118 protein-coding genes, 1 tRNA gene and 3 pseudogenes (2 of these 122 only partly in view) are annotated in these 115,343 nt (G+C 43.8%); 35 read left to right on the top strand and 87 right to left on the bottom strand.

The window, feature by feature from the left end; all coding sequences use genetic code 11:
• Both dapF and NSQ66_RS12260 read right to left on the bottom strand, forming a co-directional pair.
• Positions 1 to 808, bottom strand: the 5' portion of a protein-coding gene (gene dapF / locus NSQ66_RS12265; protein ID WP_038570307.1) for a diaminopimelate epimerase. It extends 29 nt beyond the left edge of the window; 808 of the gene's 837 nt are visible here — the first part of the coding sequence; its start codon is at positions 806 to 808; the stop codon falls past the left edge of the window.
• 137 nt (positions 809 to 945) lie between these two features.
• Positions 946 to 3,765: a calcium-translocating P-type ATPase, SERCA-type gene (locus NSQ66_RS12260; protein ID WP_036686174.1), complete on the bottom strand. Its 2,820-nt coding sequence runs from the start codon at positions 3,763 to 3,765 to the stop codon at positions 946 to 948.
• Positions 3,766 to 4,055: 290 nt separating this feature from the next.
• On the opposite strand from NSQ66_RS12260, the gene NSQ66_RS12255 reads away from it, so the two are divergent.
• Positions 4,056 to 5,939: an NFACT RNA binding domain-containing protein gene (locus NSQ66_RS12255; RefSeq protein WP_076141711.1), complete on the top strand. Its 1,884-nt coding sequence runs from the start codon at positions 4,056 to 4,058 to the stop codon at positions 5,937 to 5,939.
• A gap of 82 nt (positions 5,940 to 6,021) precedes the next feature.
• Here NSQ66_RS12255 and NSQ66_RS12250 read toward each other — a convergent pair whose 3' ends face one another.
• From NSQ66_RS12250 to NSQ66_RS12205, 10 genes and pseudogenes are all read right to left on the bottom strand, one after another.
• Positions 6,022 to 6,909, bottom strand: a complete 888-nt coding sequence (locus NSQ66_RS12250; protein WP_076141744.1) for a PHP domain-containing protein — start codon at positions 6,907 to 6,909, stop codon at positions 6,022 to 6,024.
• Between the two features lie 72 nt (positions 6,910 to 6,981).
• Positions 6,982 to 7,434: pseudogene (locus NSQ66_RS12245) on the bottom strand (GNAT family N-acetyltransferase); the annotation flags it as partial.
• Between the two features lie 23 nt (positions 7,435 to 7,457).
• The gene (locus NSQ66_RS12240) at positions 7,458 to 8,357 is read right to left on the bottom strand and encodes a selenium metabolism-associated LysR family transcriptional regulator (RefSeq protein ID WP_036686171.1); all 900 of its coding nucleotides are present in this window, start codon (positions 8,355 to 8,357) and stop codon (positions 7,458 to 7,460) included.
• Between the two features lie 170 nt (positions 8,358 to 8,527).
• On the bottom strand, positions 8,528 to 8,965 hold the full coding sequence (locus tag NSQ66_RS12235; RefSeq protein WP_036686574.1) for a hypothetical protein: 438 nt from the start codon (positions 8,963 to 8,965) through the stop codon (positions 8,528 to 8,530).
• A gap of 163 nt (positions 8,966 to 9,128) precedes the next feature.
• Positions 9,129 to 9,392 (bottom strand): YlbG family protein, encoded by a 264-nt coding sequence (locus tag NSQ66_RS12230; protein ID WP_036686170.1) that lies wholly within the window; start codon positions 9,390 to 9,392, stop codon positions 9,129 to 9,131.
• Between the two features lie 40 nt (positions 9,393 to 9,432).
• Positions 9,433 to 9,870 (bottom strand): YlbF family regulator, encoded by a 438-nt coding sequence (locus tag NSQ66_RS12225; RefSeq protein ID WP_036686168.1) that lies wholly within the window; start codon positions 9,868 to 9,870, stop codon positions 9,433 to 9,435.
• Between the two features lie 20 nt (positions 9,871 to 9,890).
• Complete coding sequence (locus NSQ66_RS12220) at positions 9,891 to 11,816, bottom strand: helicase-associated domain-containing protein (protein WP_076141712.1); 1,926 nt, start codon at positions 11,814 to 11,816, stop codon at positions 9,891 to 9,893.
• Positions 11,813 to 13,525, bottom strand: a complete 1,713-nt coding sequence (locus NSQ66_RS12215) for a DNA repair helicase XPB (protein ID WP_076141713.1) — start codon at positions 13,523 to 13,525, stop codon at positions 11,813 to 11,815. Before NSQ66_RS12215 ends, NSQ66_RS12220 begins: the two co-directional genes overlap by 4 nt.
• A gap of 119 nt (positions 13,526 to 13,644) precedes the next feature.
• Positions 13,645 to 14,076: a CBS domain-containing protein gene (locus tag NSQ66_RS12210; protein ID WP_036686162.1), complete on the bottom strand. Its 432-nt coding sequence runs from the start codon at positions 14,074 to 14,076 to the stop codon at positions 13,645 to 13,647.
• Between the two features lie 63 nt (positions 14,077 to 14,139).
• On the bottom strand, positions 14,140 to 15,321 hold the full coding sequence (locus tag NSQ66_RS12205; RefSeq protein ID WP_076141714.1) for a M20 family metallopeptidase: 1,182 nt from the start codon (positions 15,319 to 15,321) through the stop codon (positions 14,140 to 14,142).
• Positions 15,322 to 15,560: 239 nt separating this feature from the next.
• On the opposite strand from NSQ66_RS12205, the gene NSQ66_RS12200 reads away from it, so the two are divergent.
• Together NSQ66_RS12200 and ftsW are read left to right on the top strand one after the other, a co-directional pair.
• A complete protein-coding gene (locus NSQ66_RS12200) occupies positions 15,561 to 15,908 on the top strand; it encodes a YugN family protein (RefSeq protein ID WP_036686159.1) in 348 nt (115 codons plus the stop codon).
• Positions 15,905 to 17,146, top strand: a complete 1,242-nt coding sequence (gene ftsW / locus NSQ66_RS12195; protein WP_080742469.1) for a putative lipid II flippase FtsW — start codon at positions 15,905 to 15,907, stop codon at positions 17,144 to 17,146. Before NSQ66_RS12200 ends, ftsW begins: the two co-directional genes overlap by 4 nt.
• 88 nt (positions 17,147 to 17,234) lie before the next feature.
• Here the strand turns inward: ftsW and NSQ66_RS12190 are convergent, their stop codons facing one another.
• The gene (locus NSQ66_RS12190) at positions 17,235 to 17,600 is read right to left on the bottom strand and encodes an Asp23/Gls24 family envelope stress response protein (protein WP_019911482.1); all 366 of its coding nucleotides are present in this window, start codon (positions 17,598 to 17,600) and stop codon (positions 17,235 to 17,237) included.
• A gap of 154 nt (positions 17,601 to 17,754) precedes the next feature.
• Between NSQ66_RS12190 and cax the strand changes: the two genes are divergently transcribed.
• Positions 17,755 to 18,825 (top strand): calcium/proton exchanger, encoded by a 1,071-nt coding sequence (cax, locus tag NSQ66_RS12185; protein WP_038570286.1) that lies wholly within the window; start codon positions 17,755 to 17,757, stop codon positions 18,823 to 18,825.
• Between the two features lie 87 nt (positions 18,826 to 18,912).
• Here cax and NSQ66_RS12180 read toward each other — a convergent pair whose 3' ends face one another.
• The 6 genes from NSQ66_RS12180 to NSQ66_RS12155 all read right to left on the bottom strand — a co-directional run bounded on the left by NSQ66_RS12180 (position 18,913) and on the right by NSQ66_RS12155 (position 24,913).
• Positions 18,913 to 19,209: a YlaN family protein gene (locus NSQ66_RS12180; protein WP_036686156.1), complete on the bottom strand. Its 297-nt coding sequence runs from the start codon at positions 19,207 to 19,209 to the stop codon at positions 18,913 to 18,915.
• 202 nt (positions 19,210 to 19,411) lie between these two features.
• Positions 19,412 to 19,657 (bottom strand): HPr family phosphocarrier protein, encoded by a 246-nt coding sequence (locus NSQ66_RS12175; protein ID WP_036686154.1) that lies wholly within the window; start codon positions 19,655 to 19,657, stop codon positions 19,412 to 19,414.
• Between the two features lie 106 nt (positions 19,658 to 19,763).
• Positions 19,764 to 20,879, bottom strand: coding sequence for an aminopeptidase (locus NSQ66_RS12170; protein ID WP_076141715.1), 1,116 nt, complete (start codon positions 20,877 to 20,879; stop codon positions 19,764 to 19,766).
• Between the two features lie 95 nt (positions 20,880 to 20,974).
• The gene (locus NSQ66_RS12165; RefSeq protein WP_076141716.1) at positions 20,975 to 21,802 is read right to left on the bottom strand and encodes a hypothetical protein; all 828 of its coding nucleotides are present in this window, start codon (positions 21,800 to 21,802) and stop codon (positions 20,975 to 20,977) included.
• A gap of 104 nt (positions 21,803 to 21,906) precedes the next feature.
• Complete coding sequence (locus NSQ66_RS12160; protein WP_170914251.1) at positions 21,907 to 22,059, bottom strand: hypothetical protein; 153 nt, start codon at positions 22,057 to 22,059, stop codon at positions 21,907 to 21,909.
• Positions 22,060 to 22,909: 850 nt separating this feature from the next.
• On the bottom strand, positions 22,910 to 24,913 hold the full coding sequence (locus NSQ66_RS12155; protein WP_076099563.1) for a sensor domain-containing diguanylate cyclase: 2,004 nt from the start codon (positions 24,911 to 24,913) through the stop codon (positions 22,910 to 22,912).
• Positions 24,914 to 25,313: 400 nt separating this feature from the next.
• Here NSQ66_RS12155 and rpsD point away from each other — a divergent pair, with 400 nt between their 5' ends.
• A complete protein-coding gene (gene rpsD, locus NSQ66_RS12150) occupies positions 25,314 to 25,913 on the top strand; it encodes a 30S ribosomal protein S4 (protein WP_036686147.1) in 600 nt (199 codons plus the stop codon).
• Positions 25,914 to 26,157: 244 nt separating this feature from the next.
• Positions 26,158 to 29,070 (top strand): transglycosylase domain-containing protein, encoded by a 2,913-nt coding sequence (locus NSQ66_RS12145; RefSeq protein WP_051491442.1) that lies wholly within the window; start codon positions 26,158 to 26,160, stop codon positions 29,068 to 29,070.
• 83 nt (positions 29,071 to 29,153) lie between these two features.
• Here NSQ66_RS12145 and acsA read toward each other — a convergent pair whose 3' ends face one another.
• A complete protein-coding gene (gene acsA / locus NSQ66_RS12140; RefSeq protein WP_036686145.1) occupies positions 29,154 to 30,878 on the bottom strand; it encodes an acetate--CoA ligase in 1,725 nt (574 codons plus the stop codon).
• A gap of 159 nt (positions 30,879 to 31,037) precedes the next feature.
• Here acsA and NSQ66_RS12135 point away from each other — a divergent pair, with 159 nt between their 5' ends.
• On the top strand, positions 31,038 to 31,670 hold the full coding sequence (locus NSQ66_RS12135; RefSeq protein ID WP_076141717.1) for a GNAT family N-acetyltransferase: 633 nt from the start codon (positions 31,038 to 31,040) through the stop codon (positions 31,668 to 31,670).
• Positions 31,671 to 31,673: 3 nt separating this feature from the next.
• Here the strand turns inward: NSQ66_RS12135 and NSQ66_RS12130 are convergent, their stop codons facing one another.
• From NSQ66_RS12130 to NSQ66_RS12120, 3 genes are all read right to left on the bottom strand, one after another.
• Positions 31,674 to 32,369, bottom strand: coding sequence for a 5'-methylthioadenosine/adenosylhomocysteine nucleosidase (locus NSQ66_RS12130; protein WP_036686141.1), 696 nt, complete (start codon positions 32,367 to 32,369; stop codon positions 31,674 to 31,676).
• A gap of 92 nt (positions 32,370 to 32,461) precedes the next feature.
• Positions 32,462 to 33,472 carry a catabolite control protein A gene (ccpA, locus tag NSQ66_RS12125; RefSeq protein WP_036686140.1) on the bottom strand — a complete coding sequence of 337 codons (1,011 nt, stop codon included), beginning with the start codon at positions 33,470 to 33,472 and terminating at the stop codon, positions 32,462 to 32,464.
• Positions 33,473 to 33,724: 252 nt separating this feature from the next.
• A complete protein-coding gene (locus tag NSQ66_RS12120) occupies positions 33,725 to 34,141 on the bottom strand; it encodes a hypothetical protein (RefSeq protein ID WP_141118526.1) in 417 nt (138 codons plus the stop codon).
• Positions 34,142 to 34,398: 257 nt separating this feature from the next.
• Here NSQ66_RS12120 and NSQ66_RS12115 point away from each other — a divergent pair, with 257 nt between their 5' ends.
• The gene (locus tag NSQ66_RS12115; protein ID WP_036686137.1) at positions 34,399 to 34,923 is read left to right on the top strand and encodes a type 1 glutamine amidotransferase domain-containing protein; all 525 of its coding nucleotides are present in this window, start codon (positions 34,399 to 34,401) and stop codon (positions 34,921 to 34,923) included.
• A gap of 93 nt (positions 34,924 to 35,016) precedes the next feature.
• Here the strand turns inward: NSQ66_RS12115 and NSQ66_RS12110 are convergent, their stop codons facing one another.
• The 7 genes from NSQ66_RS12110 to aroA all read right to left on the bottom strand — a co-directional run bounded on the left by NSQ66_RS12110 (position 35,017) and on the right by aroA (position 44,544).
• Positions 35,017 to 36,411: a DUF4179 domain-containing protein gene (locus NSQ66_RS12110; RefSeq protein WP_076141718.1), complete on the bottom strand. Its 1,395-nt coding sequence runs from the start codon at positions 36,409 to 36,411 to the stop codon at positions 35,017 to 35,019.
• Entirely contained in the window at positions 36,404 to 36,934 is a 531-nt protein-coding gene (locus NSQ66_RS12105) for a sigma-70 family RNA polymerase sigma factor (RefSeq protein WP_094902125.1), read from the bottom strand. Before NSQ66_RS12105 ends, NSQ66_RS12110 begins: the two co-directional genes overlap by 8 nt.
• A gap of 179 nt (positions 36,935 to 37,113) precedes the next feature.
• On the bottom strand, positions 37,114 to 38,883 hold the full coding sequence (ptsP, locus tag NSQ66_RS12100) for a phosphoenolpyruvate--protein phosphotransferase (protein WP_036686134.1): 1,770 nt from the start codon (positions 38,881 to 38,883) through the stop codon (positions 37,114 to 37,116).
• Entirely contained in the window at positions 38,880 to 40,766 is a 1,887-nt protein-coding gene (locus NSQ66_RS12095) for a glucose PTS transporter subunit IIA (protein ID WP_036686132.1), read from the bottom strand. Before NSQ66_RS12095 ends, ptsP begins: the two co-directional genes overlap by 4 nt.
• 794 nt (positions 40,767 to 41,560) lie before the next feature.
• Positions 41,561 to 42,229, bottom strand: coding sequence for a hypothetical protein (locus NSQ66_RS12090; protein WP_339279701.1), 669 nt, complete (start codon positions 42,227 to 42,229; stop codon positions 41,561 to 41,563).
• Positions 42,230 to 42,741: 512 nt separating this feature from the next.
• Positions 42,742 to 43,176, bottom strand: coding sequence for a CoA-binding protein (locus NSQ66_RS12085; RefSeq protein ID WP_076303382.1), 435 nt, complete (start codon positions 43,174 to 43,176; stop codon positions 42,742 to 42,744).
• A gap of 75 nt (positions 43,177 to 43,251) precedes the next feature.
• Entirely contained in the window at positions 43,252 to 44,544 is a 1,293-nt protein-coding gene (gene aroA / locus NSQ66_RS12080; protein WP_339279700.1) for a 3-phosphoshikimate 1-carboxyvinyltransferase, read from the bottom strand.
• 110 nt (positions 44,545 to 44,654) lie between these two features.
• On the opposite strand from aroA, the gene NSQ66_RS12075 reads away from it, so the two are divergent.
• On the top strand, positions 44,655 to 44,960 hold the full coding sequence (locus NSQ66_RS12075; RefSeq protein WP_038570249.1) for a rhodanese-like domain-containing protein: 306 nt from the start codon (positions 44,655 to 44,657) through the stop codon (positions 44,958 to 44,960).
• Between the two features lie 4 nt (positions 44,961 to 44,964).
• On the opposite strand, the gene NSQ66_RS12070 is transcribed toward NSQ66_RS12075, so the two are convergent.
• The 4 genes from NSQ66_RS12070 to NSQ66_RS12055 all read right to left on the bottom strand — a co-directional run bounded on the left by NSQ66_RS12070 (position 44,965) and on the right by NSQ66_RS12055 (position 49,602).
• Positions 44,965 to 45,513, bottom strand: a complete 549-nt coding sequence (locus NSQ66_RS12070; RefSeq protein ID WP_244886472.1) for a shikimate kinase — start codon at positions 45,511 to 45,513, stop codon at positions 44,965 to 44,967.
• A gap of 144 nt (positions 45,514 to 45,657) precedes the next feature.
• Positions 45,658 to 47,073, bottom strand: coding sequence for an NADP-dependent phosphogluconate dehydrogenase (gndA, locus tag NSQ66_RS12065; RefSeq protein ID WP_076104782.1), 1,416 nt, complete (start codon positions 47,071 to 47,073; stop codon positions 45,658 to 45,660).
• 261 nt (positions 47,074 to 47,334) lie between these two features.
• Positions 47,335 to 47,931, bottom strand: coding sequence for a hypothetical protein (locus NSQ66_RS12060; RefSeq protein WP_036686566.1), 597 nt, complete (start codon positions 47,929 to 47,931; stop codon positions 47,335 to 47,337).
• A gap of 381 nt (positions 47,932 to 48,312) precedes the next feature.
• Positions 48,313 to 49,602 carry an MFS transporter gene (locus NSQ66_RS12055; RefSeq protein WP_036686122.1) on the bottom strand — a complete coding sequence of 430 codons (1,290 nt, stop codon included), beginning with the start codon at positions 49,600 to 49,602 and terminating at the stop codon, positions 48,313 to 48,315.
• Between the two features lie 97 nt (positions 49,603 to 49,699).
• On the opposite strand from NSQ66_RS12055, the gene NSQ66_RS12050 reads away from it, so the two are divergent.
• Positions 49,700 to 51,175: an aminotransferase class I/II-fold pyridoxal phosphate-dependent enzyme gene (locus tag NSQ66_RS12050; RefSeq protein ID WP_036686120.1), complete on the top strand. Its 1,476-nt coding sequence runs from the start codon at positions 49,700 to 49,702 to the stop codon at positions 51,173 to 51,175.
• A gap of 129 nt (positions 51,176 to 51,304) precedes the next feature.
• On the opposite strand, the gene NSQ66_RS12045 is transcribed toward NSQ66_RS12050, so the two are convergent.
• Both NSQ66_RS12045 and NSQ66_RS12040 read right to left on the bottom strand, forming a co-directional pair.
• On the bottom strand, positions 51,305 to 51,616 hold the full coding sequence (locus NSQ66_RS12045) for a DUF1292 domain-containing protein (RefSeq protein WP_036686118.1): 312 nt from the start codon (positions 51,614 to 51,616) through the stop codon (positions 51,305 to 51,307).
• A gap of 80 nt (positions 51,617 to 51,696) precedes the next feature.
• Positions 51,697 to 52,251 (bottom strand): copper amine oxidase, encoded by a 555-nt coding sequence (locus NSQ66_RS12040; RefSeq protein ID WP_036686116.1) that lies wholly within the window; start codon positions 52,249 to 52,251, stop codon positions 51,697 to 51,699.
• Between the two features lie 164 nt (positions 52,252 to 52,415).
• Between NSQ66_RS12040 and NSQ66_RS12035 the strand changes: the two genes are divergently transcribed.
• Complete coding sequence (locus NSQ66_RS12035) at positions 52,416 to 53,153, top strand: MBL fold metallo-hydrolase (protein WP_036686115.1); 738 nt, start codon at positions 52,416 to 52,418, stop codon at positions 53,151 to 53,153.
• A 66-nt stretch (positions 53,154 to 53,219) separates the two neighbouring features.
• Here the strand turns inward: NSQ66_RS12035 and NSQ66_RS12030 are convergent, their stop codons facing one another.
• The 4 genes from NSQ66_RS12030 to NSQ66_RS12015 all read right to left on the bottom strand — a co-directional run bounded on the left by NSQ66_RS12030 (position 53,220) and on the right by NSQ66_RS12015 (position 55,483).
• Positions 53,220 to 53,459 (bottom strand): DUF3892 domain-containing protein, encoded by a 240-nt coding sequence (locus NSQ66_RS12030; protein WP_036686113.1) that lies wholly within the window; start codon positions 53,457 to 53,459, stop codon positions 53,220 to 53,222.
• Positions 53,460 to 53,545: 86 nt separating this feature from the next.
• A complete protein-coding gene (locus tag NSQ66_RS12025; RefSeq protein ID WP_036686111.1) occupies positions 53,546 to 53,989 on the bottom strand; it encodes a GNAT family N-acetyltransferase in 444 nt (147 codons plus the stop codon).
• 107 nt (positions 53,990 to 54,096) lie between these two features.
• Entirely contained in the window at positions 54,097 to 54,309 is a 213-nt protein-coding gene (locus NSQ66_RS12020) for a hypothetical protein (protein ID WP_036686109.1), read from the bottom strand.
• A 100-nt stretch (positions 54,310 to 54,409) separates the two neighbouring features.
• Entirely contained in the window at positions 54,410 to 55,483 is a 1,074-nt protein-coding gene (locus tag NSQ66_RS12015; protein ID WP_036686564.1) for a site-2 protease family protein, read from the bottom strand.
• A gap of 167 nt (positions 55,484 to 55,650) precedes the next feature.
• Between NSQ66_RS12015 and NSQ66_RS12010 the strand changes: the two genes are divergently transcribed.
• The 3 genes from NSQ66_RS12010 (at position 55,651) to NSQ66_RS12000 (ending at position 57,551) form a co-directional block, all read left to right on the top strand.
• Positions 55,651 to 56,865, top strand: coding sequence for a copper amine oxidase N-terminal domain-containing protein (locus tag NSQ66_RS12010; RefSeq protein ID WP_052096984.1), 1,215 nt, complete (start codon positions 55,651 to 55,653; stop codon positions 56,863 to 56,865).
• Between the two features lie 162 nt (positions 56,866 to 57,027).
• Positions 57,028 to 57,330 carry a hypothetical protein gene (locus tag NSQ66_RS12005; protein ID WP_036686108.1) on the top strand — a complete coding sequence of 101 codons (303 nt, stop codon included), beginning with the start codon at positions 57,028 to 57,030 and terminating at the stop codon, positions 57,328 to 57,330.
• A gap of 149 nt (positions 57,331 to 57,479) precedes the next feature.
• Positions 57,480 to 57,551 (top strand) — tRNA-Val (locus NSQ66_RS12000).
• A 311-nt stretch (positions 57,552 to 57,862) separates the two neighbouring features.
• On the opposite strand, the gene NSQ66_RS11995 is transcribed toward NSQ66_RS12000, so the two are convergent.
• The 3 genes from NSQ66_RS11995 to NSQ66_RS11985 form a co-directional block, all read right to left on the bottom strand.
• Positions 57,863 to 58,201, bottom strand: a complete 339-nt coding sequence (locus NSQ66_RS11995) for an ArpU family phage packaging/lysis transcriptional regulator (RefSeq protein WP_051491435.1) — start codon at positions 58,199 to 58,201, stop codon at positions 57,863 to 57,865.
• Between the two features lie 56 nt (positions 58,202 to 58,257).
• Entirely contained in the window at positions 58,258 to 58,455 is a 198-nt protein-coding gene (locus tag NSQ66_RS11990; protein ID WP_143766174.1) for a hypothetical protein, read from the bottom strand.
• Between the two features lie 187 nt (positions 58,456 to 58,642).
• Positions 58,643 to 58,798: a hypothetical protein gene (locus tag NSQ66_RS11985; protein WP_339279698.1), complete on the bottom strand. Its 156-nt coding sequence runs from the start codon at positions 58,796 to 58,798 to the stop codon at positions 58,643 to 58,645.
• 291 nt (positions 58,799 to 59,089) lie between these two features.
• Here NSQ66_RS11985 and NSQ66_RS11980 point away from each other — a divergent pair, with 291 nt between their 5' ends.
• Both NSQ66_RS11980 and NSQ66_RS11975 read left to right on the top strand, forming a co-directional pair.
• A complete protein-coding gene (locus NSQ66_RS11980) occupies positions 59,090 to 59,257 on the top strand; it encodes a hypothetical protein (protein ID WP_155288124.1) in 168 nt (55 codons plus the stop codon).
• 470 nt (positions 59,258 to 59,727) lie between these two features.
• Positions 59,728 to 60,528: pseudogene (locus NSQ66_RS11975) on the top strand (dihydrodipicolinate synthase family protein); the annotation flags it as partial.
• Between the two features lie 356 nt (positions 60,529 to 60,884).
• On the opposite strand, the gene NSQ66_RS11970 reads toward NSQ66_RS11975, so the two are convergent.
• A complete protein-coding gene (locus NSQ66_RS11970) occupies positions 60,885 to 61,115 on the bottom strand; it encodes a hypothetical protein (RefSeq protein WP_141118530.1) in 231 nt (76 codons plus the stop codon).
• Positions 61,116 to 61,330: 215 nt separating this feature from the next.
• Here NSQ66_RS11970 and NSQ66_RS11965 point away from each other — a divergent pair, with 215 nt between their 5' ends.
• The 6 genes from NSQ66_RS11965 (at position 61,331) to NSQ66_RS11940 (ending at position 66,029) form a co-directional block, all read left to right on the top strand.
• A complete protein-coding gene (locus NSQ66_RS11965) occupies positions 61,331 to 61,456 on the top strand; it encodes a hypothetical protein (RefSeq protein ID WP_256717054.1) in 126 nt (41 codons plus the stop codon).
• Between the two features lie 143 nt (positions 61,457 to 61,599).
• Complete coding sequence (locus NSQ66_RS11960) at positions 61,600 to 62,685, top strand: hypothetical protein (RefSeq protein ID WP_326046717.1); 1,086 nt, start codon at positions 61,600 to 61,602, stop codon at positions 62,683 to 62,685.
• 617 nt (positions 62,686 to 63,302) lie between these two features.
• Positions 63,303 to 63,554 carry a DUF3951 domain-containing protein gene (locus NSQ66_RS11955; RefSeq protein WP_036686019.1) on the top strand — a complete coding sequence of 84 codons (252 nt, stop codon included), beginning with the start codon at positions 63,303 to 63,305 and terminating at the stop codon, positions 63,552 to 63,554.
• A gap of 192 nt (positions 63,555 to 63,746) precedes the next feature.
• Entirely contained in the window at positions 63,747 to 64,277 is a 531-nt protein-coding gene (locus NSQ66_RS11950) for a GNAT family protein (RefSeq protein WP_076141722.1), read from the top strand.
• A 329-nt stretch (positions 64,278 to 64,606) separates the two neighbouring features.
• Entirely contained in the window at positions 64,607 to 64,828 is a 222-nt protein-coding gene (locus NSQ66_RS11945; RefSeq protein WP_141240305.1) for a hypothetical protein, read from the top strand.
• A gap of 373 nt (positions 64,829 to 65,201) precedes the next feature.
• The gene (locus NSQ66_RS11940; RefSeq protein WP_038570183.1) at positions 65,202 to 66,029 is read left to right on the top strand and encodes a hypothetical protein; all 828 of its coding nucleotides are present in this window, start codon (positions 65,202 to 65,204) and stop codon (positions 66,027 to 66,029) included.
• A gap of 162 nt (positions 66,030 to 66,191) precedes the next feature.
• Here NSQ66_RS11940 and NSQ66_RS11935 read toward each other — a convergent pair whose 3' ends face one another.
• Genes NSQ66_RS11935 through NSQ66_RS11925 form a run of 3 tightly spaced genes read right to left on the bottom strand, consistent with a single transcriptional unit; the run spans position 66,192 to position 67,032 of the window.
• Positions 66,192 to 66,518, bottom strand: a complete 327-nt coding sequence (locus NSQ66_RS11935; protein ID WP_036686011.1) for a YolD-like family protein — start codon at positions 66,516 to 66,518, stop codon at positions 66,192 to 66,194.
• A 12-nt stretch (positions 66,519 to 66,530) separates the two neighbouring features.
• Positions 66,531 to 66,773, bottom strand: coding sequence for a hypothetical protein (locus NSQ66_RS11930; RefSeq protein ID WP_141118531.1), 243 nt, complete (start codon positions 66,771 to 66,773; stop codon positions 66,531 to 66,533).
• A gap of 58 nt (positions 66,774 to 66,831) precedes the next feature.
• Positions 66,832 to 67,032: a hypothetical protein gene (locus NSQ66_RS11925; protein WP_036686009.1), complete on the bottom strand. Its 201-nt coding sequence runs from the start codon at positions 67,030 to 67,032 to the stop codon at positions 66,832 to 66,834.
• Between the two features lie 217 nt (positions 67,033 to 67,249).
• On the opposite strand from NSQ66_RS11925, the gene NSQ66_RS11920 reads away from it, so the two are divergent.
• Positions 67,250 to 67,381 (top strand): hypothetical protein, encoded by a 132-nt coding sequence (locus NSQ66_RS11920; protein ID WP_256717407.1) that lies wholly within the window; start codon positions 67,250 to 67,252, stop codon positions 67,379 to 67,381.
• Positions 67,382 to 67,448: 67 nt separating this feature from the next.
• Here the strand turns inward: NSQ66_RS11920 and NSQ66_RS11915 are convergent, their stop codons facing one another.
• Positions 67,449 to 67,688 carry a hypothetical protein gene (locus NSQ66_RS11915; protein WP_036686008.1) on the bottom strand — a complete coding sequence of 80 codons (240 nt, stop codon included), beginning with the start codon at positions 67,686 to 67,688 and terminating at the stop codon, positions 67,449 to 67,451.
• Between the two features lie 134 nt (positions 67,689 to 67,822).
• Between NSQ66_RS11915 and NSQ66_RS11910 the strand changes: the two genes are divergently transcribed.
• The gene (locus tag NSQ66_RS11910; RefSeq protein ID WP_081383512.1) at positions 67,823 to 68,782 is read left to right on the top strand and encodes a hypothetical protein; all 960 of its coding nucleotides are present in this window, start codon (positions 67,823 to 67,825) and stop codon (positions 68,780 to 68,782) included.
• A 33-nt stretch (positions 68,783 to 68,815) separates the two neighbouring features.
• On the opposite strand, the gene NSQ66_RS11905 is transcribed toward NSQ66_RS11910, so the two are convergent.
• The 5 genes from NSQ66_RS11905 to NSQ66_RS11885 form a co-directional block, all read right to left on the bottom strand.
• Positions 68,816 to 69,229, bottom strand: a complete 414-nt coding sequence (locus NSQ66_RS11905) for a hypothetical protein (protein WP_076141747.1) — start codon at positions 69,227 to 69,229, stop codon at positions 68,816 to 68,818.
• Between the two features lie 74 nt (positions 69,230 to 69,303).
• Entirely contained in the window at positions 69,304 to 69,579 is a 276-nt protein-coding gene (locus NSQ66_RS11900) for a hypothetical protein (RefSeq protein WP_076130559.1), read from the bottom strand.
• A 79-nt stretch (positions 69,580 to 69,658) separates the two neighbouring features.
• Positions 69,659 to 70,249: a DJ-1/PfpI family protein gene (locus NSQ66_RS11895; protein ID WP_076130576.1), complete on the bottom strand. Its 591-nt coding sequence runs from the start codon at positions 70,247 to 70,249 to the stop codon at positions 69,659 to 69,661.
• Positions 70,250 to 70,254: 5 nt separating this feature from the next.
• The gene (locus tag NSQ66_RS11890) at positions 70,255 to 71,046 is read right to left on the bottom strand and encodes an AraC family transcriptional regulator (RefSeq protein ID WP_076141723.1); all 792 of its coding nucleotides are present in this window, start codon (positions 71,044 to 71,046) and stop codon (positions 70,255 to 70,257) included.
• A 16-nt stretch (positions 71,047 to 71,062) separates the two neighbouring features.
• The gene (locus NSQ66_RS11885; protein WP_141118532.1) at positions 71,063 to 71,296 is read right to left on the bottom strand and encodes a hypothetical protein; all 234 of its coding nucleotides are present in this window, start codon (positions 71,294 to 71,296) and stop codon (positions 71,063 to 71,065) included.
• A 16-nt stretch (positions 71,297 to 71,312) separates the two neighbouring features.
• On the opposite strand from NSQ66_RS11885, the gene NSQ66_RS11880 reads away from it, so the two are divergent.
• Positions 71,313 to 73,856 carry an Ig-like domain-containing protein gene (locus tag NSQ66_RS11880; protein WP_076141748.1) on the top strand — a complete coding sequence of 848 codons (2,544 nt, stop codon included), beginning with the start codon at positions 71,313 to 71,315 and terminating at the stop codon, positions 73,854 to 73,856.
• A gap of 118 nt (positions 73,857 to 73,974) precedes the next feature.
• On the opposite strand, the gene NSQ66_RS11875 is transcribed toward NSQ66_RS11880, so the two are convergent.
• The 3 genes from NSQ66_RS11875 to NSQ66_RS11865 all read right to left on the bottom strand — a co-directional run bounded on the left by NSQ66_RS11875 (position 73,975) and on the right by NSQ66_RS11865 (position 75,345).
• Positions 73,975 to 74,400 carry a GNAT family N-acetyltransferase gene (locus NSQ66_RS11875; RefSeq protein WP_076141724.1) on the bottom strand — a complete coding sequence of 142 codons (426 nt, stop codon included), beginning with the start codon at positions 74,398 to 74,400 and terminating at the stop codon, positions 73,975 to 73,977.
• 12 nt (positions 74,401 to 74,412) lie between these two features.
• Positions 74,413 to 75,054 carry a phosphoribulokinase gene (locus tag NSQ66_RS11870; protein ID WP_076141725.1) on the bottom strand — a complete coding sequence of 214 codons (642 nt, stop codon included), beginning with the start codon at positions 75,052 to 75,054 and terminating at the stop codon, positions 74,413 to 74,415.
• A gap of 129 nt (positions 75,055 to 75,183) precedes the next feature.
• Positions 75,184 to 75,345: a hypothetical protein gene (locus NSQ66_RS11865; protein ID WP_179089471.1), complete on the bottom strand. Its 162-nt coding sequence runs from the start codon at positions 75,343 to 75,345 to the stop codon at positions 75,184 to 75,186.
• 197 nt (positions 75,346 to 75,542) lie between these two features.
• On the opposite strand from NSQ66_RS11865, the gene NSQ66_RS11860 reads away from it, so the two are divergent.
• A complete protein-coding gene (locus tag NSQ66_RS11860; protein ID WP_249267733.1) occupies positions 75,543 to 76,232 on the top strand; it encodes a DUF1796 family putative cysteine peptidase in 690 nt (229 codons plus the stop codon).
• On the opposite strand, the gene NSQ66_RS11855 is transcribed toward NSQ66_RS11860, so the two are convergent.
• Together NSQ66_RS11855 and NSQ66_RS11850 are read right to left on the bottom strand one after the other, a co-directional pair.
• Positions 76,222 to 76,542, bottom strand: coding sequence for a hypothetical protein (locus NSQ66_RS11855; RefSeq protein WP_143763112.1), 321 nt, complete (start codon positions 76,540 to 76,542; stop codon positions 76,222 to 76,224). The genes NSQ66_RS11860 and NSQ66_RS11855 overlap by 11 nt on opposite strands.
• 257 nt (positions 76,543 to 76,799) lie before the next feature.
• On the bottom strand, positions 76,800 to 77,696 hold the full coding sequence (locus NSQ66_RS11850) for an SDR family oxidoreductase (protein ID WP_076141729.1): 897 nt from the start codon (positions 77,694 to 77,696) through the stop codon (positions 76,800 to 76,802).
• Between the two features lie 256 nt (positions 77,697 to 77,952).
• On the opposite strand from NSQ66_RS11850, the gene NSQ66_RS11845 reads away from it, so the two are divergent.
• The gene (locus NSQ66_RS11845) at positions 77,953 to 78,144 is read left to right on the top strand and encodes a DUF6199 family natural product biosynthesis protein (RefSeq protein WP_076130567.1); all 192 of its coding nucleotides are present in this window, start codon (positions 77,953 to 77,955) and stop codon (positions 78,142 to 78,144) included.
• 1 nt (position 78,145) lies between these two features.
• Here NSQ66_RS11845 and NSQ66_RS11840 read toward each other — a convergent pair whose 3' ends face one another.
• The gene (locus NSQ66_RS11840) at positions 78,146 to 79,741 is read right to left on the bottom strand and encodes a helix-turn-helix domain-containing protein (protein WP_076141730.1); all 1,596 of its coding nucleotides are present in this window, start codon (positions 79,739 to 79,741) and stop codon (positions 78,146 to 78,148) included.
• A 121-nt stretch (positions 79,742 to 79,862) separates the two neighbouring features.
• Complete coding sequence (locus NSQ66_RS11835) at positions 79,863 to 80,885, bottom strand: ABC transporter substrate-binding protein (RefSeq protein WP_076141731.1); 1,023 nt, start codon at positions 80,883 to 80,885, stop codon at positions 79,863 to 79,865.
• A 288-nt stretch (positions 80,886 to 81,173) separates the two neighbouring features.
• On the opposite strand from NSQ66_RS11835, the gene NSQ66_RS11830 reads away from it, so the two are divergent.
• Both NSQ66_RS11830 and NSQ66_RS11825 read left to right on the top strand, forming a co-directional pair.
• Positions 81,174 to 82,229, top strand: coding sequence for a LacI family DNA-binding transcriptional regulator (locus NSQ66_RS11830; protein ID WP_076141732.1), 1,056 nt, complete (start codon positions 81,174 to 81,176; stop codon positions 82,227 to 82,229).
• Between the two features lie 176 nt (positions 82,230 to 82,405).
• A complete protein-coding gene (locus NSQ66_RS11825) occupies positions 82,406 to 84,841 on the top strand; it encodes a glycosyl transferase (RefSeq protein WP_036685988.1) in 2,436 nt (811 codons plus the stop codon).
• Positions 84,842 to 84,937: 96 nt separating this feature from the next.
• On the opposite strand, the gene NSQ66_RS11820 is transcribed toward NSQ66_RS11825, so the two are convergent.
• The 4 genes from NSQ66_RS11820 to NSQ66_RS11805 all read right to left on the bottom strand — a co-directional run bounded on the left by NSQ66_RS11820 (position 84,938) and on the right by NSQ66_RS11805 (position 88,633).
• Entirely contained in the window at positions 84,938 to 85,246 is a 309-nt protein-coding gene (locus NSQ66_RS11820; protein ID WP_076130570.1) for a hypothetical protein, read from the bottom strand.
• Between the two features lie 104 nt (positions 85,247 to 85,350).
• Positions 85,351 to 85,986: a pyridoxamine 5'-phosphate oxidase family protein gene (locus tag NSQ66_RS11815; RefSeq protein WP_076212728.1), complete on the bottom strand. Its 636-nt coding sequence runs from the start codon at positions 85,984 to 85,986 to the stop codon at positions 85,351 to 85,353.
• Between the two features lie 18 nt (positions 85,987 to 86,004).
• The gene (locus NSQ66_RS11810) at positions 86,005 to 86,574 is read right to left on the bottom strand and encodes an HIT family protein (RefSeq protein ID WP_256721407.1); all 570 of its coding nucleotides are present in this window, start codon (positions 86,572 to 86,574) and stop codon (positions 86,005 to 86,007) included.
• Positions 86,575 to 86,665: 91 nt separating this feature from the next.
• Positions 86,666 to 88,633, bottom strand: a complete 1,968-nt coding sequence (locus NSQ66_RS11805; protein ID WP_339279733.1) for a beta-L-arabinofuranosidase domain-containing protein — start codon at positions 88,631 to 88,633, stop codon at positions 86,666 to 86,668.
• Positions 88,634 to 88,795: 162 nt separating this feature from the next.
• Here NSQ66_RS11805 and NSQ66_RS11800 point away from each other — a divergent pair, with 162 nt between their 5' ends.
• The 5 genes from NSQ66_RS11800 to NSQ66_RS11780 all read left to right on the top strand — a co-directional run bounded on the left by NSQ66_RS11800 (position 88,796) and on the right by NSQ66_RS11780 (position 94,732).
• Complete coding sequence (locus NSQ66_RS11800; RefSeq protein WP_076212733.1) at positions 88,796 to 89,662, top strand: AraC family transcriptional regulator; 867 nt, start codon at positions 88,796 to 88,798, stop codon at positions 89,660 to 89,662.
• Between the two features lie 1,744 nt (positions 89,663 to 91,406).
• Complete coding sequence (locus NSQ66_RS11795; RefSeq protein ID WP_036685975.1) at positions 91,407 to 92,009, top strand: YitT family protein; 603 nt, start codon at positions 91,407 to 91,409, stop codon at positions 92,007 to 92,009.
• Between the two features lie 81 nt (positions 92,010 to 92,090).
• A complete protein-coding gene (locus tag NSQ66_RS11790; protein ID WP_036685972.1) occupies positions 92,091 to 93,353 on the top strand; it encodes a DNA polymerase IV in 1,263 nt (420 codons plus the stop codon).
• Between the two features lie 157 nt (positions 93,354 to 93,510).
• Positions 93,511 to 94,275 (top strand): threonine/serine exporter family protein, encoded by a 765-nt coding sequence (locus NSQ66_RS11785; RefSeq protein ID WP_051491428.1) that lies wholly within the window; start codon positions 93,511 to 93,513, stop codon positions 94,273 to 94,275.
• Positions 94,276 to 94,303: 28 nt separating this feature from the next.
• A complete protein-coding gene (locus tag NSQ66_RS11780) occupies positions 94,304 to 94,732 on the top strand; it encodes a threonine/serine exporter family protein (RefSeq protein WP_036685970.1) in 429 nt (142 codons plus the stop codon).
• A gap of 113 nt (positions 94,733 to 94,845) precedes the next feature.
• On the opposite strand, the gene NSQ66_RS11775 is transcribed toward NSQ66_RS11780, so the two are convergent.
• The 4 genes from NSQ66_RS11775 to NSQ66_RS11760 all read right to left on the bottom strand — a co-directional run bounded on the left by NSQ66_RS11775 (position 94,846) and on the right by NSQ66_RS11760 (position 99,274).
• The gene (locus tag NSQ66_RS11775; RefSeq protein WP_076105516.1) at positions 94,846 to 95,730 is read right to left on the bottom strand and encodes a DegV family protein; all 885 of its coding nucleotides are present in this window, start codon (positions 95,728 to 95,730) and stop codon (positions 94,846 to 94,848) included.
• A 534-nt stretch (positions 95,731 to 96,264) separates the two neighbouring features.
• Complete coding sequence (locus NSQ66_RS11770; protein WP_038570144.1) at positions 96,265 to 96,726, bottom strand: DIP1984 family protein; 462 nt, start codon at positions 96,724 to 96,726, stop codon at positions 96,265 to 96,267.
• Entirely contained in the window at positions 96,723 to 97,253 is a 531-nt protein-coding gene (locus NSQ66_RS11765; protein ID WP_244886468.1) for a GNAT family N-acetyltransferase, read from the bottom strand. Before NSQ66_RS11765 ends, NSQ66_RS11770 begins: the two co-directional genes overlap by 4 nt.
• 2 nt (positions 97,254 to 97,255) lie before the next feature.
• Positions 97,256 to 99,274, bottom strand: a complete 2,019-nt coding sequence (locus NSQ66_RS11760; protein WP_036685967.1) for a Na+/H+ antiporter — start codon at positions 99,272 to 99,274, stop codon at positions 97,256 to 97,258.
• A 250-nt stretch (positions 99,275 to 99,524) separates the two neighbouring features.
• Here NSQ66_RS11760 and NSQ66_RS11755 point away from each other — a divergent pair, with 250 nt between their 5' ends.
• Positions 99,525 to 100,286, top strand: a complete 762-nt coding sequence (locus tag NSQ66_RS11755; RefSeq protein WP_339279695.1) for an MBL fold metallo-hydrolase — start codon at positions 99,525 to 99,527, stop codon at positions 100,284 to 100,286.
• 77 nt (positions 100,287 to 100,363) lie between these two features.
• Here the strand turns inward: NSQ66_RS11755 and NSQ66_RS11750 are convergent, their stop codons facing one another.
• The 19 genes and pseudogenes from NSQ66_RS11750 to NSQ66_RS11660 form a co-directional block, all read right to left on the bottom strand.
• Entirely contained in the window at positions 100,364 to 100,999 is a 636-nt protein-coding gene (locus NSQ66_RS11750) for an NAD(P)-dependent oxidoreductase (RefSeq protein ID WP_036685963.1), read from the bottom strand.
• Positions 101,000 to 101,017: 18 nt separating this feature from the next.
• Positions 101,018 to 101,896 (bottom strand): beta-1,6-N-acetylglucosaminyltransferase, encoded by an 879-nt coding sequence (locus NSQ66_RS11745; protein WP_036686534.1) that lies wholly within the window; start codon positions 101,894 to 101,896, stop codon positions 101,018 to 101,020.
• Between the two features lie 82 nt (positions 101,897 to 101,978).
• Positions 101,979 to 102,845 (bottom strand): VOC family protein, encoded by an 867-nt coding sequence (locus NSQ66_RS11740; RefSeq protein ID WP_339279694.1) that lies wholly within the window; start codon positions 102,843 to 102,845, stop codon positions 101,979 to 101,981.
• 154 nt (positions 102,846 to 102,999) lie between these two features.
• Positions 103,000 to 103,512: an N-acetyltransferase gene (locus NSQ66_RS11735; protein WP_036685959.1), complete on the bottom strand. Its 513-nt coding sequence runs from the start codon at positions 103,510 to 103,512 to the stop codon at positions 103,000 to 103,002.
• A complete protein-coding gene (locus NSQ66_RS11730; protein WP_076100670.1) occupies positions 103,502 to 103,846 on the bottom strand; it encodes a protein tyrosine phosphatase in 345 nt (114 codons plus the stop codon). The genes NSQ66_RS11735 and NSQ66_RS11730 overlap by 11 nt, the downstream gene beginning before the upstream one ends.
• A gap of 36 nt (positions 103,847 to 103,882) precedes the next feature.
• Positions 103,883 to 104,434, bottom strand: coding sequence for a GNAT family N-acetyltransferase (locus tag NSQ66_RS11725; protein ID WP_036685956.1), 552 nt, complete (start codon positions 104,432 to 104,434; stop codon positions 103,883 to 103,885).
• Positions 104,431 to 105,171, bottom strand: coding sequence for a peptidase E (locus tag NSQ66_RS11720; protein WP_052096968.1), 741 nt, complete (start codon positions 105,169 to 105,171; stop codon positions 104,431 to 104,433). Before NSQ66_RS11720 ends, NSQ66_RS11725 begins: the two co-directional genes overlap by 4 nt.
• A gap of 23 nt (positions 105,172 to 105,194) precedes the next feature.
• Positions 105,195 to 105,797 carry a GNAT family protein gene (locus tag NSQ66_RS11715; RefSeq protein ID WP_051491425.1) on the bottom strand — a complete coding sequence of 201 codons (603 nt, stop codon included), beginning with the start codon at positions 105,795 to 105,797 and terminating at the stop codon, positions 105,195 to 105,197.
• 81 nt (positions 105,798 to 105,878) lie between these two features.
• A complete protein-coding gene (locus tag NSQ66_RS11710; protein WP_076100673.1) occupies positions 105,879 to 106,613 on the bottom strand; it encodes a metallophosphoesterase family protein in 735 nt (244 codons plus the stop codon).
• Between the two features lie 597 nt (positions 106,614 to 107,210).
• Positions 107,211 to 107,735 (bottom strand): hypothetical protein, encoded by a 525-nt coding sequence (locus NSQ66_RS11705; protein ID WP_036685952.1) that lies wholly within the window; start codon positions 107,733 to 107,735, stop codon positions 107,211 to 107,213.
• A gap of 175 nt (positions 107,736 to 107,910) precedes the next feature.
• Positions 107,911 to 108,333, bottom strand: coding sequence for an Rrf2 family transcriptional regulator (locus NSQ66_RS11700; RefSeq protein WP_036685950.1), 423 nt, complete (start codon positions 108,331 to 108,333; stop codon positions 107,911 to 107,913).
• A 348-nt stretch (positions 108,334 to 108,681) separates the two neighbouring features.
• Entirely contained in the window at positions 108,682 to 109,509 is an 828-nt protein-coding gene (locus NSQ66_RS11695; protein ID WP_051491424.1) for a hypothetical protein, read from the bottom strand.
• Positions 109,510 to 109,886: 377 nt separating this feature from the next.
• Positions 109,887 to 110,492: pseudogene (locus tag NSQ66_RS11690) on the bottom strand (4'-phosphopantetheinyl transferase superfamily protein); the annotation flags it as partial.
• Between the two features lie 41 nt (positions 110,493 to 110,533).
• Entirely contained in the window at positions 110,534 to 111,958 is a 1,425-nt protein-coding gene (locus tag NSQ66_RS11685; protein WP_076141734.1) for a radical SAM protein, read from the bottom strand.
• Between the two features lie 18 nt (positions 111,959 to 111,976).
• Positions 111,977 to 112,720: a hypothetical protein gene (locus NSQ66_RS11680; RefSeq protein WP_036685943.1), complete on the bottom strand. Its 744-nt coding sequence runs from the start codon at positions 112,718 to 112,720 to the stop codon at positions 111,977 to 111,979.
• A 21-nt stretch (positions 112,721 to 112,741) separates the two neighbouring features.
• Positions 112,742 to 113,914 (bottom strand): FAD-binding oxidoreductase, encoded by a 1,173-nt coding sequence (locus NSQ66_RS11675; RefSeq protein WP_036685941.1) that lies wholly within the window; start codon positions 113,912 to 113,914, stop codon positions 112,742 to 112,744.
• Positions 113,911 to 114,939, bottom strand: a complete 1,029-nt coding sequence (locus NSQ66_RS11670) for a hypothetical protein (RefSeq protein WP_141240356.1) — start codon at positions 114,937 to 114,939, stop codon at positions 113,911 to 113,913. Before NSQ66_RS11670 ends, NSQ66_RS11675 begins: the two co-directional genes overlap by 4 nt.
• Positions 114,911 to 115,171 carry an acyl carrier protein gene (locus tag NSQ66_RS11665; protein ID WP_162164283.1) on the bottom strand — a complete coding sequence of 87 codons (261 nt, stop codon included), beginning with the start codon at positions 115,169 to 115,171 and terminating at the stop codon, positions 114,911 to 114,913. The genes NSQ66_RS11670 and NSQ66_RS11665 overlap by 29 nt, the downstream gene beginning before the upstream one ends.
• Before the next feature lie 18 nt (positions 115,172 to 115,189).
• Positions 115,190 to 115,343 carry the final stretch of a non-ribosomal peptide synthetase gene (locus NSQ66_RS11660; RefSeq protein ID WP_076141735.1) on the bottom strand. It continues 3,188 nt past the right edge of the window, so only the last 154 of its 3,342 coding nucleotides appear in the window; its start codon lies off the right edge, out of view — the gene reads right to left on this strand; it ends in the stop codon at positions 115,190 to 115,192.

Raw genomic sequence — 115,343 nt, 5'->3', positions numbered from 1 at the left:
CCTCAGCAGGTCCAGTCATATACACATGATTATCCTCTTCATTCCATTCAATATAGAGATCGCCGCCCTTTAGACTAATCCAAGCTGCCCGGTCTGTAAGATCATTCAGCACAGAGGAGACAAGGGTTGCGCAGGCTCCAGTGCCACAGGCAAGCGTAGGTCCTGCCCCACGTTCCCAGACACGCATATCCACTCTGCCCCGATCCAGTACCGTTGCGAATTCAACGTTTACTTTTCTCGGGAATAAAGGATGTACCTCAAGCTTAGGTCCCCATGTGGCAAGATCAAAATTCACTGCATCTTCTACGTAAATCACGCAATGAGGATTTCCCATGGATACCGCTGTGAACTTAAATTCGGTTCCGTCCGCTTCAATCGGCTGAGCGAGCACTGGCTCTGCATCAATAGATACTGGAATTTGCAGACCGGACAATACAGGTTCGCCCATATCTACGGTTACAGTCTCCACAACACCGTCTTTCACGTTTAAAGTAACCTTTTGTTCTCCGGCACCAATCGTTTCTATTACAATCTGCTCTGAGCTTACCAGTCCGTGGTCATATACATATTTAGAGACACAGCGAATGGCATTTCCGCACTGCTCCGCCTCCGAACCATCAGAATTCATAATACGCATCTTGAAATCGCCACGCTCAGAAGGCAGGATATATACCAGTCCGTCAGCACCGATTCCAAAGAACCGGTTGCATAGGGTTACAGCAAGCTCCGCTGCATTACTTGGCAGCTCTTGCTCGCCGAAAACAACGATGAAGTCATTACCGAGGCCGTGCATTTTTGTGAATTCCATTAAAAGTCCACTCCTAAAGGTTATGTTATGTTAGCATTCGCTTAAGCTTAAAGTTCTGTGTAATTGAGCATTTCGCAAGCATATGAGCGGTTAACTGCAACAAGTATACCTTTAGGAATGGAGCATTAGTATTGACTTTATGCTGAAATTTTTGTACTTTTTATCATCGGATTACTGCCGCTGCGTCCACGATTACGTTTGCCGCCCCAAACACTGCCGGCACCCATCAAGAAGGTCGGGATCCCCGCTGTTACAAACACCAGACACCATTCGCGGAAATTGAGCGGCACTGTTTTGAAGACAGGCTGGAGCACAGGCACGTACATTACGGCCAGCATCAGTAAGACTGATGACAACACGGCAAGCACTAGATACTTATTCTGGAACGGATTGCGGTGGAACACTGAACGCGAACTGCGGCAATCGAACACATGGATCAACTGTGCCATAACTAGTGTTGCAAAAGCAACGGACTGTGCCCGAATCAATTGTGCAGGATTCTCTGGTGCTATACGTAAAGTTAGCCAAAATGCTCCTAGCGTACATAAACCAATCAAGAATCCACGGCTTATAATTTTCCAGCCTAAGCGGCGGGCAAAAATATTTTCTTTCGCACCACGAGGTTTATGCTCCATCAAATCCTTCTCGGGCTGATCCACTCCAAGTGCCATCGCTGGCAGTCCGTCTGTCACTAGATTGACCCAAAGAATTTGGATCGGAACGAGTGGTAAAGGCAGACCCAGCATCATGGCAAAAAACATAGTCAGAATCTCTCCCACATTGGATGCCAACAGATAACGAATGAATTTACGAATATTCTCATAGATATTTCTGCCTTCTTCGATGGCAGCAACAATCGTTGAGAAGTTATCATCCCCGAGAACAAGTGACGATGCTTCCTTGGTCACATCTGTACCTGTGATCCCCATGGATATCCCGATATCTGCAGCCTTAATGGCTGGAGCGTCGTTCACTCCATCTCCGGTCATAGCCACTACGTGACCGTGACGTTGTAGAGATTTAACGATCCGAAGCTTATGCTCTGGAGATACGCGGGCGAATACAAACACATTGTCCGATATCTTATCCAGCTCATCATCATCCATCCGGGTTAACTGAGCGCCTGTCAGCACCGTTCCACCACGCTGCAGAATTCCCAGCTGGTGAGCAATTGCCTCGGCAGTTGTTCCATGATCACCAGTAATCATAACCGTCTTAATCCCTGCCCGGCGTGTGACACTGATGGCATCGCGGACTTCACGACGTGGCGGATCGATCATTCCTGCCAAGCCAATAAAGACTAATTGATTCTCCGCATCCTTTTCACTATTCACATGTTCATTTGGACGCATATCCCGGTAAGCCATACCTAGCACACGAAGGGCTCCTGAAGCCATTTGCTCATTGGCATCAAGCACCTTCTGCCGCAAAGTTGGCGTACAAGGCACAACACCGCCCTCCCAAAGCATATATGCGCAGCGATTCAGCAATACATCGGGCGCACCTTTGGTACATACCATCCGTCCTCCCGGATGGCCTACGATCACAGACATCAGCTTCCGCTCAGAATCAAACGGAAATTCCTGTTCACGAGTGTAGGTTACGGCAAGCGTCTGAGCGGTCAGTCCCATCTTTCCTGACAGTGCCACGAGCGCTCCTTCTGTCGGGTCGCCCTTCAGTTCCCAAACGGAAGTGTTGTCTGCAGACTTTTCAAGAACAGCATCCTTATCCTTCCCTTTTCGTTTGCCTCGCACTTCAGACTGGAAGGTCTCAATAATTTCCGCGTTGCTGCATAATGCGCCAACCTGCAACATCCGCCGTAAGCTTTGATCATGTTTTAGATCCACTGCTTTGCCTTTCTCCAGAACCTGTCCATTTGGAGCATACCCTTCACCTGTTACCTCAAGACCACGTCCACCCGTCCATAATCGGGTCACCGTCATTTTATTTTGCGTTAATGTTCCTGTCTTGTCTGAACAGATTACCGAGGCACAGCCCAACGTTTCCACTGACGGCAATTTACGAACGATAGCCTTGCGTTTGATCATCCGCTGCACGCCTAGCGCAAGCGCAATAGTTACAATAGCGGGGAGACCTTCCGGAATCGCGGCAACTGCCAAGCTCACACCAGCTAAGAACATGGAGGTGGCAGGCTGTCCATGCAGAATACCTGCTACCACAACTACAATTGTCAATCCCAGAGATACGTAGATCAGAATCTTTCCTAGCTGCTCAAGCCGATGCTGTAAAGGTGTTTCCTGAGAATCCGTATTTTGGATTAGATCCGCTATCTTACCCATTTCCGTGTTCATACCGGTACGGATTACAACAGCTCGCCCTGTTCCTCTGGTCACCATAGTGCCCATGAAGCCTAAATTCTTCTGATCACCAAGCGGAATCTCTTCTGCACGGATCGCTTCCGAATGCTTCGAGACAGGCAATGATTCCCCAGTAAGTGCGGATTCTTCCACATATAGAGCACTGCATTCCAACCAACGTACATCGGCAGGAATCCGATCTCCACTCTCCAGCAAGACAATATCACCTGGCACCAACATCTTGGCTGGGATAATCTCGCTATTCCCTCCACGTAGCACTTTGGCAGAAGGTGCGGAGAGTTGCTTTAAAGCTCTTAGCGAACGTTCGGCGCGAAACTCCTGAACAAATCCAAGCGCTCCATTCAGTAGGATAATCGCGATGATCGTGATGGCATCCAAGTATTCGCCTAGCAACCCGGATACAAGCGTTGCACCCATGAGCACAAGCACCATGAAATCCTTGAACTGGTTCAACAGCAGGGTAAACGGAGATACTGTCTTTCCTTCCGACAGCTCGTTGTACCCGTTCTCCTTTCGTCTCTCCGCGGCTTCCTCATCACTGAGGCCCGTCCTTGGCTGGACATTGAACATTTTCTGCAGCTCTTCTGCACCGAGACGGTGCCAACTGTTTTGTTCCATGACTTTTCTTTCCCTCCCGGTCGTTTCTTTACTTCCGGCGGCGCACAGCTTTTCCACCTGTTCATGACAAATGTATTCAAGGTCGTCCAATAATATCACCCCTATCCAATTCCCCTTTTGCGCGAATGTCCTAAAGTATGGCATCATAGAGAGGTGAGCATAGACGTCTTCGGTGTCCTTATAAGGACAGGTAAGCGTTTGAGCGAGAAATATAAGATATAAGTATTGTATGAAACTTTTACTTTCTTATATTTAAGAAATTCATTTCACGGCGACAGGAGAGCTTTATCATGGCATTAGACGGCATTGTTACCCGAGCTATCGTGCACGAATTGCAATCATTCATAGGTGCACGTATAGGAAAAATATATCAACCGAACAATCACGATTTAATTTTTAACCTGCGCGGCGCAGGTGGCGGCGGCAAGCTGCTGCTCTCTGCTAATCCAACGTATCCTCGGGTGCATTTTACCGAAAGAAACAGCATTAATCCTTCGGAAGCACCCATGTTCTGCATGCTTATGCGGAAGCATTGTGAGGGAGGGACCATTGAAAGTATTACGCAGGTAGGTATGGAACGAATTATTCACATAAACGTCAAGACTAGAGATGAGCTTGGTGACGTCTTTGCCAAAAAGATCATCATAGAACTCATGGGTCGACACAGTAACATCATTCTTACTGATCTCAGCTCTGGAACGATCATAGACGGCATTCATCATGTAACTCCATCGATCAGCAGCTATCGGATTGTGATGCCCGGCATCGCATACACAGAGCCGCCACAGCAACATAAGCTGAACCCTTTGGAGATTGGCCAGGAGCAATTTCTCAATTTAATCTCGGCTGCTGAAGAAGCTGCACTGATAGAGGATGATGAGGAGGCTGAGCCAGAAGAAATCATTGAGGGTGAGCTTGCTAATCTGATCACAAAAGAAGCAGTAGAGCAAAAACCTGACGGCTCTGGCGGTCCTTCTCCCTCAGCTGACCCCGTGGGCTGGATGGTACATGCTTTCAGCGGAATGAGCCCACTGATTGCTGGTGAAATTGCTCTTCGTCTGAGAAACACCCTGGATAAAGGCGTTACAGAATCCGAAGCAGCATTTCCGACACAATTATGGGTTGCCTTCCATTCCGTAATGGGATCCGTACGCGATAACGAATTTTCTCCTGTTGCAGGTGCAAACGCAAAAGGTAAGATGATTTTTTCTGCGATCCCCTTAACACTTCTGGGTGAGAGTGCGAAACATTACAACTCCATCAGTGAATGTATGGAGGATTATTACGGGGATAAAGCCGAGCGCGATACTGTAAAGCAACGGGTGAGTGATTTGATCCGCTTCCTCAGCAATGAACGGAGCAAAAACGTTAAGAAACTCGCTAATTTGCAGAAGGATCTCGACGAAGCTCAGGATGCTGATCGTTACCGCATTTGGGGTGAGTTGCTTTTCGCTTCATTACACGCGGTATCCAAAGGGGATAAAGAAACCTCCTTGGTCAATTATTATGATGAAAATCAGGCGGAAATGGTGGTTCCGCTCGATCCGTTATTAAATCCTTCGGACAATGCACAACGTTATTTCAAAAAATACAACAAATATAAAAACAGCCTGCTTGTCATTAATGAACAGCTTTTGAAGACGCATGAGGAAATTCTGTATATGGAGAGTCTGCTGCAGCAACTTGCCCACGCTTCCCTCAACGATATTGAGGAGATCCGCGACGAGCTTGTAAGCCAAGGTTATCTGCGAGACCGGAGCAAAAAGGGCAAAAAGAAGAAAAAGGCCACCAGACCCACATTACAGGTCTTCACCTCTTCAGAAGGAATCGATATTTATGTCGGCAAAAATAATTTGCAGAACGAATACGTCACCAATCGACTGGCTTCTCCGAATGATACTTGGCTGCATACCAAGGACATCCCCGGATCACACGTGGTCATCCGAAGTGAGCAATTTGGAGATGCAACGCTGGAAGAAGCCGCTCAGCTTGCCGCTTATTTCAGCCAAGCCAAACAGTCCAGCAGTGTGCCTGTGGACTGTACATTGATCCGCTATGTACGTAAACCAAGCGGTTCCAAGCCGGGATTTGTAATCTATGATCATCAAAAGACACTGTTCGTCACACCCAATGAGGAAAGAATTAAGAGTCTTCCAAATACTTTGAGAAGCTAAATACTAGATATAAAGAAACCTCCAGCTGCAGATGTTGAACATCTAAAGCTGGAGGTTTTTTATAATTCGCTCCGCACTAATTTCATGCCTTTTTGTTTAAAAACTTCAGTACTTCTGTAGAAACCGTAACACTGCCGATATCCCCGTGAAAAATCACGCCTTGACGGGCACCATGAAAGTCAGAACCTCCGGTTATTAACAGATTATAATCCTCAGCCATAACTTGGTAACGTTCTTCTTCCGCAGGTCCATGATCAGAGTGATAGACCTCAATCCCTTTAAAAGCGCCTTGCTCCAGAATATCTCGCACCAGAAGGTCATCCCCGTACAAACCCGGATGGGCTAATACTGGAGACCCTCCTGCCTCAATGATCCACTCGCAAGCTTCCTCCGGTGTGATTCTAGGAGGTGACACATAGGCCGCTGCACCCTCGGCCAAATACTTGTTGAAGGCATCTCTCATATCGGTAGCTGCCCCAAGCCGAACCAGCTCGTCGGCAATATGTGGGCGGCCGATGCTTTCATCAGGCTTCAATTCCCGCCCGATCCCCGCTATAACCTGTTCCAAGGTAATCGCAATACCAAGGTCTTGCAGCTTGGTAATTATCGCTTCATTTCTAAGTGCCCGGGTATCTCTTAGCCCTTCCAAACGTGAGAGAAATTGTTCATTCTCAGGATCAACATAATAGCCCAGCACATGAATGTCTTTGCCACCAGCACGCGTACTGATCTCTACACCAGGCACAACGGTTATTCCGTACTTATCCCCTGCTTCACAGGCTTCCTTCACGCCAGCCACTGTATCATGATCCGTAATGGCAACAGCGCTTAGCCCCTTCTCCTTAGCAAGCCGTACATTCTCCGCTGGCGGCTGCATGCCGTCAGATGCTTGAGTATGGGTATGGAGGTCGCATACATCCTTCGCAGGTAGGTTGCCTGCATTCTCCCACTCTTCCCGCAGAATCCCCATTTTTATGGCATCGTAGTATTCTCCTCGCACGATTCGTGCTTTACGGACGCGAGCTTCCTCCACCATGCCACATTTCGCTGCCAACCCGATCATTCTTTTATTCCCTGACCAGGTGCCTATTCCAAGACGGACTGTATCAAGAGAATTAAATAAATAATCTATCCACATCTTAAACGCTTCCGTACCGTAACCACCTGACCAATAACTAGAATCAAAGATTACTATGCCAATCTCCATCCAGTTGGTTTCTTGCGATATCCAGTAGCGTCCTACTTTCCCCTTTACCTTGCCGTCTATTTCTATGATCAACAGGTTACGCGGGGTTTCCGTCTCAACTAACGCCAAATGACCTATGTAGTCCTCGGTAAACTTTTCGAATCTTTGATGTGCCAAAGATTTATAAGGACCATCCCATTTCAAGTGTTCACGGTCTTCAGCTTCATGATAGTGATAATAAAGCTTCTGAAAATCAGCCTCTGTAATATCGCGCAATACTAGCTTTTCTCCACGTAGAACAATTGACATTGTGATATCCCCCGCTTTAACTATCAGATTTCATTCGAATGCTCACGCAAATAAGTCAGGAAGGTTACTGCAGAAATTGGCAGCAATGTTGATTTTAAATGAATGGCGTAGAATTGTCTTTTAAAAGAGGCATCGGAGATATTCACAATTTTCAACAGTCCAAGCGCAACTTCATGCTTAACCGAAGAGGTCGATATGATCGTTATGCCAAGACCTGCTTCCACCGCTGATTTCACAGCTCCCGTACTTCCAAGCTCCATCACGATCTTCATTGTTCCCGGATCAAGTCCCTTGGAGAACAGCTGCTCTTCCATCACACGCCGTGTTCCTGAGCCCTGCTCACGCAATACAAAAGGATGCTGAAGCACTTGCTCCAAGGTAACCTCTTGCTGCTCCGCAAGTGGATGATCATATGGCACGATCAACTTCAGCTCATCCCCCATCACGGGCTCGATCTCCATGTCCGGATGTGTGACCGGGGCTTCAATTAAACCAAAATTCAGTTGATGCTTGAGGATTTCCTCCATAATTTGCGAGGTGTTCATCACTTTCATCATAATTGAAATGTTAGGATATTGCTTTCCGAAAGGGCCTAACAGCCGTGGCAGCACGTATTCTCCTATCGTAAGACTCGCCCCAAGCTGCAATCTCCCTTCCAGCATATGTGTGAATGCTGACATGGCTTGATCCGTCTCTCGCATCAGCAGAATACTGCGTAGCGCGTATGGCATTAGAGTGTGCCCTGCCTCAGAGAGTACGATTTTTTTGGTGGAACGATTAAACAATTTGGTGCCAAAATAATCCTCCAGCGCCTGTACCTGCATGGTCACAGCTGGTTGAGTCATATGTAAAGTCTGCGCCGCCGCCGAGAAGCTTCCCCGCTCGGAGACCGTATAAAAAATATGCAGCTGGTGAAAGTTCATGCTTCGCAACTCCTTATATTACAAGAAGAAACGTCGTTGCCGTCCTTTAAAGACGACAATCGTTTCCCGTAGAAATCTAAGAATATTATAATTGTGCAGTATATAAATTCTTATATTTTCAAAAAGGACATGCAGACTCGCCGCATGCCTCTTGCCCGTTTCTTTATAGACTATTTGCGTCTTCGCTTCTTCTTCGACAGCTTTGTACGGTGAGAATTACGCAGCAGTGAAAAATAGGTCTTTAAATCTCTCAGCTGTGGCATCACCGAGATTCTACCAAGAAACGAAACGATGATCATAGAATATAATGGCTGGCCTGAGAGATCTCTCTCACCTGTCAATTCCGTAAACTCAGCGATTACTACAGAGTCATCGTCAATTAAATATGCGTTATAATCACTGCTTGAAAAGGGCTTGATCCGATTCTGCATTAGGCACTGCCACATCCATGCAGCGACCTCTTCGGCATTGCTTGCACCATTGCTGATGCGGTCCATATAACGGCTCTTCGCATGATTTGTTATAACGATGTCGGCGACCCTGTAATCGTTCAGCATGATGTGGAAGGGCTCATAAGTGCTGGGCCAATCCATCCCCTTGTTGCGCATCATCATCACACTCCACCATAAGGGTCTTAGTATGCACTTAATGTTGTCATCTTACCTCATTGCCGAAAGTTGTACAAGTTTCTCCCCTTGAGAGTAATGGCTTTTTTTGTAAATAAGCATAAAAAAAACAGGCGCTGTTTAAGCGCCTGTTTATCTCCTGGAATCACATACTGTAATTACGGGACTTGTCCGGTCCATTACTAGTATACTCTGTCTTAATTTCGTTACGATAAGATCTTTCAATCTTTCGTACATAGGAGAGTCTGCGGACATTCTTCATAACTTCCTCGGCCCGTTCTGCATTTACATACATAACTGCATAATGCATTTTCCGAGAAACATAATGTAATGTTCCGTATTTCTCAAGGTTACGTGCCGCTTTAACGTCACTTACCCAAATGATGTATCCTGTCCGTTCCGCAAACATAAGCTAAACCGCCTTTCTCTCTCTAAATCCTAAGGGAAGCTTATCCGCAGGAGCATTTTCCCCCGCTGCCGCATCCACCTTTAGGGGAAGGATCATTACTTGGTACTTTAATGCTATCTGATACTGAAAAAGCAATCGCTTCCGACATGGAATGCAGAATGTCGTCAAGGGTCTTCTCTGCCAGCTTGAAACGAACAACTTCTTCGAACTGCTCCAGTTCCGCTTCTACTGCCGAAACCTCATCCTTTGCTGAATGATAATTCGGGTGGAAATGTCCGAAACGCTGTGTTTCTTCAAACAGCTCCTTCTTAGTCTGAAGTCGTTTGACCATGGCCTGAATTTCGGGGTTCGTATCAACCCGCCCTTTCCAGTATAAGTAATCCGACACCTCGGCGGATTGATTAATCATATCGCCTAATTCATAGGCGTATGTCAGTACTTCAGCCATATCGACCGTATTTATTTCAGCTACGCTCATGAACTCAGCTCTTTTCTTCGTTAATGATCTACCGATTCAGTAGACTTTTCTATCATACCATAATCACTCGCTTGAGCAGAAGAGGAATTTCTTCGTCCTTTGGGAATAACTAACTTCATTTCCTTCCAGTCTTCCGGAGTGAGCTCTATATCTTCAACCGTTTCACCATCATGAAAGAGCAGTTGTCCGGAAACTCTCCATGGATTCCCACTTATGCGTGAAGGGATAAAATCTAACATCTGATCCTTTAGTGCAAAACGCACCTTGACTCCCCATCTTAACCCTTGCTCCATCACCTTTTGTGCAGTCGAGCTATGATAATGCCGCCATTCTTTGCTCCAGATCTGCGGTACATTTTCTCCACCGAAGAGAATCTCTTCCTCCTGTTCAGGAGCAATAACCGGCAGGTTAAGAAAAGGATTCCCTTTGGACAGCAATCCTAGTTCTACATTCAGCTCTGGAAGAACATACATTGCTTCGGGGTTTCCTGTTTCATGAGGAAACAAACACCACCCTAGGTTTGTTTCCTCTACCTGTCCTCCAATGATTCTGGAAGGCGCTAACCCCGCGGAGTACAGCTCTTTTCGTATCTGTTCCATACATTGCGGGTCCACTATGAAATGTAAAGGACCGATACGTTCAAGGTTCTCCTGTAAACGCGGGTGAGCTGCGATAGCAGCTCCATCTGCTTCCGTCTGACAGGTCAAAATAATTACTTGGGTGAGTGAGGTACGGCCAATGCTTTTTGCCCATTGCTCAAGAGACATTTGAACCACCAAAGGAAGCCCGCCTAGTGCATGCTCACTTATCCATGAGATGATGTCATTCGGTGACATTCCACGCTCAGCTGCAAGTTCCAACCTCTCTTTCGTCAGCCGGAAGCTCCATATCGTATCACTTTGCTGGAGCTCAGCGCAGCCAGCCAGTGTCCATCGTACAGAATAGGGGACCTCTGGTGGAACCAGCACCTCGAAATCCGGCTGCACAATAAACTGTTCCTGTGTATCTCCAGACCCAACAGCAGCGAATGATCCCCTCTCAGCAGATAACATTGGCTTAGCAGCGGTCCAGCAAAAACACAACATACCCTCAGCGGTTTCTCCCAGCTCGCACCAGCCAAAGCCTGTTAAACAACGTAACCAGTTCAAGCTTGATTGTTCAAGCTCATTACGGGCAACGGTACCTGTGAGATTAGCATCCATCATCCAGTCTAATAGCGCGGGCAGCATTATCCATTTCCCGGGGATAAAATCTGCATTTGAGATTATATAACGAAAATGTTGATCGGCAGGTCCCACGCATCCGCAGCGATTAATTACAATTCCATAGAGAATGTCACTCATCGTCGCTTCAGGAAGCTGCAGCCAACGATCCAATAGCTCCATATCAAGCGTGTACCCGGCGCTCTGCCTGCGAATAAGTCCAAGAAACAGCAGGATATCCACCGTCGCAATGACAGAAAGAGTTTTCTGTTCCTCTAAAAGAGAACCCACGGAGAGCCATTGCAAATGCTCCTCGCCAAAAGAGAGCTGCGCCGCTAAGCGGTTTAGGTGCTTTTTATGAATAATCCCCTTGGCTGTCAGCGGCAGTCCTTCCCAAGCGGTGAACAGCAAAGCCCGAAACAGATCTATCGCCAGTCCGGCCCCCGCCTCCATGGTAAGACTCACTAAATGCCCGGCAATGAATTGCGGCTGATACGGGAAAAATTCTTGTTCAATTGCCGGTAGTTGATCAACCGGAATCTGATACAGCTTTTCGCCCAAAATTTTATGCCTTGCAGTTAACAGCCCCTCGCGGCGCAATTCGTTCATTGCAAGCTTTTGCTCAGCACGACAAAGCGCCACAGGGCGCAATCGTTCTTCTTTCCCTTCTTCAAACGGCTGGGCAGCATAAGCTGCACATAACCGCTTTAAGACCTCTAATGCTTCTGTTGATAGCTGGTTCAATGAATGGTTCGCTCCTCTCCACTCGGCATCTTTTTAACGACATATTCATAACCCTGCTCAGTCAAAAACATCCGGCGGCGCAAAGCGAAATCCTGTTCCCGGCTATCTTCAGATACCAGTGTATAAAAATAGGCTTTATTCTCCCCCGCTTTTGGACGGAGGATTCGACCTAGTCGCTGAGCTTCCTCCTGCCGGGATCCATAAGCTCCCGAGACTTCAATAGCAATCGACGCGTCAGGTAAATTCACCGCGAAATTCGCTACTTTTGACACCACCAGTACCTGTATATCTCCCTCGTTAAAAGCCGCATATAGCTCGTCTCTTTCACGCTGCTTCGTTTTGCCGGTAATTAAAGGTGCCCCGATCCTGTCAGCCAGTTCACTTAACTGGTCGAGATATTGTCCAATAACCAGTACCGAAGAGCCTGCATGGACCTTTAGAAGCTTGGCTACAATCTCAGCTTTGGCAGGATTGCATGAAGCCATACGAAATTTTTCTTTTGCCGCCGCGTACATATATTCTTGTTTAAGCTCCGGATTCATGGGCACAATGATCTCTACACATTCCACTTCAGCGATCCAGCCCTGCTGCTCCAGCTCCTTCCAAGGCAGATCGTAGCGTTTCGGTCCGATTAAAGAGAACACATCCCCTTCCTTCCCGTCTTCTCTAACCAAAGTGGCTGTAAGCCCCAGTCGACGTGTAGCCTGAATGTCTGCTGTAGCCCGAAATACAGGCGCTGGAAGCAGGTGAACCTCATCATATATAATCAAGCCCCAATTGCGTTCGTTAAACAGCTTCATATGGAGAAACGGACCGTCTTTGGACGAACGATGGGTTAATATTTGATAGGTGGCAATGGTAACTGGCCGCACTTCTCTTTTTTCACCGGAATATTCTCCCACTGCCTCCCCGGCCAAATCTGTTCGCTCCAGCAGTTCATCCATCCATTGCCTTACGGATGTTGTATTTGAAGTTAAAATTAAGGTTTCACATTGGAGACTTTCAAGTACTGCTACTCCTACAATTGTCTTTCCTGCGCCACAAGGCAGCACCACCACACCGCTTCCCCCTTGTCCTTCTGTCCCTTGAAACAGCTGAACGGCCTCCTGCTGGTATTCACGTAAGCCAAATGAATCGTTTGCCGTATCAGCCTTGCAGGCATCGAGATTCTCCTTCCAGGTCAAGCTAAGCGCTTGTCCTTCATGATATCCGGCGTAGTCGAGAACTGGATAACCCAATCTCATCAGCTCTTGTTTCAAAAGCCCTCTATTCTCCGCAGGACACGAGCATTCCAGAGGATTTATTCTCAGTAGACCCAACGCTTTTAGACCTTGTTCATCACTCAATTCATCCAAAAGCTCAGGAGCATCCGCTCTTAACATAACGACCTCATTCCGAGTCTCTTGGCCATGAAGAGTCAGCTTTCCATATCTGGACAAAAGAGTTTCGATTTCCTCCTCCAGTCCTGTGGGAACACCCCAGCGTGCAAGGTGATGCAGGTTAGTGATAATCTCCTCAGCAGTATAATTAAGCGCAGCCGCATTCCAAAGAGATAACGGGGTAATTCGGTAGGTATGGTAAGCAGGAGGACTTTTTATCAGCTCCGCGAAGGTCCCTAGCTTTTTCCTTGCCACCTCAAAATCCGGATGAGCACATTCCAGTAAAATTGTCCGGTCCCTGCGCACGATGCAAGCTCCTGATCCATTCATAGTTTTTCCTCCCTAGTGTTCATGTAATTTAAGCTTGCGCTATGTAATTTTGTTTATTTTCATATAACAGGAAAAAGCCCATCCCCGCATAACGGTCATGAGCTTCCCTATCTGACTATTTAATGTAAATGCTGCTGCGAAATATCATGGAGTGCTTCACCAGCTTCATCCGCAAAAATGTCGCGCACAGCCAGATCTCCAATCGACACTACGCCCACCAGCTTCTGGTCACGTGTCACCGCCAGCCTGCGGATTTGCCAGCCAGCCATTAACTCTGCAGCCTCATCTACTGAAGTATTCTCCGAGACGGTCTGAATCTCTTTACTCATTACAGTTTCCACTGAGGTTGAACCAGGATGTTTAGCCGCATAACCTCTAATCACGAGATCGCGGTCAGTAATTACGCCGATCAGTGTCTTATGTTCTTCATTATCAACAACAGGTATAAATCCAGTGTCATAATCTCGCATTTTCACGGCAACTTCATACACATTATCTTGCAGCGTAACCGTTGCAGGCTCCTTCGTCATAACCTCTTTCACTGTCTTCAAGAATGAACCCTCCTAATCATGATCTCCATGTTATGGGAATAGGTTCTCCTCTATGAAACGAAATTATACGATTGTGTTCTCACGCATACAGGAATTCGCCATAGCAATGAGCAGCTTCATTCCGTGCAGCATGGCATCTTCGTCAAAATCAAATTTGCTATGATGATGTGGATAGTCAGCCTCTTTATCCGGATTTCCTGCACCTACAAACATAAAGCAGCCCGGAATCTCCTTAACATAATAGGCAAAATCCTCAGCTGGCATCAGCTTTTCCATCCGAATCACCTCAACAGATTCTCCTAAAGCCGCTGGGGCCACCTCGAAAAACCGCTGAACTTCACCATCGTGATTTACGAGGGGAGGATATCCCATTACGTAATCTATCTTAGCTTCTGCCCCGTAAGCGCTGGCAATAGAAACGGTCATTTCTTCGATTCGCTGGCGTATCAAATGCTGTGTCTCCTCGTCGAATGCCCGCACTGTCCCTGTGATCCGGCATTGCTCGGCAATGACATTCTGGGCGAATCCCCCTTGAATGGTTCCTACACTGAGTACAGCAGGCTCCAGCGGGTTCACAGAGCGGCTTACAATGCTCTGGAGCTGGGTCACCAGCGCCGCTCCCGCCACGATGCTATCAATGGTACGGTTCGGCATGCCGCCGTGTCCGCCTTTGCCAATGATATCTATAAAAAACTCGTCCGCAGACGCCATCAACGGTCCCGGAGCACTCCCTACAGTTCCCATAGGCAATGGAGTCCACAGATGCAGACCATACACCGCATCCGCTCCTTCTAACATGCCTTCGGCGATCATCCCCTGCGCCCCTCCTGGGCATACTTCCTCTGCGGGCTGAAAAAGAAAACGCAGCTCCCCTTCCAGCTCCTCAAGCCGACTGCTGTAGTAAGAGGCTACACCGAGCAGTATGGAAGTGTGGCCATCATGTCCACAGGCATGCATTACCCCTTCATTTTGCGAAACGTAATCCTTCTTGTTCTCCTCTTTAATAGGTAGGGCGTCCATATCCGCGCGAAGAACAACGGTTTTCCCCGGCCGCTTCCCCCGTAATATGCCAAGCACACCATACCCTGTCCCGCTTTTTCTGACTTCAATTCCGAATTTGGCTAACTTATCTGCTATAAATGCTGACGTTTCCTTTTCATGAAAAGACAACTCCGGATGACGATGCAAATGGCGTCTCCATTCCACGATCTCCGGCATGAGCGAATCAACCGCTAAGCTCTTCATAAGTTCTCCATCCCCTTCTCGATAAACCCGCATCCATAGCAAGCGATAGCAGTCCTGTTCACTTTGTTCCAGCCGCGAACGACTATAATTCTTTTATTGTAGCAGAAACGCAAAAAACTGGGTATTGTTAGGCACTGCCTACTCTTGCACAACCTTTAGAAACATACTATCATGAGGTAGAACATCAGCAATCGGATCAGAAATTCATCATTATACTTCATAAGGGGGATATGCGTGCTATGATTTTTGAGAACACGGGCCTCGTAGGATTGAAGAGTGATCTTCTCTATCTGGACGAGAGTGCCACAAAAGCTGGCTTCATCCGCTGGCAATGGGAATACTATCGTGCCACTTACGACTGCAAAATTGAAGACCCACAGGATGGTGGCGAATACTTCCTACGCATTAACACTCGCGCTGTCGAGGGAAAGCTAGAGAAGTCTGATGCCGTACTTGCAATTGAAGCCGTATACTTAGGAAAAGCAACCTTCCCTCATGGCCTGGAATATGAATCTCCGGTGCCAAAACCAGTATTGGACACTGCTGCTAAGCGGATTCTTGAATTAAAGCAGCTGTTAGAGGCTTGAGTAACAGAAAGGGAACGACGAAACAAAATGTCAGCCTGCCCAAAAGAGGAACACCCGATTTCCAACTACTTATCTTAACACTACTACTTGTGGGTTTCGGTCTAGTCATGGTCTTCAGTGCTAGCTCAAGCTTAACATTAGCAAGCTCGAAGTTCGGTAATGACCCTCTATATTTCATTAAACGCCAAGTGATCTGGATCGTACTCGGAACCGTTGTTATGTTTATAGCTATGAACATTCACTACAGTAAGTTTAAGAAGTGGTATGTACCTATTTTTATCATCACCGTTATTCTTCTGCTCGTGGTAGCCTTCTCTGAAAAAATTAATGGTGCCAAGAGCTGGCTTAGTATCGGGAAACTTGGAATTCAACCCACCGAATTAGCCAAAATATCGATTATCCTGTATATCTCAGCACTCATCACCAAAAAAGGTGAACGGTTTAGAGATTTCCGTACAGGATATATCCCTGTAATGGTTATCGTGGGTATTGTTGCCGGACTTATAATGATGCAGCCGGATTTAGGTTCTTGCCTCATTCTCGTAGCTACCAGCGGACTTGTTATTTATGCCGGTGGTGCCAGCATGAAGCATATTCTGGGCTCTATAGCACTGCTAGTGCTGGGTGTAGGACTAGTTATAGGCGCCAAAGCAGCGATTGATTCCTTATCTCCATCCGATAAAGCCACTGACACTCAGGATTATAGAAAAGGTCGTATCGTTGCCTTTTTAGATCCTTATCAGGTTGCTGAGGGTGATGGTTATAACATTATTCAATCCTTAACCGCTCTTGGCCAAGGTGGAGTAAGTGGTTCCGGCTTCGGCAAAAGCATTCAAAAGCTGGACTATCTAAAATACCCTTATACGGACTTTATCTTCCCCGTAATTGGTGAAGAGTTCGGCTTTCTAGGGACCTCCATATTTTTGATGTTATATCTGTATTTTATCTGGCGGGGTATTCTAATCGCTTTAAGGTGTAAGGATCCCTTTGGTACGCTCGTCGGAATTGGGATTATGGGCCTCATAGCCATTCAGGCCTTTGTCAATATCGGTGGTGTAACCAATACAATCCCTCTTACCGGCGTTACCTTGCCGTTTATCAGCTACGGGGGCTCTTCACTCCTTGTCAGCATGCTGTGCATGGGAATTATGCTAAGCATCTCAAGAGAAACCAACCTTCCTGCCAAAGAGGAAGTAACGAAATCTGTAACAACGGTTAGACAGGTTCGTTCCCGGTAAGCTTTATAAAGCCGGAGGTTAGGGGATATACACATAAAAAAGCAGCCCAGGGAATTAACCTTGGACTGCTTTTTTGTGTACAAGTTTTTTAAGAGATTTCATCATTCTTGAAAGCTACGCCTTCAACTTTGACATTTACCTCAACAATATGAAGTCCAGTCATGCTCTCCACAGCTTCACGTACGTTCTGCTGAAGCATCCGGCACACTTCGTGGATCGGTGTTTCATAGAGAACGATAATTCGTAGATCTACTGCTGCTTCCAGCTGTCCTACTTCAACGGTAACGCCCTTCTGAACGTTCTTACCGCTTAGACGTTTCGCCCAGCCTTCTGACAGGCCACCAGACATGGCTGCAATTCCCGGAGTCTCCAAGGCAGCCAAACCGGCAATTTTTGAGACGACGTCATTTGAAATTCGTATATTTCCCATTTCCAGTTGAAGTTGTTCTGCCATGCCATATCCCCCCTACACTCATTATCAATTATTGTAATTCCAAAACAGGCTAAAAAGCAAATCACTTTATCGCTTTCTCGTTTACACCTAGGAACAATTTGGGTATATTGATTATGAATTCAATCTAAATACATAGATAGGAGTGTCCTTTACATTGAAAAAATGGATTTCACCATCACTGATGGGTATCACCTTTATCCTTAGTGCAATCGGCCATTATGCCGATTGGGATCATACCCTGCAGTTCATTCTCTCAGCAATCGCTGTGGTGTTTGTGGCTGGATTTCTCGGCCGGGCTACTGAAAGTGTAGCTCATTATGCCGGACAGCGACTGGGCGGCTTCCTTAACGCCACCTTCGGCAATGCTGCTGAGCTAATCATTGCCTTCTTCCTGGTCAAGGAAGGATTGTTCGACATGGTCAAAGCCAGTCTTACCGGTTCTATTATCGGCAACCTGTTGCTTGTTCTAGGATTGAGTATTTTCGCCGGCGGGATGAAGTTCAAAGTTCAGAACTTTAACGTAACCCTTGCCGGAATGAATGGCTCCTTGATGATCGTTGCCGTCATTGCCTTATTTGTTCCCGCTATGTTCTTTACCACCCACTCTATTACGGAGAAGGATACAGATGTGCTCAGTTTAATCGTTGCCGGGCTGCTCATCGCTTCGTACATTGCTTGGCTAATCTTCTCCATGATCACGCATAAGAAACATCTAGAGGACGTTACAGAAGAGGGTAAAGAAGAGTTAGCCCATGAGCATGCCCCTGCATGGTCCAGAAACAAATCCATCCTTTATCTAGTGCTTGCCACCGTAATGGTAGCCTTCGTGAGTGAGTGGCTGGTAGGGACGTTAGAGACTTTAACAGAACGTTTCGGATTCAGCGAGCTGTTTGTAGGTGCGTTCCTCGTAGCCATCATCGGTAATGCCGCAGAGCATAGTGCAGCCATTATGCTGGCCATGAAGAACAAAATCGGTGCAGCCGTAGAAATTGCAGTTGGAAGCAGTCTCCAAATCGCCCTGTTCGTAGCACCTGTCCTAATCTTCGCCAGTTATTTCATGGGTGATACAATGGACATTGTTTTTACGACCATTGAGATTGTCGCCATCGGTGTAGCCGTCTTTATTGCCAAATCAATTACCCAGGACGGCTCGACTAACTGGTATGAGGGCCTTTTGTTATTAACTGTTTACCTGATTTTAGGAGTCTCCTTCTATCTCGTATAATTATTATTAACCATTGTACACAACAAAAAGCGCACATGAGCGATTCGTCCTCATGTGCGCTTCTATAAATACTTAAGAAACCGATATTTATTCTTCTTTCGCTTTGTTGTTCAAAGCCTCGTAGAGTACTGCTAAGTTACGCTCCAGCTTACTTAGTACCATTTTACCAGTAATTTCTGGGACCAAACCTGCTCTAACCGCAAAATCCACTTCTCTGGAGAAACCGTACATCTGGGTATCCAGCACTTCCTCATAGAGAGGGCAGTAGCGTGTTGCCAGATTCTCCATCTGCACTTCTATAAGTTGCTGAATTTTATCGGCATCTTCTTGTAGAAGATTGATTGCTTTAAGATTATACTGTTCCTGTAATTCCGATGAAGTCATGCCTCTATCCCCCCCATGTCCAAAAGTTAAGCTGCTTTTACTATTTTACTTAATATTAGACGAAATCCGGTATCAATACAACAATTCAGTTTATACTAACCATATATTTAAAAGAACCTGCTGCGTTATCCTATCAAGTTTCATATCTACTTCTAGAAAAAACGCCCCACCGAAAACCGGTAGGACGTTTTTAGCACGACTATTACTCAGCAACAACTGTGAATTTCAAACCGTGTTTTGCAAACACTTCAGTCATTGCCTTCTTAGCTTCTTCAGCATCTGCCCCATGAACATGAAGCTCATAGCTCTGGCTGGATACCAAAGTAGTGAACAAACCAAGGATACTTTTAACATCAATGTACTTGTTGTCCGCTTGAAGAACGATTGAAGAGTTGAACTGGCCTGCCGTTTGGGCAATATCGACAATTGCCGCATTGTTACTGGACATAGAAATCCCTCCGCAACTTGATTATAAAACTTTAGTCTTTTGTTATCATTTCTTATGATACATTGAATCCGCTTACTTGTGCAAGGAGTTTTCTTGTTATTACATTTTATTTCAAGTTTTCAGGATTCAGACCTTCGAGTTCCGGCAACACAAAAATTCCATCCTTACGGATCAATACATCGTCAAAATAAATTTCTCCGCCGCCATAATCTGGACGTTGGATCAACACAAGATCCCAGTGAATGGAGGAGCGGTTACCGTTATCTGTAACATCATATGCTTGTCCTGGCGTAAAGTGCAGGCTGCCTGCGATTTTTTCGTCAAAAAGAATATCATTCATCGGGTGAAGAATGTAAGGGTTAAACCCGATAGCGAATTCGCCAATATGACGTGCGCCGTCATCTGAATTCAAAATCTCGTTCAAACGGGCGGAGTCATTGCTGGTGGCTTCAACAATTTTTCCGTTCTCGAATTTGAATTTGATATTTTCAAAGGTCACTCCATTATATACTGACGGTGCATTATAGCTGATCGTTCCATTTACAGAATTGCGAACTGGGGCGCTGTAAACCTCGCCATCCGGAATATTTTTTTGCCCGGAGCATTTCTCTGCACCGATTCCTTTAATCGAGAACTTAAGATCTGTTCCAGCACTCAAAATATGTACCTTATCCGTTCTGCGCATGAGATCAGCTAAAGCATCCTGAGCCTTGTCCATCTTGGCGTAATCCAAATTACACACTTCGAAATAAAAGTCTTCAAACGCTTCAGTGCTAATATTCGCAAGCTGAGCCATGCTCGCATTCGGATAACGCAGCACTACCCACTTCGTGTGCTTCACACGTTGTTCACTGTGCACTGGATGGGAGTACAACGAGTTATACAATTTCATATTTTCTTCAGGAACATCAGACAGGTCATTCACATTCTCACCTGCACGAATCCCGATATAACAATCCATTTGCTTCATCCGGTTCAAGTCAATTTCAGCCCATGTCTGAAGACTCTCACGAGTTGCGTATTTAAGCATGCTGCGCAGGACTGTACGATCTGTTAATTGTACAAAAGCATGACCGCCGGCTTTGCCGATTTCCTCTACAACTGCTTTAATTAAATCTCTTTCATTGCCAATCATTTCGACGAGCACGTTCTCGCCTGGCTGGACATTTACGGAATAACCGACTAGGTTAGCCGCCAGCTTTTGAATTCTGGGATCTTTCATTGTGTATTCTTCCTTCCTCTGTCTAAAAAATAAGCAAGCTTTTCTATTGTAGCACGCCCTGTATGGAGCGCAAGACCTGTAGCATAATGTGAAAATCAACGAAAGCCTGAAAAATTTACCTGTGATACATAAGTTTCATTATCAGATTTATTCCCCGCTTCCAAGTAGGTAACCTTACGATTTAAGGTGAGCTTTCTCGGCAGATTATGTTTTGTATCAACCGTTAAATGGTAGACTGTCTCAACATTAGCTTGTTTCAGCTTTTGCTGTAATTCATTATTTTTCTTCTCCCACAGCTCCACTAAAGCTTGCGTAACCGCCTGATCGTTCTTTGTTATTTTTCCAGCCGAATCAGGTGTTTCAGGTCGAAGGTCTTGCATCTCTTTTTCTAATTCAGCAGTCAGCTGCTTTCTGGCCTCAGCAGGCGTCAGCTCGATCCGCAGCACATTTGTCCCTCTGCCTGCACCCGCATCTTCAGTCACATTAGCCTCCATGGATTGCAGCTCCTCCAGCTGTTTTAACGGATTAAGCAAAGCAAGCGGATTTCCGTCCTCAGATGAACCTTCAGTGGTCAACGCTACCCATTCCCCCTCTTTTTTCTCTAGCTGACTATGGAAAGCTTTCATAGAAGTGATGCCGCTTTTTAAATCTTTAGCGCTATTAGCTGCTTTTTTTGTGGATGAGGATTTATCAGGAAGCAGTGTATACAGATTGACCTTCTTATGGTCCTGTACTGTGCCTTCGTAAAATATCATGGATTCCGGAACGGTCTTTCCACCTTTTGTAAGCATGGTTGACCCTTTAAAAGTAACCCCATCGCTGCCCGTTATACCCGCTAACACCAAACTTAGATCTTTCTTGGCTGGTTTGTCTCTAATAACGCTGCAACCGCTGTTGAACACGCAGGACAAGGTAAAAATCATAAGAACTAACCCCTTTAGTAACAATGACTTTCTCACGGTCATCAGGCCTTTCTTGGAGTATTTTACTTTACAGCCCACTATAGGGTTCTCCCTTCCTGCGCGCCTTATACAGATGCAAATACGTTGCTGCTATCGTTTTCCATACATTGCTCTAACTTATGCGCGTTCGTCGCTTGCTTTCGAATGTCAGTACATACCACCTTCAGACTCACGAAGTTACCGCTGCCAGTCGCCGCACCGTTGTCGCTTTCGGACACAGCTGACCTTAATTACAGTATTTTGCGATATTTCGTATGCCAACGGACTCCATTGCAGCTATTGATCCGAAATGCGTCCGATATGCCCCTCTTATTAAGGAATAGCGTCTCCGGAGTCCGAAAACATGCTTAAAAAGCTAAAATCACGCAAATAACGTCATCTGAGTCCGATGCACGTTGGATGCTGTGGACGCAGATGAAACGCGAAGCTAACGTGCAACACAAAGAGCAGCATTTCTCCAATATCGGAGAACCGCTGCTCATGTGGGAGTCAGATACTGATTTATTAGCGTCGACCTATCTTAAATGTGCGTACATTTAAGATATAGACTCAATTAGGTAGTCGCAATCTTGTGCGCATACAAAGTCACCGTAAGCATGGAGCCATTATCAAATGTAATGCGGTGGTGCATAGGAACCTACTTCACTCTCACCTTCCTTTTTCAGAACTATTCAATGTGTCCATACATATTCGCTAATGAATCCGCGTGGTGTCGATAGTTAATGCGAGACTTACAGCGCCACAGTCCTGGCTAACTAAAGATATGCACAGTAACTCCCTAACGGACACAACTGACCCTTAACGCAGCATTTCCCGATATTTCCCATACCAACGGACTCCAGCGCAGCTATTGACCTCAAAAACGCACAATATGAGTCCTTTTCCAAACAATAGCGTCTCCGGAGTCCGAAAACATGCTTCAATGGCTAAAATCACGCAAATAACGTCATCTGAGTCCGATGCATCGCAGCAGGATGATAGATACACAGTCGAAGCAGCCAGCCATCTGCCAAAACAAAAAGCAGCGACTCTCCAATAAGGGGAGAACCGCTGCTCTGCTATCTTTTTTTACTTATGAGGCAATCCCTTCACACCACTGCCATTCTCTTTAGTGTCAACGATCACCTGGTTACGCCCATTGTTCTTAGCTTTATACAGTGCCATATCCGCTCGATAGAACAGGGATTCCACGCTTACACGTTCGTCCATCCAGCTCCATTCTGCTATACCGCAGGACACTGTTACATTAGGTTCGGTTTCGTTCATCACCCGCTTGCGAATACGCTCAGCCACATTTACTGCCTGTTCTACTCCCATTAATGGTAAATAGACCGACAGTTCTTCTCCGCCCCACCTCGCAGCAATATCACCTTGTCGGATGGAGGACTTCACAATTTCACTGACCTCTTTTAAAATCTTGTCACCCTTTTGATGACCATAGGTATCATTCACCATCTTGAACTGATCGATATCCACAACGATTAAGCAACCGCAAAAATCTGTAGACTGCCGTTCCTTTATTTCTTCGTCCAGATAATGACGAGCATAAAGTCCAGTTAGGCTATCTCTGTTCGCTAGACGTCTAACTTCGGCATGCAGCCTTGCGTTCCCTACAGCAAGTCCAATATGCCCCGCCATCGCCTGAAGCAATCTGTAATTGTCATAAGAGAAATAATGGGCATCGCGATGCGCCAACATGATGGCACCACGCACTTCACCACCTACACTTAAAGGTGTGGCAATCAGCGACTGCGACCCGGTAGCATTCATTAAACGAGAAGTAGTGTTAGGATTATCTATGTAGTTAGACATGATTAATGATTCCCCAGTAGTATAGACCTTCCCGCCTAAACCTTGTCCTACTTCTAAAATTTCATTTTGCAAGGAGGAATGATTGCAAGCAATAACCTCTAGCCCGCCCTTTTCTTCGTTCATATGTAAAATACAGCAGTAGTCTGCGCCAAACATCTCTAACAGCTCTTCAAACGCAAATTGAAAAATATCCCCTAAACGCAAGCTCTGATTCAGCCGTTGTGTAAGTTCATTACTCATACGCAGCTCACGAATGAGCTGATTGGACCGTTCATACAGCTTGGCATTCTCAAAAGCAGTACCTGCGGTATCCGCCACCATCGAGAGAAAACGTAAATCTACATCCATAAAGATCGAGTTATCCATCACCATGTGGAATACGCCATAAACCCCTTGCTTCCCGCCTAGCGGAAGACCAATTTCTACAATGTGTTGATCTTCAGTATTGGTGTTCAGAGCAACACGGCCGTCTTTAAATGCTCTAGCGCAGACATCATCACTGGACATCTGAAACGGTAAAGGTTTGACCTGCGGATGAGTGCTGCGGTGATCTTGCGACATAAACAGCTCAAGCCTGGCACCAGGGTACATTGCAGAAATGCTATCTATAACCTCCGTAAGCACGGCGTTCACATCAATATTGTCATGCATCCGCTGAACGATCTGAAATAACAAGGAGCGGCGATTGCTCTCACGTTCAGCATGTAGATGAACACTCGCAAGATCAGTTACAAAAATATGTTCAAACTTATGATAGAAAATGGTCCGGTACTGCAACGATATAGCCTCAGCAGTATCTCGTCCACCCATTAAATATTGTTGTGTCGGCATAGCACAGCCCAGGAAAGCAAAAATTTCTTTGTCAACGCGAGTGATGAGCGGTATAGTAAAAAAGCTCATATCCTGACCTTGCACCGTCAGTTGAACAGATGAGGTTGTGCCGGAAAGTAAACTAGCTGCCGCCGCCTGCTCCCATTGGTGCCTCCATCGTTCTTGCTGATCGGCAATATTAGCAAAATATCTGCCTTCAAAATTCAGTACACACCAATCCCATGATTTAGCGAACGGTAGAGCCTCTAGCCCATCGATCCATTCCTCGAAGCTGTCTGCAATCAGATTGGCCAAATATGGGAAGTCATGGGACACTATTTCCGTTTCCCTAAGCCAGGCGGTGGGATCTTCGGAATCTCTACTAGCGTGCAATTTGTCCTGTATCAGCATACGACTGTCTTTATAAGCGTATGCTTTCTGTTCTGACATAACGAAGATCCCCTTTGCTTCTCAATTAAGAAAAAAAACCTTCCCAATTAACATCTAATTAACTATATTTTACTCCCTTTCTTTGTGTATTGCATTATATTTTCCTTATTTCCGGGATTTTTTTTAGGACCAAAGAACTAACGACAAAGAATGACAAAAACTCTTTTAATATGCGCTTGACTTTATATACTACTTTCATATAATATTTATTGTTGAACAAGACTGTAACAAGTCTTACTTGGGCGTAACGTTGTGTCACCCTCACGCATTTCGTTACTGCCAGGGCAGCGGCTGAACTTCCCTGGTAGTGTGGAAGCCAATAATGCTAATCACGGATACGAAATGCGGCGCAAATAGAGCCCTAACCTGAAATTTCAAATATAAAGGAGTCTACTATAACATGGCACGTTACACCGGACCTAAATTCAAACTCAGCCGCCGTCTGGGCATTTCCCTTAGCGGTACAGGCAAAGACCTGAAACGCCCTTTCCCACCAGGACAACACGGCGCTAACCAACGCAGAAAAGTAAGTAACTACGGAATGCAGCTTTTGGAAAAACAAAAACTGCGTCACATGTACGGCTTAGGAGAGAAACAATTCCGTACTCTCTTCGCTAAAGCACAAAAACTTCCAGGTCTTGCGGGCGAAAACTTCATGTTCTTGCTTGAAAGCCGCTTGGACAACCTAGTTTACCGTCTTGGATTTGCTAACTCCCGTGCTGGAGCACGTCAGTTGGTCTCCCACGGACACGTAACTGTAAACGGCAAAAAAGTCGACATCGCTTCTTACCGTGTAAGCTTGGGCGACGTTATCGGTCTTCGCGAGAAGAGCCAAGGCATGGCTTCCATCAAAGAAGCTCTTGCTAACCGTAACCACCTTCCAGCTTACCTGGAATATGCTGAAGGATCTTTCGAAGGTAAATATATCCGTTTGCCAGAACGTTCCGAGCTTTCCCAGGATATCGATGAGAAACAAATCGTCGAGTTCTACAACCGTTAATATCTCGCTTTTAGCGGGTATGACCGAAGCCTCCGGATTAATCCGGGGGCTTTTTGTTATGTCTATATTCTAAATTCCAAGCCGTTTGTTGCCTATTACGCTTTCGCAAATCATACCCTAAATTACTTTATTTATAATTTTTGCACAAAAGTCGAATCTTAAGACCATGAGAATCAGGTAGAAGCGCATTCAAAAACGCCAATTTATGCTATAATAATTCCGTTAAAAGGAGGAATTATCGTCGATGGCTCAAGAGAACAAGAAAAAAAACGCTAAGAAGCCTTCACCCCGCAGATCCGCCCTAAGCAGGTTCGGTTCTGTAGTTAAGTGGATGTTTATTCTTGGAATAATAGGCGTTCTATTTGCCGGTGGTGCTGTAGCAGGCTATGTCGCTTCCATTGTGAAGGATGAACCTGTTCGCTCCGAAGAAATGATTCAGCAGCAGGTCAGTCAAAATGCGATCACCGGATTCGCTTATTTCCGAGACGGCGCACCGATCGGCCAGCTTCGGACAGAAGAAGACCGAAGGCTCATTGAATTCAACGATATCCCCCAGCTTATTATCGATGCAGTTCTCGCAATAGAGGACAATAATTTTAATGAGCATAATGGCGTGGATTTCAAAGGCACCTTGCGTGCCGTCAAACAAAAGCTTCTCAACGAATCCGTTCAGACCGGAGGCAGTACACTCACCCAGCAGCTCGCAAGACGTGTATTCCTGAATCTGGATCGGACAGAAGATCGTAAAGTAAAAGAAATTCTACTTTCTCTTAGATTGGAACGCTTCTTGACCAAGCAAGAAATATTAACGGCTTATCTAAATAAGGTTCCTTTCGGCAATGGTTCGAATGGCTACAATGTTTTCGGGATTAAAGCAGCAGCCAAGGGGATATTCGGTCTAGACGATCTGGACAAATTGAATGTCGCTCAAGCAGCGTATTTGGCTGGTCTTCCGCAGCTCCCTTCTGCTTATTCTGCATTTAATGGCATAGGTGAATTCAACGAAAAAGCTTTCAACAGAGCTATGGACCGCCAACATCTTGTACTTCGTCGTATGCTTGAGGAGAATAAGATCACTACCTCTCAATATGATGAAGCCCTTAAATTTGATATCAAGAGTTCTCTGGCGCCACATACCAAAAAAGCCTATGCTACATATCCATACCTGATGATGGAGACTGAGCGTAAAGCATCCGAGATCCTTCTATCATTGAATGAAGAGAAAAATGGCACAACGGATGCCAATAGCACTACTGACAATGCCGTGTTACTTGAAGAAGCAAGACAGCAGCTCATGACCGGCGGTTATCGAGTCTACACAACTATTGATAAAAAAGTTTACAATGCAATGCATAGTGTCTCAGAAGACAGCAATAATTTTACTAAAGACAGCAAAACCAAAGGTATGGAACAGACGGCTGGCATGTTAATTGATAACAAAACGGGAGCCATTCTCGGCATGATTGAGGGCCGCGACTTCAATATTGAGCAGATGAATTATGCTACCCAAATGATCCGTCAGCCCGGATCGACTATGAAGCCAATTTCAGCTTATTTACCAGCCTTAGATGCAGGGCTGATTCAGCCTGCCGGGATTGTGGATGACGCGCCAATTATTCTAAAAGACGGCGGAAAAGGATTCCATATTCCCAAGAATGCCAATAACCGCTATCAAGGTCTGGTCACTGCCCGTTACGCACTTAATAAATCGCTCAACTTGCCTGCGCTTAAGCTGTTTAATGAAAAGGTCGGAATAGAGAAATCTTGGGCCTTTACTAAAAAGCTGGGGATCACCACCCTCACAGATGATGATTACAGCGCGCAGACTGGGGTTATAGGCGGTCTCAAATACGGTGTATCCGTAGAAGAGTTAACCAATGCCTATTCCGCTATCGGCAACCAGGGAGCCTTTAATGATGCCTACATGATTGAGAAAATCGTCAATTCAGAGGGCAAAATTATCTATCAGCACAAGGTTAATCCTGAGCAAGTATTCTCTAAGCAAACAGCTTACCTAATGACAGATATGCTGCGAACTGTAATTACAGAGGGTACAGCCAGCACCGTAAAAAGAGCATACAAACACTCTAAAGAAATTCCGATTGTCGGTAAGACTGGATCTACCCAGAATTATGGGGACGTATGGTTTATGGGCTACACTCCTGATGTCACATTGGGAATGTGGGTCGGTTACAAAGAGCAAATCAACACCCTTACGGGAGATACACAAAAACGTCAAGCCCAAACATTATGGGCAAAAGTATTGAATGCTGTCATTGATAAGCAGCCGGAACTATTCGTCACAGACAAATTTGCACAGCCTGAAGGAATTATCAAAAAGACAGTTTCAGCATATAGCGGCAAACTGCCAACATCTCTGACTGATAAATTCACAACGGATATATTTAATACAAAATATGTGCCAAAAGAGAGCGACGACGGGATTTCCAAAGCCAAGTATATTACTTACAAAGGCGTCAATTATATCCCGTTGGAAGGTACTCCAGAGGAGTTCCTAAAGGAAAAAATTGTCGTTAAACGTGAGAAGCCGATACAGGAACTCGTCAAAGAACTCCTGGCTGCCTTCCCTAAGATGAAGGATCATAAATCACTGGAGTATTATATGCCAGCCGATGCCAAGACGGATTTCCCAACAGAAGTTGATCCACGAGTGGACGACGGGGCTTCCCCTGCTGCTCCTGGAAATGTTAACGTCTCTTATAGCACTGGTAAAGCGGTCATCAGCTTCTCCGCTAGCAGCTCGGCAGATGTTGTGGGATACCGCTTATATCGTTCATTAAATGGAGGTTCTTTCCAAAAGCAATCTATACTCATGGCAGATGAGAACAAGGTATTCACGCCGGGTACACCGGCAAGTGCTAATGCAACCTTCTATGTAACCGCCGTGGATGTTGCAGGTAATGAGACGGCTTCTGGCAGCGTTGCTGGAGGGATTACACCAACACCAGAAGCAACTCCTACACCTGATCAACAACCTGGCACAGAGCCGCCTACAGAGCCTGAGACGACACCAGGAGACATTATTGAGGATCCAGGTAACATTCTCCCGCTACCGACGGAAACACCAGCCGGTGGAGGTAACAGTACTGGGGGCAGTAATAATCCCACAGCAGGTAATAATGCAGGGACACGTTAGCCCAAAGATTAATAAATAACTTTACACAGCAAAACACCGTTCCCATGGATTCATCCGGGGACGGTGTTTTTTTACAATTCATTCTAATCCTCAATCGTGGATAGATCTCCTGTCGGAAGATGCAGCTCCCATGCCTTCAGTACACGCCGCATGATTTTACCTGATCGTGTCTTCGGTAGTTTATCCTTAAACTCGATTTCTCGCGGCGCAGCATGTGCAGACAGGCCCGCTTTGACAAAAGCGGCGATCTCCTCTTTCAGAGCAGCAGTTGGAGTATAACCTTCTCTAAGCGAGATAAAAGCCTTAATAATCTCACCCCGCACAAGATCCGGTTTGCCGATTACACCCGCTTCTGCCACTGCCGGATGTTCCACTAATTTGCTCTCCACTTCAAATGGCCCAATACGCTCACCAGAAGAGTTGATAACATCATCAATTCGTCCCTGAAACCAGAAATATCCTTCGTCATCCATATAAGCGGAATCGCCAGAAATGTACCAGCCAGGAATCCGGAAATATTCCTCATACTTCGTCTGATTGTTCCAGATCGTTTTCATCATGGACGGCCACGGAGTTTTTATCGCAAGATTCCCCATAGAGAACGGTGGAAGAACATTTCCCCGATCATCCAGAATCGCTGCTTCAATCCCCGGTAACGGACGGCCCATTGAGCCTGGTTTGATATCCATTGCCGGATAATTACAAATCAATTGTGCCCCTGTTTCAGTCATCCACCAAGTATCATGTATACGCTGATTGTAAAATTTATCTCCCCACCGCACCACTTCCGGATTTAACGGTTCACCAACCGATAGAACATGGCGCAAGCTGCTTAAATCAATCCCCTGTAAGGAGTGCTCCCCTGCACCCATCAACATACGAAAAGCTGTAGGTGCGCTGTACCATACAGATACCTTATTCCGTTCGATTGTCTTATACCAATCCTGAGGACTAAAGCGGCCGCCTCTAACTACATTGGTCACCCCGTTTAACCAAGGGGCAAATATGCCGTATGAAGTTCCGGTCACCCAGCCAGGATCTGCCGTACACCAGTATATATCGTCTTGACGTAGATCTAGCACTACTCTGCCTGTATAATAATGTTGAATCATTGCTCTATGCACATGATAAACGCCTTTGGGCTTTCCTGTAGAACCAGATGTATAATGCATAATAAGGCCGTCATCCAAATCAAGCCATTCTAAATTAAGATCAGCAGAAACGTTAGCCATCTCTTCTGCGAACCCTAAGTTTCCTTGCTCAATATCTGTTGCTCCACCTACTAGAAAAATATGACGAAGCTCCGGAAGCTCTTCTCGCTTGACCCGATGCAGCAATTCAGGCGTAGTTACCAGCGCAACGGCTCCACTATCCTCCAAACGATCCTTAACTGCTGTTTCCATGAAGGCTTCGAACAAGGGTCCTGCTATGGCTCCGATTTTGAGAATACCTAGCAGACTGAAATACAGTTCCGGTTGGCGAGGCATAAAAATAAATACCCTATCTCCTTTACCGATGCCATATTTACGCAATACATTTCCGAACCGATTCGACCGTTCCTGCAGATCGGTAAATGTATAGGATTCTTCCCGTACAGTGTCACTGTAGAGTAGGGCCGTTGCCGCTCCCCGCCCTTCATCAACATGGCGATCAACGGCTTCATAGGCCATATTAACCTTGCCGGTTTCATACCATGAGAAATTACGTTCAACATCCTCCCACTCAAAATTGGCTACTGCCTCCGCATAATCAGACATATTGGAGCTCTGCACACGACCCGGCAAAATTTCGCTATGGACTTGACCCATCACTCTTGCCTCCCTCACTCGTTTGATTTAAGCTTTAAGGGTAAGACTCATGTTTTAAATAATGATGTCAATGCAGTGAATGTGAATTTTTTATGTCTGAATTAGTATACCATAGCAAGCGTTTACATACCATTTTTTTGATCTGAAAGGAGCACTGTCATGGAGCATCGCAAAATCCCTATTTCCCATACTCTCTCCTATATGGGTAGAACGATAACTGTGAGCGGACCCCGATCTCCTGAGGACCTTGAAGCCCTGCATATGCATCAGGATCTAGATGCTTTTCGCAGGCCATTAGAGCAGCAAGAGGCGCTCGTAGAGATCGCCAGCTTGCCAGAAGGCCGTGTGATTACTGCGGTAGAGAATGATGTCATAGTGGGCTATGTGACCTTCCATTATCCAGATGAAATGGAGTTATGGTCACAGGGTGGGATGGAGGATCTTATTGAGCTTGGAGCAATAGAGGTGAGTAATGATTATAGAGGGGCCGGACTAGGCCGGCTGCTGATTTCTACTGCTTTTGAACGGGAGCAATTAGAGAATTGTATTGTTTTTACAACAGAGTATTATTGGCACTGGGATTTAAAAGGCAGTGGGCTGAACGTGTGGGCCTATCGCCAAATGATGGAACGCCTGATGAAGACCGTTAATATGGTTTGGTATGCTACGGATGATCCGGAAATCTGCTCACATCCCGCTAACTGCCTAATGGTTCGCATTGGACAAGAGGTGCCCATGTCCTCTCAGGAGACCTTTGACAGAGTACGTTTTAGACAACGTTTCATGTATTGAGCATTAAATATGCTGCAGCATAAATTCTAATATGGAATGCGAGCGTTGTGAAGATTGTACTGTAAATTCTCTGAAATTCACCTCAGCTGATCCATCAGACTTATCTGACATCGAGCGAATGATGACAAAGGGCGTGGCGTTCATATGACAGACTTGGGCAACCGCCGCCCCTTCCATTTCCACACAAGCTCCATCCATTTGCTCTCTTAATTCAGCTACCATCTCCGCATTAGAAATGAATTGATCACCAGATAACACTTTGCCTATCAAGTACTTTTGACCTAACTCATTGCATGCCTTCTCAGCAAGCTGTACTAACGCAGGGTCTGCCTGGAAGACGGAAGTCTCCTGATAAGGAATTTCGCCTCTTGCGAATCCAAGCCCCGTAGCATCCATGTCATGTTGTACACATGTAGACGATATAACAATATCTCCAATATTCAATTCAGGATGTACAGCACCAGCAACCCCCGTAAACAGCACACGGGATACGCCAAAATTATCAATTAGAAGCTGAGTCGTAACTGCTGCATTTACTTTACCCACCCCAGATTTACAGAGCACTACGGATTTGCCTAATATATTTCCTATGTAATATTGTATACCTGCTTTAACTTTTGTCCGCTTGTCCTCCATGCCTTCTAGAAGCAGCTTAATTTCTTCATCCATCGCTCCGATTAATCCGATGATTTCACTCACAGCAAATGCCTCCTTTGATGATTTGTTTAATAAATAAAAACATAAAAAGCTCCATAAGGAGCTTTTTACGGAATAACTGTTCAGTTCTTAAATTACTTATTCAGATGATTAACCGACAAGCGGAGAATCGTTTCATGAGGCAGGATAACCCGCGGATTCTCAACGGTTTCTTTCTTCATAAGCTTGGTCAAAAGTCTCATCGCAACCGCGCCCAAATCGTACATAGGCTGAGCTACGGTTGTCAGCAAAGGACGAACCATCGAAGCCATACGAATGTTATCCACACTAATAATGGAGAAATCATCCGGTACCTTCAGACCTTCATCTTGAATACTGTGAATGGCGCCAATAGCCATTTCATCCGTTGCCGCAAAAATAGCGGTTGGTTTCTTCTTGAGTCCAAGGAAATACTTCATTGCTTCTACACCAGATTCATAGCGGTAGTTACCGATGCGTACCAAATCCTCTTGGTACTCGATTCCTGCCTGTTCCAGTGCTTTCTTGTAACCATGGAAACGTGCATATCCATTTGCAGGATCCTGCAGTGTGCCACTGATCATAGCAATCTCACGATGACCGTGACGAATCAATGTGTTCACAGCATCAAAAGCAGCGGTTTCATGATCGATGTCAACGGAAGGATAAGTTCCCTTCTCATCCCGTGTAGCACATAGAACAATCGGAACTGCAGAAGTCTGGAAAGCTTGAATATGTTCGTCAGTTACTGTACCCCCCATGAAGAGCAGACCATCGACCTGTTTCTCCAAAAGGGTATTAATGACACGAATTTCTTTCTCTTTACGCTTATCCGCGTTACACAATATGATATTGTAATGATACATGTTCGCGATATCTTCAATCCCGCGTGCAATTTCTGCAAAAATCGAGTTTGAAATATCAGGGATGACAACCCCAACGGTTGTCGTTTTCTTACTGGCAAGACCTCTTGCCACGGCATTGGGACGATATCCCAAACGTTCAATCGCTTCAAAAACTTTCTTCCGGGTCTGCGGTTTCACGTTAGGGTTATTATTCACAACCCGTGATACCGTAGCCATAGATACGCCTGCTTCTCGAGCTACATCGTAAATGGTTACCGTCAAATTACTCTCTCCATTGCGATAAATTTTATCGTTCGACTAATTAAAAATATGATACGACACTTTGTACATTTGTGCAATGATAACGCTTCATTTTCCTTCCAAAATTTCTTTCAAGGCTGAAAACGTCACCCTGGATTAAAATTGTGACCAGTGCTGGTTAACCTGTCCAAGAGCATCAATAATGTAACTTCTATCTATCGTAACAAAAAGTGAGTGAAAAATCCAACATTCCGTGAAAAATTTTCATTATTTTCACACAATTTTTTTATAATCTTCATTTTCAGTCATTTGGAAGGTTAATTGAGACAATCTTCGACTAGTTTCTTCCATCCAGTGTTGGTCTGACAGCTTCTCAGCTAAACGATAGATATCGAGAAGCATATCGACTCGGGTCTGAATCCTCTCTCGGATTATCGCCTCTAGTTCTAATATTCCCCCTATTATAGTTTCTGACAAGGATTCTTTTAATACACTGGCCAATTCATTTCTCTCCGTAAACAAAAAATCTTTTCCCGGATCATCTCCACTGAGTTCTTTTACTAATTTGCCTAGATCTGCTTTAATAAACTGCAAAGGTTCATAACTAGCGCATTCTGGGCAGGTATAGACAGGAACATGCGTAATCTTCATCTTCGTATTAAAAATCAAAGAATGCATATGTAAGTTCATGAGGCCACCACAACTGCACAACTTCTCCATCAAATTATCTTTATACATCTTCTACACCTCTTGCACAAAATTAATAAAGCACAAAGTTTGACTTTTTCAACTTCTATATTCGACTCCACTCGATTAAAACCCTCCTTTATTGCATATAATGATTAAATTGGCAATTTGTCTATAATTTACATCCCTAAAGATGACTTCATATTTTAAATTTGATAGAATAATGAAAGAATCATGGGAATCGAAAGGAGCTTAACTAAATGAGACTAGCCGGTAAAAAGGTGATAGCACTCGTAGACGATGAATTTGAAGATTTGGAGCTCTGGTATCCCGTGTATCGGGTGAGAGAAGAAGGTGCCGAGGTTCACTTGGCAGGTCTGGAAAAAAATAAGACGTACGTCGGTAAATATGGCGTACCTGCTAAAGCAGAATACTCCTGGGACGAGCTTAATGCCGCAGATTATGATGGGATTTTGGTTCCAGGCGGCTGGGCTCCTGATAAAATCCGTAGATACAGTGCCGTTCTAAAGCTAGTACAGGATTTTAATGCGGCTAAAAAACCAATTGGGCAGATCTGCCATGCAGGCTGGGTATTAATTTCTGCTAAAATTCTGGAAGGTGTAACCGTCACCTCCACGCCGGGCATCCGTGATGACATGGAGAATGCCGGAGCCATCTGGAAGGATGAGGCTGTAGTTACGGATGGACATATCATTTCCGCTCGCCGCCCGCCAGATCTTCCGCCATACGGCAAAGCCTTTTGCGATGCACTTGCTGGGGAATAAACAATAGGTATATAGTTTAAAATCAAACAAGCCCTGTTTCTCACAATTTGAGGAGCAGGGCTTTTGATTTGAGGCGTTTAAAATTCCAAATTATTACCTGATCCGCATAGAATCCGTCTCCATGATCATATTTGGATAATTTGTAAACCTAAAGGTCAAAGGTTGAGGCAGCTTTTCTTTACCCACGTTAAGAAAATAAGTTATTGTAGTTCCTTTAGCATCCTCTCTATACTCTCTATATCCGGAGTAATTATCATGTACAAGCCAATGTCCGCTTCCAGCGCTATCCACAAAATTATCGTCTATCCCAAAACCGGTTGCTTCATGCAACTCCTCAACTTTTTTGGGAATCAATAAATCCAATACTATAATCCCCTGCTCTTCGTCCGCGGTCCGTTTGGAAATCGAGAGAGAGTTATCCGGTGCCTTTAAAATCTGCTGCGTTTCCGTGTTAATCACAAGCTCGACCTCTGATTGATCTAGAGCAGAGATTCCTTCAACTTCAAGTTTGATTGGATCATTAGGTCTCATATTGTCATTGTGGTAAATATTCGATCCACTTGCCCGCATTAGTTCCTCTTGATGACCCCCTTTTCCGAGGACAAGCTTAGGTGAAAGCAAACTAAAAATCCTCATTGTATTCTCTCTGCCAAAGGTTTCCCGCATATAAATACCCGTAGGTCCAATATAAACCTGGTCCATTATAATTTTCTGTCCACCGATAGACAGACTATCCTTCAAATCAACAAGTTCTCCTTGAAAATAATTGTTATCGGCTTCCAGTGGAATTTTGACACCCATTTCTTTTATATCCTTGTTATTAAAAACTTGACTAAGAGCATCTGGAAAAAGCGATAATGTGATATTCAACTCCTCTGGTATCTCATCCTGATATTTATCCCAGACGATTTGCTCATACATACGAGTCGTCCCAGGGGACCCAACCTCTTGTGCATTAGAAGTGCTAAACCCGCTGTATCCACTAAGGTGGTATTTATCCTCTGGAGTCTTTTTCAAAGACAAGCCAAAAAGACGCATCTTCTGATCCGTATTATTCTGGATTGTATAAAGCACTGCAATGCCTCTTCGATCTGCAATGATTCCGTTAACAGTCCATGTTATCCCATCCACCTCAGAAGAAGAGATACTTACCTCCTTCATCATCCCTGCATCAAGTGCTGATTTAATCGTCAGATTATTAGCAATAACGGGTCTAAACAATTCAAGCTGGCCCCAGCTTTTTGGAGGTAATTGTGCACGTACGGGATTTATCATCTGATTTGCCCAAGGCACAATTATAAGTAAGGCGAATGCCAAGACCACCAATACAACAACAGCGTACCTTTTACTAAAAGACAAACGTGTACGGTTCCCTTGCTGCATCCCCCTGCGGATCGCAGTGTCCAGTTTTACATCCAAAATTTCTTCTGCCTCCGCATCGATTTTCTGAAAATAATCCTTAAGCAGCTTTTCTTCAGACTCAGCCATAAAATAGCTCCCCCTTCCGCTTCATTTTGTCACGCAATTGTTTTAATCCTTTATTCAGCCATGTCTTCACTGTGCCCTCTGGTTTATCCAGCACCTCTGCAATTTCGGCAAGGGTCATATCCTTGTAATATTTGAGCACCAGCACTTGGCGATATTTGGGTTTCACTCCATCCAGCGCTTGTTCCATGTCCAGTCTGCGGTCACTTTTCATCTCCATGATTCCCTCATCACTTCGAGCAGCTTCTGCGACTGTGTTCCTCTTTCGGCGCTTCAGCTCATCATTACAGCAATTAATCAAAATACGTGTTAACCAAGGAGCGAACCGCTCCGCGTCTTTTAAGCTCTTTCGTTTAATCCATGCGCGGCAGGTTGCCTCCTGCAAAACCTCCAGCGAATCCGCTTCATTTCGCAAATAGCTGTAGGCAATGCTATAAAGTTTTCTTTTCTGTCCAGCCACTTGCTCATAAAACAGCTCTTCGTCCGTAGCGGCCATTTCCATTTCATCATTTATAATGTGATCCATTTTCGGCCTGCCTCCCCCCTTGCCTTTATTCCTAAATCGGTTCTGTGTAACTCTCTCTATGTATTGACTGCGCTGCAGGGTAAACGGTTTTGTTTTTTTAAAAGTATGTCATAAATATAGAAAAAGGCTCGGCAAGAATGCCGAACCTTGATATGAATTGAATAAAAGTTACAGTAACTTTAGGATGAGGCTTTCTCCTGTAGTTCTCCGCTTGATCCAAGCGTAAGGCCACTTTTTTGCGCAAACGCAGTTAACATTTCTTCCGTCTCTGAGCTTGTACGATGATGGAAACACGCTTTGGCAATTCTTTTGGCATCCTTGGCCAATGTGTTCAGTGTGCGGTGTTTAACCTTCAGCAGCGCCTGCGGCGACATGCTGAGATCTCTAATTCCCAGCTCCAGCCAAAGAGGCAAAGAACGCTCATCCGCCGCCATTTCACCACATACACTGATATCAATCTTGGCATTACGTGCCGCTTCTACCGTCATACGGATCATTCGCAGAACCGCTGGATGGTACGGATGATACATATGAGCAATTTGTTCATTCATACGGTCTACCGCTAACACATATTGAACCAAATCATTAGTGCCGATACTGAAAAAGTCAACTTCCTCAGCCAATAAATCCGCAATCATAACCGCCGCCGGAACTTCAATCATAATACCCACAGGAAGATTCCGGTTAAAAGGGATATCTCGTTGCTCCAGCTCAGCTTTCACTTCTTCTAAAACAGCTTTTGCCGCCTGCACTTCCTCTACGGAAGAAATCATCGGAAACATTAACTTTACATTCCCGTATGCACTTGCCCGCAAAATGGCACTTAGCTGGGTTTTGAACATATCCAATCGATCCAAGCTGATGCGAATCGCCCGATAACCAAGGAAAGGATTCTGTTCTTCAGGCAGCTGGATATAATCCAACTGCTTGTCCCCGCCAATATCCAGCGTACGAATCACTACAGTGTTGTTGCCCACCTTCTCGACAACCTGTTTATACACTTCAAATTGTTCATCCTCAGTTGGGAAAGATCTGCGATCCATATAAAGAAACTCGGTACGGAACAGGCCTACACCTTCAGCACCATACTTAAGTGCTATGTTGAGTTCTTTAACTGAACTGATATTGCCGGCAAGTCGCAGGTTCACACCATCCTTGGTGACAGCCTCCACGGTGGCGAGCAGTTCCAGCTGCTCTTTCTTTTTATGCTGTTTATCCCGAATCGCTACATATTCATTTATCGTAAGTTCATCTGGGTGGATTTGTACAGATCCGGTATCGCCGTCGATCACAAGCATGTCCCCGGTCTGAATAGGATTAGACAGATTATTCTCCAAGCCCGCTACAAGCGGAATGCCTAGCGCACGAGCCATAATGGAGGAATGTGAGGTTTTACCGCCCATCATGGTGACAATACCTAGAACATAAGTTGGATTCAAGTGAGCTAGCTGGGAAGGAGACAACTCCTTCGCAACAAGAATATATGGCTGTGTATCCGATGGTAACGTAACCTCTGGAGCGCCTAAAAGATGTTTTAAAAGACGGTTTCCGACATCCTTGATATCAACCGCCCGCTCCTTCATGTACTCATCGTCTAGCAGATCAAACATCGCTACAAAATGATCAATCGCTTCTTTCACAGCTACTTCTGCCGCTTTGTACTGGCGTTCAATGATCCCGCGGATTTCACTCATGAACACAGGATCATCTAAGATCGCCAGATGAGCATCAAAAATACTCGATTCCTCCGGACCTACCACTTCTCTGAACTCTTTTTTGATGAATTCAATCTCGTCCTTAGAGGTACGGATACCTTCGTATAAACGCTCAAACTCCTTAGCTAGATCCACTGGGTTCACTTGTGTATCCGGTAAGCTCCATTCCCAGTTCGGCAAGACAAAGGCCTTCCCGATAGCTACACCTGCTGCTGCGCCTATGCCTTGTATCATCCTTCAATCCCTCCAACGTTACTTTCGTGTAAGACTACGGACATTACTGATGATTGCCCCTTTTTAACATTTTTAAATGGAGCATAGCTCCATGATTTGACCCGATCAGGATTCGTGATCACCATCGGTGTAGCCAATGAGGCCGCATGTTCACGCAAATAAGCGAGGTCGAATTTAACAAGCAATTGACCTGGCTCCACGCTGTCGCCTTCTTTTACAACCGCCTCAAAGGGTCCCTTGAGCTGTGAAGTGTCGATCCCTATATGCATGAGTACTTCCAGCCCTTCCGGCGTCGAAATACCCACGGCATGCATTGTAGGATAGACGTGCATAACTTTCCCGAATACGGGTGAAGTAAGTTCCCCTTTTTCCGGCAAAAATGCAACCCCATCGCCCACTAGCTTAGCTGCAAAAATGTGATCAGGCACTTCCTCGATAGGCATCATTCTGCCCTGCATTGGCGAACTGAACAGCACCTGCGGCAAATCACGAAGCATAAGCTTGTTAATCTCCTCGCGGATCAGTTCAGAATACGTGCCAAATACTACCTGGACATTTCCGCCGCCCAGCTTGATAATCCCTGCGGAACCCAAACCTTTAAGCGCTCCAGTATCTATATATCGGTCATTATGAACCGTAAGCCGCAGACGGGTGATACAGGACTGCACTTGTACAATATTCTCCTTGCCCCCAAGCGCCTCTAAAATTAGCGGTGCCTGATAAGGGATATTGCCGGCCCAATCCCCAAGCTCTGAACCTTCTTCACGCCCCGGTGTCGGGATCTGAAAACGGCGAATCGCCCAGCGGAATAAATTATAGTACACAATCCCGTAGCCGATACCAATCGGAATCAGCAGCCAAGCCCTCTGTGATAAATGCATGTTCAAGAAGAAATCGATGGCTCCAGCCGAATAGGAGAACCCGTGATGGATTCCCAGCATGTAGGTCAGTACCATTGCGAGACCGGACATTACAGTATGTACCGCGAACAAATACGGAGAAGCAAATAAAAATGCAAATTCGATTTGCTCCGAAACCCCGGTCAGAAAACAAACCAACGCCGCCCGTACAAAAGTCTTTTTAATCTTGGGCTTCAAATCCTCGCGCGCTTCCTGAATAATTGCAAAAGCAATGGCAGGCAGCGCAAACATCATAATCGGAAACAACCCCGCCATAAAAATCCCCGCCGTAGGATCGCCTGCAAAAAAACGCGGCAAATCCCCCTGAACCACAGCACTGCCATCAGGAGTCGTAAAATTCCCAAATTGAAACCAAAACACATTATTAAGAATATGATGTAGTCCAAAAGCGGTCAGAACCCTATATAGGACCCCATAGATAAAAACACCAAACCCGCCCGTCTGCAATATTCCCTGAAAAAGATTATCCAGCCCAATCTGCAGCAGCGGAGATATTCCTAACATTACCCACGCGAACCCGGCAGAAAATAAGCCCATGAACAGCAAAACAAAACGCGACCCTCCAAAAAACTGGATCGCCTCTGGAAGCTTAATATTTTTAAACCGGTTTTGCGCGACACCGGCAACGATCCCCAGCAAAATTCCGATTAGTGTTGCAGGTTGTACAAGCCCGTCTCCCATTTGGGTGACAATTCGGTCGTAAGTGAACATCCCAGCCAGCGCTGCAAGCCCCGCCGTTCCGGCTTGATTGGATAAACCCCATGCTACACCTACAGCGAACAAATAAGGCATATAATAAAATATTGCCTGCCCCGCGTAAGTAGCCACTTCAGACACCGAAGAAAGTCCCCATGCAGACCAAGGTAAGCTGCCCAAACTCAGCAAAATGGCTGCCGCCGGCAGTACCATGGTAGGAAGCATTATGGCTCTGCCCAATTGCTGCAATGATCCGAGCCAATTCAAGGCTACCCTCTCCTTTCTTTCTATATTGAATGGTAAGCGCTGCGGGGATTTTTGTCAAAAGAAACTCATGAGATCTTCACGTTACATTTTTAAAACAAATATTCTCACTTTCCACTAAACATTTATTCATTAGTATCCATAGAACGGCTGGTATTTACGTGGAGCTATTAATACTACAGAGTCAGAATCGGGTTTAAGTGTACTTTGTGCAACTATTCATATCGGCGTTACTCTGAGCACCTTTTTAACTGCACTTTATACAACTATTTTTAGTGATTTTCCACTTCATCTAATCTTTGATGCGTTCTAAGTGTACAAAGTGCAACTATTTCGCATTTAGATAGCTATTTTAGCGTTTTAGTTGTATAAAGTGCAATTATTCCCTTGCGCAGCTGTCCTATAGATGTCCCTAGCATACCTGATTGGATTGGATTTGATTTGATTTGTTTTGATTTGTTTTTGATCTGGTCTGATCTGATCTGAACTGGTCTCAGAGCATTCGCTTCATAACATCGAACTTTTCTCCCCCCATTAGCTATCTCCAACACCCTAAACTCACAGTTAGGAATTCCACCTGAGTTTAAGTGTACTTTGTACAACTATTCATATCGACGTTACTCTGAGCACTTTTTTAACTGCACTTCATACAACTATTTTTAATGATTTCCCACCTAATCTAATCTTTGATGCGTTTTAAGTGTACAAAGTACAACTATTTCGCATTTAGATAACTATTCCGGCGATTTAGTTGTACAAAGTGCAATTATTCCCTTGCGCAGACTCTAAAGATCCTCTTACCACATTTGATCTGGTCTGAGAGCCTTCACCTCATAATACCGAATTCTTTCTCCCTGATTAACCGGCTTCAGCAACCCCTTCTCACTTAATGATTGCAGCAATCGACGCGCCGTACGGAAATTAATGCAGAAATGCGTGGCCACATCCTTTGGACGAACCGGTCTACCGAGACGCCAAGCGAAACGCAGAACCTCTTTTTCCTCAGACAAAATAGCTACGCTAACAGAATTACGAGCCAAGTAAGGCGCCAGCACCAGTTGCAACAGCATGCGGCAGACCTCGGGACGTTGCTGGATATCATCAAAAGAAAAATGAATCATCCTCCAGCCCATCCCAGTCAAAAAAGTGTCCCTATTTACTGAATAGTTGAATTTTTCGCGGTCCATATCTTTCACATGGCTTTGATATCCATCACACTCGATCCCAAAGCTGCTGCCCGTCTGCGGAAGAAAAGCAAAGTCCAAAAATTGTGATTTGCGATTCCAGTCATATACTTCGTATTCTGGATGCAAATCGTCTAGGGACTCAAACATAGGCCACCATACATTCTGCAAAAATAGCTTTTCCGCAAAATTATTGCCTCTAACCAGCCTCCCTCTTTTTTCACCTGTTCTTGATTTCATATGTTGGTCGATAAACAAACCATGCGCTTCTTCAAACTCCATAACCTATAGCCTCCCCTACAAAATAAAAAAACGCCCTTCACCGCAAAAAGCGGTTAAAGGACGTTCTTCGTCTAATCTCATTATAACTAGCTCAACAGGCGAGTTACATTAAAAATCGCACCTTGTGTTACACAATACCTCTTACTTTGGCTGATCTCCATCATCTAAGTTTGCTATAACCTCAGCGTCATAAATTTAAACCTAGTTAGTTTATTCCTCTTTTGCTCGTTCTCGCCAGTTTGCTCATTCTTCACCAGCTAGTTCGTTCTTCACCAGCTAGTTCGTTCTTCACCAGTTAGTCCGTTCTTCACCAGCTAGTTCGTTCTTCACCAGCTAGTTCGTTCTTCACCAGTTAGTCCGTTCTTCGCCAGCTAGCTCGTTCTTCATCAGCTAGTTCATTCTTCACCAGCTAGTTCGTTATTCGTCAGTTCCTTGTTACGTCCGTTGGTCAACGATAACTGTAATCACCACACACTTAACTCAGTGTTCAGTTCAACAGTATATGACCAACCCTACTGCCGGCTACGCCCATGCATAGTGATCGCTTCTTCGACCTTGATGCAGCGGTCCATAATGGCGATCATACCGTGCTCAGCGGCGATTTCAGCGGCTTCTGCGCTAACTATACCCTGCTGGAGCCACAGCACACGTGCGCCAATGTCAGCAGCCTCCTGCGCGACCTTTGCGCAGTGTTCGCTTCGACGGAATACATTGACGATGTCCACTGGATCTGGAATTTCAGCTAAAGTGTGATAACACTTTTCACCCAGGATCTCACCATCCACCGTTGGGTTAACGGGAATGATCCGATATCCCCGGCTTTGCATGGCGCCCGCGACCATATAAGAGGTTCGGTCTGTTTTGTCTGACAAGCCGACAACAGCAATGTTACCTGCGGAAGCAAGGATATCTCCGATCTGCTCCCGACTTGGATTCTCAAAGCTCATAAGTAGTGCCCCTTTCCATAGTTACACTTAATGATCCTTGTTTAACTGAAGCTAGATACACTAGCTCCCTCATTCCTATTGTACCCACTCCACATTCGCACCAAGCGCACGCAAGTGATCAAAATATTGCGGATAAGATTTTGCCACATGATGTGCATCCTTAATCAAAAGAGGTTTACGCGCACGCAGGCCCACTACGGATAGTGCCATAATTACGCGGTGGTCATAATGCGCATTAATGGTGACTCCGCCTTCGACACCTTCAGGCATGCCGTGAACAATTATCTCATCGCGGCGTTCTTCTACCTTAGCTCCGGCACGGGTTAATTCTGCTAAGTAATCGGTAATGCGATCGCATTCCTTATAACGCAAATTCTCAACATTATAGAATCGGGAGGTGCCTTCTGCAAATACTGCGGCAGCCACCATGGCCAATACCGCATCGGTTGCAGCATCTCCATCAAATTCAACAGCTTTTAGGATACCGTTCCCTTGGACATGTACTGTGCCCTCTTCATGAGTAAGAGGAACTTCCATCATCCGCAGCACATCAACAATGGCTCTTTCACCTTGTTTACTTTGTTCTGCAAGACGGTGGATTTTCACATTCGACTTTGTAACGGCAGCCGCCGCAAGGATTGCCGCAGAGCCTGGGTAGTCACCTTGAACAGTATATGACTTAGCTGCATAAGCTTGACGACCTGGAACTTTAAAGGACATGTAATCATCCGCAGCGTGCACCACAATACCTGCCTGCTCCAACACTTCCAAGGTCTGACCCACGACAACCTTCGATTTCAAATCATCGAGGACAATAATTTCACTATCTTCTTCAAGCAATGGTGTCAGGAATAATAGAGCACTTAAGAACTGGGAGCTTACTGCACCAGAGACAGTAATTCTGCCTCCAACCGGTTTACCCCCACGGATCGTGATTGGCAATTTCCCTTCATTATGCTCCACCTGAACACCTAGCTGTTCCAGCGCCACAATCAAGTCGTCATGCGGACGTTTGCCCAATGAGTCTGGATACGTATTTACAAAAGTAACCTCAGGACTTAACGCGGCCACAGCCATAAGAAAACGCAGCACCGCTCCGGCATTTCCTACATTAAGTTCTTTAACGTCTTTTGGATGACGTCCGAAGCCTTGAATCACAATCTTTTCCTCATCCTCTGTAAGCACAGCACCCAAATCTGCTATGCAGCGACGGATCGCGTCGCTATCCTCACTATGTGCAGGATGATAAATCGTACTTACTCCTTCAGACAATGCCGCAACCAGCAGATAACGTGTCGTATAGTTTTTGGAAGAGAGGGCTCCAAATTCTCCTTGCAGAGATGGCGTTGGCCTAACAATAACGTCCATAATATAAACTCTCCTTAGTAGATGTAGTGGGTATGTAATGCTCGTTTGACAGGGTATTCTGTTCTTGTGTTATCATTAAACCATTCTTCTGATGAAAAGAGGTCAAACCCATGCATAATGTACCACAAATCACACCGCAAGAATTACGGCAGTGTATAGAGACAGGTGAAGACCTTGTACTCATCGATGTTCGCGAAGACGAAGAGGTGGCCTCTGGGATGATTCCAGGTGCACAACATATCCCTATGGGAGAAATTCCACACCGTACTGAGGATATTCCAAGCGACGCCAAAGTGATCTTCATTTGCCGTTCCGGTGCCCGCAGCCAACGTGTCTGCGAATATCTACAGCAGTTTGGTTATAACGCTGCGAACCTTAGCGGTGGTATGATTGAATGGAATGAGACACTCTCTTAAAAGCTCAACCGCGGTAATGCATTAAAATATGTTGCGACACTTCTGCCGCAGTCAGTCCCGTTGTATCGACCGTGTAATGCGCGAATAGGTATGCATCCTGGCGATCTTCCATGATTCGTCTGACCCGTTCTTCTGCATTGCCGGCGAGCAGCGGACGATTCTGATCCCCGCTAACACGTGCAATAATCTCTTCCTCAGTTGCCGTTAGCGCAACCACATGCCCTTTACTCAGCATTAAGGCTGTATTCCCCGGCGCCAATACCGCGCCACCACCAGTGGATATTAATTTATTCTCAGACTCTAGCATTTGCTTAAGAACCGCAGTTTCTACGCTTCGAAAGTATTCCTCACCATCTTCTGCGAAGATTTCTGCAATGCTTCTGCCTTCAGTCTCAATAATGACATGATCCAAATCAACCAGCTCATAGCCCAGCTCCTCGGCCAAAATAGCACCAACAGTTGACTTACCAGTCGCCATCATCCCTACTAAAATAATGTTTTTGTTCTTATCTTCCTGACTCATCGTTTTTAGTTCTTCTGTATCCCCAGCCATGACTATCCTCCAACCGCGATATTTGTCATATCATAACACAGGGTCAAAACATTAGACAATCCGCTTCTTCCAGTAAAAAAAGACCCGAAAGGCTCCCCATTTCTGGTGAAGCCGTCCGGGCCGCTTGTCATTCAGTCAATTAGATTATTCTGCTGCCATCCAGTTGTGGTGGAAGACGCCTTCTTTGTCCACACGTTTGAAGGTGTGAGCGCCAAAGTAATCACGTTGAGCCTGAAGCAAGTTAGCAGGCAAACGTTCTGTACGGTAGCTGTCATAGTAAGCCAATGCGCTGGAGAATCCAGGGACTGGAACACCCAAAGTTACCGCAGAAGCAATGACTTTACGCCATGCAGATTGGTAATTATCCATAACATTCTTGAAGAAAGGATCAAGAAGCAGATTCTTAAGCTCTGCATTGTTCTCATAAGCATCTGTGATGTTTTGTAGGAAACGGGAACGGATAATGCAGCCGCCGCGCCAGATTTTAGCCAGCTCGCCATATTTCAGATCCCAACCATATTCGTCGGAAGCTACGCGAAGTTGAGCGAAACCTTGCGCGTAGGATACGATTTTGCTCGCGAACAATGCTTTACGCACGTTCTCGATGAATTCGGCTTTGTCGCCTTCAAATGTTATTGCTTCTGGTCCGTTAAGCACTTTGCTTGCTTCTACGCGCTCATCCTTCATAGCAGACAGGAAGCGGGAGAATACGGATTCGGTAATCATGGACAGAGGTACACCAAGATCTAGTGAGCTTTGGCTTGTCCATTTACCAGTACCCTTTTGGCCAGCGGAATCAAGGATAACGTCAACCATAGGTTTGCCGGTTTCTTCGTCATATTGAGCAAAGATATCAGTAGTGATCTCGATCAGGTAGCTGTCGAGCTCGCCGCTGTTCCACTCTTTGAAAATATTGTGAAGTTCTTTTGCATCCAGACCTAGAACATCTTTCAACAACTGATAAGCTTCACAGATCAATTGCATATCACCATATTCGATACCGTTGTGCACCATTTTAACATAGTGTCCTGCACCGTCAGGTCCGATATATGTACAGCAAGGCTCTCCGTCCACTTTGGCTGAGATTGCCGTTAGGATAGGCTCTACAAGTTTATACGCACTTTCTTGACCACCTGGCATAATCGAAGGACCTTTAAGAGCACCTTCTTCACCACCGGAAACTCCAGTACCGATAAAGCGGAAACCTTTTTCTTCCAGCTCTTTACTACGACGAACTGTATCAGGGAAGTAAGCATTCCCTCCGTCGATAATGATGTCGCCTTGATCAAGATGCGGCAGCAGTTGCTCGATGGTAGCATCAGTAGCTTTACCAGCTTGAACCATGATCAGAATTTTGCGCGGTGTTTCCAGCGAAGCTACAAATTCTTCAACAGAAAATGTGCCTACGAGGTTTTTACCTTCCGCTTCAGCAAGAAGATCATGTGTCTTCTCCGGGGAGCGGTTGAATACGGATACGGAAAAACCTTTGCTTTCGATATTTAGAGCCAAATTCTTGCCCATTACCGCCAAGCCAATAACGCCGATTTGTTGTTTTGCCATCTGGTCCTCCACCCTTTGCACCCTATATTTTTGTGAAATCCATTTCTCGCAGTATAAGAATACCACCCTTTATCAGAGACAGCAAAGCCTGCCCTGCGAATAGAGATCAATTTCATTGACAAATTCAGACCAAGAAATGATCACAATGACTATTTTAACGTTTTTAACGCAAGAAGTGAACCCCTGTCTGCAAGTTCCAATACAAATATAAGACACCCCGATGAACAGGGTGCCTTGAAAGAACATTTGCCCGGCACTTGCTTACCATTCTAACATAAACAATTCCTTGGTCAAAAAGGCAAGCTCAGCTCGACATTTGTCCGCGCGAACCGTATCTCCAGCCTTTAATGCATCATTTAACCGATCCAACTGTTCATCAACTTCAATTCTCCGCTGGCGAACCCGTTCTTCCCCTTCAATAGAATAAAAGAGTCTTGTCAGCTCCTCATCTGTGAGCATAGGTCCCTTCTGATATAACACACGCTGCTGATAACCAGAAATTTCAACCAGGCGAATCACTTCGCCAAACAGAATATTTTCAATAATAATCTGCCGATCCCGGAAACGCTTAACGATAGCATGCCCGCGCATATCCCCAATTAATTTCTCCATCCACTCTGACAAGCGAGCATCACGGATCATATAATCGCCCACAAGCTTATAGCCGTCCTTAATCCTTTGAAACCGCAATTTCACTAACTTACGACCCGTACGGACCGAAATCACAAAGACCTGTTCATTCTCGCTCCAATATAGGGAATAACCTTCTTGAATCAAATCCTTGATCAGGTCCTGGATATGCTGTCTGTCGAACCGCAGTTCCAGGTTACAATATTCCACCTCGTCGTTTTTGTTCACGGCACTCCCCCCTAACAGCTTCACATCTGTAAAGCCAGCCTTCATTAGTTCAATTCCAGAGTAATCATGGCTGCCGGACCTCTTCTTGAGTTAACTTCCTTTTTGCGTTCGTCTTAATCTTATTTTATACTTCAGTTTATGTAGCGGTAACTTGGTTTATTGACTATTTTTACCCGCAACAGCCTTTCTCCAAACGCTGAGCGAGAATTTTAATGCCTTTTAGTCCTTTTGGAGCATAGACGTTCTAGTCCTTCAGCTGCACAGTGTCATACAGAAGACCTTCGAAACTTACTTCCGTTATATCTTATATCCTTCTAATTTTCTAAAAAAACCGCTGATATACCGGATCATTCTTCGGTTATCAGCGGCTCTTTATTTTCCTCAGCTAGTCTTAAATTTCTGTTTCGTTCTATGCACAATAAGCAGATGCAGCCCGAAGAGCAGCAGCATTACAATGGCACTTGCCAGGAATGGGACACCATGTCCTACATGATCCCATAATCTTCCTGACAAAACTGGCCCCGCTACCATTCCTGATCCTTGGAGTGTCAGGAACAACCCCCAGACCGTCCCTCGTTCTCCCTTAGGTACTTGCTTAGCCAGAAAGGCATTCCATGCCGGGAGGATAAGCGCGTAGCTTATACCGACCAGTGCCACCGCGATAAAGGCAAGTGGCAGCCAGCGAACCTGAGAGAAAAAGGCCAGTGAAAAGGCAGCTAACAAAAAACCTATATTCAGAAACACCGTTGTCCCTATGCGGTCCACCAGCTTGCCTGCGGGAATAAGTGCAAGAACTGTAATCCCTCCCCCTGCGATGAGGAGCAAACTGAATTGATTGGGACTAACATGCAGCTCTGTACGTGCAAACAAGGTAACTACAGGCGTCATCAAGCCAATGGCGAAGGCTTGTAGGAACAACGCCGGGTACAGCCATCTGCTGACTTTCAGGGTAGTTCTCACCTGATGCAGCGTTCTTTTTATACTTTCTATCGGACTAAGCTTTTTACGATCCATTGCTCCGCCAAGTCCATGCATGTCCCTCACGACAGCATGAGACCCGCTGGAAGAGATTCGTTTAGGTAAGAAAAGGGCTACTACAACTACAGCGGCAGCACAACCTAACAAGACCAGAAAAGCCACATGATAACTCTGTCCACCCTGATCCATTAAAAAATTCACAACAATTGGACCGATTCCTGTTCCTGCGAGAGAGGCCATCTCAACAGCGCCCATGGCCGCACCACTGCTGCCGCTTTTGGTTGATCCGGCGAGTTCGGTAATTCCGGTCATCACACATGGCCAAAGCGGAGATGTCCCGATCCCAAGAATGAGACAGGCGATGGATAACGCAACGGCCGTTTTGGCATAGATTATCAAGCCAATGGCTACTAGAATCAGCAACAATGCACCTGTCATCGTCCAGCGGAACCCTATGCGCTCCATAACCCAGCCTGAAGGGCTGCGGAAGACGTTGTCCCCCAAATACTGTAGGGCAAAAGCGAATCCCACTACTGTCACCGACAGGCCCAGTATATTCTCCATATACACTGGCAACAAGGCAACAAGCAGCGAACCTTTAACAAATTCAACTAAAAAAATAATTACCCACATCTCCACAATAAATGGTGATGCTAAACTAATATTCATCCGTTGTTCAGCTTTCGTGGACATTCTATCACATCCAAATCCTAGTATTCTGAAGATTGTTTTGTTATACTGATGCTTGCCTTAAAAATTAACTATTCGCGAAAGGTTGTGACAGCATTAAATGAATCAACACCGTACTCCCCTCTTCACAGCTCTAAAAAAGCATGCCGCCGGCAATCCAGTTCAATTTCATATTCCCGGGCATAAGAAGGGGCTAGGAACCGATGCCGAATTCCGTGAGTTTATCGGCGATAACGCTCTATCCATAGATCTAATCAACATCGCACCGCTTGATGATCTACATCAGCCAACTGGCGTAATCCAGGAGGCTCAAAAGCTGGCTGCGAAGGCTTTCGGCGCCGACTATACGTATTTTAGCGTACAGGGCACGAGCAATGCCATCATGACGATGATCCTCTCTGTCTGCTCACCGGGTGAAAAAATAATTGTGCCGCGTAACATTCATAAATCCGTAATGTCGGCCATTATCTTCTCCGGAGCCAAGCCTGTGTTCGTCTCGCCTGTACAGGATGAGAATCTCGGGATAGATCACGGCATAACCACCAGTGCGCTGGAACGAGCGTTAAAGCGTCATCCAGACGCTAAAGGAGTTCTAGTTATCAATCCAACGTACTTCGGCGTATGTGCCGACCTGCGTTCGATTGTCGACCTGGCTCACCGTTACGGGGTACCCGTACTGGTGGACGAGGCACATGGAGTACTGATTCATTTTCATGAGGATCTGCCGGTATCGGCCATGCAGGCCGGTGCGGACATAGCTGCCACTAGTGTGCATAAGCTTGGTGGTTCCATGACGCAAAGCTCGGTACTGAATCTAAATGCGAAGACTGGGCTGATTAACCCACAACGGGTGCAGACCATTATGAGCATGCTGACAACAACATCAACCTCATATATTTTATTGGCGTCTCTCGATACATCTAGACGTAATCTCGCGCTGAACGGACATGAAATGGCGGAAAGAACGATCCAATTGTCCAACTACGCACGCGAGACCATTAACACTATCGAAGGCTTGTACAGCTTTGGTAAAGAAATACTTGGAACTGAAGCAACTTTCGATCTAGATCCAACCAAACTTAACATTCATGTTCGCCATTTAGGGATCACAGGTTACGAAACCGAAAACTGGCTGCGTGAGAAATACAACATCGAAGTTGAACTGAGTGACATGTATAATATTCTTTGCCTTATTACCCCAGGTGATACTCAAGAATCAGTAGATAAATTATTAGCTGCTTTGCGGGTGTTGTCCGCCATCCATTATAGCAAGGGTGAAATCTATGAACTGAAGGTTCAGGTTCCAGAAATCCCGCAGCTTGCTTTGATTCCAAGAGATGCTTTTTATGCTGACACTCAGTTAGTTCCGTTCCGCGAATCTGCCGGGTACATCATTGCAGAGTTTATCTATGTATATCCACCGGGGATACCGATTCTCCTCCCTGGCGAAGTCATTACTCAGGATAATATCGACTACATTATCGACCACGTCGAAATCGGTCTGCCGGTTAAAGGTCCTGAGGACCGCAGCATCACTAATGTTAAGGTGATTGTTGAAGCCGATCCTATATCCTAAGATCCATCTTTTCCTAAAAAACTTCAATCATTTATACAAAAACCCGATACCATAATGAGTATCGGGTTTCTGTATATAAGCATCAACTGTCCCATTCACATAGAACAGCTTAAGTTTAGTCGCTAGAATCTATTCTTGCTGAGCAAGCAGATTGTTGTAAGCTTCTTCAACAGCTTTCCATTCTTCTTCATCTTCGATATTATACAATACCATTTCTTCGTCTTCTTCTTCCATACGCAGAATAATGCCGTCTGCTTCTGGATTCTCGCGCTCTAACAACAGAGCATATAATTTCTCGCCTATGTCGAACGTTTCTACAAGCACCATTTCCACATCTTCGCCCTGCTCGTTCGTCAAGGTCAGCACAAACTCCTCGTGCTCATGGTCGTGATCATGCCCGCAACCGCATGCTTCACCATGCTCATGTTTGTGATCGCTCATTGTAATACCTCACTTTGAATTGTATTATCCTACATCTGGTATCGTACCACGTTAGATTAGTTCAGGTCAATTTAGAACACCTAATTTAACGCTGTAATTACCTTCTCCGACACAAGTACGTAATCTGCATTTTTGGATGGCTTAATATAGAAGCCTACCCGATATTTGCCCGCTTCTTTAAAGTCATAAGTAAACTCAGAGGTTGGAAACCAGAAATTATCCTTCTGTGAGCCTTCAAGCACCTGCGACTGAATATCCTTAACGTTACCAGACGGATCTGTCATGGCTACTTTCACAGCTGAAATCTCTTCAGTCAGGCTATCTACCTGTGTTAATATCTTAATTTTCAGCTTGCCTACGTTGACATTGCCAAAAACCGTATCCCCTTTAAAAAGTACAATATGGACATTAGGTTTAAGAATCGTAACTTTCCCAGAACCGTCCCAAGTAACAACCCCGCCTGTTTCTCTAGCAGGAATGTACGTTTTTCCATCAATTAGATAACCGCCGTCTACAATTTCTTTTCCGTTGCTCCATACTCTAATTTTCTGATTAACGGAATCGGCGAATAATAATGAGCCACCCATTAAGGAAAAAGCAAACACGCACAAAGTGATTTTTTTCCATCTATTCATTTGAGACCCTCCAGATAATTCATGCTGTTAATATATACTTACTTTGTTTCAGCAAGTTGCGCTAATTTTAGGTAAATATTTCATTGATCTTGCGAAAAATGATATTATGGTCTTATTCGAAGCAGAAACATTAGCTATAACCGATTTCAGGAGGGTTCTTTCTTATGAGTCTAAGCCTACAAATGCTAGGGACAGGCAATGCTTTTGCGAAAAAATATTTTAACAACAATGGCTTGCTGCTAGATGAAAATTACACCCTGCTGATTGATTGCGGGATAACAGCCCCGCTTGCCATGCATAGACTTGGAAAATCCTTCAATGACGTAAATGCTACGCTCATTACACATATTCATGCGGATCACGTTGGAGGGCTGGAAGAGCTTGCGCTAACCTTAAAGCATGTGCACGGTAAAAAAATGACCTTGCTGCTTCCTGAGACACTTATAGAGCCCTTGTGGAACAATACATTAAAGGGAGGCTTGTACCAAGAAGATGCTGTATCTTCCTTATCTGATATCTTCGAAGTTAAGCCCTTGCAGCCTGAAATTACCTACAACCTCTCTCCTACTCTTTCATTAGAGATCGTACAAACACCGCATATTCCCGGCAAAAACAGTTATTCCCTTCTAATAAATAACGAGATTTTTTATAGTGCGGACATGACCTTTCAGCCGGATCTACTGATTAGCCTTGTGCGGGAGCGCGGGATCCGGATCATCCTGCATGACTGCCAATTAGGCGGAACAGGCGTTGTTCACACTACGCTGGAAGAGCTGATGTCTCTGCCTAAAGATGTTCGCGAACGGATCAAGCTCATGCATTATAGCGATGAACAACCAGATTTCGTCGGACTTACAGGGGAGATGGAATTTTTAGAGCAGCATGTGAATTATAAGTTCTGATCTTTGCATATAAAAAAAAGCCGTACATAAACGTCTGTTGACGTATGTACGGCTTTTCGTGTTGAACTATGAAAATGTCGGCAAATTATCCAGATTGTTAGTTGGATCTCCATCCGCATCTCCGCGGATATAAGTTTCTCCATCCTTACCTTTAAAAGCGTTCACTCCGGCAATATTTCCGGCCTGTACTTCTTGCAGGGCTTGGTCATACGCCAGCACACGTCCTGTAGAGGTCTGGAAGCTTGTCAAATCGCCATCCCCATTTTTTTGAACAGCTACGAAAGATTCTCGTTCGTTATTTGGCACTTTAGCTCGCCCCTTGCACTTGGATTTGCCATCATTCGGCACATCCTAGCTTGCGTAAAGAGTCCAATAATTATGTGCGCCAATCTTTAAAGCATTTTTTGCATCCGTACATGTAATATACCTGCATCATAGAATGGCTCCGTAGAAATAACTTCATAGCCGAGTTTCTTATAGAAATTCTCTGCCTGACACTGAGCATCTAAAATTGAAGCTTCCAGTCCAAGCTCCCGAGCAAGCTCTTCCATAGCCAGCAACAAGACACGTCCGTATCCTTTGACCCGATAGTCTTTCAATACGGCGATGCGCTGCATTTTAGCAGTACCTGCTTTGTAATAGATCAATCTCCCCGTTGCTACAGGTACCCCTTCATCTATAATCAGAATATGGTGCGCATTCGGACTGATGGCATCGTATTCGTCAATTTCTTCCTCGGCTGGTACCTTTTGTTCCTCAACAAATACTTTAGTGCGGATATCCAGCCCCATCTGAAGCTGTTCCTCTGTAGTTACCCGTAAGATTTCTGCCGCCATGTTAGTTGCAAACTCCTCTCTCTATGTAGCCAACGATAGTTGTCTATTATATAAAATAATGACTAGAAAGAAAAGCCTACATATGGAATCCGTAACCTCTCAGTAGACTAATCCACAGAATATACTTCTTCAGGGATCGAACGGTTATATACGTCTTTCATCACAGGTGATAACGGAGGATACTGACTTTTTGATTTGCCATCCAGATTGGTCATCTCATTGATTTCCATAACTTTTGTGGGTTTCGCCGTAGAACAACCCACTACACCCAGTAGTAACACTAGGCAAACGCCGACTTCCCATTTCACAATTTTAGACATTAAAAAAGCTCCTTTCACCGCAACTGCAGTTATACTCACTACAGCTTTGACGATTCAGGAGCTTTATAAACAATAGGAGCTATTCATTCCAGTTGCCCTCTTAGAGATTGACGTTTCCAACCAAATGGACTAAATACATCATCCCAACCAGAAAGCCTGCTAAAACAAAATAAGCTGTCCCATATTTCCAACGTGTACTGGCTGGTACATCGTAATACTTATCATTATCATGGACTGTATAGCTGATGTCACAATGCATTTTTAAATGAAGACCATTCTCTAACGTTACTTGCTCCAGCTGCGAAATTCTTACCTTTTCAATAATACATTGCTGTGGCAGTGTAGCTTTGCCATAATAATTCAGCTGATCCCATCTCACCACAACATACTGCTGTCTCTCTAGATCACTGTAGGTGGTAAAAGGTAAATCCCGGCGATGCTCAGCTCCTGGAATCATGTAACCCGCCTCTCTCAAGGGCTCCACTGGAATTAAGAAACCCTTAGTCACAGACTGCGGCCGGTTGTTGTTACGTCTTTTCACAAATTTGTTATACAGATCGTAAGCAAACATTGCCCAGATGATAAAGAACAAAATCGAACGCAAGTAAACGATTATAGCTAAGCCACCGACCAGACCCACAAGCCACAGCCAGCGCGTAACCGCGGTAGCGATACGTCCACCGTCTAGCGGATGGATTGGCAGCAGGTTAATCAAATTAAGCAAAAAGCCTATATAAGCCAGGGAATAAAGAAGCGGACTATCCATATAATATGCCGCTCCAAAAACAGCAGTAGACCCAATAGTACCCAGAATCGGTCCGCCAAAAGCTACATACGCTTCTGTCTTCGCATCCAGCGGATGTTTTTTCATAGTAATTAACGCGCCTAAAAAAGGAATAAATAGCGGAGCGCTGACGGGTAGCCCGATGCGCTTAGCGGCTATAACATGTCCCAATTCATGAACAAGCAAAAGCAGGACGATACCTATGGCAAACCCCCACGGATAAATTAAAGCATATGCCCCTATCGAAACCATCATGGAAATTAACGGCCCGGCAATTTTACCTATTTTCAGCAGAGACAAAATCGCCTTTCCTTTTAACAGGAGCATAGCGGCTCCGCCCCCCAACCATTTCAGCGGAGTAGAAGTATTCTTTTTCTGCTCATTTTGCATTTGCGGCAAGATCACAAGCTCCTTTATCTTTCAATTTTAAAAAAACTACTAGTATTTCAACAAAGAGTCCTTCCGAATGTATACGATGCAACTTTTAGAAACGTTTCAGCGTCAAACCAACTATCTTGGATAAATTTTACTGCCAGATAAAGAAAGGGTTGGTTCATATGCTCTCTTTTCACTCCAAAGCTTGGTTATCCGTCTTAATGCTCTCAACACTTCTACTCCCTGCCACCGTGTCAGCAAGCTCTTCATTAACTGTATCGGAGTCGCCTGCGCTCGCCCAAGCTTCCTTTGCTAATACTTCGCAAGTATACTACCAATTTGGCGTTCCAGGCGGAAACATTGGCGGACCTGCGCTGCTCAAAAATGGTGTAATCTACGTAGATGTTCGGGGGATCGCTGAGCAAGCTGGCTTAAAAATGGACTGGGATAAATCCGGCAAACGTGCTCTGTTCAAAGGCTGGACTAAAAGTTTTGCTGTTCGAATCGGGAGTCAAACTGGAGTCCTTGACGGGAAAGCGGTAGATCTAGGAGGAATACCTTTTAAATCCAAAGAAGATGGGATATATGTGCCGGCGCGTTTTATCGTTAAGGCTTTCGAAGGCAGCCATCTCCGTCTGGACTCCACAACGAACACACTTTTAGCAGATGATCTGAAAACCTTCAATGTTTTCACAGAATCCTCTGGAGGGCGCACCTATACGTTGGTCAAAGCTAATGGTGATTTATATGTCTCACAAGGCAAGGATACGGTGATAAAACTCACTTCACTCCAAACAAACTTTGACTGGGCAGGAATGAAGATCGAGAAAACGGCGGGGGGGCTGCTAGTCATTAAGATTATTGATTCCTATGGAGAGCCTCATATTAATACACGCGAAATCACACTCATATTCAAAAATGGTGCATTACTACGCAAGGCCACATTCGCCTACCAGTTCAGAGGAGATGCGGATTTCAAACCTTATGATGGCAACCTAATCTTGCATGATGGTAATACCTTACGTTTCATCCAAGACGGCACGGGCAATGTAATAGATACTCTTGATCTTGTAAAGCTGGGTGGCGAGGAAGATGCTTACTATGTAGAAGGCATTGATAAAGAAATCATACTGCTTCGTGGAAATCAGAATGGATTGCTTACCTTAATCGACCGCCAAACAGGCGAGCGAACCCTTTTGTATAAGGAGCTACTCACAGCAAAGGATCAGGAATACGCGGAAAATAACGATGTTCCTTTTAAAGGAGATACTTTGAAATTCATAAAGCGGAGCGGTGACAAACTGTATTTTATAAATGACTCCCCTCTTACTGGCAAAAAAGAAGTTATCTACTCCATTGAAGCTCATTCCAATAACTCCAAGAATAATACTGATTAGAAAGTACAGTACAAGCATGTGTATTGATTAAAGAACTAATCGAATCCTCCTCAGGGATTATCCCTGAAAATTAACCTTCCTACATATAGGCAAACGCCGTGAACGTTGTAGGCTAAGGACCATAGACTGTTATCAGGATTGAAACATTCGAGGAGGATATCCATGGAATCAAATACAAATTTTCATCAACAGGTCGCTTGGAATTGCATGAATAAATATGTAGGTATAGTAACGACTGATGGTCAATCCTTTGACGGCTTCATCGCTCACGTGGACCAGAACTATATCACCCTTGCGGTTCCCAGCAATGAAATGGTCGATCGTATGAACGGAATGCCTGCCGAGCAGTCGAACTATAGACAATTCGGGTTCCAGCCCGGCTTTTACCCAAGACGCCGCTTCTATCCACGCCGTATCCCTTTTTTCGGAATAAGCAGTCTATTTCTACTCCCGTTTTTTATCTGACTCGGTGCAGGGGGATGATGGGTCATCCCCTTTCTAGCTATTAACTACTTAGTCGGAGGAGATAAGAGAAAACACCACTCTACATCTATATTGATTATAAAAAAGAATTGCCATCCTACTCTCTCATATGGTATTATAAATTTCGTCGCAGGACGGTAGCTCAGCGGGAGAGCACTATCTTGACAGGGTAGGGGTCATGGGTTCGAACCCCATCCGTCCTATACGTGAAAGCCTTGATATTCAAGGCTTTTTTTGTTTTCTATTCACTTATCATTCTATTGAAATCCTTCATGATACGAATTTGATACGAATCGTTATTTGCTTTTCATATCAGTTCGCTAGGTCCTCCGGGAAAATATCATCACTTCTACCCTCTAGCCAATTCCTAAATACCGCTTTATTGATATATAATTCCCTTCCTGCTTTTGCAACATGAAATGGTGCGTCCCCTAAAAACTCATATAACTTAGCTTGACTCAATTTCATTATTTCCTTTACATGCTTTGGGCGGAGTGTCATCGGGAAGCTTTGCCTATATCTTCTGATCCGTGATGTAATCAAATTCGGTTATTATATATCTTTCTTTAATCAAAAATGATTCCATTCGTGGAAGCCTATTTACAATCCTTTCAATTCTCTCACAGTACTCCTTACGTGCTGCTAAACTATCAACATTGTGTATGGCAATATTCGCGGTTTGGTCCGAAGTTGTTCCCGTGTCGCTTCTCGGAGTAGTTGACCATGCTGCTGTCGTGGCTGCTTCGCGTTCCTCAAAAGTTAGGAATTTATTCTCTCGATACTTATCAAAAGCCGCTTCAACCGCAGCTTGCGTCCGTTCTCTATCTATCTCTGGCAGGAAGCTTTGTTGCACCTGCTATCACCTCACTGTAAAAGAATCCCCCGACCGAAGCCGGAGCGTGTAGCATCTTAAAACGGCAGATTATCATCATTTTCAAGGATTACCGGATCATTCTTATCTCCTGCAGCAGCTACCTCCTCCAGAGTGAGTTGATCCTTGTCTTCCAATTCAATCGTACCGTCTGGATTAACCTTTCCTCGTACGCCTTCTCTTGACTCCTCACGATCCTCTTCATCGTCATCACCTCGGAACTCCTCGATGCTCATTTGAGATTCAGCGATTTCCAAGACTACATCAGATCCAGCCTTCCGGTAGAATTCATAAGAGTTTTCAGAGGATTTATCACCCTTTACGTGGAACTATAAAAGTTCCTTTTTGGAATCCTTCGTTTGCTTATTGAAATGTGCTGCTATCAGAACTTTCATTTATAATTACTCCTCTCAAATTTGGGTTTTATGAAAAAATAACGTCTGCAGCTAGTGCGATAATTGAAGCAACACATATTGCTGCCATGTGCATGCCACGTTGCTTGTAAAGAATAGATTCTTTGTCAGCTGCTGAAATAAAAGATAGGATAGCGATAAAAGCAAAAATAATTTCAATCCACATTGACGTCAGTTCCTCCCTCATTCCGTGATGTATTAAATAAGAGGTGAATTTTATGAACGGTAAGAAAGTTATCACTATTCTTTTATCCATCTCTTTACTGGGTGTGATTGCTTACTTCGGAATAGCTTATGGATTACTATGGTATATCTTTAATGGGTAAGAAATGAAGATTATCCATCCCCTTTATAAGTTCAGTACAGCCAAACTATCTCTTATATCCTCCTTGTGGGAGAGAGTCTTTTTTTTTGAAATTTGTTATAATTAAATAAAAACTTTTAATGAGGTGTTATCTTGCAATATTTTTTTTTAATACCGTTGGCATTTGTTTTGGCAATTCCCTTGGTTTTACTGTTAAAAGGTGATTATGGAACCAAAAACAAGGTTTCAGATAAAACTAGTAGCATAGAGAAAAAATTAGACAGAATAATAGAATTACTTGAAAAAGATAAGGATGCATAAGCATTTTTATCTTTTTTCATGTCGCAATATGTATCTACTACGTCATAACCTTTGTGAGAGGAGGGCTATTAACCCTCTCTGTCCATGTATCTTCGTACTGTGAGTATCCGATTTTGAATCTGTTATGAGCCGATTTCAAGCGAGACGAACTGATAAAATAACTCAACTCACTGGGACACTCCCAGCGTATTACGCCATCTTTGATATCTTGATATACAAAGGTAAGGATACGGAGTTTGTACATCTGGAGTCCCGGCTACAAGCAAAGGTAAGAATGAGGAACTGGACCAAATCTGGCATGCTTCGAAGCCCAGTATTTACAGAGTTTATCGTATAAGCACTAATAGACCCTTCAGGCATAAGCTTGACAGGTTATTTTATGTTTGTTCTGAATCTAAATCGCTACGGGACAAACGTGGCAACTCATAATTTCTAACAACACCTAGCCTCTAAAATTGGTCCCTTTTTTTATTAAAGAATTGGTAAAGGCAGGAGTAGACTCAATTGGTGTACTGGAATCAACTGGTAACTATGCGTATCTCTTAGTAGAGGGGAGCGTTTGCGTGTCCTTGAGCTTGCTGTTAGTTCTGCTGAAGGGATTCCCGTGATGACAAGCATAAGTGCGATTCGAACTTCAGAAGTACTTCGATTAGCGGAAGATGCACAACAAGCTGGGGCAAGTGCAGTACTCTTGGCTCCTATCTCCTATCAGGCACTAACAGATGAAGAGGTGTTTTTTCTATACGAGCAGGTGACAAGTTCACTCTCCATTCCACTTTGTGTTTATGATAATCCCGGCACTTCACATTTCCATTTCAGTGATGAGCTGCACAGCAGAATTGCTAGGTTACCTAATGTTTGTTCCATTAAGATTCCCGGCATACCATCAGAATCTGATAAAGCCAAGTTACGTGTAGAAAAACTCAGAGCTGTTATTCCACTCCATGTTACGTTTGGAATAAGCGGGAATCCATCCGCATATCCAGGCTTGAGTGCAGGTTGTGACTTATGGTACTCAGTGCTAGGTGGTTTATTTCCGAGGTTATGTCTAGATATCACAAGAATGACTCAAAGTGGCCATTTAGAAGAAGCACCACACCTTTCAACATTACTAGAACCGATCGCTACGGTAGCCTTCGAGTGATTTCAGCAGCTGCTGAAATAATTGGCTTAATAAAAGTCCTAGTCTTCCCTTGCCTTTACAACCATTAAACAAATCCGTTAGGAATCACCTGAATATCATTCTAAAGGAATTAAAATTTACTGTATAAACTTAATATAATTCATTGGGAAGTATATATGCTGCTCTATAACACTGGTAAGGATCGTTAGTTTTCATCAATATAACAAATACCCCATCAACCTTAAGTGATTGACGGGGTATTTGTTATAGACATGCTTATGCCAAAATCACGCTTAAAATATTACAACATTGTCAATTGTCAACTATTTTGCGTTCATTAACAATGAAGTGGGTATTTTATGAATATAATCATCTTATGCAAGGGGGCTTTAATATGAATCTCACACTGATTTTTCACGCAATTGAAACAGAATTACAACTACAAATACATTTAGTCAGTGGAGAGACATATGTTGGTTTTTGTCAGGAGAGCGACTCTTCAGGTTACTTCACAATAAGAACTAAGAGTGGTTTATTTTCTTTTCCTTCTTGGGCGATCAAACGAATTAAAGAAGTGTGATATCGTAGGTTATTTAATGCATGCTCTAAATTCAAATCACTCCCAAACAAAATGGGATCCAGCAAGTTTAATAGATCCGGTGTATCCCCCTCTACAATCCCACCATAATCCATAAGATGACCTATTGGATCTGGTTCCAAACGAAACCAATCCAAGTATGAGTATCCATAGAGTTGCTGGATTCCCCACAATAAAGTATGTCTCTCTGTATTGAAAATCTTTATTGTTCATCAGTACAAAAACTCCTTGTTCTCCGAACTATCTATTTCTTCGCAACCAATCGTTTTTCTGCTTTAAAGTCCTTCTTAATAACTTTATTGTTGTTCATGTAATTATCCCACGAATCATACTTACAATTAGGTGAAAAGTTATGACTAATCACATCGATGTAAATACGATACTAAGTAAACACTTCCCGCTTCTGGCACATTTTTATTGTAAAGACACTTCTTGCATTGTAGCTGTGGCTCTTGAAGAAGAACGTGGACAAAATTGAGATTAACTCCTGACTGTCCTTGGTGGAGGGGAAGTATCCGATCTTTTTACAACTCCATAACAACTATCCTCCTAATTCTATAATAACTTGGTGTTAAGATGTATAAAGATTCATCATCTTAGATCCCAATGGAGGTAATCCGATTGAACAAGAAAAAGCGGTTCGCTACATTAGTTGTTATCCTGTTTTCAGCTGGTGTGCTTGCAGCCAGTGCTCTGATCGTCCCCAGCCTGATGAATTCCGTAGTTTTCGCCAAGAACAGTTCGTCAATTCAGGGCAGTAACCGGCTGGCTTTGAGCGAAAGCACGATACCCGTGCTAAAGGTGGAGGCGCCGGCGCCGGTGTCCACCATACAACAAGACCTGTATCAACAGATGACAGCGGCGCAAATCCAGCAAATCTATGACTTTATAGACAAGGCAGAAGATCCCCATATTTCAGGTCGGGAACAAACCGAATCCGAAATCAACCGCAGACAAGTGTTGGACGATAAGTATGTGTATGACGGCCTCCGCCCCAAGCAGCAGCTGCCGTTAAAGGCTGGACAAGCAGATATGTATCTAGATTTAGAAACCAATACGTACACCTACCCGGAGAGGAGTATGACTGATGAGGAACTGTTACAGCTGATTGACTGGTACTACCGGGTGAATTACTTCGTGTCCAAACGAAATCCGACTGTGCCTCAGCTTCAGCCTCAGAAAATCAGCCAGGTTGAAGCTGAGGCACTGGCCTCTGACAGTGTGCGCAAGCTGTTCGATGCCGACGTGTCCAAGCTAAAAACATCGGGAATGCTGATTGAGCTGGGACTAAACAAACGTCCAACCTGGACAGTTCATTTTGCTCCTTACAAGAATCTTACCCTGCTCGGATCAGGCGAGGTATTCTGGGAATATGATGTGTTGATTAATGCAACAACCGGTGCCGTAGAGGATACGACAGCCATTAATTTGGCACTGAAGAGAACTCCCATCGACGACGACGCAGCCGGCACCATCCAGAAGGATGCCAGTTGGATTCATAAAGCCGTGCAGGTCATCACGGACAAACAGGGAGAAACAAGAACCATTGTCAAAGCTTATCTAACCGACACCGAGTTTAACAACAAACGCGGAATGGTGGATGTTAAACTGTTGTTGGAAGATGGAAGTAGCTATATCGCGGAGTTCCGCTATCCCGATCAGACCCTTCGTTGCCTAATCTATGAAGCTTCTGACAAAGCCAATTAAGCGGAAACGTTACAGAAATACAGCAGTCGGGGCACCGCCGCCACACTGACTTTTTCAAGACCAGTTATTAATGTAATTGTGAGTATTGCGCGAACATCAGATGGTTCTGGTTCAGGTTGATCTGCCTTCTGAGGGGTAGCTGATGCTTCGTTTGAAACTTAACTTTCCATTATTATTCAATGTAGTAACTACATAAAAATTGGTCTTACCGTTAGAAACTGATATATCTAAAAACCTATCTTATTACCAAGAAGCACAGTAGATGAAATATACAACATTAAAGGTTCTGTCTCTAAGAGCAGTATCTGTCGATATGGTGCAGAGGTTACATTTAAAGATGAGATCGGATATCCATATGAGTATGGTGTCTGTAAAACAACCTTTCTGTGATGCTTTAAAGTAATTAATATTTATAACTGTCAAATCATTTCATGTGTAGGTATGACTATTGTGCTACACTTCATTCGTATGTTCGAAGGTTCCACCATTTGTAAAATCTAGTGGCCCAAGCATTTCCTACTGTGCATCAAATCTCAGTCGAATGAATAGTACTCAGCAGCCTGATTCTTGTAAATATTAACATTTGATTATAAAATCAAACAAAGGCGGTGTTAACAATGAGATTAGTACTATTCATGTTGGCTGGAGTAGGCGCGATTTTCTATCTCTCATTAGGAATCATCATTGTAAAGGTAATCCTTACAAGAAAATTACCAAATAATAATTACACTCCATTTGACTACATCACGGCCCAATCTCCTGTTGAGTTTCACGATGAGAAAAAAGAGATAGAAGAAAATGCGGACCATGGTGATGATAAGGATAAAAACATCATTTCGTTATCAAAACGACGACCTTCTCTTCCCTGATGCGCAATAGGCTGCTACTTCGTCATAACCTTTGGAGGGATACTCCTACTCCTTTAATGATCTGTATCTTCGTACTGTGACATAAAAAAACTCTTACGTTATAATAGTGTTGAATTAAATATTGAAGGGACTGAACTATGCGCAGATATCGATATCTTAACCCCAAAACAAATAGATAATGGAGGTAATATATTGATTACAGAAATACAAACCAAAAGACTAAAATTAAGAAAAATGAAATTATCTGACTCTGCTAGTTTGTTTAACATTTGGTCTGATCCTGAGGTTACAAAGTTTATGAATATCAATAGTTTCACTGAGGAAAGCCAAGCAGTAGAAATGATTAAAATTCTTAATAACCTGTCTTTGAAAAGCAAAGCTATTCGTTATTCCATAATCGAGTTAGAATCAAATCGCATAATTGGTTCCTGCGGTTATAATTCTATAGATTCTTCAAACGTTAAAGCAGAGATTGGATACGATATTAGTAAAGATTATTGGGGCAAGGGATATGCTCCTGAGGCCATTCAATCTCTGATGGATTATGCGTTCAACACTTTAAATTTCAACAGGATAGAAGCAAAAGTCGAACCCGAAAACAATAATTCCATAAGAGTTTTGCAAAAGTTAAACTATACATTCGAAGGAACAATGAGAAAGTGCGAAAAGTCCAAAGGAAAGTTTATTGATTTAAGCATTTTCTCAAAATTAGTAACAGAGTAACTTTTAATGGGTGGGCCTACATTTTTATGGTGTAGGCTTTTTATTTACTATATTTTCACGTTGCTCAACTAAATGAATAGTTTGCGTCTACTTCGTCATAGCCTTTGGGAGAGGAGGGATACTCCTACTCGTTTAATGATCTGTATCTTCGTACTGTGTATTAAGTAGAGCAACTGTTGTCACATCTTCCAAACGTAGAAGGCTAGACAGACTCTCCTAGCCTCAGCCGATTCCGGATCGAGCTTAACCGCCTTCTGCCAGCAGCTCTGGGCTTCTGTTTACAGATATTCAAATTAGGTATTTATTGATAATATTTATTCCTTAAGGAGGTGGACGCACTGTTAATGATCTTTGATAAGTTATTTAATATTTCCAAGGTTGCTGCATATGCAACAATTGCGATGTACACATTCTTCCAGTTTGTACTCACAAAACATAATACGGTAAATGATTTAATCAATAGCAACCTTTTAGTTTATGTCGTAGCTGCTGCTATTCTTGAAGCATTACATAATCTATATGACTTTTTATGTGGTCATCTAGAGCGGTAATTCTACTACTACCAAACCTCACCAGCCCAACGTTCCGTTTCCGTTACTTCAATACCTCGACGAAAATAACTCGGAAATACGGGAGCGCGACCGCATGGGTCGCGGGCTCTCCCAAACTGACGATATGTTCGCTAGACAGTTGATTTCCACCGATCGCCTCACTTTCTTTTAATAAACTTTGGCCATACGCAGTACGTGTCAGTGCCATCGGGCCAAAGCTTACCCAGGCACACATCATGGCGCAATAATGGATAGATTTACTTTATTGGTCCCTATTAATCATCTATTTTTTATATGGAGCACTTAATTGACCATCTATTGATTACATTGTATAATACAGGTATATTATGTAAAATAAAGGCAGGTGAGGCTGTTGGATGGAAATATCGATTTAGATTTAGATATAAATCTTCTAGATCTTGATCCAGCCGTAAAAGTTCTTAAAATGATATATTCTTTTGAAAGCTGGCCCAATCTTCTAAAACTAGCAGATACCTTTTTCAACCGAATAACTCAAATTTATAATAATTACACACATAATAATGAACTGGAACTAAAACACCAACGACCTTTAATTTATTATTATGGATACAGCTTGCTTATGTTGGGACTAGCCCACAAAGAAATTGAAAATTATGATAAAGCTCGAACTTACATTAAAGCTTATAGCGATTTGAGTTGGTTCAAGGGATTAGATGCTGAAGGATTAAATGAGGTAGCCTATTATAAGTACATATCAGAACCAAATCTTTTAGAAGTAGAAGTGCTTTCTGGAAATATTCAATTCATAGATCGCTATGTTTCGTTCCTTTTATCCAACTCTAAAGAAGTTCTACCAGGACTAATAACTTTGTTAAAGGCAGCTACTAATTTTGATTTAAACATTGAATCTCATTTAGCTCTTTTCTCTAATAGAATTTCAAAATTTGAGGATACCGCTGCTGATGAAATTATAATAAATTCCTACCAAGAAACTTTTTTTATTAATATGATCAGATATAAAACAAAAATTCAAGATTATAATACAGCTATCAAATATAGCATGAAATTATTAGATTCTGCAGAGGTCACAAACTCTGATAAAATCTTTAAACAAGCAGTAGTATACTTCGAATCATTACGTTCATGTGCTGATGCTACTCAGATTAAAGATTTTGAAGAGAAAATAATAAATTTCAAAGAAAGGGTTGAGTCTCTGTGAAAAAATTTGCCGTCTCTTTATTGTTGGTCCTCACTATCGTCAGCATTGCGCCAGCACTGCCAAGTACCTCACCAGTGGTCTTATTCCACGGAGCAGAACATTAATATCAGAAGTACAGCGCGGGTTAGGAGATTGCTCCTAACCTGTTTTTTATTAAGTGAATTATGTAGTTATTGCAATAACATCCTCCATCTTGAACCAATCCCACTCATCCTCCGACCAGCGGAGTTTAATTCCCTGTTGTTTATCCAGTTTCATCACGATACCTCGTTTTAATATATTCTCCATGGGATCAAACAGAGTGAGTGTAATCGGGCTGTGCTCTTCCATAGAACGATATAACAATTTTTCAAAGCGCTCTATCTCCTGTAGATCTAGAGTGGGTTTTTCACGACGTTCCTGCTCATTATTGTCATCTATAATCCGGTTTTTATGTTCGGGCAATATCATTCTGCTACACTCCCATACGTTCTCTAATTTTTTCATCATGAAGTTGCCCTCCTAATAATCCGTCCAGTAATTCGTTTTACTACCATCTATCCCCCACTGGAGCTCTTGTGGCTCTGACTTTTTCTTTTTAAACCTAGGGTCAATCCTTTCCCAGCCTTCAATAATTCGGGCGCTCTCTGGTGGAGTGTGCGGGGTCCATTCTATATATTTTTCGTTAACTAATTCCCTAAGCCCACTAATGATCTTACTTGGTGTCCGTCCACTCTTGATTTCTAACTCCTGTAAAGTTGGCATATGAGCATGATGCACGGCAGAGTGGCGCATGATCATTAGTAGCTTTCGGGCGGTGTCACTAAGCATGTCGCTTCATTTGCACAGGCTGCCAAGCAAGAATATTAGCCTCCAGAAATACGCGCGGAGCTCCGGTTGATAAGCAAGTTGCGCGAATATATTCTCCACGAATCCCTTTCACTTCAATTTTACGTTGAGATATCTTACCTGATTTATCTTGGTACACTATTTCAATGGTTTGACCGATTCTTATTTGCATAATTACTCACCTTCCAAGGATAAGAACATTTGTTTGTATTATAACCAAACGTACGTTCGTTAATCAATGTAAAAATATCCCGCCAGGCATGAATTATTACATACAAAGTCATCGCTCAGGTTTATAATTTGTTTTATAAGCATTTATTGCATTTCCGCAAACAAACTAAGGAGTATGAGTGTTTTTTATATGTTATAGGGGGAAACGAATATTAGGACCGATGACTGAGGTTGAAGCTATGCGTGAATGGTTTACTCTCTCCGGTACAGTGAAGGAGATTTATATTATTGAGGTAGATGAGAACGATAAGGTAAGACGCCAGATCGGACCCACAAAGAAGAAAAAGAAATAAATATAAAGGAAAATAACGTAAAAAAGCCCCACCGACCCATTAAGGTTGACGAGGTTGTTTTTAATTTTCAAAAAGGAAACTGAGTAAGCGAGACTATTAACAGTACAATCCCAACAATCGAGGATAGCACAGCCATTTTATCTTTAGTTTTCAAATACAATGCCGCTCCATTAAATATTAAAGCTCCGCACATCCCCAGCATAGTCCAAGAGATTATCACTTGATCCTGACCGCGGAAAAATGTGATTCCCAGAATGATTGTTGCTGCACTGAATAAAATACCGCACACCCTTAGTACTTTCAGCAAAATGCTCACCTCCGACAAATAAAACACGCTAATCTAATATATTGGTTCCGCCATAAATTATAATTCATAGATTACTATTCCTATATCTGGTAGAATTAATTAGCAATTATTAGCAGATTTAGGGGGATATAAAATTGAACAAAAAAGCTTTTTTATGTATCGTGGCAACTATTGTAATCCTTTCAGGATGTGGTAGTTCCACAACAAATTCAGAGAAAAAAAATACAACGTCTACAGGAGTTATACCGTCCGAAGCAACAGCCAGCCCTTCAGAGCCCACTCCTGAGCCAAAAAAGAAACTTACAGCTTCCGAGAAACTGGCTCTCAACTATGTGGAGATTTTCCTCAATGGTTCAGATATCGAAGCGAAAAAGAAATTCGTATCCGAAAATATACTTCCAGATGTACAACCCATTTTCCAAATGGCTGAATCTACTGAGACACCCGAGAATAATAAACTTAAGAATCCTACAGTAATTGAAACAGCTGATTATAAGGACAAAGATGGCGGAAAAGATAAACTCGTGCTTATCCAAGGTGAGAAGTCTTCCTCCAATAGCGAACTTATCATTTTTATTAAAGATGACAAAGTTGGTTGGGGGTATTCGTCTAATGACAAAGATAAGGATGCATTTAACGAAGTGAGGAAACTTTTCAAGGAACCTGTAATTAATACTTCAGATTCAGGTAATGCAGGTACAACTGAACAGTCTCCTGAAGCGATGCTTAAAGAAATCAGTAATTTTGTCGTTTCAGATATTTGGAATGATGGATTTGTTGATATCAGCTGGTATGCAGGTTCAGGAACTGGCTCTACGGGTGAAACAATAGATATAGATTTTACAATCGAGCAATTAGGAAAAGCTATGATTCAAAAAATGGAATACGATAGTTATATCAGCAACCTTGATGCAAAATATGATTCAATTAAAAGCATCTGGGCTAAGCTCACGGGTGAGATGGATCGTATGTACAAACAAATCCAAGATACGCCTCCTATTGCAAATGATGCAACCACCAAAATAGATACAGGATTATTCACCCAGTACTTGGAAGCCTTTACTGACGAGGTTAACAAATTACCTAATACTTAGATTAAAAAATAACGTCCCTGCCGGCCGCCACGGTTAGCAGGGATTTTGTTCGGCTTTAATGGCTTGCCGCTCAAAATAGTAATCCACCAGAGCATAGATGAAACCAGCAATACCGAAAAAAATAATAGCTGTACTACTATTCAAATGGTATTCCCGTATAAAGCGTTCATCGTACACCTCGTAAAAGAAACCATATCCCGCAATACCACTCAATAAGAATATCATTATGCGGTTTACTAAAGGATTAACTATCTTTCGAATAACCCATGATAAAGGAAGCAGTATAACCGGGTAAAGAAGAACTGAAAAGAGGAACACCAGAAAAATAAAAGCAAACCCAATGTTTTGAAAACCGTAATATTCTGTTGTACTTATTTTAGTTCCTTCCCAAAGCTCCAATCCAAAGGCTGCCAGGGTGAATAAAATCGTCGAAATAAACCATAACATTATAGGCTTAACTGCACGCAAAACAATCCCACCATCTTTATGCTTTTTATACTTACAGCCGATTTTTCAAATCATCATTTCGCACTTGGTTTTATTGAGGTTAAGAATGGCTTTTGCCCTATTCTACTATTATATGAAATAAAGTACTCCTCATTTACATCTATTAACTTATATATTCCTTTTGGGATTGTGACTGTATTTTGATCACCGCTCATATTTTGTATTACTATTTCTCTTTTATTTACTGACACTACATTAACAACAGCTGAAGTCCCTGCCATCAAAAAGTACCATATAATAAACAAAAAAATGATCATGGGAAGTAGTGAGAATACTTTACGATAGTTCATATCTATTACCTTACACCTCTATTCATCGCCTTAATTATTTCACTTTGGATATTATATCATTAATTCCCATATATTATAGTTATGATTTCCCTTTGGAAGGGTTAATTGTCTTGTAATATGGGTAATCCATCTTCTTTTGCACTTCTCGAACTACATTTTCATTAGTAAGCGATTCTATGAAATATAAACCCAGATCAATCGAAGCTGCTACTCCTCCCCCAGTAAAAACATTTCCATCCCTTACGAACCGTTCCTTAACTACTTCGGAACAATAAGGTGCTAATAGTTCATATGCAGAAGGATTGGTAGTCGCCTTCTTCTGATTTAAGAAACCGGCAGCTCCCAAAATCAAAGCTCCTGTACACACTGACACCTTGTATTCAACCTCTCGGGCAGTCTGAATCCATGTTATAAAATTAGTATCGAATCTAAGTTGTCGAGTCGAAAACCCTCCAGGGATAAATATCAAATCATAGGCTGACAGATCAGGGGAAACCTGGTTTATTTTCAACGTCAATCCTCGATCATCCGTGACTTCTTCCTTGTTGGAACAAAAATCCCACGATACATTTTCTATCGCCTTTAGAACTCCCATCCGGGTAACCGCATCGTAAAAACCAACAAAATCTAACGTGGTCATCCCATCAAATAGAATATAAGCCATCCTCATCATTTTCATTCTACACACTCCTTCGATACTTTTCGGCGAAATTCATTGGGGGTGATCCCGTATTCATTTTTAAAAACACGATAGAAAGAACGCAAACTGTTGAATCCGGAATCAAACGCGATATCCGTGACCGGATGGGTAGTGGATAACAGCAGCATATGAGCAAAGGCTACCCGTTGGCCATTGATGTAATCACGAAATGAAATGTGAAACTGCTCAGAAAAGATTCGGGAAATGATAAATTTACTAATGCCAAGCTCTCTTGAAAGCGTATTCAGATTTATGTGATCTAAAAAATGCATGTCGATGTAAGCTAGGATTTTGGGGACGAGATCCATTTCTTTTTTGTAGTCTACTTTTTTCATTAGCAGTAACGGCAGCGCGTGCCCTAATACTACAGAGGTATAAGCCTTGAGCAGACGAACATCACATTGTTCTTTATATAGTTTATACAAGGTTGCCAACAGATCTTGAAGCACCTTTTGTTTCGAAACTATAGGGTTATCCGGAACATGATTAAGCAAATCCCCCGCAAAATCCCCCGGAAAAGTGGCGTCAAAAAAGAACAGCAGGATCTGGCTTTTCTCTAGGGTTTTGTAGCTGTGAGGTTGATTGGAGAAAATAATCGCTATGTCTCCTTCAGACAAATCATACTCTTTTCCATTGATGTTGATATTGATTTTGCCGGACAAAACCATTGTTATCTCTACATTTTTGTGTAGATGAAGAGGATAAGTGTTATTGGTAGAAATAAAGGAGTGAAACGCCTGGTCACGATGCTGATATTTAATATTCATGTTTTTCTCCCTATCGTCATGGAATGCCAAGCACTATAGCTGCTGTAATACTAAGAACATAATATGAATTTGTTCGTTTACGCAAGAACCAAAGAGCAATAGTTGGCACAAAAAAAGATTTTTTTGGCAGGTAAATACGCCCTAAAAGTTTTAAAGTATTACCAGTAAGCTGCTTGTCGCAGACCAGTAACATTTCACTGAGAGGAGGAAGTATAACAGGAACAGCATTCAGCGATAAGACTGTATCCATGTTATACGTCAAAAAGATGAAATGGAAGAGTAAAAAATCAGGTAAGGTTATAGGTGTCTTATTGAGTTTTTCGGTAGCGTTTTCATTTTTAGGAGGTCACACACTTGCAGCTTCAGGGCAGGCAGACGGAGACAAAAGTTTTGCGGGTGCCTCTATTCTTGCTTTTCCTGGCGCGGAAGGTGGCGGCGCCTATACAAGCGGTGGTCGAGGGGGCGATGTATACATCGTAACTACCCTTGAAGATTACGCTGTAAAAGACAAACCGATTGCAGGGTCCCTTCGCTATGGAATTTTATCTACGCCTAAAGAGGGTCGTACCATTGTTTTTCATGTTTCCGGAACGATTGAACTGAAGAGCACGTTAAGTCTCAATAATATTAAAAACCTGACCATCGCTGGGCAAACCGCTCCAGGCAACGGAATTACCATTGCAGGTTGGGATACCAATATCAGCAATTCAGAGAATATCATTATTCGGTACACCGCTTTCCGTCCGGGTGCCACTAATGTGTATAATGGCAGTGATTCAATGGATGCGCTTTGGGGGAGAGACAACAACTACTTCCTCATTGACCATTGTTCCTTCAGTTGGAACACAGATGAAACTCTATCTTTATATAGAGGCGAAAATGGCACGATCCAGTGGTCCATTATTTCCGAAAGTCTGACTCTATCCGGGCATTCCAAAGGAAGACATGGCTACGGCGGTATTTCAGGCGGAGACAAAACAACATTCCATCACAATCTGTATGCGAACCATACCTCGCGAAATCCAAGACTAGGCGGCGGTTACGCAGGTGCTGCAGATGCTGATCATGTGGCGGTTGTTCAGTTCTCGAACAATGTAATTTACAATTGGGGCTTTAACGGCACTTATGGCGGAGGGTTTACTTTTACTAACTTTATGAACAATATCGAAATTGCCGGCCCAGGTACAAGAGATAATGTAACTAACCGAGTGATTGATGCCGGTGAAGCTACCAAGCTGGGCGGTTTCTATATTGCTGGAAACAGAATTAACGGTAAGCTCACAGGCTTACTGAATGATTCTTCAGATTATGTGAAATTTTCTGGCGTACAGAGTGGTGAGCAAAAGACGACCCTTGCAGCCACACCATATCTTTCCGCGGACAGTACTGGAGTTAACCATGGTATTACCAATAAAGCATTTGATAATTATGTTAAGTCCGGCGTAAAGCAAGCGAATGAATCACTATTAAAAAGCATTCTGCAACAAGCGGGCGCTACCTATCCACGTCGCGATGCTATCGATGCAAGAATTGTGGCAGAAGTCGAGCAGAACTCGGGAAGATATATCAACACTGAACATGAAGTCGGGGGTTACATTTCAGACTTTGGCGTCATTGAGGCACAATATGATAAGCAATTTGACACTAATAAAAACGGAATAGACGACAAGTGGGAAAAGAAAAATAAAATCTGGGGCAGCAAGGATGCATACAAAACGGTTACTAAAAATGGTTACACCTGGCTTGAGCTTTATATTAACGGCCTAGTTGATATGAAACACGTCGCCGAAAACCCTGATGCTAAGCTTTTAGCGCCAGAAAACAATGCACAATTTGTTACCGGGAAAGAGGTCGAAGTTAAAATCAATGCTTCCCCTAGATCCGGAAACAAAATAAAAAAAGTTGCTGTATATAATGGTTCTAAATATCTTGGGGAAGCAGTCAAAAAAGGCAACACATACACATATACCCTCAAGAATTTAACGGATGCTTCATACTATATTTCTGCAAGAGTGACCGATACCCAAGGAAATGAGACGCAGACCACAGCCACTAACATCCATATCAATGCTGCTACCTCTTCCCTGGCTGGAAAGGGTTGGACTACAGCAGATATCGGTGATCCGAACATTAAGGGTTCCGGAAGTATGACAAATGATGTGCTTACCGTTAAAGGCAACGGAAAGCTTGGAAAAAGTGAAGGTGGCACAGAACGATCCGAAGCAAACAATGCAACCAAAGATGACTTCCACTTCGTGTATAAAGAAATGAACGGAGATATGGAATTTACCGCGAAGCTCGAAGAAATCGGGGCCGTTGACAACCATGCCTTCACCGGGCTAATGATCCGCGATGACTTGAATAAAGACAGTGCCGCGGCGGCCCTTGGTATCTCCTATGTGAAGTTGTCCAAAGAGACCAGCTGGTCATCTTATCTGACGGGCAGAAACATTAAGGGCGGAGGATTTGATGAATTAACTGAAACTTTAGACAGCGTATCTGCTGCTGAAAAAGCTGGCATTCAACTTCTTTCAGATATTCCATTTAAAATTAATGGTGTGGAGCAAGGGTATTGGCTCAAGCTTGGCCGTAAGGGAGAGGTTTTCTATGCTTACGGATCAACGGACGGAAAAGACTGGAAGCTAATTGGCGAGCGAACTATTGTTATGGATGGTTCGGTATATGTCGGATTCGCCGTTGACAGCAATGATGTCGCCAATAAGATTGAGCAACTGAACTATGCTAAGTTCTCTAACCTTACTGTGGAGAATACATTCACTCCAATAGGTGACTCAGCGATAAATAAATAGTGTCTGTTCTTCTACACAGTTCCAAAAAAACGGAAGCCAGTAAAGCGGCTTCCGTCCTTTTATTGCTATCCAATTGGACCAGCACAATAAATTGCCTGATTCACTGTTCACTATGGCTTTAAAGTTTTTTCTTTAACATTACTTCATCATCCTTAACATACCCGCTCAATTCATACGCTTTAATGGCTACACGATTATCTTCTCCTGTTAAAATCTTAACTGTTTTGACTCCACGAGAATAAAGCTGACTTTCCAGAAAAGAAATTATTGCAGTAGCAACACCATTCCTACGAGCTGACTCTTTTACATACATTTCAGTAATTTCACCATATGCTTCATTATAACAAAATGATTTCAAACTTTGAGCACAGCCAAAACCAACCACTTCATCCCTTAAAGTAGCCACGGCCACCAATTCATTATTGCTGTTCAAACACTTGATGATCTCCGGCACAGGACGTTTTACTCCACCATTGAACTCAAGATTTAACCTAGACAAAACATCCGCGTCACATATCGTTGCTAGCCTAACATTTGGAAGCATTCTCTTCCCCCTCTACAATGTTCCCTTTTCAAGAACATACTCTTCATTGGAATTTTTTAAAACGATATCAAATTTATGATGATAAGAATGCATAAACAACTCATATTGCATCCTGCGCTGTTCATGGGATTTTCTTAAATAATTAATATCTGTTCCTCTTTCAGAAACATCACGTGTACTCCTTCTTATCAACTCAGTTTCTCCATCCGTGTATAAGTAGATTTTCAGATCATACAAATTCGGATCAGTAAAGGCAACACTCATGCCTTCTACAATATTTACCTTCTTTTGTGAAGATATGAACATACTTTTTGTATAGTCCGTGCCAATTGTGTAAAAATCCAACCCATCCCTCAACATATGAATGTCTCTCTCTAAAGCAAATATATGATGAGCAGCAGGATGACAAGCTGTCACTTTATCGTGATAATGTACATTCTTATATTCATAGTCGATAGAAGTGTATTTTCTAAGACTAGATTCAACAATATAGGGGTCTGTATTAATATAATTCACATCATCCTGCTGCAAAAGCTTTAAAAGATTATGAGCAAACGTTGTTTTTCCAGATGCACCATGACCCGAAATCCCAATGATGAATCTATTAGCCTCACCGCTAATCAAATTAGCTATCTTATGTAACACCTTGTCCATATTATTAGCCCCTCTCCCTACTCGATCCTATGTATTCCTTACTCCGCTATGGTTTAGCACATTAAAATCAATGGTGCATTTTATATAAAGAAACTTAATAGAAAGGGGTAGATCTTCCATGGCTACTCGTCAGCCAGATTTAGTATTGATCAGTTGGAGCAGAAATCCTTTGGTTGCTGGATCAGCACGTAGGATTATTGCCGTCCGTGTTATTGGAAATGCCGTGCCGTGCAGACCTAGCTTGAGACCCAACGGATTGCTTAACACCGCTTTGGCTTGCTTATTAGACAACGATGTTGGTTTTAAAGTGGTCTTTCGTAAAAAAACTTCAAGCATTAGCGGATATATTTTGTTACAACGTAACTAATAGGTTTAGGGGGCAGTGAAAATTGCTGCTCTCTTTTTCCTGTGTATCTCATTGCACTTAAAGTCCAATCAATCCTAGAAAATGGTGTATATAATTTATTAGAAACTGAATCTGATTGAAAATGGGTGAGTCCATGAAATTACAAGCTGTGAAAAAAAGCTATGATTTAATAGTAAGCTTAGGGATGTCTTGTGCTCCTGCTATAAATCTGCAAAGAAATAGCTTAAGGAAATTCTCCATGCCGCTCGACTGGATGGTTTCTTATTCATTGGCTGATGTAAATAGACTTTATAAGAATAGATTTCAAAATTTCATGGAATTAATAAATCTGCAAATTCTTGATGAAACACATTTTTTTCTGGAGGATGGATTACCAGTCTATCCTAATGGGAATAAAAATGCACTAGTGAAATCCTATTTTATTCAGGATACTTTATATAACATTATCTCAGTTCATGATTTTCCAATCCACCAAGGTAAACACTGGTCTATAACCTATCCTTCGTATAAAGCGAAGCTGGAATTACGAATTAATAGATTTTGGGACAAGTTAATCCACAGTAAAAAAACTTTATTCATTAGATGGTTTGCCTCATATGAACAGGCTGTAGAGCTACAGTCAATTTTGTCTGATTTATTAAAACCGAACGAATTTATTATTCTTATTCTTATTCCCGTTCGTGAATCAACCTCGGTACAAGAATTAAATTGGAACATAAATAATATTTGTGTGTTAGAAGTCCCTGAGGATATGAACGATTATGATAGCTGGGATTATATTTTGAAAGACATACACGTAACTAATAACTAATTTCGCTTTGATCGATCATATGATTAATTATTTCCTCTGCTGCAAAAACATATGGATACAAATACAGCCTACTGATGCTGACCAATAAAGAAATAGGGTTACTAATTCCAAAATCGTATTGACTCCCATGCGCTGCTGGATTTGCGGGTTCAGGCTCTACAAGATCATACTTCTCCATCAGCCTTTCCTTGGTTCCACTATCTACTACTGTTCCGTTTCCATTATCCGCAAGGACAGATCCCGATTGAAAACACGCCATGAATAAGACACAGCAAATGGTGAGGATCGCTAGTTTCTTTTTTCGCATCATACATCTCCTAATTCTTTCTGGGTCTCCCCTATAACTTAGAGCCGTTCAAATTATTTCTTGGGTAATCGTAGGAAAACTATGTATTCGACAATCTTGATCAGTATAGATCATATTCCATGAAAATAATGGGAGAAAAAGTCTCGAATTCTATAATACTCCTTTCTATATATAAAAACAAAAGCACCCCACAGCTAAAATTAGCAGGGTACTTTTGGATGCTTCGCCGTATTTACAATATCAACATTCCGCTGAGCGGTTTATGGAGTTGGAGTTCCGCCGTTCGCATTCAGTGTTTCGCCACTGATATAGCTAGATTCCTGGCTAGCCAGGAATACATATGCCGGAGCCATCTCCGCAGGCTGTCCCGGACGACCTAGTGGTGTGCTCGACCCGAACTCCTTCAGCACTTCCTCCGGTTGCCCACCCACAACTTGAAGAGGTGTCCATACGGGACCAGGTGCTACTACATTGACGCGAATCCCCTTATCAGCTACTTGCTGAGCGAGAGACTTACTGAATGTATTAATAGCAGCCTTGGTGGTCGCGTAGTCCAAAAGGATCGGTGAGGGATTATAAGCTTGAATAGAAGAAGTGTTAATAATGGTGCTGCCCGGTTGCATATGCTTCACCGCAGCTTTGCACAGCCAGAACATAGCATACACGTTCGTCTTAAATGTGTCGTCAAAATGCTTCGTAGTGAGATCAGCGATGTCTGGAACGAATTGCTGTTTGCCCGCGATATTGGCTAAAATATCAATTCCACCTAGCTCTTTAACCGCAGTATCGACGAGTTGTTCGCAGTATGTCTCATCCTTCAGATCGCCTGGAATGGCGATTGCAGTACGACCCGCTTCCTGCACTAGCTTGACCACCTGCTTTGCATCTTCCTCTTCCTCGGGCATATAAGATAGAACAATATCTGCCCCCTCACGAGCAAAAGCAATAGCAACAGCACGGCCTATACCGCTGTCGGCTCCCGTAACTAACGCTTTACGTCCGGTCAGACGCCCAGTTCCTTTATAGGTATCTTCTCCTGTATCAGGTACTGGATTCATTTTCTTCTGCAGACCCGGCTCCTCTTGTTGCTGCTGAAATTCCGGTCCAGCCTTAGTGTACTGAGTGGTAGGATCTTGCATCGTATATTGGTTAGACATCGATCAATTCCTCCTTTATTTTTAGAAATACATTTTTATATTTTCCGAACTCTTTGTTATGTAAACACAACAAGCACGCCTCTAAACATTCACCTTCAATAACATAGCCTTGAATAGTGCCGCAAAAATACCCCAACCACCTGTCAAGGTGGCTAGGGTATCCCCCGCCTAAAAATAAATATATGGAAGCTCACTTGTTAGTTAGGGAACGCTCCGTATAGTCTGGCGTATACATTAGATAAAGGAGTGATAAATCATGGGCTTTTTTATATTCCTCTTTGTACTATTAGCATTGCTTAATATCTTCTTTCCTCATTTGGGATGGTACATGCGCTATGGCTGGATGATGAAAGGTGATGTAGAACCCAGTGATGCCTATTTATTAATGACTCGCATCAGCAGTATAGTGGCACTTATTATCCTCTTTTTTATCTGGACTAGTTTCTGACTTACCCTAACGCTCTTAACACATCTTCAATCTTGCGCTGATGCGACAATACCCCATAATTCATCCAGGCCATAAAATCCACCTCATATACACAACGATTACGAACAGCGGGCAGATTGCGCCAAAGCGGTGTATCCAACAGCTCCCGTCCTTCTCCTTCCTGTCGATCAAAGGTAATGAACAAATGATCTGCAGTGAGGCTCGCAAGCTCTTCTCTTGTTAGGCTCACCCGCTTCTGTCCACGAGTCAACTTCGGAACCAAGGCATGGGGCTGCAAACCTAAATCATCATGGAGTACGCTACCTGTATACCCCAATTGCCCGCATCCATAGAGATTGATTCCGTAGGAAGATATTCTTAGGCATGCTACAGTCTGCCCTTGGACAGAACGGTTTAGCACTCGTCTAGCTTGCTGCGCCCGATGCTCATAATTGCCGATCACTTCCTGGACACGATCCGTTCTGCCAAAGACGGCTGCTGCGGAAAATAACGTGGCCCGCCAATCCTCTTGATGAAAAGGCAGCTTGAACAACGGAGCAATTTGGCTGCACTCATCCAGGTGCCAACGCTGAAAGCCATCATCCAGCAGGATCAGTTCGGGCATGTACTGGGAGAGCTCCTGCCAATCGCCAGTCGAAATATCAACCGCAGGCACATCGAGGAGGGACAGATACTCTTGCTTCCCCCACTGAGCGTGAGAATATTGCGCCACCGGTGTAATATCCAGAGCCAACAGGTAGTCTTCCAGAAAAGGAGCGAACACCCGCAGCCCTTCCTGATGGAAGCTTCTGTATTGGCCGGGCGTAACGCCCACCGATCTTTTGAAACGCCGGTTAAAATAATACTCATTGCTATACCCTACAGATAACGCGATGTCATGCATACGGTCATTCGTAAGCAGCAACTGCTGCTGCGCCCTTTCAATACGAAGTCCGTTCAAATGCTCTAAGGGAATCCGCCCTGTCACTTCTTTAAAAATCTGTGTGTAGCGTGCACGTGTAATGCCTGCCACTTCAGCTAATTGATCGACGGTTATGGCGTGATTGTAGTGTTCCTGCATATAGCGGATGGAACGCTGTACCGCCTCATGGGCTCCTTTCATCTGGATGACAGAGGAATTTGCCCGCATGATCAGCAGCAGTAACTCTTGAAAGCGGGTATGGCCTGCGAACCATTCAATCTCTTCCGTACTTCTGCGACTATGATAGATAGCCTCCAGCAGTAATGCACATTGTGAAAAAGGTCTGCAGCTTAGCGGACCGGACTGGAGTATTCCTTCTTTAGTCCCCTTTTCCATTCCACTCTGCCTGCTTCCCCCCGTTTCGATGACTTCAAACGTAAGCCTATAAAAGCTAAGTCCTCGCTCCTCTGCATTAATTTTGCTTATTAGCCCAGGTTCGAACAAGAACCCGACACCTTTTTCCAGAGGAAAACGCTTCTCCTCGGCTTCTAACCATCCCTGTCCTTCCGATACAATGATCAGGGTATGATTTTGAAACACTAAGGTCTGTCCGTTCACCGATAAGGATTGGGCTTCTATGTTAATCAAGCTATAGAATAGCCTCTTTTTATTGCTGTCTTGTAAATCTTCTGCCATTCTAGCGCCCTCCAATTGAGAACCATTTTCATTCACTTTACTATAGTTTAGAATAAAAAAGAAGGTCTATCAACTATGCTGATAGACCTTCTTTATGCTATTCCTTACGACGGCTGCCGTTTTATTTCACCATAGCTTTCAGCAAGTCATCAAGCTTCATCGAATTGGCTGTGATGGCACCAGTCTGCCAGTGGGAACGTTCCATTCTATAAACATTCCCGTTCTTCACCGCCGGCAGGCTCTTCCACAACGGGCCATCAAGGATTTGAGTCGCTTCCTGATTCCCTTCAGTATCCCAGCCCCCGTTGTCAGGGAACACAATGATATGATCCGCTTCGAGCTGAGGGATAAGCTCTTCGGAGATAATAGATTGATATTCGGTCATTTCTGCCGCCATAGGCACAGGTGTCAGGCCAAATTGAGAATAAATTACACCGGTGAAACGGTTTTCAACACCGAATAGAGCAAAGGTTTTATCCGCTACGTTGAGCCGGATCACTGCTACTTTTTCCTGACCTAGGGCCTGTTGCAGCTTAGCTTTCCCCTCTGCCACTTTCTGATCGTACGCTGCAAGGACAGATTCCGCCTTCTCCGGAATACCGAGGGCATCTGCAATAGCCGTAAGCACTTGTCTTGAGTCTTGCAACACCGCCTCAGGTAGACGATAGGTTGGTGCTATCTTGGAATATTGTTCATATTTCGCCGCATCCGCACCTCCATCCACAATAATCAAGTCAGGGTCTTTTTCCAGCAACACTTCCATACTACCGGTAATATCAAATTCTGGTACATCAAGATTTAAATAATCCTGTTTGCCCCAGCTTGGATGATACCACTGCACCACCGGGGTAATGCCCAATGCCTTCAAATAATCTTCAACATAGATCCCGGCTACCCGTTGCGGTTTAATTGGAATTTCAACATCCCCGAATTCCCCGGCAATCGTCCGAGTTGCACCCTCTTCTGCGGCATTTCCATTTCCTTCAGTTGGTGCGCTAGTGCTCGCTGAGGTAGATTCCTCTGCATTCTGTGTCTTAGCAACGTTTTCTTTCGCAGTATTGTTATTCGTTCCGCATGCTGCCAGCGCAGTTATTGCCATTATAAGTACCGCTGCCCATAAAAACTTCTGACCCCATCTTGCCATTGATCCCTTCACTCCTATGCTTTATTGTCATTGATTATCATTCTCAATAACCTTTATCACAATAGTAGCATGACTTTCATAGCTTTCAATGCACTTTCTCCGCAAAAAACTTATACAAACTATTTCTAGTTGCTCTGCTCTATCATTATTCGGTAGGATTCTTCTTCTATTAAAAATATGTCATCCTTTATTAACTTGATCGCAAAATTTCTTTTTTTACGATTGATTTATACGATGCTTTCGCTTACAATAAACTCATAAACGCGCGTTTATGAAAAGAGGGGAAACATGCGCAGCGAAGATATTGCTAAGTTGGCCGGGGTTTCCCGTAGTACGGTATCCCGCGTGATCAACAACTATTCCAATGTTCCTGAAGAAACCCGGGCCAAAGTGCTGCGGGTGATTGAGCAACATCAGTACGAACCGAACAGCTTTGCACGGGCTCTGGCCGGTAAGAAAACCGATACCATCGGATTGTTCGCCATCAGTATGAACGAGAAAGAGAACACTACCCGAATTTATCAGAACAATTACTTTGCACCATTCGTCGATGCCGTAGTCGACACGTCGAATGCCCGCGGATGTTACGTTCTGATTCATACGGTATACTCTCCGGACGATTTCCTGAAGGTAAAACAAGCTTTTCTGCAAAAACGGATTGACGGTGGTATAATTGTCGGCACTCAGAAGGATATTAATATCGTCCGCGAAATGGTGGGACTCGATTCTCCGCTAGTACTGATTGATTATGATATCTCAGAGATTATGTCGGAGCATCTTGACCGCAATCATTTGGCCATTGTGAATTCCAAAGATTACGAGGGCACCACAGAAGTGATTGAACATTTAATCTCCTTAGGCCATCAAGAGATCGGCATTATCTGTGGGCAAATGAATACGTACTCTGGTCGAGAACGCTACACGGCCTATGAGGACACGCTGAAAAAACATGGTCTGCCTCTGAATGAGAAGTTTATCCTAAAGGGTGATTTTCTGAAAGAGACGGCTTATGAAGAGGTCAAGAAGCTGCTTGCTTCTGGTGAACCTTTGCCGACTGCCTTTTTCTCTTCCAACGATGACATGGCTATTTCAGCGATGGAAGCGTTCTCCGAACATGGAATCATTGTCCCTGAGGATATCTCCATTGCGGGTTTCGATGACATTCAGCTGGCATCCCGTATTCAGCCTAAGCTGACCTCTGTACGCTTGCCGATTTATGAAATGTCCAAGGCTGCAGTGGAAAAAGTAATCGAGCTGTGTGATTCGCAGCAGCCGACTTTCAGCACGATCAGCTTTCCAGCTCGTTTAGTGGAGAGAGATTCCTGTCAACCGCCGAAGAAGTAGCACAGATTCATCCTTCACTGAAGAATACATATTTTTCTGTGAAGCTGCTATCATCGGTTCTCGAAATCACTGCCTAATACTATCTTTTAGAAACAACGGAAAGAATCCCTTCCCTCGAGGGAATTTTTCCTGAAACTTATAAACGCGCGTTCACAATCGAAAGGAGACTTTCTCACATGAAATTCGGTACCTTTGACGACACTCGTAAAGAGTATGTAATTAACACACCAAAAACACCTTACCCTTGGATTAACTACCTTGGTAATGAACAATTTTTCGGACTTATTTCTAATACTGCTGGTGGCTATACCTTCTATAGAGACGCTCGTCTCAGAAGATTGACCCGTTACCGTTACAACAATATCCCAATGGATGCTGGCGGCCGTTACTACTATCTTTATGATGATGGTGATTTCTGGACTCCAGGCTGGATGCCAGTAAAACGTGATCTGGACTTCTACGAATGCCGTCACGGTCTTGGCTACACCTCCATTACTGGTGAACGCAACGGTATCTCTGTAAACCAGCTTGCTTTTGTACCTATGGGTCATAACGCTGAAGTACATCGTCTTGTAGTGAAAAACACGGGTTCCGCGAAGAAATCCGTTAAACTGTTCTCTTTTGCAGAGTTCTGTCTTTGGAATGCACAAGATGATATGACTAACTTCCAACGCAATCTCAGCACTGGTGAGGTTGAAGTGAAGGGTTCTGTTATCTATCACAAAACAGAATACCGTGAGCGCAGAAACCACTACGCTTTCTACTCTGTTAACAAAGAAATCGCCGGCTTTGATACTGACCGCGAAGCTTTCGTAGGGATGTACAATGGTCTGGAAAGCCCGCAAGCTGTTGCTGCAGGTGAACCAACTAACTCGGTAGCGAGCGGCTGGTCCCCTATCGGATCGCACGCCCTGAACATTACTCTGGAGCCGGGCGAAGAGCAAAGCTTCATCTTTGTCCTTGGTTACATTGAAAACCCAGAAGAAGACAAATGGGAATCTCTGAACGTAATCAACAAAAAACCAGCAGAGGCTATGATCGAGCAATTTGCTACAGACGCTCAAGTGGACGCCGCTTTGGCTGCACTGGCTGCACACTGGGATAACCTGTTGTCCAAATATCAAATCCAAAGTGGCGACGACAAGTTGAACCGTATGGTTAACATCTGGAATCCATATCAATGTATGGTTACCTTCAACATGTCCCGTTCCGCTTCTTACTTTGAATCCGGTATTGGCCGTGGTATGGGCTTCCGCGATTCTAACCAAGACTTGCTCGGATTTGTACACCAAATTCCTGAACGTGCTAAAGAACGTATTCTCGATATCGCCGCTACACAATTTGAAGACGGCAGTGCCTATCACCAATACCAGCCGCTTACCAAAAAAGGTAACAATGAAGTCGGTACCGGCTTTAATGATGACCCACTTTGGTTGATCCTCGGCACAGCTGCTTACATCAAAGAAACTGGCGACACATCGATTCTTGATGAGCAGGTTCCTTTTGACAGCAATCCGGATAACACAGCTACTCTGTTTGAGCACTTGAAACGCTCCTTCGAGCATGTAACTAACAATCTCGGACCTCACGGCTTGCCGCTGATTGGTCGTGCAGACTGGAATGACTGCTTGAACCTGAACTGCTTCTCTACAGAGCCGGGCGAATCTTTCCAAACTACTGCCAACATCGAAGGCCGCGTAGCGGAATCCGTATTTATCGCGGGTCTGTTCGTCTTCGTTGGACCGGACTATGCAGAAATCTGCCGGATGCGCGGACTTAATGATGTAGCTACGGATGCAGAAGCTAAGATTGACAATATGCGTGAAATCACACTGACTCACGGTTTCGATGGTGACTGGTTCCTGCGCGCTTATGACCACTATGGCGACAAGATCGGTTCCAAAGAAAACGAAGAAGGTAAAATCTTCATCGAACCACAAGGTATCTGTGTTATGGCCGGTATCGGTGTGGAAGATGGTCAAGCTGAAAAAGCTCTGACTTCCGTGCAAGAGCATTTGGATACTAAATACGGTATCGTATTGCAACAGCCACCATATTCCAAGTACTATCTGAACCTGGGTGAAATTTCTACGTACCCTCCGGGCTACAAAGAAAATGCTGGTATTTTCTGCCACAATAACCCTTGGATCATGATCGCTGAAACTGTACTTGGACATGGTGACAGAGCGTTTGAAATTTACGCTAAAATTGCTCCTGCTTACTTGGAGGACATCAGCGAAATTCACCGTACTGAACCTTATGTATACTCGCAAATGATCGCAGGTAAAGATGCCGTTCGCCACGGGGAAGCTAAAAACTCCTGGTTAACTGGTACTGCGGCTTGGAACTATGTAGCGATTACACAATCTATCCTTGGTATTCAAGCGGACTTCAATGGTCTGAAGATCGATCCTTGTATTCCTACAGAGTGGGACAGCTTTGAAATCACCCGTGTCTTCCGTGGAGATACTTATGTGATTCAAATCAAGAACCCGAATCATGTATCCAAAGGTGTAGCTAGTCTTACCTTGGATGGCGCAGCTGTAGAAGGTAACATCATCACTCCTGTTGGAGACGGCGCTGTACACCAAGTAGTTGTAGAACTGGGTTAATACAAAAAAAATCCGCTCAATCGTTCAAACGAACGGTTGAGCGGATCTAAAATTAACAGTAGATGCCCCCTGAAGGATTCAGGGGGCATCTTTTTTTTACCCTTCCACAATATCTGCTCTTAAATCACTCGCAACCTCAAGCATTCTAGGAATCACGGCTTCATTGGCGCCAGAAACATAAATATCGCCCTGATAATGTCTAAATGGGATAGTTGTATCACCATAGCTCCACATAAAGAAATCTCCCTCAATGGACATGGTAGTGGCACCTGTTACTGTAAAAACTGATGTATAGGTGAAATCAGGTTTGGATGCGAAATATTGCTTACACTCTTCTAAAGATAGGGTTGTTGCTGAATCTCCAGCATTCTGCATTGCTCTTGTCATCCGATAACGTTTACTCATTGTGATGCCTCCATTATTATCTGTAAAATGATCAGTTGCCTTATCCAGATCAAATATAGCATACAATGAAGGGCAAATCCCATTCCATTTCTAAGTCGAAAATGTTAATATAGCCGTTTTTCATAGCTTTCTTTTAGTGATTTTGAGATATCCTCTGGAGTAACTCCAAGTTTACGGGCATGCTGCGCCAGTATTTTTGATGGATTAGGCAAGACTTCTTTCGCAAGCCAATGATCGTCATCCCACAAATGTGACCGCTTAAAGGCTTTTGCACAATGCATATAACATTCTTCTACTTCCACGCCAATTCCAATGATCGGGACTTTACCATGCGCTTCCATAGGTTTCAATATATCTTCATCCTTAACTATACTCGCGTGCCCATTTATTCTTAATGTTTCTTCAAGTCCGGGGATGATGAATATCAAACCGACTTTTGGGTTCTCAAGTATATTCCGCAAAGAATCAAACCGTCTATTCCCAGGGCGTTCAGGGATCACTAAATGTTTATCATCCAACACGTGAACAAAACCTTCTGCGTCCCCGCGCGGAGAGACATCACAAGCACCGGACGAACCGCTTGTAGCCATAAAAAGCATTGGGGATTTTGAGATATAATCACGGCAATGATGATCTATAACAGTTATGGTTTTGTTGTTAACCAATTCGCTTGGGTACCCAAATAAAGACCTTAGCTCTTCTTCTGACTCTATAACTTTTTCGAAAAAGTTTGACTTCATACTTCTCCCTCTCTCAACTTAATAAGCCCCAATGTTCTTATTTTTGCTCAAATATCCGCTTAATAATTGGGCGAAATTTTTTCTTGTTGATTCATCCGATAACTTCCCAAAAGTACCATACAGATTATCCCCATGATATCTTGGAAACACATGTAAATGATAATGCCATACATCTTGGCTGCCATCCGGCTCATTATGTTGTCTAGAAGAAACGCCATCACATTTATAAACTTCTTTAAGACCTTTAGCAATTTCAATTTCCAGCTCATGTATCCGGTTTGAGATCTCAACCTCCAATGTGTAAATATTCTCGATATGCTGATTAGGGATGATTAAAACATGCCCTTCATTATTCGGATACCAATGAGAAGCAATAAAAGCCGTTATGTAATGATCTTTATAAATAATATCCGCTTGCTTAGAATGCACATCTTCATTTTCAATGCCCGAAACCAACAAACAAAAGGGACAAGTATAACCCTCTGGAGCATGATTATAAATATAGCCCGCCTCCACTGTTATAGGATTTAAGAATATTTCTATGTTTCTTCTAATTTCGCCATTTCGCGTGTGTTCTCCTTTTTGCAAAAAGAAAAGGACAGACTGTAAATTACAGCTGTCCTCATCGGTAAATGTTGATAAACTACAGCCATTCCCGAGATCTATGTCTACCTATAACTTAAACGCTGGCTTCCGGAATCCATACCTTCATTTCACCACTGCCACGATTTCCCCATAAGTAATACGGAACCGCCTTAACTTTTACGGTTTGAACTGGTGCCTTGACTCTGCTGTAAAGCTCACCACTCCAGCCCTCTTTATCTACACGTAGCCCCTCTGCCTCGACAACAACAGCGCCGCCGAGCAACGTCTCATCAAAAGCCGCAGTAAGTTCACTGCCTTCTTTTAAAGAAATCGAGCTTAACGGCTCACCATTATCGATACTTTCAAGACAATACACAAGAGGTCCACGCTGAATCGTTACTTTTTGAGCATCAGCACGCAAACTTGGATGTGCGTAGATACGATGTGCCTCCATAGGGTCATGCACTTCGATTACATCTCCTGCTCTCCACAGTCTCCGGATAACGAGGTATCCCTGCTCGATGTTCTCAGCAGTATTCATTGCTTCACCGTTGACTCTGATCTCCATTCCTTGGCTCCAAGATGGAATCCGCAAGGCAATCCCAAACTCTGCTTCCGCTGCAGGATTAATCTTCAACGAGACTGTACCTTCCCATGGATAGTTACTCTCTTGCTGAATCGCAACATCTGTTCCACCCAGCTTTGTTGTCAGCTCACTCCCAATATATAAATTCGTATAGAGCGTATCACCATGGATCGTATAGATATATTGATTAAGCGAAGTCAGCAGACGCGCCACATTCGGAGGACAGCAAGCGCAGCCAAACCAGCCTTGGCGCTCGGACTTCACATGATGTTTATCTGGATTGCAGCTGCATGCCTTAGGCCATACTTCCAGTGGATTCACATAAAAATAGTGCTTACCATCCTGTGCCATTGAACCCAACACATTGTTATAAAGCGCCCGCTCCATCACGTCGGCATAACGTGCATCCGGCGATATTCTCAGCATCCGCTGTGCAAAAAAGATCAACCCAATAGATGCACAAGTCTCTGCGTACACCGAATCGTTAGGCAGATCATAATCGAAGGTGAAAGCCTCACCCCGATGCGTAGATCCGATCCCGCCAGTAATGTACATTTGCTTAGTAGTGATGTTATTCCACAGTCTCTCGCATGCTTCGCGAAGGGTGTCATCTCCCGTAAGTGCGGCTAGATCAGCCATAGCAGTATACATATAAACCGCACGCACAGCGTGTCCTACAGCCACTTCCTGTTCTCTTACCGGAAGATGACTTTGGTAATATTTTAAATCTAAATTCTCCTTCTGACCTGTAAAAAAATTGATACTCCCCAGATTATCCCATTGTTGCTTTAGGAAATTCGGCTGTTGACCTCGCTCATTAATAAAAAAGCTGCTGAGCTTCAAATACCGCTCCTCACCTGTGAGCCGATACAGCTTCACGAGCGCAAGCTCAATCTCCTGATGGCCATCATATCCCCGCATTTTGCCTTCTTCCGGACCAAACACAGAATCGATATGATCAACCATTCGGCACATGATGTTGAGCAGTTTTCTTTTGCCTGTAGCCTCGTAATAAGAAACGGCTGCCTCAATGAAATGCCCAGCACAGTACAGCTCGTGGCAATCGTTCAGATTAGTCCAGCGTTTGCCGGGTTCTTTTATCGTAAAATAAGTATTTAAGTACCCGTCTTCCTGCTGCGCTTCTCCAACGAGGTCAATCACTTCATCCGCTTGACGCTCCAGCTCAGGGTCACGTTTGATGCTTAAGGAATAACCTACGGCCTCCAGCCACTTGGCTACATCACTGTCTTGAAATACCCAGCCGTAAAATTCACCGGTCTTCCGGCCCGCAGCAATCTCAAAGTTAGCAATGGCATGACTGGGCTCAGCTCCCGCTGCTTTGTCGTGCAATGCCTCATATTGATATGGGATTACAACATCCTGAACCAGCTTTATATAACTTCCCCAGAAATCATCTTTAATGCTAACGGATTGATCTTTTACAACTTGCTGATCCTGGATCGTTTTATTCATCATCATCTTCCCCTTAGCCTTATTTTATACTCGCTAATTACAATTATAGAGCGTACAATAGATAAAAAATATAATCAGAAGCAACCCCTTTTTTGTACTATTTCACACTCCTATTTTCAAGGACTATTTGAGCTCGGACTACGATAAAAAGAGAGGTAGAACACAGTGAGTCCTTCCTATGTACATTTCGCAGCGCCGCCTTTTCCATATTTTCTGGAATGCAATCACACTGTTTATCAACCCGGAGAGCAGCATCCAAATAGAAGCCATATCGGCTTATTTGATCTGATTATTGTAGAGCAAGGTTGCCTATTTATCGGTGAAGAGCATAATCAATGGGAGGTTGCGGCTGGGCATACGCTGCTTCTGCTGCCTGACCGCTATCATTATTCCGTTAAGTGTTGCGAGGAGCTGACTTCGTTTATCTGGATTCATTTTCATACCCTCGCAGATTGGTCAAGTTCTGATGGCGAGCCCGTGTATATCAACCGAGAGACACATTTCCGGCAGTTTCTTACTCATCCATATACCATTCGCATCCCGCAGTTTGGTCCCCTTCCTGATCCCTTTAAACGGAGTGGACAAGCTGAGAAGCTTTTACAGCTGTCCACTGGAAGACGTTCCAGTGCAGTTTGGGAGCAGCAAAGGATTTTTGAAGAAATGCTGCGGATGATGGATCTAGCGCAGCATGATACTTCAGAAAGTCATGCGGTAGAGATTGCCGAGAAGACGGAGACTTATATCCGCAATCATTATGCGGAGCCTCTCTCCAATGCCTCTCTGGCGGATGCGCTGCATTTTCATTATAACTACCTTGCCCGCTGCATGAAACGCGTATATGGACTGACTCCGATGGAGTATTTAACGGATTACCGTTTGGAACAGGCCAAGCTGCTTCTGCTTAAGACAGAGATGCCTATAGCTGCGATCGCAGAACGTATCGGTTTCGAGAGCACCGCCTACTTCTCGCGTCGCTTTACTCAGCAGATCGGAATCTCTCCGCTTCGCTTCCGCAAGCGGTATTCCCGATAACAGCAAAAACAGCACGTCTCATAATGGAGGCGTGCTGTTTTCGTTGTTAATGCGATGCTGTAGCTTTCTTGTGGGAGGCTGGCTTTCTTCTGTGCTGCTGGCTTACGTGATCAGCTTTGGATTAATTGGACGCGAGATGCTCCTCTAGCTCGGAGAAACTTAGGTAACTATTGTGATGGAGCAGTACTCCGATTGGCACATTTATTGTGTACCCGTGATCCGTCCTAAATCCTTCTGCTGCTCTTACTTCTTACTTCTTGCTTCTTGCTTCTTGCTTCTTGCTTCTTGCTTCTTGCTTCTTGCAATAATTTTACCAGTTTACCTTCCTAGGCGTGGCGCACTCATACTTACCATAGGTCAACGCTGATTATGCGGCTCGACCCTCCAAAGCTTATCAGCAAGTAACTCACCGTATAGCCATCACACTACTCTCTGTATCCCCCGGAGACGCGTCTGCTTAATCATCCATTCATAGCACTCCCCGTTGCGGACCGGATTGCACCTATTTGTGATTTTCCGTCCATTTTGCGGAAGTTTCGGACTGTATAGCTCTTATTGCCCATAATTTGCCCGCAATTGGACCACATTTGTAGGAATAGCTGCAACTGAGTCCGATAGTGTGACAAAACGAGCGGAATCATGGAAATAAGGGCAACTGAGTCCGAACAGTTGCTAAAAAGAACACTGCCTGCCTCATTTGATCCTAAACGTGCTACCCATTGTTTAAACTAGCTGTCTAGGGCTCAACCTATCTACACTGTGCGGAATTAGCTACCTATAGCTCGACCTATCTATACCGTGTGCGGAATTAGCTACCTATGGCTTAATCTAGCTACTCCGTGCGCAGAATTTGTTACCTGTTGCACAACCTAGCTGTCTACATCTCGAAATCAGCTACCTTTTGCTCGATCTTGATCCTATCGGACCCTATTGCACCTATTTGTGATTTTCGGCCCATTTTGCGGCAGTTTCGGACTGTATAGTTCTTATTGCCCTTGATTTGCGCAGAGAAGGAGCGCATTTGAGCGAATAGCTGCAACCGAGTCCGATAGTGTGACAAAATGAGCGGAATCATGGAAATAAGAGCAACTGAGTCCGAACAGTTGCTGAAAAGAACGCCGCCTGCCAAATTTGCTCCTAAACGTGCTGCCCAGTGCTTAAACTAGCTGTCTAGGGCTCAACCTATCTACACCGTGCGGAATTAGCTACCTATAGCTCAACCTATCTACTCCGTGCGGAATTAGCTACCTATGGCTCAACCTATCTACACCGTGCGGAATTAGTTACCTATGGCTTAACCTATCTACACTGTGCGGAATTATCTACCTATAGCTCAACCTATCTACACCGTGCGGAATTAGCTACCTATGGCTTAATCTAGCTACTCCGTGCGCAGAATTTGTTACCTGTTGCATAACCTAGCTGTCTACGTCTCGAAATCAGCTACCTTTGCTCGATCTTGATCGTATCGGACCGTATTGCACCTATTTGTGATTTTCCGTCCATTTTGCGGCAGTTTCGGACTGTATAGCTCTTATTGCTCATAATTTGCTCGCAATCGGACCACATTTGTGGGAATAGCTGCAACTGGGTCCGTTAGCTCGAAAAAATGCCTTATATCTGCCTAATAGGGTCTGCTGGGTCCGCATGATTAGGCCCGAAATCAGTTTTTTTGCTTCACTGCAATTTTTTGGAAGTGACAAGCATATTTATAAGACATGCCTTTAATGTGGAGATGTTAAATATGCAGTCATTATTAAGATACGCGATCATCCTGATCGGAAGTTTGCTTATTGCAGCAGCAACTAATTTTTTTCTAGTCCCATATAAAATCCTAGATGGGGGAATAATAGGAATAGCCCTCATCATCAATTATTTATCCGATGCCAAAATCGGTATAGCTGTCCTTCTCTGCAGCTTTCCGATATTCCTGTTAGCCTGGCTGAAGGAACGCGATATCTTTTTCAACAGTATATTAGGCTTATTGACCTCATCGTTTCTCATTGAGCTTCTCGGTCCTTTGCAGTACCACTTTCTGTATTATTTTGAGTTCGGCTCCATTTCCAGCGCCATTATTGGCGGTTTTTTAATGGGAACGGGTCTTGGGCTTATGCTGCGGTTCAAAGCCAGTACAGGCGGAACGGATCTGCTGGCTCAATATATCAAAAGGTATCTCCCGCTTAATCTTGGACTCATCATTTTTTTGACGGATTTCATAATTATCGGCGCGGGGGGACTCCTGATTTCCAAAGAAACCTTCTTCCACTCCATCCTCACGATTATCGCTGGGGGTGTGGCCACAGGTCTCTGCACCTTGGAGACTGAAGAGAAATGGAAAAAAATATGAATATACACGATCATATGTTCGTATTATAATAATAAGAAAATCATCTACCGTATCTCTACCTCACCTGGAGAGTGTGAATCTATGAATAAAGAGCGTGTTATTTTGTTATCCGATTGTCAGAGCTTTTACGCCTCCGTGGAGAAGGCCTCTAATCCGCAATATAGCAACAAACCGCTTATTGTCGCCGGAGATCCGGCTAGACGAAGCGGGATTGTGCTTGCCGCTTGTCCGTTAGCCAAATCTTTTGGCATTACTACCGCCGAGACCTTGAAGGAAGCACTCGCGAAATGCCCCGAAGTAATCGTCGTCAGACCACATATGCAGCAATATATCGATGTTTCCTCCCAAATCACGGACATTCTACGCAAATTCAGTGACCTCGTAGAACCTTATTCCATCGATGAGCAGTTTATTGATATCACCGGCAGCCTCAGCTTATTCGGAAGCCCAAGACAGATCGCTGCGACCATTCAGGACTTAATCCGCAGAAATACAGGTGTGCGCGCACGTATCGGTATAGGTTATTCCAAGGTTACCGCCAAAATGGCTTGCGACCTGTGGGCCAAGAAGAACCCGGAAGGTCTATTTACTCTCACTCAGGAAGAGCTTCCAGATGTACTTTGGCCGCTGCCCATTAGTGAGTTGTTTATGGTAGGCCGCCGCATGTCCGCGCACTTCCAAAGCATGGGCCTCACAACGATAGGCCATTTGGCACAGATGCCGCTAAGCGAGCTGAAATGGCGCATGCGGGAGAAATTCCATAAAAAATGCGATATCGATGCCGAGCTATATTGGCGAATTGCCAATGGCATCGACGATAGCCCTGTAAGTCCCGCTACCTATGAAGTAGCACCCAAGAGCGTCGGGCACCAAATGACACTGCCACGGGATTACTATACACTGCAAGAGATCAAGACCATCATTCTGGAGCTCTCAGAGCTGGTGTGCAGGCGCAGCCGCAAACTGAAGGTGCATGGTGCAGTCGTGTCTGTTGGCTGCCAAGGCGCCAGCTTTGATGACCCCAGCGGCTTCTCGAGACAGACTACGATGAGCGATCCTACGAATGCAACCCAGCTGGTATACGAGGCCGCCCTCGCTCTTTTCAAACAGCATTGGGAAGGTCAGCCTGTGCGCCGAATTCATCTAAGCCTGTCCAATCTGTCTGACGAAAGCCAATATCAGCTAACCTTATTTGAGTCGCGCCCCCGCTACCGCGAGCTCGAACGGGCCACTGATGCGCTGAAGAATAAATACGGAGAATCGATCATTGGACGCGCCGCATCGTTCACAGATGCCGGACAACTTAAGGACAGATCCGGAAAAATTGGCGGGCACTATAAATAAACAGTGCATCTTTATACATTTTATTTCTTAAACTATATTAAAATATATCCCATATCGTTTATAATGCTATATTGAGGTTGTTATTTTCACACAATGAAGCGACAATCATAAGTATATACACATAGATATGTAACATTCCAGGGGAGGACCGGAGAAGTTGGAAAGCACGAGCAACACTAACACTACCTATTATGAAATCGTTGATCTCTGTCTTCTTGCTGGCAAGATCATGCTGCAAAACGGTGCAGAAACCTACAGAGTAGAAGATACAATGACACGTATGGCTGCTTCTCTCGGTTTTCCAGGGGCACACAGTTATGTGACGCCAACCGTTATTATGTTCACCACCAATAGAACGGAGCCCGTTAAGTTATATCGGATTGCCGAGCGAACCACAGATCTGCAGAAAGTCTCGGAGGTTAATGATATCTCGCGGCGTCTGAACGAGCGTCAGATTACAGCCGAGGAAGCTCGGACACGATTAGGAGAGGTCGATGATGCCGCACATGCGTATCCGGTATGGCTGCAAATCATAGCTGCGGCACTTACCGGCGCTTGCTTCACCGTTATGTTTAAAGGCAGCTTGTGGGATGCTCTCCCCGCATTGCCGATTTCCGGGTTAGGTTATGCTGCGGTTATCTACCTGCATCGTCTTGTGCAGACTAGATTTTTTGCAGAGTTCTCTGCTTCCTTCCTGATCGGACTTCTAGCCTTCTATTCTGTAAAGCTGGGTATAGGTCAAGAAATGGACAAAATCATCATCGGCTCCGTGATGCCTCTAGTACCCGGTCTACTCATTACAAATGCCGTTCGTGATCTGATGGCCGGTCATCTGGTCTCAGGCATATCCAAAGGAGCCGATGCCTTTCTAACTGCTTTTGCGATCGGTACAGGCATTGGGCTTGTACTATCACTATTTTAATTCTCCATGTGAAAGAGGTTAGCCCTTCATGATTTTGCAACTTATAACCAGTTTTATCGCCGCGGCAACCTTCTGTATTTTATTTAATGCGCCTAAGCGCGCTCTACTGCAGTGTGGTTTTGCTGGAATGGTAGGCTGGATGGTGTATGTAATCCTTGATGTAGAGTGTGGGCCTGTTGTTGCTACGTTTGCGGCTACTGTAGTGGTGGGCATCGTCAGCCAGTTATTTGCACGATCCTTCAAAATGCCGGTTATTATTTTTAGTGTAGGCGGCATTATCCCACTTGTTCCGGGTGGCCTTGCTTACGATGCTATGCGCAGATTTGTGGAAGAAAACTATAATCTGGCTGTAGAAATCGCTGTTCGGGCATTAATGCTCTCTGGCGCAATTGCAGCTGGACTTGTACTGAGTGAAGTTATCGGACAAATGTTCCGCCGGCGTGCAAGCAAAGCATAATCTTCATACAACCAACGTCATCTCATAGATTCAAAAAAAAGAAATCGTCTCTTGGTATAATGAGGATCATCCGTCCCTCTTCCAAGAAGCGATTTCTTTGTTTACTGTCCTATCTACACAAGTACTGCTACAGGTTCGACCTCCGAATCAATACTATTGATCCGGTTATTTTTAATCCAAGAAAGTCCTACGGTACCCTCACCCGCATGAACAGCCACGGCAGGAATGTAAGTCATAATCTCCGTACGTAAATCAGGTGCCATCTCTTTGATGTCTTCTTCTAGCTTCAGCGCCATTTCTAAATTATTGGAATGCATGATGCACACATCGCTAACAAGTCCAGCATCCTGTTTAAAGATATCTAACAGCGCCTGCTTCGTCTTCTTCATCGTACGGATTTTTTCCACAACAATGACCTTACCCTCGTCAAAACGCAGCAGCAAATTTATCCGCAATAATTGACTAAGCACTACTTGTGTACCAGAAACACGCCCACTACGGTGAAGCTGGGACAAGCTTGCAGGAATTAAGTAGAAGGACATATTTTGAATGATATTCTCTATCTTTTCTTTAATTTCTAGGGCAGTAAAGCCCATCTTGTGCCAATGAATACCTCGCGTGATCATTTCCCGAATCGGATAAGCGCCAACCTTGGAATCAATTCCAATAACATTAGCTTCCGCTATTTCAGCACCTTGCATGGAAGCATTGTATGTTCCGCTAAGCCCTGTCGAAAGATGCACAGCAATAATCTCATCATATTCTTCCTTCAACCGTTCGTATAACTCGATAAACTCACCGATTGGCGGCTGTGAGCTGCCTACTTGATCATGCTGACGCATTTTCTCATAGAACTCATCGATCGTAATATCTATATTTTCTTTATAACACTCGTTGTTAATAATCAGACGTAAAGGAACAATATACACATGGTTGTTCTTGGCGAACTCAGGATCGATTGTACATGTACTGTCGGTTACCCAGGCAATTGATTTCATGGTCACTTGTCACTTCTCTCTTTCATGAAAGGAATAGTAGAATGTTTGAAGAGACAAGGGCCACTAAACCTTCTCGGCCAATGAATCACTCTCTCATCCTGTACAATCAACATACGAATAGACCAGCGGTTTAGGAAGTCCTCGTGCGTATTCGTAAATTATACAAGATAACGAGCGATAAGATAGGCAAAACAGGACGATAATGCAAATTTTATTCATCTTTTTTCAACTTTATTCGACATTATTTCACATTATGTATGACGAATATACCTATCCTAATAGAGCCACTTCATGTTATGTAAAAGCCTAACCACAGCAAAAATATCCCCGTCCCCGCCCTCACCGTTCTTGCATAAATCAGCGCTTGGTAGTTACATTAATAGGTACTCTTTACAGTTGTTACAGTACGGGGCTAAGTTATGATTTGGTCAGATTTGGCCCGGCATCTGTCAATTTGTCCAACTTTCCCTGTTGGCGGGTTGCGCTCGCCTTTATGAAGATCAGTTACCTTCTGCTGTGATAAAGCTTAGCTTATTACGGTGTAAGTAAGTCTACCGTCCAGTTTTTCTCCTGAATTTTAAAATCCAACTCCCGATAAGACTTAGACAGCTCATCAATCTGCTTCTGAATCTGGGCGACATCCACCGTTCTCTGGAAACGAACCTCAGAGCGGCTGTACCGATCCTGAGTGATCGATGCTTGCTCAAGCAAATCGCTAAAAAGCTTCCGCAGCTGAAGCATTTTATCCCGTTCGGCTAGGGCATCAGCAATACTCCACTTCTCATTGAAGGCCACAGATGAATTCGTTCGATTAATTGCTCGAATCAAAATCGTCTGCTCGTTAACAGCTATTTCCAGCTCACGCAAAAGAGCCTCCGGCTGTTCTGCCGGTTCTTCCCCTTCCTGCACCTTAACGACCCGATCGAGCCGCTGCTTTAGCTGCGCGATTTTACGAGTAAGATCACTTCGGTTCACTAATGCTTCCGCAAGTTTCATATTTGAGTTCCCCCTAAGATTTTCTGATAGCTGGCGATATCCAGTCTTCGACCAAATTTACAGCCAATCTCCTTGAAGTAGGCGCATTGTTCATATCCATTCTTTGAGAAAAGCTGGCGACTGCGTTCATTCTCTGCGCAAACGGTAGCTACTAACACATGGAAATCCAGTTCGGCAGCTCTCTCTTCAATAAAGCGTAAGGCATGCTGTCCTATTCTTTTACCCACACAAGCCGGTTTCAAATACACACTAATCTCCCCAGAGCTATCATAAGCCGGCTTACTCTTATGTCTAGCAATCAGAACATAGCCCTGAATAACATTATCCCAGGATAATATAACGTATGATTTGAACCGCGGATCATCATTCATCACTGATTGCCGCATTTCGTCCAAACTTAAAGGCTCGGTATGAAAAGAAACCGTAGTGTTCAGCACGTAATAGTTATAAATATCGAGTACATCCGACAGATGCTCTTCGCGAATTTCAGTGAATAACAAACTTTCTCCCATTACTTTGTTCAACACAGCTAATCCTCCCAAATGGATGTTTCCAAATGATCGACGAACTTGCGTAATTTACCGGCTAGCTTGCGGTTAATGGTTCCATCCTGGTACATTTGCTGGACCTTATCCCGTTGCTCCTGAATAGCTTTCAGTTTCAATTCCAGCTTTTGATCATCAACAAGACCATCTTTAGTCCAGCCTTGTCCCTGCTGGAGGCGTGAGATCAGCTTCTCGTAACTGTCTGCGACCTTCTCAGCTGCTTTACGGTTGTTCTCATTCTTACTTGCATTAATAGCAGCAATCGCTGCATGGGACATAGAGATCTTAGCTTTTCTGGCACACTCAGCCTGTTGCAGCATCAGTTGACTAGCTTCCCCTTCATTCTGGCCAGAGAACATCCCCGCAAACAGCCGTCTAATCTCTGTAATGGAGATTCTGATCTGAGAGTTTAGACTTCTGGCTAGAAAGACTTCACTATGATCCAAGAATTCTTCCATCTTCAGCGCCACTGAGGCAGGAATCTCATTGTTGGCCAGCAATTGGCTCAGCTCTTTGCGTTCGGCATGCAGACCCACAATCCTTGCTTCAACCCCAAGTCGGCGGAAGTTCTCCAATGCGGGGTCATTCGCCTGATCTTCGCGGTTAAGACTATAAACTTTTTCTTTAAACTCACTCAAAGCTGGCAATGCAGATTCCTTGCTCTCTTCTGTCATCATACTTTGAAGCAAGGTTATCCCGGCGGCAACAACCTTAGATTTGGCCGCCTGCTCAACCTCAGTATCACCCGGTTCAGCAACCGGCTCTTCTTTACCTGCGAGAATTGGTAAAAAGATACTAGCGATCAGCAGTGACATCAGAATCACACCCGCAGCGATAAAGATAATTAGATCACGTTCAGGAAAAGGTGAGCCATCCCCTAACACAAAAGGAATCGAGAAGGCACCGGCTAAAGTAACCGCGCCTCGCACTCCTGAAATTGTCAGGATTAGCATAGACTTAATAGACGACTTTTCCATTTTTTGCAGGCCGGCGCCAGCCAGGGAGAACACATACACCCATATAAAACGCAGCACAAAAAGCAGCAACGTTATCGCTAATACATAACCAATCACCATAAGATTGTCCACAGCTGTATCCCGGTAGATCACTTCAATAACATCTGGAATCGACAACCCGAGAATAAGGAAGACCAAGCCATTCAAGATGTAGAGCAGCACAGACCATGTGCTGGCGGACACCAGCTGTAGCTTATACTGTGGCGAAACTGCACGGTCCTTCTCGACAGCATGAATTATGCCTGCTGCAACCACAGCTAAAATACCGGATACCCCTATTTCTTCACTAATCAGATACACAATGAAAGGAGTCAGGATTTGCAGCAGCACATGCACTGTGATGTCCTCCATCCCCAGTCTGCGAATAAATACGCTGAACCGAATCAGGAGGAACGCGAGTATTGCTCCGACAATTAGTCCACCTAGAGCAATAATCACAAAGCTAATGGAGGCTTTCGGCAAAGAAAATATGCCTGTAACAGCTGCTGCAATAGCAAAGTTAAACGCAACAAGACCAGAGGCATCATTCATCAATGATTCACCCTCTAGAATACGATGAATACTCTTGGGAAGATGTACTCTCCCAGCGATTGCGCTTACCGCCACAGCATCTGTCGGCGATAAGATCGCTGCCAGCGCAAAAGCAGCTGCGAGTGGAATGGTGGGGATCATCCAGTTAATGGAATATCCAGCGATAAGCACTGTAGCAAATACCAAGCCTAGTGCCAGCATTAAGATTGGAGCACGCAGGTTCCATAACTCATTTCTTGGTGTTCGCTTTCCGTCATTGAACAAAAGCGGCGCAATAAATAACACGAAAAACAACTCTGGCTCCAGTGACATATGTATTCCCAAAGGCAATAGTACGACCACTACACCCAAGCCAATTTGTATTAAGGGTATCGGCACGAAGGGAATGAATCGGTTTATGATGTTGGATATTGCGATAAGCCCAAGTAGGACGAGTACAACTAGAAATGTCTCCAAACCACATCAACTCCCTTTTTTTTATTTGATTATTATATCGCAAAGCTTTAGGCAAGGGCAAAATCTAGCAAAAGATTCTCAATAATAAAATCCCCTACAAATTCCACAAAAATTCCATCAGATATATATTGACATAAATATTTATTTGTGTTATAATAAAATATTTACCCATTGTGTTCGTTTCTAGTTTTGAGTAATATATGCATTAGCCTCACGGCGTCGCTCTTATTATCAATCACGGAGGGATATTATGTACATTGCTCAAGGAATAGAAATGCTCGAGATTACAGCGCAGGTTATGGGTGGAAAAGACACGATTTACCCCACGCTACTCTGGGATGGACATGCCGCCGTACTCGTCGATACCGGATTCCCGGGTCTGCTCTCTAATTTCAAAGAGGCTCTAAAAGAAGCGGATGTGCCTTGGCAGAAGCTCCGCACCCTTATTATCACGCATCAGGATTTAGACCATATCGGTTGCCTCCCTGCCCTATTGGCTGATGAAGATCTAGAGCTTACTGTTCTGGCTCATGAAATTGAGCAGCCCTATATTCAAGGAGAGCGAATGCTCCTTAAGCACACTCCCGAAGCATTAGCGGCGGCAGCGGCTATGATCCCAGCTCATGTACCTGAGGAGTGGCGGCGTGCCTTCCTCTCTGTATTAGCCCATCCTCCTAAAGGAAAAGTGGATCAAACGCTTGTGGATGGAGAAAAGTTACCTTTTGCCGGTGGAATTACGGTGATCCATACCCCAGGCCATAGCCCAGGGCATCTCAGTCTTTACCATCATGATAGCCGTACACTTATTGCTGCCGATGCCTTGACCGTTCAGAATGGCGAGCTACAGGGTCCCACTCCTTCCGCCACACCTGACATGGAGCTGGCTTTGTCCTCTCTGACCAAGTTCTCTGAGTATGAGATCGATACGGTCATTTGTTATCACGGCGGACGCTACCGCGGAGATGCAAACAGACGTATTGCTGAACTAGCAGAAGGAAAAGGAAAGCTGTAATTGTACAAAAGAAGACAGAGCCTGAAATCCGGCTCTGTCTTCTTTTTTCATATATGATCGCTATTCTTAATTATCACTTAAGACTCTGAACCCACCGTAAACCGTTCACGAATATGCTGCGGCTGTTCGATTTCATCAACAATAGCAACGGCATAGTCTTCGTAGCTGACATAACTCTCGCCTTTGGAGTTCACCAGAAGATTATCCTTACCTTTTACATAAGAGCCCGTTCTTGTGCCAATGGCAAAATTAGCAGATGGACTAACAAAGGTCCAAGAGAGTGAATCTGTTCCTTGTAGTATCTCCAAATTCTTAGCTTGATTCGTCGCTGTTGGCTTAATGAAGTCAGGAAAGTCATTCGTATCCGCTACTTTAAGCGTTTTGGCTTCATCTACATAAAGACTTCCTGCACCGCCAACTACAATCAATCTTGTATCGGGCGAAGCCTTCAAAGCTTCAATAAGCACATTCCCGGCATCCACATGCAGATGTTCTTGTCCAAACGGCGCACCAAAAGCATTCACAACCACGTCGAACCCCTGCAAATCTTCAGTGGTAAGCGCAAATACATCCTTTTCGATGACATTCGCTTTCCTATTTGTTACTTTAGATGCATCCCGTACAATCGCTGTAACTTCATGACCTCTATCCAACGCTTCCTGCGTAATTCGACTTCCAGCTTTTCCACTTGCTCCAACAACTGCGATTTTCATATGATTGTCCTCCTGAGTTTACGATGTTTTCGCTTTAGTATTTATATCAAGAAGCTCCTGAACGATGGTTCTATCGATATCGAGATCAAATTTTCTCCCCCAAAAGCATTCCGTGCCCCGTTGAGTGATCCGATCATAGTCTTCTATCGTTAGTGTTCTAGGATAATCCGGTCCTGTTTCCCAATCTGTATACCGCTTAATTTCATTCAGTACATGCATCTTATAAACGCTATTCAAAATTATCGTATGGAAAAAGATTTCATCTCCACATAAAGTGTTCCTAAAAAATCTGACGTATTCCGGAGAGCTTTTTGTAAAATCCAAGATGTATTCCATACATTCACCTGTAATTGACATCCAGTTCGAGCCTTTATATAAACCTTTCGGCAAAGCGCCTAATTTTCTTTGCAGAAACGGAACGCTCATAATTAGTTTAATGTACCTCATTCTGATCGCTGTCATACGCCGGGTCCTTGAGATGAGGAACCTAGGATAATAAACTGAGACCCGCTCGTAACATCCCCAAGTTTCCGCTGCATTAGGCAGCTGCAAATACTTCACAAATTCCTTACCCTCATTCATCTTAAAGAAATCTAGAATCACTTCATTTGAAGCTAGAGGCAGATCCTGACCGCTTAAGATGTGAATATAATTGAAATCCCCATGTTCTTTGATCAGCGAAAAGCACTTCAAAATACATTCAATTTGACTGTAATGCCCCCACTGTACATCAATAGGCTTTTCCACAAAATGAATATCGTTACGATGAATAATATCAGCCTCAATATTACTTTTCTGATCGACATGCAGGAAAAACTCTACGGACTCGTTAGTTAAACTATCGATTAGCATATTGATCTGCTCCGGATTTTTATGACAGAGAATTATATACGCCATTTTGAATGCTTCCAACAAACTTCACCCTTCCGCCCACCTATTTCCAATATTATAAAATAAATGGACGAAAATGGATATAGATTTATCTTTCTAAAACAAGTCTGATTCCAATGTTCCATGGATCTTGGAATGTAGGATTTCCATTCTCTTCTGTAACTGCGTAACCAGCCTGCCGAACTCGCTCCACCACAGCGTTACGTTCCTCTTCATTCGCAAGAATTAATGTGAAATAATCAATCCCTACAGTATCAGCTGGAGCCGCAGGTGCACCCTGTCCGGCCCAAACATTCAGCCCGATATGGTGATGATAGCCACCAGCAGAGATAAACATAGCAGCACTTCCATAATTGGCTGTTAGTTCAAAACCAAGCAAATCGACGTAGAAGGCTTTCGCCTTATTTAAATTCCCCACATGAAAGTGTACATGCCCAATCACTGTTCCTGCTGGCAGCCCGTTCCATGATAAACCTTCAGAAGCAGCCAGTAGTCCATCTACATCCACTGGATCAGTGGACATCATTACATGCCCTTCCGCATCATATTTCCATTCACTCTTAGGTCGATCTCGATAAATTTCAATCCCATTATTATCTGGATCCTGAATATACAGTGCTTCACTGACCAGATGATCGCCCTGCCCCACCTCAATCCCCGAAGAGATCAAATTACGCACAACCAATCCAAGGCTAGGACGATCTGGAACAAGGATAGCAAAATGATACAACCCAGCCACAGAATTAGGACGGATCACCCGCGCATTTTCAATCTCCCGCAAAATCAATAACACATTCTGACCGTCAGCGGTCATTTCAACTTTGCGGCCAGTCTGCCGTAAAACGCTTAATCCCACAACATTCTGATAAAAGGTGAGCGAACGCTCCAAATTACTTACTCTAATCTGCACCAGACCGATCTGAGTGTCTGGTTGAAGTATTGTTTTAGTCTTCATTATAAATTCCTCCTAATCGCGCTGTAACTGTTATAGTTACAAATTAACTATCTTTAGTATAGTTACCTTCTATATGTTTGTCAATTACCTATAAAAAAATCATGTCGACTGGTTCACAGCCAAACATGATTCACAAGAACATATAAGAAGTAATTCAAAAAAAGGTTTCCGGGTATTTCAACTCTCCCTTAATCCTCTGCAGTACGCCTTCCTTCAGCTCACAGACCATAAAGACTCTCTCCGGTACCTCAAACTGCTTCAACTCGAGCCCATGTGGCCCTGCGGGTTGAAATCCGAATCTTGGGTAATATTCGGGATGCCCGATCAAAAAAACAAGCTCATATCCAAGCGTTCTACATCTTTCTAACCCTTCTTGGATCAGCGCCTTGCCGATTCCTTGCTTCTGAACGTTCGGCAGAACAGCTAATGGGGCTAACGCAATCACATCAGATAACTTCTCCCCATCTTGAACTACAGCCTTACTTAACAGTAGATGTCCTACAATCTCATTATCCTTTTCCGCTACAATCGAGAGCTCCGGGATAAACCCCTGCGAATTTCTAATGTTTTCGACCAACCGCGCTTCATCTTCCCGATCACCAAAAGCCTTAACATTCACTTGAAATACTCCATTATAGTCTGCCACAGTTTCTGTTCTAATTCTCATTTTTGTTGCTCCATTCCAGAAAATATTCGGATACACTGGATTCCAGAAGGCCGATCAAATCTTCATCCATATACTTATAGTCATCAGCTATGTTCAGGCAAATTATTTTTTTGCCAATTACACAACCTCTAAATTTATCTTGAATTCTTCGAACATGTTTCTTCTCCATCACAAAAATCACATCCGCCCAACCCAAATGCCCTTCAGAAATTTTGATTCTGGCATGATCTTCAGTCCCTGCAGATCTCACTTCATGACCATCAATTCCTTGAAAGATCTTCTCCGCAGTTAGACTCCGCCAGCGATTCTGGCTGCAGACAAACAGTAGTTTAATAAGTGCACCTTCCTTATCCGATTGTTAAAAAGATATTTATTGTCTCGCCTGCTTCGTGTATTCAATCAACCAACAATCTCTTAGCTCTCCTTCATGTTGCTCGTGCTGTTCAAGGTATTTCTTCTTCACAAAGCCAATCTTCTCATATACTCTAAGGGCTCTCTTATTCCAGGCTTGCGGGTCCATGACAATTTTGTCCGCTTGTTTTATTTCGATAAGATACTTAACCGTTTCTTTAATGAGCCGTGAACCAATTCCTTGATTCCATAAAACAGGCTCGCCAATGAACTGGTCCATCCCAAAGATTTGACCTTTGAATCCCACGTAGCCGTACACTTCTAATTCTTCATCATCTATAAGATAGAACTGGAGATAACCTATATCCCGCTCCTTGTATTGCACTATACACCGCGTGACTTCTGCTTGCTCGTCGTAAAAATGCTCCCTCACCAGCTCCAAATCATGCGGGCGATCACGGCCTTCATAGAACTCCAGTACAACGGGATCTGAGAGCCATTTTACAAGTAATGCGGCATCGTTTAACTCAAGTGTTCTCAGTCTGATCTCTTGCTTTTCAAAAATAATCATAACGCGCCATACAGTTCATAAAGAGGTCTGTAGCTTGGATGTTCTTCTATTTCCGTTACGACAACACCTTGCTCGGAGTCAATCACACGGTAGGCTTTAGCTACTTCTCTGGTCGACATCACTTTATATTCATTATCTTTATAGATGATTGCACAATTGTTATCCACCGCGATTCCCGGCAGACCTCCACCTTTAACCATGCGTGTAAAATCTTCAACCCGAATATCCTCATTATAATGCGGACAATGAATGCCCGGCAGAATCCCCATGGCTGCAAGCTTGATATACTGCCATTCACCCTGGTCGTCGAACGCTTCAGAGTCACTATGCCCATATTCAAACCAACAGATGGAACCTGCGCTAAGCCCGGCCAATACGGTTCCAGAGGAATAAGCTTCTTTCAAAAGCGTATCTACCCCTGTATTTTTCCAAATCTCCAGCATCTTTCGGGTATTGCCTCCACCAACATAAATCAAATCAGCAGCTGTAATTAAATCTGTAATCTCATCCTGAGTGTAGGTTTGGCTCACAAGCAATAAGTGACTTGTTTCACATCCGAGAATATCGCCATATACTTTGCTAAAAGTATCACAATACCCCGGCGCATCACTACTGGCTGTTGGAATAAATAACGCCTTCGGCTTAGCCTTTTGAGTTAGCTGCACAACTTCACGATCAATTTCCAGCGTTTCAAGCTCGATTAACTCTCCCCCGCCAATAACTACGATAGTGCCCATGTTTTCCCCTTCTTTCACTAGGATTACATCCTATTGCTTACTCTTGGCTTACCGATGCTTGCAAAATATTCCTCTGCCAAAATGCTGTAAATCTCCAGATCCACCAGCCCTTTACCTGACCATACATGCGCCTGCCTTAACGTGCCTTCTTTCGTAAAGCCATTTTTCAAAAGCACCCGCTTCGATCGTTCATTAAAGGGCATAACCTCAGCTTGAATTCGATTGACTTCTGCAGTCTCAAATAAATATTTCACCACTAACTGAATGGCCTGAGCTGCAATCCCTTTGCCCCAATAAGGTTCCGCCAAAAAGTAACCGATCGTCACCATATCCACCTTTTGATTAAAATCCATAACTTCGATGATACCTAGCAGTATGTAAGGGTTATTTTTGAGGAAAATCCCCCATTTCACTCTCACCCCTTTGGTAAAATCACGTTCGAAATGACCGATCATATTCTTGACTGTATCTTTATTATGTTTCGGAATAATCCCACAGTACTCAAACACTTGATCATTGCTATATATCCCAAATACCTCATTAAGGTTGCTGACTTCAATCTTTTTCAGTAATAATTGCTCGGATTCCAAAGTAGGGAATTGCTCAAATACGTGACTAAGCTTCAATTTGTTCCCTCCATTACTTTTTGATGGCTTGGATTAAGGTTGCAGTTTGATTTTTTGTTTCCTTTATTATCCTTTCCTTTATTATCCCCGGACACTTCCCCTGTACTGCGCGGTTCTAAGCTCACGAATATAAGGCTCAGCAGCTGGCATATCTGCCTCAACGGCCTGTTGAACGGCTAACTCGATGTCATAAGGCACTCTTACAAATTGCAGATTTAAAGGAGCTGCTGACCCTCCCATGTATTCTCCCTCCATAATCACATAAGATGCCTGGGTTAAATCAAGCGGATTCCCCACACTGCCTACATTAAATAAAGTCTTGCCTTCTAAATGTTGAATAAAAGCATTATGAATATCCCCGTAACCTACGATATCCGCTTGTCGTTTCTCCTGGCAGAGATCAGAATAATCAAACAAAGATAATCGCTTTTCATAATCATCCCATGGTTGAACACGTTCATACAGGCTTCGTGGCGAAGCATGAAATAATCGCACAAATTTACCACTTATCATAAACTCAACCGAAAACGGCAACGTGCTTAAATAATCAAGACGTTCTTGACCTAATAACCCGCGGCACCACCGAGCCATCTCAAAATCAACATCCTGATTCATTAAATCATCCCAGTTCCCCATAACACTGATTTCACAATTCTTTTTTATGATATCAACGGCTAGATCTGAGTTCGGTCCTTTTCCAACAATATCGCCTAAACAAAAGACTCTGCTGATTCCCCGCTGCTGGATGTCATCTAAAACGGCCGTAAGGGCCGGTATATTTCCATGAATGTCTGAGATTATTGCAATTTGCTCCACTGTAGAACCTCCGTATATATTGATCTTTAAAAAAGTTACTTATCCTAATTCTAATTGTACTGCATCAGCGACTGTGGCTCATTTATAGGGCTTTTTTGCTTCTCATTTTGCTACTTTGGATGATTTCAGCCAAATCTGAGGCATTTATACCGTACATTTCACCATTTCAGCTACTTCAGCCCATTTCTAAGGCATTTATACCGTACATTCCACCATTCCAGCCACTTCCGCACATTTCAACGGCATTTATACCGTACATTTCACCATTCCAGCCACTTCAGCCCATTTCAACGGCATTTATACCGTACATTTCACCATTTCATCCACTTCAGCCCATTCAACGGCATTTATACCGTACATTTCATCATTCCAGCTACTTCAGCCCATTTCAAAGGCATTTATACCGTACATTTCACCATTCCAGTTACTTCAGCCCATTTCTACGGCATTTATACCGTACATTCCACCATTCCAGCTACTTCAGCCCATTTCAACGGCATTTATACCGTACATTTCACGAGTCCAGCCACTTCCGCACATTTCAACGGCATTTATACCGTACATTTCACCATTTCAGCTATCTTGTTCTAGTCCCACTTAATCTTTTGTAAACTTTATGGATTGTAAAATATCCTCTATCCTCTTCATGTCTTCTTTATGTACTTCATCCACACTGTAAGGGAACTGCACCATAAATGACATTTCCGGTTCCTCAATAACGTAATAGATAGCTTTCCCTTTACTCCCTTCCTCTTCGAATACTTCAGTTTCGTACTTTATGGACTCTAACTCGCCTAAACTAGCTTTACTTTTTGTCAGCTCCGCCCCGTTGTTGTAATTCGTTTGGGCATCCCCGAGCCATTTGTTGACAAGCTCCATATCCTTAGGCTTAAATCCAAAGAGCATTACTCCTGGACCTTTAAGTCCCTCAGCAGGTTTATAATCAGTCGTAGAGACTATCAACCATAATGGCGCTCCATACTTCTCAGTTACAACCCAATGATCCGGATAGTTAAAGGTGATTCCAAAATTCGCATCCTCGTATTTAGTGGTATCCCTTGATTCATTACATCCGGTAATCATTACCATAATTAGTAGTATAGGCAGTAATTTCTTTAACATTCTTTAGCTCTCCCTCAATGTATGTATGTATATTATCTTTAATCCGGCTTCTAAATACAGATTCTATATTCCCTCTTACTTCCCTTCTTTGTCCATAAACCTAATTAAGCAAAAAAAGACCAGAATCACGTTTTCACATGTTCTGGCCTTCCTTCTAAGCTATGATATGGAGTAATCATAATTCAGGCATTTCATTCACAATCTGCTCCAATGTAACCTCCTGGAGAACATTCTCCATTGCTTTTTGGGCGAGTGAGAACACAGGTACAATTGCACTGGCTATATTCTTACCAACAGGACAATCGGGATTAGGATGCTCATGGACAGAAAACAACGAGTCCTCTTCCACCGCATTAACTGCCTTATAAATCTCCAGCAGCGTAATCTCGGATGCGCTACGTGTAAGCGAAGCGCCTGCGACTCCGGGGCGGGCATTTACTAGTCCTGCTTTTTGCAGCATACTCGTAAGCCGACGGATAACTACAGGGTTTGTGTTTACGCTACCAGCTATCCACTCCGAAGTGCTTTTGCCTTCTTTATTGCTGTCAATCAACGTTAATATATGAATGGCTACCGCAAATCGGGTGCTAATATTCATAGAAATCTCTCCTTCTGCCTTGCTGCAAAACATCATTCAGATGCAACTATAATAGTTACATTTCATGCGTTTGTCAAACTTTTGAGGATATGAACAACTTAAAATCTATCAATATTCTCCATATAGATTAGGATGGTATATTTTCATGAAAAAAGATCGCTGGGCAATATTTTTAATAATAACAGTTGTCTTTGAATTTATTAATATAACTTACAGTTTAATATTCGAACAATCCATAGAATGGTTTTCTTTGATTATATTAATTCTCTTTGTTTCTTTAATTGTTAAGTCTAATATAAGTAAAAACAAAAAAATGATTAAATACAACTGCCAAATGGCACTCGTATCCTAAGTATCTTTTCCTATGTGATCGAATTCCTTTAGAATCTCAGCCACCTGGGCAGCATATTTTTTACTCAGACGCGATTTGCCAAGATTACTCTTCACAATCTTAATGATTCGGGCATCTCGGCTCTTTGCAAATCTCTCCAGCATAACAAAGCCTTCTTCAGGCTCATTCGCCACAAATACACTCAAGCTGTATTCAAGTCCCTTAGATAATACACGAAAATGCTCAGCGTCCTCATGTTGCGCTCCCCCACCATCTATACTCTCCATGATTCGGGCAGCCAACTGAAGACAATATAGCGTATTTTCTTTCTTTTTTAAAAGAGGAGGATGCGCTAATGCCGCTACAAAAGCCCGTTGTTCAAGCCTGTTCGCACCTTTCTCCCACATGTCGATCAGCTGTCTAAGTAGGGTGAAATCATCCTCCCCTATACTTTGCAGCGCCATAGCAGATGCTTCACGTACCCTCCATCGCGAGTCATTCATAGCTGTCTTAATGATGTTTTGAATCACTACTTGCTGCTCTTCTCCACCGTAACTGTAATAAGCACCGAACGCCCTAATCGCACAAAACGGCAGAAACTCACGGGGATCATTCACCCCAGCTTCAGCTTCAGTAATATTAGTCCAAGAGACGAGCAGCTCCCAGCCTGTATCTGTTAGATTAGGATGCGCGAATTGTTTGGCGAAATGGTCTGAGAGCTCCAAATTCACTCGTGGTCCTGGGAGTTTACTCTCCTGCATCATCAAATCATTAAGCTGTACCCACAGCTCCTTATCGTTTACCCATTGCTGAAACGGCACTTCAATCATCTTTTGCTCAGCCATCTCTGGTCCCTCCGATAGTTATCTTCAGATTCGAACGATTCCTTGCATCGCGTATGCGAGTTTCCTGTTCCATCAATATTTGATCAAATCTCCAGCATTAATCACTCATGGACATTTTACATCACATCAATGGCTTATGCATATAACCGATGAGGGAATATTAACACCTTGGCAGAAAACTTCAAATCTAGATAAAGCGAAAACGTGCAAGACAAAAAGCAACTTATCTGTAGATAAGCCGCTTCTCTGTAACAAGTTCAATATCACCTAGGCTTAGATCGTTAAAAAGCATCCAATAGTTGCATGCAATCCTGGTGAAATTGGCATTGGTTTACCACTGAAACCTCCCCGGGAAATAAGGGGTTTTGCGCACATACGGCTAATTTATATTTCTCATCAATATGATACTGCTTAAAGTGATACAATCCGATTGCGTCATGGTTCTCCAATTGAATTCCGTTGTTTAAACGAAACGAAAACGAGTTCAATGGAAGAGATAATCCCTTCCCTATCGCTTTGATATAGCTTTCTTTAAGTGTCCAAAGGTCAAAGAACAGACTCATCCGGCCCATCTCTTCACATTCCGTCAATTGGACATATTCATCTTGCGAAAAAAAACGCTTAGCAATATTAAGATCGGCTTGCTGAATCTGCTCAATGTCAATACCGATCGGCAATTCATCCAATGCGCAAACCACCCATTCTCCTGAATGCGAAATGTTAAACTCTACAGTACCCCCCCTTTTTTTTAGGGAGGGTTTTCCGTAGACATTTGTAACAAACTCGATATCGCGGTTGTTCACTTTTAACCGTTTATTTAAGCTTACACGAACCAGCAATTCAGCAATAAGAGAATGCTGCAACGCTTCCACTCTTTTAAAGCGTTTAAGCCGCTCTCTCTTTTGTTGGGGGATGCGCCACATTAATGTTTCTAACGCAGGTTCAGATATTAGCTCAGCCACCTTCACCCCGAAAATCTCCATCGCTCATCGCTACTCCTTCAGCTCATAAGTACTTGCGAATCCTATTCATGAAAGGACAACACGTCATTCTCTATAAAAGCAGCTTTCTCTACAATTTTCCGCTTATAATTCCTTACTTTTGCATCATCTTTCTCTCCTTGAAGTGCAAAAAAACTATCCCGTGTTTCATCAGAAATTCCCCAGAATTTTTGCATCACCAAGGAAGTATGCATGTAGCTTTCTTCACCATCTTTATAAATTCCAAAATCAAAAAGCTGTTCCTTCACCTGTTCATATAGCTGTGTGCCAACATAAGGAACATTGATATTTATCACATAATTATCAGCCTTTAAGGCTTTAAAAAAAGGTAACATCTCTATATAATCTTGGTCATTGAATCCAGGGCATCCCAGTAAAATATAGGCTGTCCGTTTGATTCCCGCCTCCGCTGCCATGCGGAAAGCTTCCTCGACTTCCGTCAATCTAATTCCTTTATTCACCACTTGCAGCATCCTTTGGTTGGCCATTTCCACACCAAATTTCAAATGCACGCACCCCGACTGCTTCATCTTATCAAGGATATTCTGTCTCACACAAATGTCCACGCGCGCCTCTGCCCACCAGTGAAACTCAGGGTACTCCTCTTTTAGTTCAATCAGCAATCTAAGCATTTCTGAGGTGCGTTTGCCTAAGCCCGGCAGAAAGATCATATCTGAGAAATAAAATCCAAATACATGCATATGTTCAATGCGGTAGCGGATTTCGCTAACAAAACGTTCGGGAGACATAAAGGAGACATTGCAGCCGCGCAGCGAGGGCTGATAACAGAATATACAGCGTTTGGGGCACCCGCGCATAGACATAATGTAGTCCCAGTCTTCCGGCTTATTTTTCTGCGCTAAATATGAATCTGTCAGTATCGGAAGATCGTTTAATTGCTGGGCCCATTTAACAGGCAGCATTCCCCTTGCATTCCCCTCTACTACAGAAACCGCAAGATCCTCGCCTTCTCCAACAATGATCGTATCCAAATCAGCCGTGTCCTTCAGCTTGGCATGTTTAAGCAAATGTCCATAACCAATACAGGTAACCTTATCTCCCCATCTCTTCTTTATCTCTTTTGCAAGGTATGCACAGGACTGAGTACTTCCAAGCTCGACAGTAGGCATTAGAACATCGCCAACACCAATAAACACATAATCAGGCTGAAAGCGCTCTAGCTCATTTATTACCATATCAAAGCTTTCATGCCCCCGAGTACAACGTTCCTGCATAAGCCAGCTGTTCATAGTCATACTGTACCGCTCTGTATAATCATGATCATCTGGAGCATTATCGCCATTAATTAACGTGACTGCATGACCCCTACGATGCAATATCTCCGCTATGTAATGCATAGCAGGACTGATCCTATTGTTTTTCGACTCAATAAGCCGGTAAAACGGGGGAATAACACAGGCTACTCTTTTACTCTGACGATCTGCCATTGATTTCGGCCTCCATTGTTAAATTTTAGTGAAACTGAGGTCTGAATCTGAGACGATGGAAGAACCGACTTTGGCAGCGGAACCGGGAAGTGTTCCAAATCTGGCACCCAAAAAACTGGCAGAGAATTGGGGCATCCAGCCATGCACATTAAAGCAGCCATTTCGGTCAAAACCGGCAATTAACATTCCCGAACGGTCGTATCTCCCTCTTGGAAGCCAAATCCAGTATTCCGAATCCGGGGTATTACCTGTCAAGAATCTCACTCTAGCCACGAAAAGAAGATACCTTTCCAAACTAAAGTTAAGATCCCCGCTGTCTTCCACTAAGTGTGCAACCTCTAGCCCTGTGTGTTTCATTAATGAAGGCGACAGTGCAGCCGATGTTCGAATCCAGCAATCTTCCTGCTCCGTTGCGGCTGTCACAAGTGGATCTTTTAAGGCCCAGCTTGAAATTCTTGTAAGCTCACCAATCTGTTCCCGTGTAATTCCCTTGGGAAAGCACAAAATAATTTCTCCATTTTCTCTCGATGAACGAATCTCTTCGCTTGTAAAAGGACAAGGCGATAGTTCGAATTTTCTGCCAATGATCTGATCTACCCCCATCCCACGATACCAGGATTCAAGCTCCAGACGCAGCATTTCGGGATCATCCGGTGAATGCTCAAGGTTTGCGGTAAACCGTTTGAGATCCGTCCGCTGAAGCACATTTGCGTTTAGCATATTATCTATAAGCTTTAACATTTGGTTCTTAGAGTTCTCCATTTCAATAAACCTCCTATACTTCTAAATCTTGTAGTATTCATTAATTTTTCTGCCTGCTGCAGTTAGCCAGCGATTGGACCGCAATGATGATATGTCTAATGTTTGTGCCGAATTCCCGGCTATTTCTTCACTGATTAGGAGTCCGGCGGCCGGGCTGTGCATAAAACCATGTCCGCTGAATCCTGACGCATGGTAAAACCCTTGGATTTTGTTATCAGCGCCCAGCACCGGATGGGAGTCCGGCGTGTCATCATAATACCCTCCCCAGCAGGATTTGATGGTTGCTTCCTGGAGACGAGGCAGTCGACGAAGAGCAGCTTCCAGATGTTTATATTCCCATTCCGGGTCTGAGTAGCTATAATCCGGATCTTCGCATCCCCCTGCAACAAAGGGCTTATTTAAGCCCGTTAACAGACCGCCTGTCTCCTTATGTAAGCCCAGACCTTCCCCGGGGAACACAATAACGGGAAAATCGGCGGGCAGCCATGGGAGCACATCTGTAACCAACAACTGCTGATGGCAGGGGATTACCGGCAACTCAATTCCGGCTTTAGCAGCCACAAATTTGGACCAGGGGCCCGTAGCATTTACAACAACTCGCGAAGTTATCGCTCCTTCTGACGTTACCACTTGCTGTATCGCGGAACCGTCAGTAATAAAGTCCGTTACAGCGACTCCAGGATAATATTTGACACCCAGCTCTCTGGAGAGCCGAATATACGTGCTTGTAATCTTATTGGGATCGATCAATCCATCCTGCTTATTGTAAGTTGCACCGGTTACATCCTCTAGAACCAGCATCGGCAGCTTCTTTTGAATCTGCTTAGGCTCCATCCATTCCGTTTGCACACCCAACCTTTGCTGCAAAAGCATCGCATCATAAAACTCAGAAAGATTATCTTGTGCCGTGAAAATAAACATATAACCGCACTGGTCCATTTCATCCTGAACAAGGTTATACGAATCAAGCTGCTCCAGCAATCGAAAACTTAACTTGGACAATTCAATATTTATCTCCGTTGTAAACTGACTTCGCATCCCGCCTGCGCAGATAGATGTGGTTGCTCCGCCTAAACTTTCGCTTTTCTCAAGCACTACCACATCGGTTATTCCTTTTTTGGCTAAATAGTAGGCTGTACACGCCCCGACTGCCCCAGATCCAATAATAACAACTTCACATTTATCGGGTATCACCGAGAATTCTCCTTTTCTTCTATTTTGCTGGTTACAGTACTAAACTCTTTCAAAAGCGCTGACAGAAGCGCGCGCTCTTGCACATCGATACTCTCCACTGTGCGTGCAGCGATCCGCAACAGGTTAAGGTCAGGCTCAAGATGATATTTCACCAAAATGTTTCTGAGAATAAGAGTGGTTTCGTATATATCCTCATAGCCTTTCATAATGAAATCAGAAAGGTTATATCCACATTGAGATAAATATCCAAGCCTGTTAACCATGCATTTTTTGTGCTCCCAGAGTAAATGAAACGGACGAACACAATAGAAAATTTCGTTACGCGCCAACCTATCTAAATAGTCTAGCAGCGCTCCATACACCTTCATTCCCCAACACGAACCTCCATCTGTTCCCGGGCAGGTTACCATGGTTTCTGGCTGGCGTGAATAGTAATAATCCGCTAGGCTTGCGATCAGTGTAGTTGGCTCAAAATGCATCTTATCAGCTTCATTTAGCCGGACAGAGCGAATCGAACGCCGTTCGAATGCATGAGCGCGCAGCGATGATATGATCTGATCGGCGGGAAGCTCATGAAACTCGAAGATTTTATCGTAATCCGAGCCAGCAATACTAAATGTATGACTAAGATCATCATAGCCGTAAATCATAAAATTCCTTTCGAAATGAACCTTATTAAAATAGTGCTTACCTTCTATATAAAATTCATCCAAGCTTACTTCGACATACTCCTTCTCGGCCAGACAATCCAAGATCTGTTTTACAGCAACACGTTCAGGACCAAGCCTGATCTCTTTCAAATTCAGATAGGGGAAATGCCCCAAAGATTGCTCGGGTGACAGAAATTCAAGATCCATCACATCCATATTCGCTCCAAGATACAAATGAATATAATGGTTATGCAGCCAATCCATCTTTCTAGAGCAGACTTCTACTACACTGAGCAGATGAGAGCTGTTCATGCTGCTGTTCACCATAGGGTACTTGATCGGCAGGTTAGGCATCTGTGGCACATCCTTCACCATTTTTACTCCAGAGATATGCCGTTAAATCTCCAACCGTAGGAAAATGTCCTGCTACCAAAAGGTAAGGATCAAAGTCCAATTGCAACGCCCGCTCAACTTCAACAATAAATTTGATGTAAGTAAGCGAATCCATTTCCAGATCTGTGAACACACTTTCGGGCTCCAAGGAAATATCACACTTTACAAATAGGCGCAGCAATACCTCCACCCGCTGTTGTATTTGGTCCATCATATCCTCCCCGTCCATCATTTATCTCTGGCCTAATGTTCCTTCGCCTACTTGCAAAATTTCTTCCAACGACATTCCTAATTGAGATAACACTGATTTCGTCAGCTGTCCCTGGGCTGCAGCAGAGGACGGTTCAGCAAGCATGTCCGCCATTCTTGCAATCGTAAATTCGCCT

The organism is Paenibacillus sp. FSL H3-0329, from assembly GCF_037963285.1.
Taxonomy (GTDB): domain Bacteria; phylum Bacillota; class Bacilli; order Paenibacillales; family Paenibacillaceae; genus Paenibacillus_AQ; species Paenibacillus_AQ odorifer.
This window is presented reverse-complemented; position numbering and strand designations above follow the sequence as displayed.

What these genes read in the sequence shown, in the direction of transcription:
- NSQ66_RS12260 (WP_036686174.1), bottom strand. Translation starts at nt 3,765, where the DNA reads ATGGAACAAAACAGTTGGCACCGTCTCGGTGCAGAAGAGCTGCAGAAA.
- NSQ66_RS12255 (WP_076141711.1), top strand. Translation starts at nt 4,056, where the DNA reads ATGGCATTAGACGGCATTGTTACCCGAGCTATCGTGCACGAATTGCAA.
- NSQ66_RS12250 (WP_076141744.1), bottom strand. Translation starts at nt 6,909, where the DNA reads ATGGGGATTCTGCGGGAAGAGTGGGAGAATGCAGGCAACCTACCTGCG.
- NSQ66_RS12240 (WP_036686171.1), bottom strand. Translation starts at nt 8,357, where the DNA reads ATGAACTTTCACCAGCTGCATATTTTTTATACGGTCTCCGAGCGGGGA.
- NSQ66_RS12235 (WP_036686574.1), bottom strand. Translation starts at nt 8,965, where the DNA reads ATGCGCAACAAGGGGATGGATTGGCCCAGCACTTATGAGCCCTTCCAC.
- NSQ66_RS12230 (WP_036686170.1), bottom strand. Translation starts at nt 9,392, where the DNA reads ATGTTTGCGGAACGGACAGGATACATCATTTGGGTAAGTGACGTTAAA.
- NSQ66_RS12225 (WP_036686168.1), bottom strand. Translation starts at nt 9,870, where the DNA reads ATGAGCGTAGCTGAAATAAATACGGTCGATATGGCTGAAGTACTGACA.
- NSQ66_RS12215 (WP_076141713.1), bottom strand. Translation starts at nt 13,525, where the DNA reads ATGAATGGATCAGGAGCTTGCATCGTGCGCAGGGACCGGACAATTTTA.
- NSQ66_RS12205 (WP_076141714.1), bottom strand. Translation starts at nt 15,321, where the DNA reads ATGAAGAGCTTAGCGGTTGATTCGCTCATGCCGGAGATCGTGGAATGG.
- NSQ66_RS12200 (WP_036686159.1), top strand. Translation starts at nt 15,561, where the DNA reads ATGATTTTTGAGAACACGGGCCTCGTAGGATTGAAGAGTGATCTTCTC.
- NSQ66_RS12190 (WP_019911482.1), bottom strand. Translation starts at nt 17,600, where the DNA reads ATGGCAGAACAACTTCAACTGGAAATGGGAAATATACGAATTTCAAAT.
- NSQ66_RS12180 (WP_036686156.1), bottom strand. Translation starts at nt 19,209, where the DNA reads ATGACTTCATCGGAATTACAGGAACAGTATAATCTTAAAGCAATCAAT.
- NSQ66_RS12175 (WP_036686154.1), bottom strand. Translation starts at nt 19,657, where the DNA reads ATGTCCAGTAACAATGCGGCAATTGTCGATATTGCCCAAACGGCAGGC.
- NSQ66_RS12170 (WP_076141715.1), bottom strand. Translation starts at nt 20,879, where the DNA reads ATGAAAGATCCCAGAATTCAAAAGCTGGCGGCTAACCTAGTCGGTTAT.
- NSQ66_RS12165 (WP_076141716.1), bottom strand. Translation starts at nt 21,802, where the DNA reads ATGATTTTTACCTTGTCCTGCGTGTTCAACAGCGGTTGCAGCGTTATT.
- NSQ66_RS12155 (WP_076099563.1), bottom strand. Translation starts at nt 24,913, where the DNA reads ATGTCAGAACAGAAAGCATACGCTTATAAAGACAGTCGTATGCTGATA.
- rpsD (WP_036686147.1), top strand. Translation starts at nt 25,314, where the DNA reads ATGGCACGTTACACCGGACCTAAATTCAAACTCAGCCGCCGTCTGGGC.
- NSQ66_RS12145 (WP_051491442.1), top strand. Translation starts at nt 26,158, where the DNA reads ATGGCTCAAGAGAACAAGAAAAAAAACGCTAAGAAGCCTTCACCCCGC.
- acsA (WP_036686145.1), bottom strand. Translation starts at nt 30,878, where the DNA reads ATGGGTCAAGTCCATAGCGAAATTTTGCCGGGTCGTGTGCAGAGCTCC.
- NSQ66_RS12135 (WP_076141717.1), top strand. Translation starts at nt 31,038, where the DNA reads ATGGAGCATCGCAAAATCCCTATTTCCCATACTCTCTCCTATATGGGT.
- NSQ66_RS12120 (WP_141118526.1), bottom strand. Translation starts at nt 34,141, where the DNA reads ATGAACTTACATATGCATTCTTTGATTTTTAATACGAAGATGAAGATT.
- NSQ66_RS12115 (WP_036686137.1), top strand. Translation starts at nt 34,399, where the DNA reads ATGAGACTAGCCGGTAAAAAGGTGATAGCACTCGTAGACGATGAATTT.
- NSQ66_RS12110 (WP_076141718.1), bottom strand. Translation starts at nt 36,411, where the DNA reads ATGGCTGAGTCTGAAGAAAAGCTGCTTAAGGATTATTTTCAGAAAATC.
- NSQ66_RS12105 (WP_094902125.1), bottom strand. Translation starts at nt 36,934, where the DNA reads ATGGATCACATTATAAATGATGAAATGGAAATGGCCGCTACGGACGAA.
- ptsP (WP_036686134.1), bottom strand. Translation starts at nt 38,883, where the DNA reads ATGATACAAGGCATAGGCGCAGCAGCAGGTGTAGCTATCGGGAAGGCC.
- NSQ66_RS12090 (WP_339279701.1), bottom strand. Translation starts at nt 42,229, where the DNA reads ATGGAGTTTGAAGAAGCGCATGGTTTGTTTATCGACCAACATATGAAA.
- NSQ66_RS12085 (WP_076303382.1), bottom strand. Translation starts at nt 43,176, where the DNA reads ATGAGCTTTGAGAATCCAAGTCGGGAGCAGATCGGAGATATCCTTGCT.
- aroA (WP_339279700.1), bottom strand. Translation starts at nt 44,544, where the DNA reads ATGGACGTTATTGTTAGGCCAACGCCATCTCTGCAAGGAGAATTTGGA.
- NSQ66_RS12075 (WP_038570249.1), top strand. Translation starts at nt 44,655, where the DNA reads ATGCATAATGTACCACAAATCACACCGCAAGAATTACGGCAGTGTATA.
- NSQ66_RS12070 (WP_244886472.1), bottom strand. Translation starts at nt 45,513, where the DNA reads ATGGCTGGGGATACAGAAGAACTAAAAACGATGAGTCAGGAAGATAAG.
- gndA (WP_076104782.1), bottom strand. Translation starts at nt 47,073, where the DNA reads ATGGCAAAACAACAAATCGGCGTTATTGGCTTGGCGGTAATGGGCAAG.
- NSQ66_RS12055 (WP_036686122.1), bottom strand. Translation starts at nt 49,602, where the DNA reads ATGTCCACGAAAGCTGAACAACGGATGAATATTAGTTTAGCATCACCA.
- NSQ66_RS12050 (WP_036686120.1), top strand. Translation starts at nt 49,700, where the DNA reads ATGAATCAACACCGTACTCCCCTCTTCACAGCTCTAAAAAAGCATGCC.
- NSQ66_RS12045 (WP_036686118.1), bottom strand. Translation starts at nt 51,616, where the DNA reads ATGAGCGATCACAAACATGAGCATGGTGAAGCATGCGGTTGCGGGCAT.
- NSQ66_RS12040 (WP_036686116.1), bottom strand. Translation starts at nt 52,251, where the DNA reads ATGAATAGATGGAAAAAAATCACTTTGTGCGTGTTTGCTTTTTCCTTA.
- NSQ66_RS12035 (WP_036686115.1), top strand. Translation starts at nt 52,416, where the DNA reads ATGAGTCTAAGCCTACAAATGCTAGGGACAGGCAATGCTTTTGCGAAA.
- NSQ66_RS12025 (WP_036686111.1), bottom strand. Translation starts at nt 53,989, where the DNA reads ATGGCGGCAGAAATCTTACGGGTAACTACAGAGGAACAGCTTCAGATG.
- NSQ66_RS12020 (WP_036686109.1), bottom strand. Translation starts at nt 54,309, where the DNA reads ATGTCTAAAATTGTGAAATGGGAAGTCGGCGTTTGCCTAGTGTTACTA.
- NSQ66_RS12015 (WP_036686564.1), bottom strand. Translation starts at nt 55,483, where the DNA reads ATGCAAAATGAGCAGAAAAAGAATACTTCTACTCCGCTGAAATGGTTG.
- NSQ66_RS12010 (WP_052096984.1), top strand. Translation starts at nt 55,651, where the DNA reads ATGCTCTCTTTTCACTCCAAAGCTTGGTTATCCGTCTTAATGCTCTCA.
- NSQ66_RS12005 (WP_036686108.1), top strand. Translation starts at nt 57,028, where the DNA reads ATGGAATCAAATACAAATTTTCATCAACAGGTCGCTTGGAATTGCATG.
- NSQ66_RS11990 (WP_143766174.1), bottom strand. Translation starts at nt 58,455, where the DNA reads ATGAGCATCGAGGAGTTCCGAGGTGATGACGATGAAGAGGATCGTGAG.
- NSQ66_RS11985 (WP_339279698.1), bottom strand. Translation starts at nt 58,798, where the DNA reads ATGTGGATTGAAATTATTTTTGCTTTTATCGCTATCCTATCTTTTATT.
- NSQ66_RS11965 (WP_256717054.1), top strand. Translation starts at nt 61,331, where the DNA reads ATGACTAATCACATCGATGTAAATACGATACTAAGTAAACACTTCCCG.
- NSQ66_RS11955 (WP_036686019.1), top strand. Translation starts at nt 63,303, where the DNA reads ATGAGATTAGTACTATTCATGTTGGCTGGAGTAGGCGCGATTTTCTAT.
- NSQ66_RS11935 (WP_036686011.1), bottom strand. Translation starts at nt 66,518, where the DNA reads ATGATGAAAAAATTAGAGAACGTATGGGAGTGTAGCAGAATGATATTG.
- NSQ66_RS11930 (WP_141118531.1), bottom strand. Translation starts at nt 66,773, where the DNA reads ATGCCAACTTTACAGGAGTTAGAAATCAAGAGTGGACGGACACCAAGT.
- NSQ66_RS11920 (WP_256717407.1), top strand. Translation starts at nt 67,250, where the DNA reads ATGACTGAGGTTGAAGCTATGCGTGAATGGTTTACTCTCTCCGGTACA.
- NSQ66_RS11905 (WP_076141747.1), bottom strand. Translation starts at nt 69,229, where the DNA reads ATGTTATGGTTTATTTCGACGATTTTATTCACCCTGGCAGCCTTTGGA.
- NSQ66_RS11900 (WP_076130559.1), bottom strand. Translation starts at nt 69,579, where the DNA reads ATGAACTATCGTAAAGTATTCTCACTACTTCCCATGATCATTTTTTTG.
- NSQ66_RS11895 (WP_076130576.1), bottom strand. Translation starts at nt 70,249, where the DNA reads ATGAGGATGGCTTATATTCTATTTGATGGGATGACCACGTTAGATTTT.
- NSQ66_RS11890 (WP_076141723.1), bottom strand. Translation starts at nt 71,046, where the DNA reads ATGAATATTAAATATCAGCATCGTGACCAGGCGTTTCACTCCTTTATT.
- NSQ66_RS11885 (WP_141118532.1), bottom strand. Translation starts at nt 71,296, where the DNA reads ATGGATACAGTCTTATCGCTGAATGCTGTTCCTGTTATACTTCCTCCT.
- NSQ66_RS11880 (WP_076141748.1), top strand. Translation starts at nt 71,313, where the DNA reads ATGAAATGGAAGAGTAAAAAATCAGGTAAGGTTATAGGTGTCTTATTG.
- NSQ66_RS11875 (WP_076141724.1), bottom strand. Translation starts at nt 74,400, where the DNA reads ATGCTTCCAAATGTTAGGCTAGCAACGATATGTGACGCGGATGTTTTG.
- NSQ66_RS11870 (WP_076141725.1), bottom strand. Translation starts at nt 75,054, where the DNA reads ATGGACAAGGTGTTACATAAGATAGCTAATTTGATTAGCGGTGAGGCT.
- NSQ66_RS11860 (WP_249267733.1), top strand. Translation starts at nt 75,543, where the DNA reads ATGGGTGAGTCCATGAAATTACAAGCTGTGAAAAAAAGCTATGATTTA.
- NSQ66_RS11855 (WP_143763112.1), bottom strand. Translation starts at nt 76,542, where the DNA reads ATGATGCGAAAAAAGAAACTAGCGATCCTCACCATTTGCTGTGTCTTA.
- NSQ66_RS11850 (WP_076141729.1), bottom strand. Translation starts at nt 77,696, where the DNA reads ATGTCTAACCAATATACGATGCAAGATCCTACCACTCAGTACACTAAG.
- NSQ66_RS11845 (WP_076130567.1), top strand. Translation starts at nt 77,953, where the DNA reads ATGGGCTTTTTTATATTCCTCTTTGTACTATTAGCATTGCTTAATATC.
- NSQ66_RS11840 (WP_076141730.1), bottom strand. Translation starts at nt 79,741, where the DNA reads ATGGCAGAAGATTTACAAGACAGCAATAAAAAGAGGCTATTCTATAGC.
- NSQ66_RS11835 (WP_076141731.1), bottom strand. Translation starts at nt 80,885, where the DNA reads ATGGCAAGATGGGGTCAGAAGTTTTTATGGGCAGCGGTACTTATAATG.
- NSQ66_RS11830 (WP_076141732.1), top strand. Translation starts at nt 81,174, where the DNA reads ATGCGCAGCGAAGATATTGCTAAGTTGGCCGGGGTTTCCCGTAGTACG.
- NSQ66_RS11825 (WP_036685988.1), top strand. Translation starts at nt 82,406, where the DNA reads ATGAAATTCGGTACCTTTGACGACACTCGTAAAGAGTATGTAATTAAC.
- NSQ66_RS11820 (WP_076130570.1), bottom strand. Translation starts at nt 85,246, where the DNA reads ATGAGTAAACGTTATCGGATGACAAGAGCAATGCAGAATGCTGGAGAT.
- NSQ66_RS11815 (WP_076212728.1), bottom strand. Translation starts at nt 85,986, where the DNA reads ATGAAGTCAAACTTTTTCGAAAAAGTTATAGAGTCAGAAGAAGAGCTA.
- NSQ66_RS11805 (WP_339279733.1), bottom strand. Translation starts at nt 88,633, where the DNA reads ATGATGAATAAAACGATCCAGGATCAGCAAGTTGTAAAAGATCAATCC.
- NSQ66_RS11795 (WP_036685975.1), top strand. Translation starts at nt 91,407, where the DNA reads ATGCAGTCATTATTAAGATACGCGATCATCCTGATCGGAAGTTTGCTT.
- NSQ66_RS11790 (WP_036685972.1), top strand. Translation starts at nt 92,091, where the DNA reads ATGAATAAAGAGCGTGTTATTTTGTTATCCGATTGTCAGAGCTTTTAC.
- NSQ66_RS11780 (WP_036685970.1), top strand. Translation starts at nt 94,304, where the DNA reads ATGATTTTGCAACTTATAACCAGTTTTATCGCCGCGGCAACCTTCTGT.
- NSQ66_RS11775 (WP_076105516.1), bottom strand. Translation starts at nt 95,730, where the DNA reads ATGAAATCAATTGCCTGGGTAACCGACAGTACATGTACAATCGATCCT.
- NSQ66_RS11770 (WP_038570144.1), bottom strand. Translation starts at nt 96,726, where the DNA reads ATGAAACTTGCGGAAGCATTAGTGAACCGAAGTGATCTTACTCGTAAA.
- NSQ66_RS11755 (WP_339279695.1), top strand. Translation starts at nt 99,525, where the DNA reads ATGTACATTGCTCAAGGAATAGAAATGCTCGAGATTACAGCGCAGGTT.
- NSQ66_RS11750 (WP_036685963.1), bottom strand. Translation starts at nt 100,999, where the DNA reads ATGAAAATCGCAGTTGTTGGAGCAAGTGGAAAAGCTGGAAGTCGAATT.
- NSQ66_RS11745 (WP_036686534.1), bottom strand. Translation starts at nt 101,896, where the DNA reads ATGGCGTATATAATTCTCTGTCATAAAAATCCGGAGCAGATCAATATG.
- NSQ66_RS11740 (WP_339279694.1), bottom strand. Translation starts at nt 102,845, where the DNA reads ATGAAGACTAAAACAATACTTCAACCAGACACTCAGATCGGTCTGGTG.
- NSQ66_RS11735 (WP_036685959.1), bottom strand. Translation starts at nt 103,512, where the DNA reads ATGAGAATTAGAACAGAAACTGTGGCAGACTATAATGGAGTATTTCAA.
- NSQ66_RS11725 (WP_036685956.1), bottom strand. Translation starts at nt 104,434, where the DNA reads ATGATTATTTTTGAAAAGCAAGAGATCAGACTGAGAACACTTGAGTTA.
- NSQ66_RS11720 (WP_052096968.1), bottom strand. Translation starts at nt 105,171, where the DNA reads ATGGGCACTATCGTAGTTATTGGCGGGGGAGAGTTAATCGAGCTTGAA.
- NSQ66_RS11705 (WP_036685952.1), bottom strand. Translation starts at nt 107,735, where the DNA reads ATGTTAAAGAAATTACTGCCTATACTACTAATTATGGTAATGATTACC.
- NSQ66_RS11700 (WP_036685950.1), bottom strand. Translation starts at nt 108,333, where the DNA reads ATGAATATTAGCACCCGATTTGCGGTAGCCATTCATATATTAACGTTG.
- NSQ66_RS11695 (WP_051491424.1), bottom strand. Translation starts at nt 109,509, where the DNA reads ATGGCTGAGCAAAAGATGATTGAAGTGCCGTTTCAGCAATGGGTAAAC.
- NSQ66_RS11685 (WP_076141734.1), bottom strand. Translation starts at nt 111,958, where the DNA reads ATGGCAGATCGTCAGAGTAAAAGAGTAGCCTGTGTTATTCCCCCGTTT.
- NSQ66_RS11680 (WP_036685943.1), bottom strand. Translation starts at nt 112,720, where the DNA reads ATGGAGAACTCTAAGAACCAAATGTTAAAGCTTATAGATAATATGCTA.
- NSQ66_RS11670 (WP_141240356.1), bottom strand. Translation starts at nt 114,939, where the DNA reads ATGGTGAAGGATGTGCCACAGATGCCTAACCTGCCGATCAAGTACCCT.
- NSQ66_RS11665 (WP_162164283.1), bottom strand. Translation starts at nt 115,171, where the DNA reads ATGATGGACCAAATACAACAGCGGGTGGAGGTATTGCTGCGCCTATTT.